A 115,343-nucleotide genomic window follows, 5' to 3' on the forward strand; every position below is an offset into this window, starting at 1 on the left:
TCATCTTTGCTTGGAAGGACAATCAAGGCCAGTCGTTTCCGAGAACGATACGATGCTGCAGTCCTTGCCGTTCATCGTAATGACGAAAAGGTACAAGGGAAGATTGGGGAAATCATTCCGAAGTCAGGTGACTTGATGCTGCTGATTGCAGGTTCGGATTTCAAACAGAACATTGAAGAACGGAGGGACTTTTATCTGACTTCACCAGTGGGAGATGCCAAATTCCAAGAGAGTGAAAATAAAGGATGGGTGGCATTAATTGTGATGCTATTTATGATTGGATTAGTTACATTCAATATCTTGTCTATATTCAAAGCGATGGTTATCACTACTGGATTATTGCTAGCTTTGAAAATTCTAACACCGCATCAAGCCAAAACATCTACACAGTTCCAAGTGTTGTTGTTAATTGCAAGTGCACTTGGAATTGGTAATGTCATTATACAGACCGGGACAGGAGAATGGCTGGCAAATGGACTGATGGGGCTTCTGGCTCCTTATGGTATTATTGCTATACTAATTACGCTTTATCTCCTGACGAATCTATTTACCGAATTGATTACCAATAATGCAGCTGCTGTCATTATGTTCCCAATTGGGTATGAAGTTGCCACCCAATCCAATATGGATCCACTCGGGATGGCAGTCCTGGTTGCTGTTGCAGCTTCCGCGAGCTTTTTATCACCGATTGGTTATCAAACAAATTTAATCGTTTATGGTCCTGGCGGTTACGCTTTTAAAGATTATTTGAAGACAGGACTACCATTGACGCTGATTGTCATGGTTACGACGATCAGCATCGTATTCTTTAAATTCATCTAGGGGGAAATAACTATGAAATCTACAAATGTAACTTGGCATGAGTCAAATGTGACAAAAGAACATCGTCAGGAATTGAATAATCATAAAAGCCCTGTATTATGGTTTACTGGTTTATCCGGTTCAGGAAAATCCACTGTTTCTGTCGCTTTGGAAAAAGCCTTGCATGAACGTGGCATTCACTCCTACCGTCTTGACGGGGACAACGTTCGTCACGGGTTGAACAAAAACCTTGGATTCAGTCCAGAAGATCGGACGGAGAATATCCGTCGAATCGGTGAAGTGGCAAAGCTTATGAATGACGCTGGGTTAGTAACATTGACGGCTTTCATCTCACCTTACCGTGAAGATCGTGATCAAGTACGTGAATTGCTGGAGGAAGGCGAATTCATCGAAGTGTACGTAAAATGTTCATTAGAAGAATGTGAGAAACGTGATCCTAAAGGGTTGTACGAGAAGGCTCGCTCAGGAGAAATCAAAGGATTTACAGGAATTGATGCACCATATGAAGAGCCGAATAGCCCAGAGGTCGTAGTGGAAACAGATCGCCAAACATTGGATGAATCAGTGGAAACGATCATTAACCACTTAGTTGAAAATAAGCTAATTTAACAAGATATCGCCAGTATGTCTACTGGCGATTATTTATTTCAGGAGGAATGAATGATGCTACCAGTAATAAAAGCTGCTTACGAAGCAGGTCAAGCAATCATGGAAATCTATCAAACTGACTTTGACGTCGAGTATAAAGAAGATGACTCCCCGCTGACCATCGCTGACAAAAAATCACATGAACTTATCAAAAGTGCACTTGAGAAGCACTATCCGGAGATTCCTATTCTAAGTGAAGAAGGAAAAGGAATCCCTTACGAAGAAAGGTCTGAGTGGGATAAGTTCTGGCTAATAGATCCAATTGACGGAACAAAAGAATTCATCAAAAAGAACGGGGAATTCACTGTCAATATCGCGTTAATTGAAAATGGAAAGCCAGTCTTCGGTGTTGTTTACGCCCCAGCATTGGATACCTTCTATTTGGGTAATAAAGAAAAAGGTGCTTTCAAGATGGAAGGCATGAGTGCAATCAGCTTCGATAATGAAAAAACTTTCTTTGAAAAAGCTGTAGCTCTCCCTCAGCACTCGAAAGAGACGAATAAAGTCAAGGTAGTTGCAAGTCGCTCTCATATGTCCAGTGAAACAGAAGAATTCATCGAAGCATTGAAAAAGGATTACGATGAAGTAGAAACTGTCTCAGCAGGAAGTTCCCTTAAGCTTTGCTTGGTTGCTGAAGGAACAGCAGACTACTATCCACGTTATGCACCTACGATGGAGTGGGACACTGGAGCAGGACAAGCAGTTGTAGAACATGCTGGAGGACAAGTGACTGTTGCAGGAGAAGAAACTCCTCTACTGTATAACAAAGAAAATTTATTGAATCCTTGGTTCCTGGCTAAACTTAACCGAAAACAATAGATTGAAATTTTACTGTAAGGGCTGTCTTTTAGAAAGGGACAGTCCTTAACTATATAGGAAGCATAAGGGCATTCCTATAAATCCTATGTAGCTTTATTGGATTATTGAGCAAGGACTAAACTCCACTTTCTACTTTTCTTACTTCGTCAGTTATCTATTGATAAATATGTTCTCAACTTGCTTTTTGCTGCCCGCCCCCATCCCTTCACCGCATCAATACTAGTATTCTCTCTCGCTGCAATTTCCTTATAGGTCCTTCCTTCAATTACATGACCGTCGAACCATTTCAGCTGATTGGGAGTGAGCAAGTGATGAAGATCTTCATTGAAGATTGTATCGAGAGAGTTGATCGGTACATAGGTGTCTGTAGTGCTTGTACATAGATAACCAATTTTGGCATGGCGGATGTGTTGGCGGTGAAGGTCGAGGAAGCGGAAGGTGATTTTGTTATAGAAGTAGGTGGAAAAAGCGGATCGTGTTTCCTCGTATGTCTGCATGCATTCATAGAGCACAATTTTTCCTTCCTGATACAATTCGTCGTCTTCAAGGTGCGGGAAGTTTCTGGCGAGCTTGTAAATGATGCGCTTGCACTGGTCTAGTTTTGCTTCGTATGTAGCTGGATTGAATGGAAGTGTCATCTGAATTCCTTATTGATCGCGCGCGGTCGATGTATTGTCGACAATTCCATCATAGATAATATTCCATTTTCATACAATCAAATCTATAAAAAGTTCTTATTTCTGCCATAGTTGAAAATTTTTTATTTTTTTTATGACACCTTATAAAGAGATTGGAACGATAATAGATAATTAGAAGTTTTCTTCAGACATAGAATCCGATATCGTTCATTTAATTTTTATTTTCGATATAGAAAGAGGGGGGAATTTATTGTTTAATTTTTTTCTAGGATATATGGTTGGTTCTTCTGATAGAGGAGGAAGTGGGGATAGCGGCACAGGGTGTTTTGGGTTGGTACTAGGGGTACTTATGTTTACTGTCGTGGCTTATGTAATACAAGCACTTTATACATCTTATCAATGGTTTAATGGTTTAGCCGATAATTTCAGTGCTTTATCGATGGTCTTTTTCCCTTATATCATTCAAAACGTACTCGACCTGGAAGGTACTGCGTTTGGATTTGCTACTCTTGTGATTAATATCATTGGTTTGTATTTAATTCTTAAAACAGAAAAAGTCTTTATCAAAATGAGAAAGAACATATTGAACATTTTAGCTGTAGGACTATTAAGTATCTATTTATATGTATTATTTTTCAGACAAGCGATAATGGGTGTGGTGAATTTTATAGATGATGGTCATTACTTGGTGGTTGGAGGATGGATATTAGCTCATGTTTTCGCTCTTATTTATGTCTCCGCATTAAAAGATAACCACAAAGAAATAAGAGACAAACATAAGACTCATCTGCGGAAGTTCAGTGCAAAATTAGAGCCGAAAAAATATCATACATACTATACTCGTTTCTTTAATGGAGAATTTACAGACAACCGAGGGAACACTTATGAGAACGGTCATGTCTTTCAAGTCGGCCGCTGGATGAAAGAAACCTTTAAGCTGGAGTTTCCGATGGAGGATTATCAACACATTTTCCAAGGTACACTAGGCGTGATCAAAAACCAAAACACCACCAATACGGAAGTGGAGTTTGAGGTGCTTCTGGATGGGACAAGCATCTATAGTAAAAAAATGAACAAAGACGACATGCCTGTGAATATTAAGTTGAATATTAAAGGTGGAAAAAGAATCACATTTCAACTTCGCAACGTTTCATCTGATCAAAGTCATAAGGAGTATTTAAAAGTCGGCTTGTTCAACCCTGAGGGTTCGGAAACCTTAAGTGAGGATGAGCTGGTAAACTTGTAATATTGAGAGGATCAAAAGCAGCGAGGTCTAAAGGCCTTCTGCTTTTTTTCATTGAAGCAGAGGGAAGCAGGGGGACGGTTCCGGTGCTTCCTAAGTAAATTTAATGAAGTATTGCGTAAGTTCTTCTCACTTCTGTTTAAATATGTTAGTAATCTTCTCATAAATCCTAAGTGTTATTTTCACTCTCGCCTCCACCCCATCATTGTTATATACCCGTCAATACTATGAGAACCCTCTAAATTTACCTCGATATATTAGTGAATAAGTCATCAGAAATCAATGAAAAATGCGTACAATATAAGGTAAATTTAATTGTAACTCTATTCATGCCAAACAATTATGAATCAATTATCAATATTTAAAATTATTTGAAAATTAATTGACTTAACTACTAAACTGGTATATCCTTTCCATAGATATTAAAGGAATTGAGGGGATATTATGGGAAAAGTAAAAGGATCGATTTTATTTGTGATTTCTATTCTTTTGATAGGAATCATTGCAGGTTGTAGCTCAGAAAATGAAGGAAACGCCAGTAATGGAGAAAATGAAAGCGTTACCATTAAAGTGGGACACATCGCACCCGATGAGCATTCTTATACCAAAGGACTCAAACAGTTTGCGGATGCTGTCGAAAAAGAGACGGATGGACAAGTTACATTCGAGATCTTTGGTGGTGGACAGCTTGGTGGAGAACGTGAAGTAGTGGAACAGGTTCAGCTTGGTACACTTGATATGACGTTGGTTACTGCGGGTCCACTAGGTAACTTCGTCGACAAGTTTTCCGTACTTGAGATGCCTTTCTTATTCAGGGACATCGATCATGTGTACAAGACGTTGGATGGAGAAATTGGTGAAGAGCTGACGGGCTTGATCGATGAGCAGGGATTTAAAACGCTTGGTCTATGGGAAAACGGATTCAGACATTTGACTACGAAGGAACAGGTGATCAAGTCTCCTGCTGATACCGAAGGATTGAAGTTGCGTACAGTAGAGAACGATATTTACGTGAATACATACCAATCAATCGGGGCAGATGCTACACCGATTGCATTCCCAGAGGTTTATACTTCTCTACAGCAAGGTGTTGTTGATGGGATGGATGTGTCCTATGGTGTCATGCATTCCACTAAAATGTACGAAGTCCAGGATCATCTAAGTGAAGTAGGCATCTATTATGCTGCAGCTCCATTGATCATGAACCAGGCGAAGTTCGATTCACTTCCGGAAGATGTGAAGAAGGTCCTTATAGAAAAAGGAAAAGAGTTCACTGAAGTTCAAAGGAAAATTAATCAGGACATGGAAGCGGATCAGAAAAAGGATCTTAAAGACAAAGGTATCAAAATCGTTGAAAAGGAAGATATCGATATCGAAGCTTTCGAAAAAGCGGTGCAACCAGTCTATAAGGAAAACGCAGATCGCTTTGGTGATCTGGTAGAAAGAATTCGTGCAGTAGAATAATTGAATGGATAGAAAAAACAAACAAAGACAGTGTGTCAAACCGCGCTGTTTTTGTTTTTATAAGGAGTCATGAAACATGTGGAGGTCGACATTAGATAGGATCAACAAAGGAACAGAGAACATAGCGGCAGTATTTCTTTTTACAATGGTCCTGCTCGTTTTCCTGAAGGTCGTGACCAGGGTGTTGATACAATCCTCCTTCCCTTGGACGGAGGAATTGTCTCGCTACCTGATGATCTGGATCACATTCCTAGGAGCATCGATTGCTTTCAATTATGCAGCACATATCGGGGTCGATTTTGTTGTTGATAAACTTCCGAGGATGCTGAAGGCTGTTGTTCAAGTGATTGCTGCAGCGGCATGTATGGTTTTCTTTTTGTTGTTGATCTTCAAAGGCTTTGAGTTGATGGGGAGGTCCATGATCCAGAGTTCACCTGCGTTGAATCTTCCGATGGGCTATGTGTACGCAATCATTCCTATCAGCGGAATCTTGATGTCTTTCAATCTTGTAGATTCAACAATAAAAAAGATACGACTAGATGAATAGAAGAAAGTAGTGAACTAACTTGGCTATCTTATTATTTGCGATATTAATCGGATTGATCATTATCAATGTACCAATTGCAATAGCGCTCGGTTTGGCGTCGGTAGTTGTCCTTTATTTGGCCACGGGAATGCCGCTCATCATCCTACCTCAAAAGATGTTCGCAGCTTTAGATTCTTTTCCTTTGATGGCAGCTCCCTTCTTCATCTTGGCTGGAAAGCTGATGGAGCATGGAGGGATATCGGAGCGGCTGATCGAGTTTGCGAAGAGTCTTGTCGGCCAGTTGAAGGGTGGTCTTGCTCATGTGTCCATCGTGGCCTGTGTGTTTTTCGCAGCCATATCCGGCTCTGCAACTGCTACGACTGCAGCTGTTGGTGGAATATTGATTCCTGCCATGGTGAAAGCGGGATATGATCGTAATTTTTCCACTGCTGTCCAGGCGGTCGGAGGGACTACTGGGATCATCATTCCACCTAGTGTTCCCTTAGTCTTATATGGAGTTTCAGCAAGTGCGTCGGTCAGCAGTCTGTTCATTGCAGGAATTTTACCTGGAATCCTCATGGGTGTCTCCTTGATGGTTGTTGCTTACATAATCTCTGTGATTAAAGGATATGGGGCGAATGCTGAAGGTTTCAGTGTAAAGCGCATGGGAAGCTCCTTTAAAAATGCGCTATTGGCCTTGTTGATGCCGATCATCATTCTTGGTGGAATCTACGGGGGAATCTTTACTCCGACGGAAGCTTCGGTGGTTGCTGTAGTGTACGGCTTGATCATTGGTGTGTTTGTGTATAAACAGATCACCTGGAACAAGCTGCGTGAAATTCTCGTTTCTTCAGTGGTAATCACGTCTACGATTCTATTTATTATCGGAACGGCTTCTTTATTTGGGATGGTATTGACGAGAGAAAGAGTTCCGCAGAACATTGCTGAGATGTTCATGGCGTCTGATTTATCACCGATCATGATTTTACTTCTGATCAATTTGTTCTTATTGCTTGTTGGTACATTCATGGAAACCATCGCAGCTATCATCATCCTGACTCCGATTCTGTTGCCTGTTGTGACGAGTATAGGTGTCGATCCTATTCACTTCGGAATCATCATGATTGCAAACCTGGCGATTGGCTTGGTGACTCCACCAGTGGGTATCGCGTTATTCGTCGGAGCGCAGATTGGAAATACAAAATTCGAACCGTTAGTCAAAGCGGTTTTCCCATTCTTGATTATGATGCTGGTGGATATCCTGCTGATCACGTTCATTCCTCAATTGACACTTGTTGATTTTGTCACACCATAGGTTAAGTCATAACTTTCAAATGGAAAAGCTTTCGGTAGACCTTTTCCAAATCCTATGTAGATCGGGGCTTGATGATGATGGACTCAATCTTGAATACATTTCCGAAAGAAGTAAGTGAGCAATTTCCTGAGAAGACGGCGCTTTATTTTTATGGAGAAGAAGTATCTTACCGGGAATGGGATGCGTTGACTGGAAGATTGGCAAGAGGCTTGGAGGAGAAGTTCGGCGTACAAGCTGGCGATGTCATAGCGATCCAGACGACGAATACAATCGAATTCGTCTACGTCCTTTTTGCGTGCTGGAAGCTTGGTGCAGCGTTGACTCCAATCAATCCTTCATTGAAACCTGAGGAAATACGGTACCAGTTGGAGCATTCAAACGCAAAGTGCTACTTCTACCAGGATGACATCGAGCAAAAAGCTAACGAAGCCACTCACCAGTTGGAAATTGTGTCAATTCGGGTTTCTGGTGATAAGCAAAAAGAGGGTTGGAGTTTACAGGACGTTCTCTCAGAAAATGAACTGAATGCGAGAAAAGTGTCCAATGAAGCAATAGGCTTGATCATCTATACATCTGGAACAACAGGTAAACCAAAAGGTGTGCTCTTGAGCCATTCGAATATTATTGAAATGTGCAACATGTCGATCAAAGCGCTCCAGCTCACAGAAGAGGACCGTTCCTTTTTGATCCTTCCACTTTTCCATGTGAACGCCATCATCTTTACGCTGACGTCTGTTCTGATGCAAGGTGGTAGTGTCGTCATCAGAAAGAGATTCGTAACCGATGAATTTTTGCCAGCGGTTGATCTATACAAACCGACGTTCACTTCTGGAGTACCTACGGTTTACCGTTACCTGGCAGGGCTGCCTGAAGGAATCGAGCATAACTATGATATAAGTTCGATGAGATTCGGGATTTGCGGAGCGGCACCTGTTTCAACTAGTCTGTTCGAACAGTTTGAGACGCGTTTCCCATTCAAACTAATTGAAGGCTGGGGGCTCTCGGAAGGGACATGTGCATCGACATTGAACCCACTCGATGGCAAGCGGAAGGTCGGTTCTATTGGAAAGCCTTTGGATCAACAATCCTTGAAGATTGTAAATGAAGAGAGAGAAGAAGTCCCAATTGGTGAATATGGGGAACTGATGGTCAAAGGACCTAATGTGATGCAAGGCTACTTCCGGAATGAAGCGGAAACAAAGAACGTTTTGCAGGATGGTTGGCTAAGTACAGGGGACATCGGCTATCAGGATGAGGAGGGCTTCTTCTATATCGTCGATCGAAAGAAAGATATGATCATCAGAGGTGGGATGAACATCTACCCTAAACAAATCGAAGAAGTGATTTCCCAGCTGCCAGATGTATTGGAGACAGCAGTAATCGGGATTCCGGATGAGTTATATGGCGAAGAAGTCGTTGCTTATGTGGTGCTTAAAGGCAATTCGCAATTGACATCGGCTAAAATAATGGAACATTGTCAAACCCAGATGGCCAATTACAGATGCCCTAAACAGGTTTACGTGACAGATGAGATACCTAAAAATTCAGTAGGGAAAGTGACCAAAGGTGAGCTTAGGGATTTGCACTCAAAGGTGAACAACCGATGAATAAAAAAGAAATCAAGTATGGTCTCATACTGAATGCTGCTAAAAGTGTCTTTGCTGAAATGGGTTATCACAAGGCATCCGTATCCAAAATCGCCAAAAAGGCTGGGATCGGTGACGGAACTGTCTATCTTTATTTTTCGAACAAAGAAGATATATTGAAGAAACTTTTCCATAACACGATTCATGACGATCTTTCTCCTAAAGCGGAGGAATTGGTGGAAGGGATCAATGACCCGCGTCTGAAACTGTATGAATTTGTCCGAAATCATCTTCATTATTTCGGCGATGATTATACCCTCTCTAGGATCATCCAGATTGAAGCGAGACAATCAAGCTCAGAAATAAGAGAAGCGATGAAACCGGGAATCAGAAGATATTTCACCCTGATTGAAGCCATTATTGAAGATGGCCAGAAGAAGGGGGTCTTTCGCAAGGATATTTCAAAAAAGACAGCCAGGCAAGTGATCTTCGGTTCACTTGATGAGGTGGTGACATGCTGGGTGCTTTCGAGCAGGACCTATCCATTGAGTTCGAAAGTTGATGAAGTCTATCGAGCACTACTGACTGCAGTCTACAATTTTTCTTTCATAGAAAACTTTCCTTGGACCATGCAGCCGAAAGAATTTTCAACGAAATAGATGGAGGATATAAGATGAAGGAAGTTGTCATAGTAGATGCGACACGAACACCAATAGGAAAGCTGAATGGTATGTTGAAAGATGTCTCCGCAAAGGACCTTGCGAAGACGGTCATGGAATCCATTCAATCCAGAACCAAGTTCGATCTTGCTTCGCTGGATGAGATCATAGTCGGAAATGTGGACGCCCCTTCCAATGCACCGAATATCGGACGGGTCGCTGCACTGGAACTAGGCTGGCCATTACATATCCCTTCTTATATAGTCGGACAAAATTGTGCATCCAGCCTGCAGGCATTCATGAACGGTGTCCAGTCCATCCAAGCAGGAAATTCCCAGATGAGTCTGATTGTAGGCACGGAGAATATGAGCCAGATCCCGTATGTGATCAGGGGAGCGAGAGATGGATTCAAGATGGGCGACCGACGAATGAAAGATAGTTTACTTGAAATGTTAGTAGATCCCGTTGAAAACATATCTATGGGGGAAACAGCGCAAATCCTGGCAGAAGAATATGAGATTGATAGGGAGCAGCAGGACGAATACGCGCTTCGGAGTGTAAAGCGAGCCTGGTCGGCACGTGATGAAGGAATCGTTGATTATGAAATAACACCTGTAACCATTCAAGATGAAAAAATGAGTCAGGATGAGTTGAATTTCAGGGATCTTACGTTAGAACAACTCTCAAAGTTGAAGCCGGCCTTCAAGTCAGGCGGTTCGGTCACTCCAGGTAATACTTGTGGGATGAACGATGGTGCAGCTGCGCTTTTGATGATGAGTAAGGATAAGGCAGAACAACTTGGTCTACGCCCGATAGCTAAGGTGAGATCCTTCGCTTCCGTAGGAGTAGATCCGAAGCGGATGGGACTGGGCCCTGTTAGAGCAATTCCTAAAGCACTGGAGAAGGCTGATTTGGAAATGGAAGACATCGATTTATTCGAAGTGAACGAAGCCTTTGCCGCGCAAACCTTAGCATGTATTCAGGAGTTAGGGATAGATCAGGAGAAACTGAATCCTCTAGGAGGAGCGATTGCACTCGGCCATCCAGTTGGCGCAACAGGTGTACGTCTACTGGTCACCTTATTGAATGGACTTCGAACATCCGGTAAGAAATATGGCGTAGCATCTCTCTGTGTAGGCGGAGGATTAGGTGGTGCAGTCGTCATAGAAAGAATGGAGGAATAACATGGCTGGTAGATTTGAAGGAAAAGTCGCCTTTGTAACCGGAGGCTGTCGAGGAATCGGGAAAGAGATAGCCCTACAATTTGCAGAAGAAGGTGCAAATGTAGCGATTGTTGATGTGAATGAAGAAGCATTGATGGAAACGGAAAGAGAGTACAAAGAGCAAGGATATGAAATCTATACGAAAGTCGTCAACGTCGTTGAACCGGAAGAAGTAGAAGCAGCGATGAAAGAAGTGGTTGATACATACGGAGCTGTAGATATTCTGGTCAACAATGCCGGAGTACTCAGAGATAACATGCTCTATAAAATGACCGATTCGGATTGGACGACAGTGATGGATGTTCATTTACGAGGTTCCTTTAATGCAGCACGTGCAGCTCAAAAATATATGGTTAATAATAAGTACGGACGCATCATCAACATCTCTTCCATTTCAGCCCTCGGTAACCGAGGACAAGCAAACTATTCCACTGCTAAAGCTGGATTAATAGGCTTTACGAAAACCTTGGCGATCGAGCTTGGTAAGTACGGGATTACCGTGAATGCAGTCGCACCCGGTTTTATTGAGACTGAAATGACTAGGAAAACAGCAGAACGGATGGGTGTGCCATTTGAAGAATTTGCAAAAGCTGGGGTTGAAAGTATCCCGGTGGGTCGTGTCGGTCAACCAGAGGATATTGCCAACGCCGTAGCATTTTTCGCTGATGAAAAAGCTTCCTTTGTGAATGGTCAGGTGTTGTATGTGGCTGGTGGTCCGAAAGATTAGTTTTTTCAATCAGAAACCCAGGCTAATGCAGCCTGGGTTTCTTTTTTAGGATGAGAATCGTCACCCCGCTTGTCCATACCTTAGCCATTTGTAAACTGATCTTTATAAAGAAATCATATACTTACTCGTCTGCCTTCTGGAAATCATTTAGCGTTTAGAAGGGTGATTAGGTTTGTTAATACTAATTACACCATTGTCTACTGGATCTGACTGATTACCTCTAACCTCAAGGTGATACTCCCAACTTCCCCACACTGGAGTTCCTTCCCCTGTATAACGTGGGTCCGATTCATGAACAATTAGGTAAAAGTACTTTTCGCCCGTTTCTGTGTTAGTAATGTGATTGATCATCCATCCACTGTCCAAATACGGGTCTCCTCCAAAATCGCCACGATATTGAACTTTGTAATGATACACGCCATTTTCTTCTGTGTACTTACCTGTCACATCACCAATTGGAATACTTCCATCATCGGTCTTATGTCCTGGGACGACGGTACTCTTTGCCGACACTCCTGAGACCATTATGCTCATTGCAAAACCCATACCTAATGTAGCTGTTAACCATTTTTTCATTTTTTTAGTTCCTCCTTTAAAAAATTTCATATGAAGATTTTGTGAGGTTGTTCTCTTATGTATAATTCTTGATAGTTTTTAACTTAGTTTACAAATGGCTGTATTAAGCGTATCACTAATGGAAAGTATTTTTTGTCAATTTATGTTGGGAGATTAACACCTAAATTGTCGGATTACGTTCTACAAATCTAGGAAGTACAAAAACCTTTCCCACGGTGAATGTGCTACAATGCAAAGTAAGAAAAGTCGTTGAGATCCTTCTATAGAAGATCCATGGGCAAGGAGGTACAACAGTGGAGAGCTTATCGGGTACGCTGGCCGCGGTAAAGAATATGAAAGACTTCGACAAGCTGCTGAATAGTGACAGGGAATACATCATCCTATTGGATACACGTTTATCCCAACTGCCAAGCATTGCGCAGTATGCGAAAAGAGCGAATAAAAAGATCATCGTCCACGTCGATTTGATCCAAGGCTTGAAGGCGGACGAGTATGGGTTGGAGTTTTTGATCAGGGAGGTCAAAGTCGATGGCATCATCTCGACGAGGAACAATGTCATTGCGATGGCAAAGAAGCACAAATTGATTGCCATCCAGCGGTTATTCATCCTGGATAGTCATGCATTGGAACACAATTTGAAGGTTATTGAGAATTTAAAGCCTGATTACATTGAAATTTTGCCGGGGCTGATTCCGAAAATCATCAAGGAAATCAGTGAACGGATCAGTATTCCTGTCATTGCGGGTGGATTGATTCGGACGAGAGAGGAAATTGAGGCAGCGTTCGAAGCGGGCGCAGTGGCGGTTACGACGTCCAATAGCGAATTGTGGTGAATTTTTCCTCGAAAAAAATCGAAAAAAATCTTGATACCGCTTTCAGTTGCTATTATAATGTGGATTACAAGTTAAGGAATGTGTTGGAGAACTGGGAGACCTACACCTTTTATCTGCTTTTCTACGAAAAGTATGTGTTAAAGGGGTAGGTCTCTTTGTTTTTGGGTACATTTTAATGTGCACAGGCTTGTATAGAACATCTATGATTATCACTTACTTAACAGAGGAGAATGGTATATGTCTCAATTTACAGCCGAGCTGATCGGTACAATGATCTTGATTATATTTGGTGGTGGTGTCGTCGCTGGTGTCGTTTTGAATAAGTCTAAAGCGGAAGGTGCCGGCTGGGTTGTCATCACGTTAGCCTGGGGACTTGCAGTTACGATGGGTGTATACGCAGTCGGTAACTTTTCCGGGGCGCATATCAACCCGGCAGTTACCTTGTCGTTTGCGGTAATTGGAGAATTTCCATGGGCGAAAGTTCCGATGTATATCACCGCCCAACTTATTGGAGCGTTTCTTGGTGGAGTAGTCGTATTCTTTGCATACTTAGCTCATTGGCGTCATACCGAAGACCAAGGCGCGAAACGTGCAGTTTTCTCTACAGATCCGGCGGTGCATCATCCGTTGGCTAACCTAGTTTCCGAGATGATCGGAACCTTCGTACTAATCATGGGGCTGCTGTTCATTGGCGCCAATGATTTTACCGATGGCTTGAACCCGGTGATTGTAGGTCTCTTGATCGTTGCAATCGGAATGTCCTTAGGCGGACCAACTGGATATGCAATCAATCCTGCACGTGACTTAGGTCCAAGGATCGCTCACGCATTGTTACCCATTCCGGGTAAAGGGAATTCCGGCTGGAGTTATGCTTGGGTACCAATTGTGGGGCCAATCATAGGTGGAATTTACGGGGCATTATTTTATAAAGCATTTTTCATTGGGGAATTTACGTCAGCATTCTGGATTGGTAATGTAGTAGTTGCTGCAATCTTGATCGCTTCATTATTAAAGGAACTGAGCAAGGAAAATGAACAAAGTACAAGTAAATCAAACGCGTAAAACAAGTAAGGAGAGAAAGTTATTATGGGCAACTATATATTATCTTTAGACCAGGGAACAACAAGTTCAAGAGCCATCCTCTTTAATAAAGAGGGGGCAATTGTCGAAACGGCACAACGGGAGTTCCAACAATTTTTCCCGAATCCGGGCTGGGTGGAACACAATGCGAACGAAATCTGGACATCCATTCTAGGCGTCATTGCAGAGGTATTGGAAAAGTCTGATGTAGATTCGGCGGAAATTACTGGGATCGGAATTACGAACCAGCGCGAAACGACCGTGGTCTGGGATAAAACAACAGGAAAACCGATCTACAACGCAATCGTCTGGCAATCAAGACAGACGGAGGAGATCTGTAAGCAGCTGCGCGAGGACGGATACAACGATACATTCCGAGATAAAACAGGGCTGTTGATCGACCCTTACTTCTCTGGAACGAAAATCAAATGGATTCTGGATAACGTAGAAGGCGCGAGAGAAAAGGCGGACCAGGGGAATTTGATGTTCGGAACGATCGATTCCTGGTTAGTGTATAAATTGTCAGGCGGTAAAAAACACGTAACCGATTATTCCAACGCTTCACGGACGTTGCTGTACAACATTTATGACCTACAGTGGGACGAGGAACTGTTGGAAATATTGGGAATCCCAAGTTCGATGCTACCGGAAGTACACCAATCCTCTGAAGTTTATGGTCACACGGTCGATTACCATTTCTTCGGTAAGGAAGTTCCGATTGCCGGCATTGCAGGTGATCAGCAGGCTGCGCTGTTTGGACAGGCATGTTTTGAAAAAGGGATGGCCAAGAACACTTACGGCACAGGTTGTTTTATGCTTATGAACACTGGTGAAGAAGGTGTCAAATCGAATCATGGTCTGCTAACGACCCTTGCTTGGGGAGTTGATGGAAAAGTAGAGTACGCCCTCGAAGGAAGTATTTTCGTAGCGGGCTCTGCTATCCAGTGGCTACGAGATGGATTGAAAATGATCGATTCAGCTCCACAAAGTGAAGAGTTAGCTGTACAGGTAGATTCCACGGACGGTGTCTACATGGTACCTGCCTTTGTCGGTTTAGGCACGCCGTATTGGGATAGTGAAGCTCGCGGTGCGATGTTCGGTCTTACGCGCGGAACGACAAAGAATCATTTTGTCCGTGCAACGCTTGAATCCCTTGCTTATCAGACAAAAGATGTCGTCGATGCGATGGAAAAAGACTCCGGCATCAACCTGAAAACATTGCGAGTAGACGGCGGCGCTGTCAAAAATAACTTCCTGATGCAGTTCCAAAGTGACCTTCTAGGCGTACCAGTGGATCGTCCGGTTGTCAATGAGACGACTGCATTGGGAGCGGCTTATCTTGCAGGATTAGCAGTAGGTTTTTGGAAGGACAAACAGGAAATCGCCACTCAATGGAAAAATGAAAAGACCTTTGAAGCCGCGATGGATGATAGCACACGTGATGGCCTATACGCAGGTTGGCAGAAGGCTGTTGAAGCGACACGCGTGTACAAATAACAGCACGTGTGGTATGATTTAAGTACAAGTTAATAAATCGGACGGAGAAATTGAGAGACCGCAAGCAACCTCATGTACACTCGAGGTTTGTTTTGTGGTCTTTTTTTCGTCATTCAGATAGTTCCTTTAGGAGAAAAGAGAATTCATAAGGAATGTTCGGTAATTACTTATAGAATTTAAAAGGAGCGATCGATGATGGGATTTTCAAGTTTAGAAAGACAGGAAACATTACAGCAAATGGAGAGCGCACCGCTTGACGTGCTTGTGATAGGTGGAGGAATTACAGGTGCTGGCATCGCTTTGGACGCGACGACCAGAGGGATGAAAACGGCAGTTGTAGAAATGCAGGACTTTGCGGCTGGTACCTCCAGCAGATCGACGAAACTAGTACACGGCGGTCTCCGTTATTTGAAGCAATTCGAAGTTGGTGTCGTAGCGGAAGTCGGTAAAGAGCGTGCGATCGTGTACGAAAATGCACCACATGTAACGACACCGGAATGGATGATGTTACCTTTTTATAAAGGAGGAAACTTTGGACCGTTCACGACTAATATAGGACTACGAGTTTACGATTTCCTTGCAGGGGTCAAAAAGAGCGAAAGAAGAAAAATGTTCGCTGCCGACGAAGCGGTGAAAAGGGAGCCATTGCTGAAAAGTGATGGACTCAAAGGTGCAGGATACTACGTAGAGTACAAGACCGACGATGCCCGCCTGACGATCGAAGTCATGAAAAAGGCTGTAGAACAAGGAACGTTAGCACTCAACTACATGAAAGTCGTCGAGCTGGTTTATAAAAATCACAAAGCTGTCGGAGTGATCGTCGAGGATCAGATCACTGGTACAAGAAAAACCATTTACGCTAAAAAGATCGTCAATGCTGCTGGACCTTGGGTAGATACCCTAAGAGAAAAAGACAACTCGAAAAAAGGGAAGACACTGCAGCTGACGAAAGGAATTCATTTGGTCTTCGATCAGGAAAGATTCCCGTTAAGTCAGGCGATTTATTTTGATACACCGGATGGACGGATGGTCTTTGCCATTCCTAGAGAAGGTAAAACGTATGTAGGTACGACCGACACCGTGTACAAAGGCGATATCGCATCCCCTGAGATGACGGTTGCAGATCGTGATTATGTACTTGGCGCGATTGACTACATGTTCCCGGATGTGAAGATTACAGCAGAAGATGTGGAATCAAGCTGGGCTGGACTACGGCCATTGATTCTTGAAGAAGGCAAAGACCCATCTGAAATTTCCCGTAAAGATGAAATCTTTGTTTCCGATTCAGGCTTTATTTCAATTGCAGGAGGAAAGTTGACCGGCTATCGTAAAATGGCTGAAAGTGTCGTGGACCTAGTCAGCAAGCAATTGAAAGACGAAGAAGGAATCATCTATTCTGGAATCGCGACTAAGAACCTGTCCTTATCTGGAGGAGATGTAGGTGGATCCAAAGGCTATCCTGCATTCGTTGAACAGAAGGTGAAAAAAGCGATCGAGTTAGGAATTGAGAAAGACGATGCTGAAATGCTGGTCTCCCGTTATGGATCCAACATCGATCAAGTATTCGAGCTTTATCGAGATGCTAAAGCTGAAGCAACTGACCTGGACCCTGTCGTACAAGCTATCGCAAGCTATGCAATCAGATATGAAGGAGCTTATAAGCCAGTCGACATCTTTGTGAGACGAACTGGAGCGCTTTTCTTCAATATCCAGTGGGTTCATACGCATAAAGAAGCTGTGATTGAGTATCTTGAAAAGCAGTTCAACTGGACGAAAGAGCAGACGGAAGCTTATACCGAAGAGCTGAATGAGTTGCTGTATAGGGCTGTAACTCCGGTTTAAGCACGGGAGTGATTCCGCTGCTTCATGTTTGAATTTCGCGAGTTTGCGAGATAATCTCGCGACTTCAATTAAGGCGAGAAAACCTATAACCCCAGGCTGACATTGTTTGTGAGTAGCCTGGGGTTTCTATTAATGTAAAAGACATATCAATCTTAAATCCTACCATGCCTGATGAGAGGAATGTTCTAATGACTGTCCTCCATATTGTGAGAAGAAGGATGCTCTAATGGCTCATCTTTAATCAGCATTGGCTCTGTTCGTTCGAAAATTACAAATATCAATACTAGGATAGTCAAAGGAATGATAGGAGTAGTTAAAAGGCTGGATTTGCTTTTAATTACATCATTCTGAAGCATATAGAAAATGCTGAATATGACAAACACAAACAAAAAGAACATCAGTTTAACTGCTACGCTTTGATGCTGTGGGGAAAGCATCACTCCAAGCATTGCTCCCATCATCCCCCCCATTACACCTGATAATACCCCTTCGATTACTGCTAACATATTTATCGTCATCCCAATGATCAATCCACTGACCATGCCGGCAAGCAATCCCAACACAGTAGATTGGAAGAGATCTTCGGAATAGATGACTCCGAAGATGGTACCATACGTCAGGCCGGTAGTCATGCCTATTGCCATCGCATTAACCATTCCAGTCATTGCTGGGATTTTTGATCGGTATGCAAAGTGAATCCAGATGATACCTACTACTGCTATTGATAAAAATGTAACTATGAACAATAGTTGTCCGCTTATGATGATGACCTCCTTCAGATCTTGTCCGTAGTATAAAGGTATGTCGATAAACCTAGTGAAATACTTGTTTCTTAAATATTCAATAAATTCTGAATATTAGATTGAATACACTACGGGGGTATGCTATAATCTTTTATTAATTAAGCGAATACACATGGGTGGGATGAATATGGAGAAAAAGATGATACCACTGGCTGTTAATGGTGGGATCGACTTTGGCGCAAAGCTTACACCAAAACAGCTGATCGTTCTTGGACAATACCTCGATGAAGATGAGGAGATTGAATTAACTACCTTACAGCAATTGATCGTGAAAGTTCCGGAAGATGACCTGGAAGCAGCAATAAAGCAATTTAATAAAGTGGGCTTAAGCTGTTACAAGGTAGGTAACTTCGTGAAAAGTCTTCGCACGTGTAATTTCTGCAAAGGGGAAATCAACGAAGGGATGCCTGTTGCGAAGGAATTGAATAAGCGAATTGCAGGGCAGGAAGTCCCGTTTACACTGCGCCCAGCTTACACTGGATGTCCTGTTGGTTGTGGTGAGCCGTTGATCAATGATATTGGCGTGATGAAGTATAAAGATACATATGAACTGTACCTTGGTGGACAGTCCAAGGGAAGAAATGCAAAGGCTGGCGACTTGTTCATGGACGGATTGGAGCCTGAGCAATTATATGAAATAGTTGATGAGATCCTTGAAGTGTACCGCAATAACGGTAGAAAACGGGAGAAATTCAGTAAATTTGTAGATAGGTATGGAATGGATAAGATCAAAGAAGAAGTTCTTTAATAATTATAAATTTCAGAATTTTCTAAAATATACTTGATTTCCGCTGAATAGAAGTATAGTATTGATACCAACATACGATAGGGGGGTAAAGTATACTTGCATACATCTCTATCACTATTATCTAAGGAGGAATTGGATTGGAAGGACAAAAAGTATTGCTGCTTGGTGTCTATGGGATGGAAGTCGTTGAGTGCGGTGGTGCATTAGCAAAGAATGTGAAGAGTGGTGGAGAGTCATTCGCTTCCATTATGCTTTCCAGTGAAAAGTCGCAACCGCAAGTGAATAAAGCTGCTGAAGTATTAGGTGTGAAGATGCATTATACCAACTTCAAAAGTGGCTACGTAGATGTCAGCGTGGAAGCAAAAGAAAAAATCGTCCGAGTTGTCCGTGAGGTAAAACCTGACATCATCATTACACAAGATCCGGAGCATTCGTTCCATGACTTGGATCCCGACAGACGTCAGGCGATGATTACTATCCTGGAAGGGATCGCATTGGCTGGCAGGGATTTTGCATTAGACAAAATGCCGGAATTAGAACCACACTCAATCCCCACGATTTACTACATGACCCCTCACTCACCAAACACCGTCGTTGATGTCTCTGATGTATGGAATTTAAAGCAGGAAGCTATGGGTGTACTGGAAAGTCAAATGGAGTTCAGCGGCAGACATTTCGAACATGCGTTGACAGACGAAAATCTTGAACACCTGGTGCCTGGATTCAGTTCATTGACAAGTGATTACGAAAAAGGCAGAGCAGTCCATAAGGCACTGGATCAAGCCGTCCATGTGTATCACGGTTTAGCTACCCACGGTCATTACGCGTTTGCAGAGGCATTCAAGAGAGAAGGGAACTTCCATTTGCAGGAATTGATCAAATAACAATTAGGGGGATGAGTTGATGAAAAAAATACTCTACAGCTTTCTGGCTGTATTGTTGATGTTGACTGGATGGAGCAGCTTTCCTGTACAGGCGAATGGGGATCAATTACGATTAGGTATTTCTTCTGACGAGAGTACGATGAATCCCTATACATACATCACGGGGAGCCCGGGATTGGATTTGGTCAGTTTAATGTATGACAATCTATTTCAACTCGATGCGGATAACGAGCCTCAACCTTGGCTGGTGAAGGAATACACCGTAAGTGAAGATGGATTGAATTATGATTTCGTTTTACATGATAATGTCACCTTTCATGATGGGGAGGCTCTGACTACAGAAGACGTCGCATTTACTATTCAATATTTCCTTGATTACCCTAAGTCACGTTTTACGAATCCGCTAAAAAGTATCAGTAATGTAGAGGTGGCAAGCGATACAGAAATCTCTCTTACATTGGAACAGGCTGAACCCGATTTCATGATCCAGCCATTATCTGATCTCCCAATTTTACCTGAACACATTTGGTCGGAAATCGATAACCCGGATGAATCAGACAACAATATCGGCAGCGGACCTTATAAAATGGACGGTTACAAATCCGGCGAGTTCTACCGGATGACAGCAAACGAAGACTATTTCAAAGGCGAGCCTACAGTGAAAGAGCTCGTATTTCCAATCATTGAAGATACGACCGCATTGTTCACAGCATTGCAGTCAGGTGAAATCGACGCCATGTCAGCCACTGTTTCACCTGAATTGGTGGAGCAGTTTGAAAACAGTTCGAACGTAAAGCTCGCTAGAGGATCTGGCTTCTCGACAACATTGCTTCAAATGAATGCAGAGAAATATCCTTTAAGTGAAACCGAGTTTCGTAAAGCGATCTCCTATGCAATCGATGAGCAGGAACTGATTGACACCGTACTGCTCGGATATGCAGAGGTTGGAAGCCCAGGGTTTATCCATCCATCCTCTCCTGTTTATAACTCAGACCTGCAGTCGGAACACGATATTGAAAAAGCGAAACAGCTTTTGGCAGATGCCGGCTTTGAAGATACAAACGGAGACGGTTTTGTAGAAGGAAAAGACGGAGAAGAAATTTCGCTTGAAATGCTTGTCTATTCCAACAGTTCGATCCGCATCCGGACAGCGGAAATCATAGCAGAATGGCTGAATGATGCAGGAATCCAAACAAGTGTCAGAGCAATGGATATGACGACAGTAGACTCGCTTGTATGGCCGGAGTTTGACGTAAGCAAAGGTCGGGACTTTGATTTGGCGATGTGGGGATGGTCCAGTACCATGCAGCTGTTCCCAAGCAGAATTGTAGAATTATTCCACTCTGATCCAGCTATCGGGTCCGTTAACATTGGTGGATACAGCAATGAAGAGTTTGATCAGCTGGCAGAGAAATTGCAGAACACGGTCGATGCTGAAGAAAGAAAGAGCATTTTGATGGACCTGCAGCAACTGGTGGCAGAAGAAGCACCGATCATTCCACTGTCTTACCAGGAAATCATCAATGCATACAATAGCCAGGTGTATGATGACTACACGTTCCAGGTAGGTAAAGGAATCGTGAATAAGCTTTCCTTTGTGAATGTAGATGGTTTCAACGAAGGGGCAAATGAAGATTCCGGTGACGATGACGAATCTGAAGGAAATGTTGCATCAGCTGCAGAAAAGGATGACGAAAACAGTGCGGAAGCATCCGCATCTGATGTAAATTCATCAACAGAAAAGAACAACGCAACTCTATGGATCCTGGGTGCAGTGGTCCTGCTAGTTGCAGGTGGCTTGTTCTTCATGAAGAGACGCAGTTCAAAGACTTAAGTCTGCGTATTAACAAGTTCATATGGGCTTTCGTCATCGTTACGCATGACGAAAAGCCCTTTTTTCTAATTGTGAGATAAGCGAGGTGGAAACATGTCCAAGTATGTAGTTGGTAAGATCTCTCAATATTTGATCGTCATCTTCATCATTTTAGCCTTGAACTTCCTTTTACCCAGGATGATGCCTGGAAGTCCCTTGGTGTATTTGGCTGGAGAAGATGTCGGGCTCATGACCAGTGAAGAGAAAGTAGCAGTGATGGAAGAGGCCGGACTGAATGATCCGATGATTGTGCAATTCGGACGTTATTTGTCTGACATGGTGACCGGTGATTTTGGATACTCATATCAACAGAAAATGCCGATATCGGAATTGCTCCTGGACCGGATTCCGTGGACATTGCTGCTTGCGGGATCAAACTTATTGATCAGTACGGTGTTGGGTGTCATTTTCGGGGCAATAGCAGCGTGGAAAAGGGGAACTAAGACCGACGTGAACATGCTGACCTTCTTTATGTTCCTAAGTGCGATGCCTTCCTTCTGGATCGGAATGATCCTTGTATCCATTTTTGCAGCATCATTAGGGTGGTTCCCTGTGTTTGGTGCAGAGACAGGATGGTCAGATTTCACTGGATGGGAAAGGGTGGTCGACATCAGTAAACACCTGGTGCTTCCTCTTGTATCTTTGGTGCTGATTTCTGTTACTAATGTGTTTATGACAATGCGTTATTCCATGTTGAATGTATTAGGAGAAGATTACATTAAAATGGCTCGGGCAAAAGGGGCGAAAGAAAAAACGATTAAATACAAACACGCGATGCGGAATGCATTGCTTCCAGTTGCTACAGTATTTATGTTGAGTGTCGGCTTCATGCTTAGTGGGGCTACCGTGATTGAAACAGTATTTGCTTACCCTGGAGTCGGTCGCCTGATGTTTGAGTCTGTACTTGCCAGAGATTATCCACTGATCCAGGCAACTTTTATGATCATTACCCTCAGTGTGATCGTGGCTAATCTGGTAGCAGACATGATTTATCCTTTCTTGGATCCAAAGGTGGGGAAGACGAATGGATAAGAGGAAATGGCAGCAATACCTTCATATCTTCAGTAATAATAACTTAGGTGTCATTGGTGTAGGAATACTGGTCATTTATTTGTTCATCGCTATTTTTGCACCTCTCATTGCACCATTTGATCCTACTCTCAGAATAGGGACGCCTTTTTCTCCTCCAAGTGGTGACCATCTGCTTGGAACGAATGATGTAGGGCAGGACATATTGAGTGAGTTGATTTATGGGACACGGATATCGATTTTGATTGGAATCATTGCAGCGTTCTTTTCCATCGCAATCGGATGTCTGGTTGGAATCATCGCTGGGTATTACGGGGGGAAGGTTGATACTTTCCTGATGAGGGTGGTCGATTTAGTGTTGGTCATTCCATTCCTGCCGCTGATGATCCTGTTAGCTGCCTTTATTGGTCCTAGCTTCTGGAACATCATTTTTGTCATCAGTATCCTGACTTGGGCAGGTCCTGCTAGGGTGATCCGTTCCCAGGTACTCACGGTCAAGACGAAAGGCTATGTAGAAGCGGCCAAAGCGATCGGTACAAAGATATCCATCATCTTAAAGAAGCATATCCTCCCTGGGGTAGTGCCGATTGCCCTTTCACAATTTGTCCTTGCTGCGAGTCAGGCGATATTGATTGAAGCATCCTTGAGCTTCCTAGGGTTGGGAGACCCATTCAACAAGAGCTGGGGGACAGTGTTGTACTACGCCCAGGCAAGAGGAGCCTTCCTCACGGATGCATGGGTATGGTGGATATTACCTCCTGGTTTATTGATCACCTTACTGGTAATCGGATTCGCGTTCACTGGCTATTCCATGGAAGAAATATTGGATCCTAGATTACGGAAAGGAAGGTAACGAATGAAGAATATACTGACAGTAAAAAATCTGACTACACATTATGACACTCCCCAAGGGCCAGCAAGGGCAGTGGAAAATGTCTCTTTTACTGTGAAAAAGGGTGAAATGCTGGGTCTGATTGGTGAATCAGGCTGTGGCAAGACGACAGTAGCCCAGTCGATCCTCCGATTGATCGAATATCCAGGCAAAATTGTAACAGGGGAAGTGGATCTTGATGGGAAGGACTTGGTCAATGCCAAAACATCAGAACTGGAGAAGATCAGGTGGAAAGACATCGCAGTCATTCCTCAAAGTGCAATGAATGCCCTGAATCCTGTCTATTCGATTGGTGATCAGATCATCGAATCGATCCTTTTGCATGAGAATATCTCACGAAAGGAAGCATTGAATCGAACGAAGACACTGTTGGAACTTGTTGGGATAGACAAGGACAGGTGGAAAAGTTATCCGCATGAATTCAGTGGCGGAATGAAACAGCGTGTAGCAATAGCCATGGCTCTTTCCTGCAGTCCGAAGTTGATCATCTCTGACGAGTCCACTACAGGATTGGATGTACTTACACAGGCACAGGTCATCGCATTAATGAAAGACTTGCAAAGAAAGCTGGATCTGTCCATCATCATCATTTCACATGATTTACCGCTGGTCACTTCGATTTGTGACAGGATTGCAATCATGTATGCCGGAAAGATTGTGGAATGGGCGGGAACATCCAACATTTTGCAAGATGCCAGACACCCTTACTCGAAAGGATTGCTGGATGCTACTCCCGATCTTGCCAATCCCGAGAAAAAGGTAGTGTCGATTCCGGGTACAGTGCCGAACCTTGTTTCTCCACCTGAAGGCTGCAGATTCCGGGATCGATGCCAATATGCAATGGAAACATGTGCAGCGGCTGAACCAGAGCTGGTAGCAGTTAAATCAGAGCATTATGTTTCCTGCTTTTTAGAAAAGGGGGCTAAGTATGTCCTATGAGAGCTTGATTCAAGTACGGAACCTAAGGAAAACATTTTCAAAAAAAGTAGGTAAACATATTTTCAATCGGAAAACTGTCGCTGTTCATGCAGTCAATGATATTCAACTGGATGTTCGCAAGGGCGAAACGCTCGGTATCATTGGAGAAAGTGGCTGTGGAAAAACGACCACTGCAAGGATGCTGCTGCGATTGGAAAAGGAGACGCAAGGGGAACTTTGGTTTGATGGAACTGACCTATGTACATTGAAGGATAAAGAGACCAACAAGTTCAGAAAGCGCATGCAGATGATTTTTCAGGATCCATACGACACCCTGAACCCAGGGATGCGAATCGTAGACATTCTGATGGAGCCGATCAATGCCCATCATCCTAAGATGAGTTTGAAAGAGAAAGAAGCGATTGTTAAGACAGCAATCGAATCGATCGACCTGAAGCCGGCTGAAAACTTCCTTTATCGATATCCGCATGAATTGAGCGGGGGACAAAGGCAGCGGATTGCAATCGCCAGGGCGATCATACTTAAGCCAGACTTTATTGCTGCTGATGAACCTACCTCTATGTTGGATGTATCCGTAAGAGCGGGTATTTTGAACCTTCTTCAGCGGTTGAAAAAGGAAATGGGACTGACCATGTTGTTTATCACCCATGATTTGACCACTGCCAGTTATATGTGTGATCGAATTGCTGTGATGTACCAAGGAGAAATTGTCGAGATTGGTAAGACGGAACAAATCATCAGAAGACCGAACCATCCTTATACACGAGCATTGGTTTCTGTAGTTACTGACCTTAACCACTTCATTGAACATCGCGATGAAATCATTCTGGATGGGGAGGTGGATGCAACAAGAGTAAACCAAGGTTGTCCTTTTGCGCACCGCTGTCCGTTCCATGAAGAAATGTGTGATCATACGGCTCCAAAGCTGGAAGAAGTAGGGGAAGATCACAATGTATCCTGTCACTGCCTTCATAAGGTTGATACTTCACAAATAGGAGTCAAAGAAGAGCAGGTGCTGTCTTGACCCAAAAAGTGAACGCTGAAAAAGAAAGAACCGGGTTACCTTGGATCTTATTTTTAGCAATTCCTGCGGTCATAGAGAATTTCTTTCAGACGATCATTGGATTTGTCGATACTTATTTCGTCTCCCAGATTGGAATTACCGAAGTATCAGCAGTAGGAGTAACCAATGCCCTGTTACAGGTGTATTTTGCAATATTCATGGCATTAGGAGTGGCAGCCAATATATATGTTGCAAAATACACAGGAGCGAAAAATGCTGAAAAGGCTCAGCAAAGCTCCTGGCAATCCATTTATCTTGCAATCATCGCTGGTATCGTATTTGGTGTTGTAACCCTGTTCTTTGCAGAGCCTATGTTGAAGCTGATGGGGGCAGAAAGTGCCGTCATAGATGCTGGGAAAACCTATTTTAAAATTGTGGCGATCCCTTCGATCATCCTGTCACTTACATTTGTTGTAGCCAGTATCCTTAGAGGTACGGGAGATACGAAAACCCCGATGAAAATAAGCATCTATGTCAATTTGCTTAACATAGTTTTAGATTATGTGTTAATTTTCGGCTTTTGGATCATTCCAGGGTTCGGTCTTGTCGGAGCTGCTACTGCGACAGTGATTGCAAGACTTATAGGCGTGATCTGGTTGCTCTCGATATTTTTAAAAAGGGAAGGGACCAGGGAGGCAGGGTGGAAGCGTCCAGCAATTAATTTCGGAGAGATGAAAAAGCTGCTGACAGTAGGTGCTCCGGCTTCAGGTGAAAGGCTGGTTATGCGAATCGGTCAGGTTCTCTACTTCGGCATCATCGTCAGCTTAGGTACTGCTACTTTCGCAGCGCATCAAATTGCAGGAAGCATCGAAGTATTCTCATATATGATAGGATACGGTTTTGCCACGGCAGCCACCACGATCGTTGGACAATTGATCGGTGCCGGTAGAATAGAAGAATCTCAGAAGTATGCACTCCAATGTACCGCGATAGCTGTTGGGTTCATGTCCATTGTGGGGCTTATCCTCTTCTTTTCAGCTGAGTGGTTAGCCGGTCTGTTCACTACTGATACAAAGGTGATTGCAGACATAACGGTCGCTTTGAGAATCGATGCGTTCATCCAACCTATACTGGCAATTGTCCTCGTCCTTACAGGTGTTTATCAAGGGGGAGGCAACACGAAAACCCCGATGTATATCACAGCGATCGGTATTTGGTTGTTACGAACGGTGTTTGTGTATGTATTGGGTTTGGCGATGGGATTTGGTATTGCTGGGGTCTGGATTGCTATTGGAATAGATAATTTATTCCGTGCCATCTGGTTAAGCATTAGTTTTATCAGAGGAAATTGGATCAAAGAAGGTTTCGAAGAGAAGGCAGAAGCAGCGAATTAATGTATGTAAGCGTTTTTATGTCATATAGTTAAGCTCTATGCTTAAATAGATAAATAAAGGAAGGATTGATGAATAATGGAAAAACAAACACTTAGAGTAGAAGGAATGTCATGTGGACATTGTAAGTCTTCAGTTGAAGAAGGAGTCGGTAACCTGGAGGGGGTATCACAGGTGCTTGTAGACTTGGATGACGGCTTGGTAACAGTCGAGTACGATCCCGCGAAATCAACCTTGGAAACTATTAAACAGACAATCTATGAAGAAGGCTACGATGTTGTAGCTTGAGCAAGTAAATAGAGTCATCCTCGCTCCTGGTTGGTGTGAGGATACTCTATCCAGCTTTCCCCTATGCAACTCCCCACATAAGGATGAACGCTATGGATTTCTTCCGACCACGCAAAGGGAGTTAAGTAAATTCGATAGGAGTTGTAGAAATGGTTGAAAAGATAAAAGAAACAAATGAAAGCCATCCAGTTGTTCCCCGTACCAGGATAGAAAAAGAGAATATGCTCAATCGGTTGAAGAGGATAGAAGGGCAAGTAAGAGGATTGCAAAAGATGATAGAAGACGATCGATACTGTGTGGATGTGCTAGTCCAAATTTCAGCAGTGAATGCAGCATTGAAAAAAGTAGGTTTCACTATGTTAGAGCGCCATACTCGTATGTGTGTGACGAAGTCAGTCAGAAAAGGTGACGGCGAGTCCTACATGGATGAGTTGATGGAAGTGATCCAGCAGTTTTCCAAATAACGAATAGGGGGGCACCTTGAGTGAAGCAACACCACATTGGTATTACAGGGATGACCTGCTCAGCATGCTCAACACGTATTGAAAAAGTACTCAATCGAATGAATGGCGTTGAAGCCAACGTGAACTTATCCATGGAAAGCGCAGCATTGAATTTTGACGAAAGCCAGATCGAGATGGAAGAACTGATCGGCAAGATTAAGAAGCTCGGATATGGAGTCAAGGAGGAAAAAGTAGATTTGGATATTCGTGGCATGACATGTTCAGCATGTTCCGGCCGCATCGAAAAAGGATTGAACCGGACACCTGGTGTCTACAGTGCCAATATAAACCTTACTACTGAATCAGGAACGATTACATATATCCCTGGTCTGGTATCGTTGGAAGAGATAATGGAAAAAGTGAAAAAGCTTGGCTATGAAGCAGTAGTGAAACAGGAGAGTAAAGAAAGGAAATCTCAAAAAGAAAAAGAGATACAGCGACAAAAAATCGTTTTCCTGATTTCAGCTGTACTATCCTTTCCTCTCCTGCTGACTATGATCGGCCATCTACCTTTTGACACCGGTGTGACCGTGCCGGGATTCATTGCAAACCCGTGGGTACAATTCACTCTCGCTGGAATTGTACAATTTGGAATAGGCTCCACCTTTTACGCTGGGGCATTTCGGGCACTAGCAAATAAAAGTGCCAATATGGATGTACTGGTCGCATTAGGTACTTCTGCAGCTTATTTTTATAGTGTGGTACAAACCATATTGTGGCAGACAGGCCAAGCCATGCATCCGGAACTGTATTATGAAACAAGTGCCGTATTGATTACCCTGATCATTCTCGGAAAATTATTCGAAGCTATGGCAAAAGGACGTACGACTCAAGCCATCACTAAACTACTGAATCTTCAAGCCAAAGAGGCTGTAGTTCTGAAAGGTGGTCAGGAATTAAGCATTCCAGTTGACCAAGTGATGGTTGGCGATCACATTATCGTCAAGCCGGGGGAGAAGATACCGGTAGACGGGGAAGTCATTCAAGGGGTATCCTCAATCGATGAGTCGATGATAACCGGAGAATCGATCCCAGTAGACAAAGATATCGGGGATATCGTAATAGGCTCGACAATTAATAAAAACGGGACCATTACAATGGAAGCGAAGAAGGTCGGCAGGGATACTGCTCTGGCAGGGATCATTAAGATTGTTGAGGATGCACAAGGTTCCAAGGCTCCGATACAAAGAATGGCTGATAAAATTTCGGGAATTTTTGTTCCAATCGTAGTGGGAATCAGTGTAGTTACATTTCTTACCTGGTTCTTCATAGTCAATCCCGGTGTATGGTCATCGGCTCTGGAAGCTTCCATTGCTGTTCTAGTAATTGCTTGCCCTTGTGCTTTGGGCTTGGCTACCCCAACCTCAATCATGGTAGGCTCAGGACGTGGTGCTGAAATGGGGATCCTGTTCAAAGGTGGAGAATTCCTGGAAGGCACCCAAAGTATCCAAGCGGTCCTATTAGATAAGACAGGGACCATTACAGAAGGAAAACCACGCGTTACCGATGTAAAGACTTTAACTGGAGACGCCTCTGACTTTTATTTGGTTTCCAGTGCCGAAAAAAGATCGGAACATCCTTTAGCGAGCGCTATTGTTGCATATGCGATTGAAGAAGAGTTCGACTCCCTGGATCCGGATGAGTTCCAGTCGATTTCAGGTCATGGTGTCATTGCTCAGGTATCCGGTAAGAATGTAGCGGTTGGAACCAGGAGGCTGATGCGGGAACAAAACATCGATTTCAGTGATGCGGAGTCCTATTTAGAGTCTTATGAAGCAAACGGCAGAACCGCAGTACTTGCTGCAATTGATGGGAAAGTCCAATTTGTCATCGCAATCGCAGACACCGTTAAACCAAGTTCTAAAGAAGCAATTGCACAAATGCAAAGCTTAGGTTTAGAAGTATATATGATGACTGGCGATAACCAGCTTACAGCAAAAGCAGTAGCGCGGGAAGTCGGGATTCAAGAATCGAATGTATTTGCAGAAGTATTACCTGAAAACAAAGCAGAACACGTGAAAAGAATCCAAGCTTCAGGAATGAAAGTGGCGATGGTTGGAGATGGAATCAATGATGCTCCAGCACTGGTCACTGCGGATATTGGGATCGCTATTGGAAGCGGGACAGACGTAGCCATTGAAGCAGCGGATGTAACACTGATAAGTGGAGATCTACTCAATATTCCTAAAGCGATTAAATTAAGTAGGAAGACAATGCGTAACATCCGTCAGAATCTATTTTGGGCTTTATTCTACAACACGAGTGGAATCCCGGTCGCAGCTATTGGCCTGCTGGCTCCTTGGGTTGCAGGGGCGGCCATGGCATTCAGCTCCGTGTCTGTAGTATCAAACTCATTGCGATTGAAACGTCAAAAAGTGTGAATTTAAAAGGTGCCTGGCTGATGAGCCTGGCACTTTTATATTTTAAATGTAGGTTTTATTAAGATGGATCCATTAATGTAATATCTAAGGTTCGTGAAAAGTGCTCGGATATAATTTACATATTTTTCATAAATTGGGTTTTCGGTGTGTCGAATGGTGGTAGGTAATAAGGAGTGATTATTGGTGAAAAATTCTTAACACACTAAATTCAAAGGGAGCGTTAATTGGATGAGGAAACTGCTAGTACTTGTAATGTTTATTTTGACTGTTTCTATGTTGGCAGCCTGCGGTGGTGAAGAGGGAACATCTGATTCAGATGTGGAACAGGTGGAAGCATCCACTGATGAAGGTACAGAAGATGAAGAGGAAAATGAGGAAGACACCACTGAAGAAGAAATGGACAGTGAGGAGAATACAGAAGATTCCTCTATGGATGACATGAGTACTGAGGAAAATACCGAGGATTCCTCCATGGATGATATGGACACCGAGGAAAGTACAGAAGAAACGATGGGCGATGAGAGCAGTGCTGCCGTTCCTGAAGAACTGGAAGCTGAAGTGATAGCAGTCGTTGAAGAGAACTTAAAGCTTGCAGAAGAGGAAGACTATGAGGCATATATGAATATGAACGCGGAACAAGCGGTAACAGAACAGCTCGAAGCTCAAACACAAGCACTTTTTGAAAATTATGAGCTCGACTATGAGCTGGAAGAAATCTCTGTGCGTTCAGCCTCTGAAGAGCAAGCAGTGGTGGAGGTCGTCCAGAAAACGATGGCAACTGATATTGCGGAAGGGTACCAATTCCAGAATAACAGAGTAAATGCAATCCATACGCTAATTAAAGAAGATGGAGAATATAAATTTGCTCAATCCCAGATTGTAGGCATGCAGAACCTTGATGAGAATGGAGAACCGATGTAAACAAATTAGACGGACAATCGAGTCCGCTCCTGAGGTATAAAAATTAAAGATAAGGAAGAGTCACTGAGATAGTCACAGTGGCTCTTTATTAATGCCGACACTTTATCAGTTTAACGCACTGAGGGACAACGCACTGAGGGACAGTCCCTCAGTGAGTTAATGCGTTAATGCGTTAATGCGTTAATAAATTTCTTCAGTGGATTCCGTGACTACATCGTATTTATATACTGTTCCTGTGAATGGATCAACGTGGAAAAACTTAGTCCTATAATGATTCCGATAGGTTTCAATTACATATTTTTCACCATTCACAACTCTCTCAATATAATCTTCGAACGTTGGATTCTCTATATCGACGATATCAAGTTCATCAGGGCTAGCGTCTAATGCGTAACCTAACAAACGATATGCATCTGAAAGTGTATGCAAGGAATTCAAACTCGTGATCAACCAATCGTCTTCTTCCTTTTCCAACGTATATTCAAATAATGTAGGCTGTTCATACAAGTTTACTTCCACATAGACCTTTCGTTGATCATTACTATCTACTATTCGGTAATTTGTAGGCAGTTCTTGATCTGCCAATGGGAAGGTGTAGGAGTATTCATACACATAGCCAGGGTTGTCATAAATGTTCTTTAAAAGGCGTTCACTGAGTGGTGCTTCAATTCGGTTCAAGATTTCTTCGAACGACTCATTGAAAGATAATCCAGTTTCATCTTCCTGGAAAGCATCTGCAAATACCTCTAGTGCTTCCGTTTCACTGTCGATGATCAACTGGATCGTTTCCTCATCTGTGAGAGTATCTTCGACTGGGGTGTTCAATTCATCCTGTTCCTGATTTTTATCCGCACTACTGGCAACCTCCTCCTCTTGTACGCTGGCAGTCTCTGAAGCAGTTGTTTCATTCTTTGTTTCATCTTTTGATTCCCCTATTGCATTGTTGCAACCGGCCAACAGAAATACTGTCATCAAAAAAATCATTGGTGTTTTTTGCATAGAAGCATCCTTTCTAAGTCTAGAGTAGTAAATAAATCCTTTGATAAGTGCAACGTTTCTAAGTATATACCAAATTTTTCTTATATGTAAGACTATATAACTATCAGTCTCATAATCCTTCAAAATTAAAAGTGTTTACACCGTCTGCACTTCTCAACTCGTCAAAAACATAGGGCAAAAGGATTCTCCTCACTCGTTTTTTTCCATACCCATTTCACTTCTTTATTAGGATCGATCCAGCACCATGCTGCCAATGCTGCTGCACATGCATCGATGGTATGGGAGGTTTGACTGACAGAAATCGGAAGCCCTTCAATCCCCTGTGATGGAAACCACTCTGCAATTGCAATTCTTGAGTCAAGTTCCTTCTTATACAATAGAGCATGTTTCTTATCCTCTAAACGTGTGCCGATGGCTGCCCCGGGATGGACCTCTGCGACCTGGAGATGATTCAGAGCTTCTGTCATCATGATTCTTCGCGTCAATGAAATTCCCCGAAGCGTTAAGTATGCCATCCTTGTTAATGTAGGTGGCATTACGGAACTGCCGTTGAGGCCGTTGTCCTTCATCAATTTCCTCAATTGCTTGTCTTGTGGCCGATCGCCACCTCCATCCTGGTAAGATAATGGTGCATCAATTGCTACTGCTATGTCTTCGTACTGTTGAGCGGCAACGAGCGTAGTGATGATATCTTCATCAGAAGCACCAAGCATTAAATCATCCAATAGGAGTCGTTCGCCCTTTTGAGAAAAAACTGCTACAGCCGTATCTTTATGGTTACCTGGACCAGACAGGTCGATGCCGATGATTTTCATAAGCCATCTCCTTATCGTTATCTTGTATAAATTTTTGTTCCTATTATTGTACATGAAATAGCATACAAGAAATTATCATGTGCATCGATAATTTCAAATCAGAATTTTCTTTTAATAGATTTCCGTTTATACTATATGGTGGGGGGTATAACAACAGCATAGGACAGGGTGATGAGTATGACGTTGAATTATACAGATTCGGTTCCACTTCATATACAATTGAAACAAATCATTCAACAGTATATAGTAGAAGGTATTTACGAAGAGAAGATTCCGAGTGAACGTGCTTTTATTGATGAATATCATGTCAGCCGCAGTACGGTCAGGGAAGCGATCAATCTTCTTGTGAGAGAAGGTATCGTTGAAAAAAGACATGGCAAAGGGACCTACATAACGCTGAAGCCAATTGATGATTGGCTAGGTAATCTGAGCAGTACATCTGAAACGATTGAACGGATGGGGATGAAGCCTGGCGCAAAGTTGATTCATTCAGAAATCGTTCAGTTGAATGAACGCATGCAGAGGATTACGGGTCTCAAGGAAGCCTATCATTTCATACGGGTACGGTATGCAGACCGTACGCCGATTGGTGTTGAATATCACTATTATCCAACAGATATTGGCCGTAAGTTGAGTACGTATGATTTGAATGAAGTGACGCTCTATGACGTAATTGAATTAGAGTTGGGCATCAAGATGTTTGAAGCGGATCAAGTCATTCGGTCTGGGATGGTGCCCGAAGAGGTTGCAAAACTGCTTGATATATCCGATCGCACTTGTATTTTGATAACGGAAAGAAAATTGACCGATGTGAATGAGGAATTTGTAGAACTTGAGCAAGCATTTTATCGGTCGGACATGTATGCTTTTAAAATCAAATCATCCAGGAATCGTTCATGAATGCCGGTATCGTTACCGGCATTTTTTCATTCTATGTGCAACTGGTACGGACGTCCTTACAACATTGCCTATCGACAAGTTGTGTTATACGATATCAAAAAAGGAGGATTTAATATGCAACGCATGATGTGTAAAGGTAAAATTCACCGCGCTACAGTAACAGAAGCTGAACTTGATTATGTAGGTAGTATTACAATTGATTATAAGTTGATGAAAGAAGCAGATATCAAACCTTACGAAATGGTCCAGATTACGAACCTTAAAAATGCAACGAGATGGAAGACGTATGCTATACCTGCACCTGAAGGCTCGAAACGGATCTGCCTGAATGGACCTCCTGCCCACTTGTTTTCTCCTGGGGACATCGTCATCATCCTAAGTCTCGGCATGATGACAGATGAAGAAATCGAAACACTGAAGCCTAGGGTCGTTTTTGTTGATGAAGAAAATGAAATCACTTCCGTAGAAGAGCATGACTTACATTGGCCAGAAGGCGTCAAAGCCTGACACCGTTCTTCCAGCTGATCGCTTGATCAGCTGGGTTTCTTTTAACCTAGAAGCACCCTACTAGAATACGAGAATGAAAGTGTAACAACTCGCATCCAATCAAGAATGGGTGTGACTTAAATTTTCAAAATAGTCGGAAAAACCGAAGGAGGGCAAACATGAGATTTTGGTTTACATGTAATGGCTGTGGAAAAAACAAAACATTTGATTTAATTGAAACCAAATGTGAATGTGGTGGCACTTTGGGAGTAGAATATGACCTCGATATGGTGGCACATACATTTACGAAAGAAAGCCTGAAAGAACGGGTTCCTTCTATGTGGAGATATAAAGAGCTTCTCCCTGTCGAACATATGGAAAATGTCATTTCCTTAGGGGAAGGCTGGACGCCGCTCGTCCGCCTTGAAGAAGCGGAGAAAGAATATCCTGTCAAAAAGTTGTGGGTGAAGCGGGAAGAACAGAACCCGACTGGCAGCTTCAAATCACGCGGATCATCAGCAGCAGTGTCTGTAGCAAATGAGTATGGGGTCAAAAAAGTTGCCGTGAATTCTAATGGGAATGCCGCTTCAGCACTAGCTGCATATGCGGGCTACGCTGGAATGGAAGCATATGCGTTCGTGCCTAAGGATTGCCCAGGCCTGATTGTGGAAGAATGCATGCTGCACGGTGCTCATACGTTTTTGGTGGATGGTTTGATCCAGGATGCTGGAAAGCTGATCCAGGACGGAAAAAAAGAGCAGGGCTGGCACAATGTCGGCACATTGAAGGAACCGGGAAGAGCTGAAGGAAAAAAGACGATGGGATTGGAATTGGCAGAACAATTTGATTGGAACCTGCCAGACGTAATCATCTACCCGACAGGCGGTGGATCCGGTGTCATCGGGATGTGGAATGCGTTTCTGCAGCTGAAAGAGCTTGGGTTCATTGAAGGAGATCTTCCGAAAATCGTCAGCGTGCAGGAAGATGGCTGTCAGCCTATTGTTACTTCGATTGAAACTGAAAGTCCATTCTCTGCACAAACCTATGGAGTCGTGTCCAACCCGACCGGCATGCGAGTACCAAGCCCTCCGGATGGGGAACTGATCACTTCTATCCTACGTGATTCTAATGGGACAGCTGTTGCGGTTACCAAAGAAGAAATCAAAGATGCGCAGTCTTACTTCGGTAAGTATGGAGTTTCTTCATCACCGGAAGGATCCGCGACGATGGCAGGATTCAAACGGTTGGTAGAAGAAGGCTGGCTCTCTGAAGATGACGAAGTCGTACTATTCAATACCTCACACGCTATGAAATACTTACCATATGAAGTGTCGAACGTACCTACAGTAAAGAACTATCAGGATTGGATAGCGACTCAGCACGTATTTTAATGTAAAATGCTAAGCGTAAGCGCTTAGCATTTTTTTGTGAGCCAAGTGTAATCTGCTTTCCAGCGAGTCTTAAAAGGTTGCCGGCGAGTTTTTGAATTTACCGGCCACTTGCTCACCTTTACCGGCAACTTCCGGATTTTTCCGGCGCCATCTGAAATTTACCGGCGACTGACTCTTAATACTTACAATCTCTATACGCTTAGCACTTTTTGATCGCAATTTACGATAGGGTATTAGGTGTGTATATTTTCCTGATTAGTCCAATTATTCGGGTTTATATTCCTGATTTAGGCATAATTAGATAAAGCATCAAAGGTAATTATGGTATTATTAGATTATCAACTTCATATATTCGACAAAGGCAAACCTATTGAAAAGTAGGGACGCAAAGCTACAGGGGCTAAAGGTGTTTATCTATGCTTGCCAGCTGCCAATTACGTGTAAACCTATCCATGTAATTGGATAGGTTTATTTATTTTTTCAATACAAAGGAGGTTAGGATTTGAGATTCCGCAGCTTTATCGTAAGTATTTTGTTGTTATTTACATTAAGTGCATGTAATTCGCCTGAGGAGGTGCAAGGCAAACAAGGGAATTCTTCTAAAGAGAGTAAAGAATCGGTCTTATACGAAAATACTTCTTATCATTTATCTGTTGGGGAAATGGAAGGCTGGTTACTTGAAAAAGAGACAGACGAAGGTAGACTTCATGCGAAATTCACCAACAATCAATCGAAAGCAATTGTAACCGTAACCGAAACAACTAAATCTTTCGAAAACATCAAAGATGAGTTGAAAGATGGAGCGGGTAAAGTAGATGTGGTTCAAGATGATAAGGCTTCTATTTCTTTTATCTCTGGATTGAATGAAAAGATGAGAACAGATATTTATATAAAGAAACATCGAGAATTTACATATGTATTTACGTTCATTTCACCTCTCTCAGCTTATGAGAAGAAAGAGAATGAGATCAAAAAATTCTTGGATGAAGTCCATCTAAAATAAGGGGGATTTATAATGAGAAAAGTGTTAAGTGTAGGCGCTGCTTTCAGTCTGGTATTTTCAATCGGGATGACAGGTGTGTCTGCTGAAGAAGGACAGACCGATATTCAGTCTGAGTTTTATCAAACGATACGTTTTATGGAAGAGTCCACTTTTGAATTAACAAAGGATCAAAAGGAAAAAGTGCACTTATTGAATGAATTTGCCGAAAAGCGAATGAATGAAATAGAGACTGCATTGGAACGTGGGGAAGAAGAGCTTGCCTTACAATTGATTGATGAATTGGAAAATCTCATCGATCAAAAAGAGGAAAGTGTCACTGTACTGAAGGATGGAAGTGATTCGGAAACGATTGAAGATGATTCACTGGATGAAGCACTGGAGTCTTTGACTAAAGGTACAAAACAAATTGATGCCCTTCTTCAAAGAGATGACTTGCCTGAAGAGGCGAAGAAAGGTTTGGAAAAAGCGTTGGCTCAGCATCAAAAAGTACTGCTTGACTCCAAGACCTCAAAAGGCTCGGCTGAGGATGAAGACGAAGAAAAGAACGACGATAGTAATGATGATGAGGAACAAAAAGAAGAAAAGAACAGTAATAGAGATCGTGACCAAAATCGAGTAGATCGTAACGAAGATAAAGATGATGACAGAGATCGCCGCGATGACGATGATGACCAGGACGAAGATGAAGACGAGGACGATGACAGAGATCGCCGCGACGACGATGATGACCAGGACGAAGATGAAGACGAGGACGATGACAGAGATCGCCGCGACGACGATGATGACCAGGACGAAGATGAAGACGAGGACGATGACAGAGATCGCCGCGACGACGATGATGACCAGGGTGAAGATGAAGACGATGATGATGACAGAGATCGCCGCGACGATGATGATGACCAGGATGAAGATGAAGACGAGGACGATGACAGAGATCGCCGCGACGACGATGATGACCAGGATGAAGATGAAGACGAGGACGATGACAGAGATCGCCGTGATGACGATGAAGATGACGAAGATGAAGATGACGATGAACAGTGAGACGACGATTGATGTAAGGATGATTTAATAATTGGCTTTGTAAAAAGCGCTTGTGAGGATATGACTTCTCCCAAGCGCTTTTTAATTTTCAGTGGAGAGAGGTGATATCAATTGACTTCTATTTCTACTATACTGTGAATAGTAGTTAATTCAGGGAGGCATCTTACATGCTAGGCTGGCTGATTGTAAATAGTTTTACTGCTTCATCTAAAAAGTTTCAGGACAATTACGACTTACTTCAGAAAGCTGCAAATCTAAGAAACATTTCTCTGACGATTAAAACAGATATTGATTTGTTTTATGTCTTACATAAAGAAGAGAGTAAGAATACAAAACCTGATTTCGTTATTTCTTGGAACAATGATGTATTTCTGGCAAAGTACTTGGAGAGCTTGGGCGTTCGTGTTTTCAATTCATCGGAAGCAATTGAACATACTGCAAATAAAGCGCTGACCCATATTCGTCTGAATGATTGCGGTTTACCAATGCCGAAAACGATTCTGGCACCGGTCAACTTCAATCAGTCCGAGGGTTTGTATAGGGATTTTATTGAGAGAGTAGTTGATGAGCTAGCATTTCCCATGATTATTAAGGGTTGTTACGGATCTTTCGGAAAGCAAGTGTTTCTTGCTCATTCCGCACAAGAATTAGTGGAGAAGGCTCAGGTGTTCCAGCATAAGCCGTTCATGTTCCAGGAATTCATCGCATCCAGCAACGGCCGCGACGTGCGTATCAATATTGTCGGTAATCAGCCGGCTGCATCAATGCTCAGGACTTCTGGTAACGATGACTTTCGGGCGAATATCACCAATGGTGGCATCATGCGAACCTATCAACCAACGGATGAACAAATACAGTTGGCTATCCGTGCTAGTAAGGAGCTTGGGCTTGACTTCGCCGGGGTTGACCTTCTGTTCGGGAAAGAAAATCAGCCGATCATTTGTGAAATTAACGGGAACTCCCACATTAAAAACATTACGGATTGCACAGGTGCAGACATCGCTGGTGCCATGATTGATCATGTAATTGCCGAGATTCGATAATGAAAAGAGACTGACCAGCTGGCCAGTCTCTTTCTTATTGTAAAGCAGTAAGGGAGGAGCGGATTTCCTGTTGATACGCATTGATTTTGTCAAATTTACCTTCAAAAGAAGTCTCCAATAACGGATCCTTTTCAAGTCCTTCGTAGCTCGGATAAGCATATTTCAGTTGCCCGAGTGAATCCGTGATATCTTGTTTTTCTGCAATCAATAGATTTATCTTTGCAAGACTCGCCAGATGATACTCAAAGTTGAAGGATTCCTGGAGATGAGATGGCGTTTCTCGTTCCAGAATATCAGAAATAAGGATGTTCAGCCGGTTTCTTGCCACCAGGGCGTCATTCATGATACTTTGCCAGTCTTCCCCTTCATATGTAACGGAAGTCTGCTGCAGCAAGTAAGTGGATCGAGCATCATTGTATTTGATGAAGCCTTCCCACATCACATCTTTATGTCCGTTTTCAAGTGCCTGATGAAAGGCATACTTGGCCTCATTCAAATAGAGAATGAACAATTCCAAATCTTCACTGGATAATTGGGTGTGAATCGTCTGTTTCACTTTCAGTGCACCTTCAGTGGAAAAGAAATCAAGGTTGTCCATGTCGTATTTCCTCCTGAGGATGCCATTCGCTTTTTTATTGTAGTACAGACCAAGATAATTATAGTAGACCGTCTGGGTGACGCTATTCTTCAGCATCGTTCCTCTCACATCAAGAAGAGTGGAGGTCACTTGCTTATCGTTACGGTGGGTCAATTGTTGGTATGTAGTGATGGATTTGATCAGCTTGACCGTTTCATCAATCAGAATCAGGTTCCCTGTGCTTACAGCCAAAAATGCTTGCTTACGTTGGTCAATCAGTTCTAAGACATGATCCATCTTATCGATATTCCGCTGCCGGTTTTCGTCTGCTGCGTTGAAAAGATAAGGAAAGAACACAATGATATCAATGAAGTACTGAAGATGAGTTGCAAATTCAATGGCGGTCTTTGATTCTTTCGAAAATCTATCCTCAAGTTGTTTGAAAATCTCGTCTCCTACTTTTTTGGAAGTCTCCATATCATAGACCCTCAAAAGGCTGGTGAAGGATGTGACGTAGTTCTCATTTTCTAAGACATTACCATCCATCTGAGTGATGACATTGACACTGTCGATCGACAAATATGTTTTCATCGCAAAGATGAACGCCGAGAATGATACGATCAAACCGGTGACAGTGGTTGTAAATTGGATGAATTCAGCTGTGTCCTTGAAAGGGAAGATAAAATAACAAATAAAAAAAGATAATGCTGCTCCAAAAACGATGAAGATATACCGATAAGGTACTTTCGGGATCTTTTTCATATATATGACCTCGCAATCCTGGATTTCATTTCTTTATTATATCAAACCAAAAATGGAGGTGAGCTTACATTCTGTCGTAAGATGTAAAAAAATGTTTTTTGATTTTGGTTGTGTTACCTTTATAATAGTAAATGGCCTAAAAATTCGGAAAATTTATTTTGTTTGAATTTGTATGATCAGGGGGATACACCCCATTCATAGGCTGAATTAAATACATAGAAAGATGGAGGCAATTCAATGGCTTGGTATTTATCGTACATCATCATCTACTTTACCTTCATGTTCGCTCTTGGTGTGTTTTATTTTCTTAGAGTGAAATCATCGAAGGATTACTTGATTGCAGGCTGGAACATGGGCTTCTGGTCGATTGTCGGAACTATCATCAGTACCTTTTGCGGGGCTGCAGTATTTATCGGTTGGTTGGGAATGGGATTCACGGTAGGACTTTCAGGGTTCTTCCAATTTGCACTGCCAGCTGTATTCTTCAGTATTTTATTGATCGTCGTTTTTGCAAAACCGTTACGCAGACAGAAATTGTTTACGCTCGCAGATTTGTTCAGTGAGCGGTTTGGGAAACGGACTGGGGTCATTCCTTCTGTATTATCCGCATTCGTTTATTCCGTACCGACATTGGCATTACAGATGGTCGGGATGACGACCGTTTTCACCATCGCGTTTGGAATGGAAGTGAATACAGGGTTGATTCTGGCATTCGTTCTTATCTTGAGCTTTACGATTCTCGGAGGATTGCCAGCAACGATCATTACCGATGCGATTCAAAGTATCATCGTCATCGTTGGTATCATTGCGCTCTTTATTGCAAGTATCATCTATGGCGGTGGATTTGGAGAAATTATCTCCAACACACCAGTTGAATATTTGACACCTGTTGGTCCTGATGGGTTAGGTGCGGTACTGCTATTTGCTTTGTCAGTCGGACCATTCTATATGATTTGGCAATCGACATGGCAACGGATTTTTGCATCGAAGACAGAGGAAGTAGCTAAATCTGCAGGGGTAACAGGCTTTTTAATCGCAGGTGCTATTTCGTTCCTTCCTTATTCCATCGGTGTGATTGCACGAAACTATGTGCCGTCGGATATGGATCCTGACTTACTTTTCTCTTATGTTACCGTAGAAATGCTTCCTCCGTACCTTGGAGGAATCGTGCTTGTCGGCCTGCTTGCTGCATTGATGACTGGAGCGACATCATTCATCCTGCAGGGAAGCTCCAACTTGACTGTAGACCTGTACCAGCACATGATCAACCCGGACGCTTCTGAGAAGAAAATGATGTTCGCTTCACGTTTAACAGTTGCTATCATCAGTGTCCTAGGGTTGCTTGTTGCATTCAACCTGACGGATATCGTGACGATGTACCAGTGGGCGTTGCGTCTATCAGCCGCTACTCTTGTCTTCCCGTTCCTGGCCATTATGTTCTGGAAGCGGGTAACGAGAGCCGGCGTGGAAGTCAGTATGATTCTGGCTTTGGTAGCTACGTTGCTATACCCGTACTTGAACATTCCGATCGATCATACGATCTTCGGTCTGACAATTTCACTTGTCAGTTTGATTGTGGTCAGCTTGGTGACCAGTCATTCAAAAACAGAACAAATACATGCAGTATACTGGGAGAACTTAGCTTCTTCTAAGCGGAAATTGTAACCAATCATTGCTATGATAGGAATATCAAAAGGAGCATATCATGACGATATGCTCCTTTTAGTAGAAGAGAAAGGAACATACAATCATGACACAATTCGATACCATCATTAAGAATGCACATATACTCACGCTTGATCCGTCATCAACGGTTGCGGGATCCCTTGCTGTTTCTGAAGGAAGGATCACACAAGTTTGGAAGGAAAGGGACCCTGGAGTTGATGCAGAGCATGTCATCGATTTACAAGGGAAGACATTGATACCAGGCTTTATCGATACTCACAATCACTTGCTCATGTACTCCCAATACCTGGACCAGATCAATTGTACAGCTCAATTGAATCGAAATGTGAAGGATATTCAAAGTCGTATAGAAGAAGAAACGAAACACAAAGAAAAAGGGGAGTGGATTATTGGCTGGGGGTATGACGATACACTGTTAGCTGAAAAGCGTCACCCTACAAGAGCGGAACTGGATGCAGTTGCGCCGGATCACCCAGTTTTGATTCGCCACATTTCCAGTCATTTTGCAGTAGTGAACTCCTTTGCACTTGAGCTTGCGGAAATACCAGAAGATATCCAAGACCCGAAAGCCGGACATCTAGGAAGGGATGAGAGCGGAAAGCTTGACGGGGTACTGCATGAATTTGGAGCGATGAAGCTTGTAGATGATGTCATTCCTGATTATACCGTGGAGGAACTGGCTTCACTTATCGAACAAGGTGCCAACGATTACCTCGCTCAAGGAATTACGACGAACTCTGATGCCGGTGTGGGTCTTGTGAAAGGATTTTTAGAGTATAAAGCCCATGTAAAAGCCTTGGCAGAAAATAAAAACCCACTGAAAATGCGTTTTCTGATGCTTCATCATTTGCTCGGGGAAGGCGGACCTTTCGCTGGAATGAAAGCTGATGAGGTGGACCAACGTATTCAACAGGAGACAGCTGGTCGCGCACGATTAGATAGTGCAAAACTTTTCCAGGATGGATCGATTCAAGGGCTGACAGGTGCATTGAGGCAACCTTATTTCACCCGTCCCGAATTGTCCGGAGAGCTGAGTCATGACCAGGACGCTTTTAATGAAGAGGTGCTTGACCTTCACACCCGAGGCTTCCGGATTGCCACACACGGGAATGGGGATAGAGCAATAGGCTCCATCATCGATGCGTATTCTTCTGCTCTGCAGCAGGAGCCACGACACCATCACCGTCACCGCATCGAGCATGTCCAGACTGCCACGATCAAAGATTTGCAACAGATGAAAATGAACGGAATCCAAGCATCCTTTTTTATCAACCATGTGTATTATTGGGGAGACCGTCATCGAGACATTTTCCTTGGCGAAGAGCGTGCAAACCGTCTGAATCCTTTGAAGGAAGCAGAAGAACTCGGCATGAAATTTACTCTTCATTCTGATTGTCCCATCACACCGATCTCTCCACTGTTTTCCATCTGGGCAGCGGTCAATCGAGTGACTTCCTCAGGTGAAGTGCTTGGAGAAGCGCAACGCATCGACGCAATGACAGCTTTGAAGTCGATGACGATATGGGGAGCAAGGTTGAATTTTGAGGAAGAAGAGAAAGGCTCCATCGAAATTGGAAAGGCTGCGGATTTTGCAGTGCTGGATCAGGATCCTACGACATGTGATCCAATGGAAATCAAAGATATTGAGGTGGAGGCAACCTATATCGATGGAAAATGTGTTTTTTCAAGAGCTGAACTTGGAACTTGATGGAATTTGACGAAGACCCTTGAAAAAAGGATAATAAACGAGTACTTATATAAAAAATAGAAGAAATTAAAGGAGATTGACAATGGAAGAAAGAAAAACATTGCAAAAATCGTTTAAGTCCCATTGGGTCTGGGCGATTGCACTCGGCTCATCTATTGGCTGGGGCGCATTCGTACAGCCCGCAAACTGGATGGGACAAGCTGGACCAATGGGGGCGATGCTCGGGTTCGGAATCGGCGCACTGTTGATGATGGTAATTGCAGTAAGCTACGGTTTCCTGATTAAGAGTTTCCCTGTATCCGGTGGTGAGTTCGCCTATTCCTTCATCAGTCTTGGCCGTACGCATGCATTCATCTGTGGCTGGTTCTTGACACTTGGTTACATTTGTATCGTTGCATTGAATGCATCCGCCTTCGCACTAATGTTCAAATTCGTTTTCCCACGGTTTGTAGAAAATCTGCAACTTTATCAAATCGCAGGCTGGGATGTCTATGGAACGGAAATCGTTTTGGCTACACTCGCACTAGCTGTATTTGGATATTTCAATGTTAAAGGAACAGGCTTATCCGGACGGATGCAGTTCATCTTCTGTTCTGTCATGGTAGTAAGTGTTGTTGCATTGACATTCCTAGTCGGAGCACAGCCTGAGTCCGGGTTCTCCAATGTACAGCCAATGTTCCCTGCTGATAAAACTGCATTTGCAGCAGTGATTGCGATCGTAGCGATGGCACCTTGGGCCTATGTTGGATTTGATAACGTACCTCAGTTAGCAGAAGAGTTCAATTTTTCTTCTAAGAAAGCATTCAACTTGATTATTCTTGCGCTTATTTTTGCCGCACTCTTATACATGATGATGATTTTGGCGACAGCTATGGCACAGCCATGGGAAAGCCTTGTCGCAGAAAGCCTCCTATGGGGAACAGGTACTGTCGTACAGGATCTGCTCGGAACCTTTGGACTTGTCATTCTCGTAACCGCACTATCCATGGGTATTTTCACAGGATTGAACGGCTTCACAGTTTCATCAAGCCGTCTATTGTTCGCTATGTCCCGTGCAAAAATCATCCCTGAAGCATTCTCAAGACTTCACCCTAAATACAACACACCGTATGTGGGGATCATCTTCACAGTTGTGATTGCAATGCTCGCACCTTGGTTCGGACGTGAAGTCCTGATCTGGGTCGTAGACATGTCATCCATCGGTGTGACGATCGCCTACTTCTACACAAGCTTCACGGCGTATAAACTGTTCAAATGGAACATGGGTGCTGACTTCAACCCATCCGTGAACGTAGTAGCACCAATGAAAAAAGTATTCTCAGCATTAGGAATCGTCGTAAGCCTTGTTTTCCTATCGCTGTTGTTGATTCCAACTTCCCCTGCATTCCTCGGAATCGAGTCAAGAATTGCACTCGTTGCCTGGATCGTGCTTGGAATTGGATTCTACCTAGTGAAGCGTAAAGAGCTGAATGAAATTCCAGAAAGTGAAATGAACTATCTGATTCTCGGTAACAAAGAAGTTGTAGCCAAGAATCAGTAATTATTGAGCGTCCTTCCAGTGATGGGAGGGCGTTTTTAATGTGGGGATTTTGAATCTTTTATAGATGTGCATATATAGAAGAAACAAGGTATCTTAGTAATAGTAAGTTGTTTTTTGAAGAAAGGTGGTTCCACCATGGATTACGATATAGTAGTCGCAGATCGGGACAGCCAGGAACTGAATGGAATTCTCTGGCTGATTTCCAATTACGCGTTTCCGATTGCGACCCAGCATAAAGCAAAACATACAATCGAATTTATGGATGTTCTCGAGAACAAACGCCCTCGGATCATCTGTCTGGAACTAGATATGATTCCTAAAGATAAGTGGGAAATGGTTAAGCAGCATATCAAAAACTACGCTGACCAGGTAATTGCGATGACAGCGGAAGCTACTTTCGAAAGAGCTTCCCAGGCACTTGAGGTACGTGCGCTGGCACTTTGGGTCAAGCCGCTTTCTCCCTCCATGATGAAACACACGTTGCAACTGGCGATTCAAAACCTTACCTCAGATGGTACAGGAAATGCGTCTGCCCCAGTAATGAGTCAGCTTGGCTATGAATCGCTTTTTGTAGACGACCAGCGTCCTTTTTCATACGCGATTTATTTATTGAAAACAGAAAACCAGCATGACTTACCTCATTTGCGGCAGTTTATTCAACAATTCGATTTTAGAAGTCAGCCTTCTGTATTTTCTGTAAGTGATCAAATCATTCTCGTATTTCATGGTGAAGTGTCGGATCCTCTTTCTCATGCGCACCGCTTCATGCAGGAGTGGGAACTTTTTTCACAAGGAACATTGGCAATTGCATTGCATCCTGGAAAAGGAGAGAAGTCGGTTCATCAAATCTACACACAGCTCAGAAAAACAATGAAGATTACTTTCTTTACAGGATTCAAGCAAGTGTTACTTTCCTCCGATGAGCCCTGGAAGGATTTCGATCCCTTTTTGACACCTGAGGAACAGCGCACATGGATTGCAATGCTGGAAAAAGCTGATAAATCAGCAGTGAAAAGCTGGATGTATGATAAATTTTTCAATTTTGAAGCACCTTATCCAGCGCCGGGGATGTTAAGGACTAAGCTCACAAGTATCCTGGCTCAGCTAAGGAGATTCATGAACAGGAAGGAATTGACTGGCCCTGAAATTGAAGAATTCTACAAAAGCATCTTCAAACAGGTCCTGGACGGCGCGGTACTGAACCGGATTGTACAGGATCTTATTTTGTTCATCTACCAATTACTCGATGAGTTTGAAAAACACGCTCAGCTTAAACAAGTGGATCCGATTGAAAAAGCAATTTCATACATAGAGGCACACCATGCTGATTATAAACTCGGCTTAGAGGAAGTCGCTGCACACGTTGATCGGAGTCCGACTTATTTAAGCTACTTATTGAATGAAAAGCAAGGAAAGTCCTTTCGTGAATTGCTGACCGATGTCCGTATTACGAAAGCGAAAGAAAAGTTGCTGAATACGGATGCTAGTATCCTCAGCATAGCAAACGAGGTAGGTTATCAGAACGCGAATTACTTCAGTCGTGTTTTCAAGCAGGTTACTCAAACTACTCCTACAGCTTTTCGCAAACATAGATAATTATCAATTCATATATTTTTATATGTTTTTGTAAGCGTTTCACATAAAAGAGTATCTGAAATCATAGATTACTATAGAAATTCGAAACCTAGTGTTCTATTTTCTTCGTTCGATTCCATCTATCATAGAATTATCAGAAAATTTTGTGATGAGGGGATGGAACTTCAATGACACAACAAAAGAAGATTGAACAGTATAAAGGTACTGAATTGAATACGAAAGGTTGGATCCAGGAAGCTGCACTTCGGATGCTGAATAATAACTTGAGTCCGGAAGTAGCTGAAAAGCCTGACGAGTTGGTCGTCTACGGTGGAATTGGTAAGGCTGCTCGTAACTGGGAGTGCTACGAAGCGATCGTCGATACGTTGAAGGAACTGGAAAACGATGAGACGCTGCTTGTCCAATCAGGTAAGCCAGTTGCTGTATTCAAATCGCATGCGGATGCACCGAAACTGCTGATAGCCAATTCCAATCTTGTACCTGCATGGGCGAATTGGGATCATTTCCATGAACTCGACCAAAAAGGCTTGATGATGTACGGTCAGATGACAGCAGGTAGCTGGATTTACATCGGAAGCCAAGGAATTGTCCAAGGAACCTATGAAACTTTCGCGGAATGCGCACGACAGCATTTCGAAGGAACGTTGAAGCATACCATCACCGTTACTGCCGGGCTTGGCGGTATGGGTGGAGCGCAGCCTCTTGCGGTTACGTTGAACGACGGTGTTTGTATTGCAATTGAGGTGGAACAGCACCGGATCAATCGTCGTCTTGAAACGAAATACCTGGATACATCTACTGATAGTGTGGATGAAGCAATTAAAATGGCCCAGCAAGCAAAAGAAGAAGGCAAGCCTCTTTCCATCGGACTTTTAGGTAATGCAGCGGAAGTCCTGCCTGAAATGATTGAAAAAGGATTTATTCCGGATGTGCTGACGGATCAGACGTCCTCACATGACCCTTTGAATGGATATGTGCCTGAAGGTATGACTCTGGATGAGGCGGATGAATTGAGAGAACAGGATTCCAAGAAATACGTGAGCCTTTCCAAGAAAAGTATTGCCAACCATGTCAAAGCGATGTTGGAAATGCAGAAACAAGGCGCAGTCACTTTTGATTACGGAAACAACATCCGCCAGGTGGCAAAAGATGAAGGCGTTGCAGATGCATTCGACTTCCCGGGGTTTGTACCAGCTTATATCCGCCCGCAATTCTGTGAAGGAAAGGGACCATTCCGTTGGGTAGCTTTATCCGGAGATCCTGAGGATATTTATAAAACGGATGAAGTGATCCTTAGAGAATTCAGTGAAAATGAACACCTATGTAAATGGATTCGTATGGCACAGGACAAAATCAGCTTCCAAGGTCTACCTTCACGTATCTGCTGGCTGGGATATGAAGAACGTGCCAGGTTCGGCAAGATCATTAACGACATGGTAGCAAGTGGCGAATTGAAGGCCCCTGTCGTAATTGGACGTGACCACCTGGATTCTGGTTCAGTTGCTTCACCGAACCGGGAAACGGAAGGTATGAAGGATGGTAGTGATGCCGTAGCAGATTGGCCAATCCTGAATGCGTTGATCAATAGTGTTGGCGGAGCCAGTTGGGTAAGTGTCCATCACGGTGGAGGCGTAGGCATGGGATATTCCTTGCATGCCGGTATGGTCATTGTAGCGGATGGAACGAAAGAAGCGGAAGCTCGTCTTGAGCGGGTGCTGACATCCGATCCTGGTATGGGAGTAGCACGTCATGTTGATGCAGGTTATGAATTGGCAGAACAGACAGCACGAGATAAAGGTGTGCATATTCCAATGCTGAACAAGGAAGGTGCAAAGAAATGACACAATCCCTTTTCATAAAAAATGCAGCCCAGCTGATCACCATGGCCGGGCATTCCAATAATCCAGCTGTAAAAGAAGCCATGTCTGAGCTAAACATTCTCGAGAATGGCAGTGTCTTCATCCAGGACGGCAAGGTCGTAGCGGTTGGAAGTGAATCAGATTTACGCAAAACATATGGTTCACGTCTTGAAGGTACTGAAGAAATCGATGCGACAGGGAAAGTAGTTACACCTGGTCTGATCGATCCTCACACCCACCTCGTTCATGCAGGAACGAGAGAAAATGAATATGCGATGCGTCTGAAAGGAAAGACGTACATGGACATCATGGAGTCAGGCGGAGGTATTCATGCTACGACAAGGGCAACGCAGGAGGCAGATGAAGATCAGCTATATGAAGAGTCTTCTAAGCGATTGGATAAATTCTTTGAGCATGGGGTGACGACTGTCGAAGCGAAAAGTGGGTATGGTCTGACTCTTGAACATGAACTGAAGCAGTTGCGCGTAGCAAAGCGTCTGAACGAAACACATGATATCGATATCGTGTCGACTTTCATGGGTGCTCATGCCGTCCCTATGGATGAAAAAGAAAATCCTGAACCATTTGTGACCAGGGTGATTGAAGAAATGATTCCAGAGGTGGCGAAACAGGAGTTAGCTACCTTCAACGATGTGTTTTGTGAACGGGGAGTCTTCACGCCAGATCAATCGAGAAGAATTTTGGAAGCAGGAAAGAAGCATGGTTTAATTCCGAAAATCCATGCGGATGAAATCGAACCGTATGCTGGAGCAGAACTTGCTGCAGAAGTAGGAGCAATTTCTGCTGATCATTTATTGCGTGCATCTGACGAAGGGATAAAAGCGATGGCGGAGAAAGGTGTCGTAGGCGTGCTACTTCCAGGAACGGCATTCTTTTTGATGGCTGAATTTGCCCGTGCTAGAAATATGATCGATTCAGGTGTACCGGTGGCACTATCAACGGATGCCAATCCCGGTTCCTCACCGACCATTTCGTTACCATTCATCATGAACCTTGGCTGTTTGATGATGGGGATGACACCTGAGGAAGTTCTGACAGCTACGACGATCAATGCTGCCCATGCTATCGGAGTAGCGAAAGAAGCAGGGAGCCTTGAGGAAGGGAAGCGAGGCGATGTCACGATTTGGGACGTGCCGAACTACCTTGTGCTTTCCTATCAATATGGGATGAATCACGTAGATACTGTTGTGAAGTCCGGTAAGGCAGTGGTAGTTGGAGGCCAATTGCAATGAAAAACTATCCATACCCTTTATTGAATCCTCCGACTTTTGTTTGGAACACGCTAAATGCTGAAGAAAGGGACGTAAAGGTGCATGAATGGATTGCAACGATTAATGGACAGGAAATGGACTGGACAGACTATGATGTAACGATCCTAGGTGTACCCTTGTCCAAGTCTTCGATCAGTTCGTCATCAGCCAGCGAGAATCCGGATGCGATGCGTCAGGCTTGGAAAAGCTTCAGTACGTATAATCTGGATGAAGACGTTGACTTGGCAGAACTGAACGTCGTGGATCTAGGTGATGTAGAGCAGCATGTCACTGACATCGGTTATACACACGAACGTATTACAGAAGCGATGGTTGCGATGCGTAAACACCATCCACATACCTTACCAGTGATGATGGGCGGGGATCATTCGATTACAGCTCAGCTCGTAAAAGGGTGGAAGCAGGCACACCCTGAGGAAACGATCGGTGTACTGCAATTTGATACGCACTTTGACTTGCGTGATCCGTCTGAACTCGGTCAGGCGAATGGAACTCCGATCAGACAATTGCTTGAGGCAGGAGTGGTGAAGGGTGAGCACGTCCATAACATCGGTCTCCACGGCTTCTTTAATGCAAAAGCGTTGAAGGACTATGCGGATGAACATGGCGTCCATTACACCACGGTAAAGCAAGCGAGGAAAAAAGGTATCGAAGAGACGGTCCGCCATGCATTACGGGAGCTGGATGCGCACGTGGATACGGTCTATGTAACGTTCGATATGGACGTACTGGATATGGTTCACGGACCAGGAGCTCCAGCTGCCACTCCTGGAGGATTGTACTCACAGGAATTATTCGATGCAGCTTTGATAGCCGGACAGCATTCGAAAGTGAAAGCGATGGACATTGTTTGTCTCGATCCACGTAAGGATATCGGGCAAACACACGTGAAAGCAGCTGTTCATACGATGCTTTCATTTCTTACTGGATATTGCCAAAGGTAACTCCATACCCCAGGTAGCAGATTCATTGCCTGGGGTATGTTTTCAAGTTCAATTATCAGATTATTACGAATACAGGGGGAATACTTATCATGGAACAAAGGGAAATGGCAGTCGGGACAGATCACCAGCCTAATCATACAGGCAACGTTGTTAAGTTTTTTGTGATGAGTCTGATTGGGATCTTTACGTTTTTCATACCGATAACAATCAATGGCACCAGCTCAATCCCACTCGACCATATGGTCACATTCATCCAGCAGACTGTACCGGGACTTTTACCGTATTACGCCTTGGCAGTCATTATACTTGGTGCGATCTTTCCATTTGTAAATAAGTCATGGAATAAAGACGGCGTCAATATTGCCTTATCCATGTTCAAAATACTAGGAGTCATCACAGCCTTGATGCTTGTTTTCAATTTTGGTCCAGCGTGGCTGTTTGATCCAAGTATGGGCCCGTTCCTATTTGAAAAATTAGTGATTCCAGTCGGGCTGTTGGTCCCAATTGGCGCAGTGTTTTTAGCGTTACTTGTAGGATATGGCTTACTGGAATTCATCGGTGTTCTTCTTCAGCCAGTCATGCGACCAATCTGGAAGACACCAGGTCGATCAGCGATTGATGCCGTAGCTTCTTTCGTCGGAAGTTACTCTATTGGTCTACTAATCACCAACCGCGTATTTAAAGAAGGAAAATATAGTATTAAAGAAGCAACCATCATTGCGACAGGTTTCTCTACGGTCTCAGCAACCTTTATGATCGTTGTCGCAAAAACGCTAGGATTGATGGAGATTTGGAACACCTATTTCTGGGTGACGCTGTTTGTAACGTTCCTTGTAACCGCTATCACAGTCAGGATTTGGCCATTGAATAAAATTAGTGAAGATTACTATACAGATGAACCTCATCCTGAGGAGGTAATCAAAGAAAAACGTGTGAAAGCAGCATGGGGGCAGGCGATGGAAGCATCTAAAAAAGCACCTTCCCTTGGAAAAAATGTGTGGATGAATTTAAAGGATGGCTTCATTATGACGATGGCGATTCTTCCATCAATCATGTCTGTAGGTCTATTAGGACTGGTACTTGCTGAATTCACGCCAGTATTCGATATTTTAGGGTACATCTTCTATCCATTCACATGGCTTCTGCAAATTCCAGAACCATTACTAGCGGCAAAAGCAGCTGCCATCGAAATTTCAGAAATGTTCTTACCAGCACTTCTCGTTGCTGAAGCACCATTGATTACGAAATTCGTAATCGGAAGTCTATCGGTATCAGCCATCCTGTTCTTCTCCGCGCTGATTCCATGTATCTTGTCTACTGAAATTCCGGTAAGTATTCCAAAGCTGCTGGTTATCTGGGTGGAGCGTACAATTTTGACATTGATCATTGTTACACCAATTGCGTACCTATTGTTGTAGTGGGTATGGGCCATGCTTCTTTTGAGGAGCATGGTTTTTTGTCGGTGGTTGTGCTGAGGTGGGGGTTCCGGCGACTTTGAGCACCGTTCCGGCGAGTTTGTAGATTTACCGGCGCCATACGGAATTTACCGGCGACTTTTCAGATTTTCCGGCGCCCCAGACAATTTACCGGCGACCACACGTTTTTGGATAGGTTGAGGACATTAAAGAAAGGTCAGCCTTGGAGGCTGACCTTTGAATATAGGCGAAACCACTATCATCAATTTTTCGGAACGACGTTTTCGATTTCTGACCAATCAAATGTACCAGCGCGGATCTGTTCACGGCGGTCCTGGGTAATGATATCAGGAGGTCCATCGCCATTCGGCCAGTCATTTTCGTGGTCATCCCACACTGGGCGCTCGTGTGACAAGATATAGGCGGCCAAATCCGCTGCTTCTTGTTTTGTCAGTGTATTTTCTTCGCCTTTAGGCATGTTTGTCTGGATGTAGCCCGCAGCTTTACTAAGGCGGCCCATTCCTGCGCCGTCATTGAAGGAGCCATCTCCCCACAATGCAGGACCGGAGTTTGGACTTCTTCCAGCTCCATCTGCGGCGTGGCAGGTGATACAGCCTTTCGTTTCGTATAGTTCTTCTCCACTGGTTACATCCGGTTCGGGTACTGTATCAAAAGAAGGCGTCTGTAGTGTTTCCATAGCATCTCCGTTTTGTTCAGCACCTTTTGATAAATGAGTCATATAGGCGACCATGGCCCTCATCTCTCTGCTGTCATGATCCAGTTTCTCTCCATTCATACTCCGTTGCATACAACCGTTAATACGATCTTCCAACGTGAAAATGGTGTCGGAGCGTGGGCGATATACTGGAAATTCACCTGATACTCCCATGAACGAATTCGTATTGGATATCCCGCCATTTGCATGGCAGCTTGTACAGGAAAGTTCATTCCCGACTTCCTCGGCAAGCATCGTGTTCGTGTTATACATCAATTCCTCACCATACAGTATTTCCTCTGTCATTGGATCGTCCGGATCCAGCTCATCCAGTGTACTTTTAAAGTTGTTGGGTGTATCAAACTTCGACTCTGAATTATTCGAGCAAGCTGCAAATGCTGCAATAATCAAGAGTAATAGAGCGATCAGCCATTTGTTTTTCCACATGCAACTGCCTCCTTTTTATAACGGATTATGTTCAATCGGAAGGGACGACATTTTCAATTTCTGTCCAGTCAAATTCTCCATTTTGTATTTGTTCGCGGCGATCCTTATCAATAATATCGGTAGGACGTCCTCCATCAGGCCAGTCATCTTCGTGCCCTTCCCATACAGGTCGATCCTGAGACAGGATGTAAGCGGCCAAATCTGCGGCTTCCTGATCAGTCAATTGATTATCGTCGCCAGGTGGCATATTCCGTTTGATATAGCCTGCTGCTTTTGACAATCGAGACATACCTGCACCGTCGTTGAAAGAATTCTCTCCCCATAGCGCCGGTCCGGAATTGGCTCCTGTACCTGATCCGTCCTGAGCGTGACAGGACAAGCAGTTTTTCGTTTCATATAATTCTTCGCCATTGGCTACATTCGGTTCTGGAACTTCTTCCATCGTATTTTGCATAAGCCAGGGAATGTCTGCATCCTGATCGATGTCTTCGGATATGTAGGACAAGTACGCGACAATTCCCTTCAGTTCATCACTTTCACGATCCAACTTTTCTCCGTTCATGCTTCGAACCATACAACCATTGATGCGGTCTGATAATGTGAAGACGGCTCCTTCCCTCGGTCGATACTGAGGATATTGCGTAGAAACACCGACCATCGATGAACTTTGGCTGACTCCACCATCAGCGTGACAGCTTTGGCAGGAAAGCTCATTACCGACTTCTTCGGATAAAACCGTGTTTGTTTCATTGAACGCTTTTTCCCCTAACAGTATGTACTCTGTCATTGGATCATCCGGGTCCAGATCATCCGTTGAAGGTGGATCAAATTTTGCTTCTTCTGGCTCCTGGTCAAAAGGTGTGGATGGAGTAGACGAAGCATTGTTGGAACAAGCTGCAATGCTGAGCAGAATTAATAGCAGCATCCCTAATAGCCATTTGTTTTTGAACATGTTTTCCCTCCTAATCTAGTTGAATTATTTTTCCCCACTTGGATGGTAGGGCTGGTTTCTTCAGATTACCTATACCCCTTTGGCTATATAATAAACTAGGTTTGGAAATAAAATGGATGGAACTTGTCGATTTTTGGAGTGGTTTAGAAGAATAGAAGATTAGAGAAAGGGCGATCATTTCCTCGTCTATCATCCCTGTAAAATGGACATGCTAGTGCTGGAGGGGTGAGCGGAATGAATATAAACTATGAAATGATGTTCGGAATCGATAAACAGATGCACGTATTCGGCTATGGAGCCATTGCAATCGTGGCTGCCATGGTGATTCTGACTATTTCGGATATGGCAGCAGTGAAAAGAAGGATGATTTATTGTTGGTTTGCGCTGGTTACAGTGGGAATGCTGGAAGAATATCGGCAGTATTTCGTTGCAGAACGGGATGCGGAATTGCTTGATGCGGTGGCGAATACGGTTGGAATTACGTTCGGAATGCTATCTACAGTCGGACTTTTTTACCTTTTCTACTATTGGCATCATACGTTAGTGCGCGTCATAGCAGTCAGCAGTATTGTGGTTCTGGCGCTTTTTATCGGGTTGGTATTTCTGAATGAGCGGCCATTCGTGACTTTTGATCAGCCGGTGCAGGAAAAAGTGGATAGCTTCGTGGCCAGGATTTGGCCATAAATGAAAGAAGGTCAGCCTTGGGAGGCTGACCTTCTTTTGTGGGCGAAACTTTGGATTTGTGAGCGACTTTCATTGGAATATAAGCGAAAATCACTTTTTATGGGCGAAAATCAGAATTTATGAGCGAAATCCCAGAAATATGAGCGAACGCGCAAACCCCAATCATTTCCTCCCTGGCCAGAAACTCCATTTCCCAAGCAATAATATAATCGCCGGTGTCAGAATCGTTCTAACTAGGAATGTATCGATCAGCACCCCTACAGCCACGACGAAGCCGAACATGAACAGTTCCATGATGGGCTGTGTCGTCAGTACGGCAAACGTTGCTGCCAAAATGAGCCCTGCTGCAGAGATGACGCCTCCTGTATGCGTAACACCATGCCGAACTGATTCCAACAAGGAATGCTCTTTATAATATTCTTTTATCCGTGATACTAGCATGATATTGTAATCGACTCCGAGAGCTACCAGAAATACGAACGAATATAGCGGGATCCGGTAGCTCATCTGATCGTATCCGAATACTCCTTTGAAAATCCAATCTGAGAGCCCCAGTGCTGCACTGAACGATAATAGAATTGTCGCCATCATGTAGATGGGTGCAATGATGGAACGGGACTGAAATCCGAGCATGACTGTGATTAGTACGGTAACCAAGGTCAGTACTACAAGTGTGTCACGGTCGTTCGCCGTTCGTGTGTCCAGTGTTGTAGCTGTTTCTCCAGTGAAGGATAGTCCATAAGCCCCTTCATTCAGTCCGCTTTCACTTAGAATATTTTCTTTATTGCTGCGGAGATCTTCCATCGCATCCATTGCTTCTTCGGAATAAGGGTTTTCACTGAACGTCAATTGCAGTTTTGCTGCACGTTCGTCCTCTGACAAGTATTGACGTTCATTGATACTTACACCAGCAACAAGGTTCTCTTTTTCAAGTTGCTCTTGCAATTGCTCGACTGCTTCCTTTTCGATTTTTCCATCCTCTGAAGTTAGAAGAACGGTGGTCGGTGCCACTTCCCCCGGCGTGTAGTTTTCTTCGATCAATTCGAACCCTTCGCGCGACGACATGTCTTCCGGGAATGATTTCAATAGATTATAAGAATAGCTTACGTTGAATGCATTAATGGAAAAGATCAGCATGACGATGAACACGCTGAGCCCTGTCACTAATGGCTTCCTTGTTACAAAACTGCTGATTTTCTCCCAAATGGTAGATGTACGTACGGACTGATTGACCTTAGGAATTGCCGGCCAAAAGGACTTCCTCCCGAAAAAGGTGAATAGCGCAGGAACGAGTGTGAGTCCTGCAAGCAAAATCAATACCATAGCAATGGCGAAAACCGGTGCAAAGCTGCGGTAGGGTTCATAAATTGCCACGGCAAGCGTCAGTACTGCAACGAGGACAGTCCCGCCGCTGAAAAAAATCGGCTCGCCGACTTTGGTCATTGCATTTTTCATAGCTTCATATTTATTCTCTACTACCTGCAGTTCTTCACGGAATCTGGAGAACACGAACAATGAGTAGTCCGTGATGGCAGCAAATAATAGAATCATCATGATCGACAGAGCCTGGCTTTCAATCGAGAAGAGCTCCCATTTTCCTGCAAGACCGATCGTTCTGTTCACGACTTCATACACGATTCCGGAAGCTAAAAGGGGAATCATCGCAAGTAGTGGAGAGCGGTAGAGCACAATCAGTAATACCAGGATCAATCCGATTGTGGAGAAAAGCAGGACCAGGTCCGCTTTTGAGAACAATTCTAAAGCGTCGGATGCTATACCGGCAGGACCAGTAATTGCTACATCAATTGTCCCGGATAATTGCGCGTTCAATTCCTCCTCCATTGCATTGATCGTAGCGTTGACTTCCTCCATTTCCAGTTCATTTTTCAACTCTACCGGGATAACGAGTGTTGTATTATTTTCAGAAAGGAAAGATTGCTGTGCTTCAGGTGGGAACATACCAAACGGCAGTACTCCTGCAACATTGTCCCCCTCAGGTGCGGGCAGGTCATCGATTCCTTTAATTGCGGAAGCTGTCTCTGTCAGTGCTTCTTCGTCAAACGCTTCCTTATTCTGAAAAACAAGGATGGCTGGTAGAGTCCCACTGTCTTCAAAGTGTTCGGCCATCTTTTTGTCGGCAATGACGGACGCTGCATCTTCCGGTAGCCCGGCTCCAGTGGTGTTCACTGCAAAATCCTTTGCCCCCGGTGCAGTTCCACTTAAAGCGAACAAAGCGACCAGCCATATGATCAGGGTAATGAACATCCCTTTTTTACTCAGCATTTTTTCATAAAAAAACTTCATTGATAACAACCCCCATTATTCACTTTCCGATGATAGAAAGAATGTTGAAACTAAAAATAATACGAAACTGATCAATAAAATTGTGCCTCCCCCGATATAAAATGTCAGCGTTACCGCATCAGGCAGGCTGAATAGGTCCAGGAAGTGCAACCACATCCCGAATGTCAATCCGGTCGTGCCGATGATTCCTGTCCATACCTGTACTTTTGCAAGTTTGAGTGCAGTCACGTTGAATACTTTGTAATAGACACTCCAGGCAAACAAAGATAGCCACCCGACGACTAGGATATGAGCGTGGATCGGACGTAATGCGTAAGATCCTGATCCTGCCATATGTGCCCCGATAAACGCACCGATCAATGCGAAAACTCCTGAAAAACGTAGTAATGTTCTGCTGTATTGTTCCATTTCATCTACCTCCTTAAATTAAAAAAACTTCCGCTTCCTTTCATGAACTAGCTTAGATCATGAAAGTGAACGGAAGGTGAATTAGTTGTTACATTTTTTTCAGTGTAAGGCTGAACGTGGTGCCTTTGCCTGGAGCACTGCTTACCTGGATTTCGCCATTGTGTAACTCGATGACCTGCTTCACGATGGATAAACCAAGACCAGTACCTTCAGTGGCTCGGGTCCTTGCCTGGTCAGCCCGATAAAATCGCTCGAAAATATGAAGCTGATCTTCTTCAGTCATACCAATTCCCGTGTCTTTAAAAAGGATTGTCACTTCGTTCTGCTTTTCTTCTAACGTGATGTCGATTCTTCCCCCGGGTGGTGTGTATTTGACCGCGTTCGTGAATAGATTTTCCCAGGCTGCATAAAGCATCGATGCATCTCCGGAAACATGTGCTTCCGGCAATTTATAGTTCAGGGACAAATCTTTATCTTCAAGCATCCAGCGGTATTTCTGGACGATTTCCTTCAATTGTTGTGACACTGGAACCGGCTCGGTTTTGATAAAACTGTTTTTTTGGTCCAGTGAGGTGAGTACAAGCAGTTGGCGTGCCAACTTCGAAAGCCTGTCCGTTTCCTCCCTGATGATGTTGATGTGGGCGGTGCGTTCCTCTTTGGTTAACGACTCGTCCTCCAACAGACGCGCATACCCTTTAATGTTCAGCAGAGGAGACTGGATGTCGTGGGATACATTCGAAATGAATGATTTTCGCATGTGGTCGAGCTCTCCAAGCCGCTTGATCATGTGGTTGAATCTTGTGCCAAGCTCGCCGATCTCGTCGTTCCGGTTGATATCGATTTCGACATCGAATCCTTCATCTGCAACTTTTCCGGTAGCGTTTGAAAGCTGCTTGATCGGTTTGATAAGAAACTTTGCACTGATTAGGACAGCAATCACACTCAGTATAAGCATGACGATGACCATCCAGCCCAACATGATATGAATCTCACTGAAAAGCAACTCGATATCTGGTCGCATAAACAGCGCATAATTTTCACTGTCATATTCAAATGGGACACCAATTGTATTGCCGAGTTCATTGGCGAAGAATCCTGTCACGAACGTTTCATTCGGGAAGTTTTCCATCCCATGATAGATATCTCCAGCTAGGACCTGCTGCTTAATACTATCTGATAGTTGTCGGTCGCGAAAATCTCCACCATAAAACTCCTCATAGCCTGATTGGTTGATGACATAAAGTTGATAACCTGTAGAAGCGGTATGTTCGAGATACTCTTTTAAGCTGTTTTGTGATTCTGCATATTCAGCCATGTTTAAGGCAATTTCAGTGTTTTTCTGGTCATTCTCGGGTTTTACTTTCTGATGGTAATACGTATTCGAAAACAGAAAACCAATCAGTGTGCTGGTGACCATGATTAGAAGCGTCAGGATCAGAAATTTCGAGTAGAGTGTTTTCATCTGCTTCGGACCTCCAGCTTGTAGCCGACACCACGAATTGTGACGATTTCTATAGTTTCGGTGAGGTTGCTTAGTCGTTCACGTATCCGTTTGATATGCACGTTCACAGTCCGGTCGTCGCCTTCGAAATCGAATCCCCATATTTTTTCGATAAGGTCATTGCGTGAGAAAACATGATTCGGATGAGCAGCAAGTAATGCAAGCAGTTCGAACTCCTTAAGGGGGAGGAGGAGATTGTGCTCTCCTATCTGGACCTCATAGCTTTTACGATCGATAGTCATATCTCCGATTTTTGTTACAGTGCCGCTCACCTTGTCGTAACGGCGCAGGACGGCTTGTATTCGGAAAATCAGCTCCTGTGGTTCGAAAGGTTTGACCATGTAATCATCCGTTCCCGATCTGAAACCTTTCTCCTTATCATGCAGTTCACCCTTGGCAGTCAGCATGATGACGGGGATATCATAAGAATCTCTAATTTTTTGAGTCAATTGGTAGCCATCCATATGCGGCATCATGATATCGACTACAGTGAGATCGATCAGCTGTTTTTCTAGAACGCTCAACGCCTCTTGGCCATCGGCAGCTTTCTGTACCTGATAGCCAGCGTTTGTAAGGTCGATTTCAACCAGGTTCAATATATGTTGATCGTCATCTACGATTAAAATGGAAGTCATCAATGGCACTCCTTTGTTTGCACTCCTATTGTTTCTTATTTTACATCGTACATTCTAATACTACAGGTGAAAAATGAACGGAAGGTGAACAATTCTATTTTTGAGGGGGACTGTCCCTCAATGCGTTAGTGCGGTAAAGAGGAGGGGGTTGTGCTGGGGAAGGGATATGGGCGAAATTTAGGATTTATGAGCGAAACCCTTAGGTTTATGGGCGAAAATCAGAATTTATGAGCGATTTTTGAAATATATGAGCGAAAATCTGGATTTGTGGGCGAACCCCAAATGGGCCGCCACAGATGAACCACACCATTTACAAACTCTTAATGAAAACGCCTCCAAAATTTTATTGCCATCGATTGGTTAATGTTGTATGATTATGAATAATCAGACATATAAATTAGACAGGTTATTGTCTATGGGTAGAGATGAGGAGAACCCTGTGACCAATAAAATGCATGACACTTATTTGTGGTGCAGTTTATTGTTCATGGGGTTTTTTATGAATAAATATCTAAAAAGGGGAGGAACACGCATGAAATTCAAGTTTTTATCATTCATTTTTGTTTTACTGATTGTCCTTGCCGGTTGCAGCAGTGACGGTGGGGCGGAAGAGACGACGGAGATCGACTTCTGGTTCCCGGTTGCGGTTGGTGGAGATGTAGCGAACATCGTTGATGGCATTGTTGAAGATTTCGAAGAAGAGAATCCTGACATCAAGGTGAATGCGAAATACGGTGGTAGTTATGCAGAAACGATGACACAGGTGATGGCTTCTGCACAGGGAGGAAACTCTCCTGAGCTCGCAGTGTTATTCTCAATCGATTTGTTCACATTGCTTGAGAATGACCTGATCGAAGAAGTGACACCATTATTCGATGATGAATACTTAGATGATTTCTATGATGGGTTCATGGCGAACTCATCCATCGGCGATAAGGTTTACAGTCTACCGTTCCAGCGTAGTACGATCGTCCTTTACTACAACAAGGATGCATACAAAGAGGCTGGACTTGATCCGGAAGCACCACCTGAAGACTGGGATCAGCTTGTGGAATATGGTAAGAAGCTGACAAAGAATGGCGGTCAGGACCAGTGGGGTCTTGAAATCCCGAGTACTGGTTACCAGTACTGGATGTTCCAGGCTTTAGCACTTCAGGCTGGCGACAACATCATGTCTGAAGATGGAAAAGAAGTGTATTTCGATGCACCACACGCTAAGAAAGCGATGGATTTCTGGTTGTCTCTAGGTCAGGAACACAAAATCATGCCGGAAGGTGTCATCGAATGGGCGACGGTTCCATCTGACTTCTTAAGTGGTAAAACGGCGATGATGTACCATACGACAGGTAACCTGACGAATGTGAAGAATAATGCGGACTTCGATTTCGGTGTGTCCTTCCTGCCGGCGAATGAGCAGTATGGTTCCCCGACTGGTGGAGGAAACATCTACTTGTTCAAAGACCTTCCGGAGGCAAACAAGGAAGCTGCGATCAAGTTCATGAAGTTCCTTACTGAGCCTGAGCGTGTAGCTCAGTGGTCGATTGACACTGGTTATGTTGCAACAAGAGAATCTGCCTATGAAACTGATTTGTTGAAAGAGTATGTGGAGGAATTCCCTCCTGCACTTACTGCCCGTGAGCAGTTGGAGTATGCGGATAGTGAACTGGCAACCTATCAAAGTGGCGAAGTCCAGAAAATCTTCAACGATCAGATCCAGGCAGTTTTGACTGGTCAGAAATCGGTGGATGAAGGTTTGGAAGAGGCACAGGAAAAAGCGACAGAAGTGCTGGAGCCGTTTCAGGAGTAAGGCTGCAGTAGAGGATTGAAGGAAGTGGAGCTCAAGTTGACGTTGTACTGACTTGAGCTCTCTTTTTTCACATGAAAGGTGGCATGTTCTAATGACAACGAAGCGAAGAAAGCTAAGTAACAGTACAAGGCACAATCTGTTCGCCTACGGATTACTGTTTCCTTCATTCATTTTCTTGGCATTATTTACTTTTTATCCGACGCTGAAGTCGATCCAGTTAAGCTTTTATAGTGGCCCGATGACGCGGCTGCAGTTTTCCGGATTGGATCAGTATAAAGAAGTTTTTACAGATGAAATATTCAGGAAGGTCATTCTGAATAATATCATTTTCATGATTGGTACGGTGCCGACGAGTTTATTCCTGGCAATGTATCTTGCCATTTGGCTGAATAAGAAAATGGCTGGAAGCGCGTTGCTTCGGACCTCGTTTTTCTACCCAACGATCATTCCTTTGATTGCGGTTGCGAACATTTGGTTGTTCATCTATACCCCTCAGTACGGACTGCTGGATAACTTTCTACATACGTTCGGTGGGGGCGACAATAACTGGCTTGGGAATCCCAATACAGTAATGATAGCGATGATAATTATGATCATATGGAAAGATGCCGGTTTCTTTATGATTTTTTATTTAGCAGGTTTGCAAAATTTGCCGAGAGATGTCTATGAAGCGGCTGAAATTGAGGGTGCGAAACCGTTCCAGATGTTCCGCCATATCACGTTCCCGCTACTGATGCCGACGACACTTTTCGTCATGATCGTGGCGATCACGAACTCGTTCAAGAACGTCGACCATTTGTACATCATGACCAAGGGTGGCCCGGACAATGCCAGCAATCTATTACTCTTCCATATCTATGAAGTGGCATTTACGAACTGGGATCTTGGTAAAGCGGCAGTACTGACAGTGATTTTGATTGTGATCATGCTTGGAATCACGGCATTCAACTACCTGTATCTTGATCGGAAAATCCATTATTAAGGAGGGGAAGAACCAATGAAAAAACTGAACTATGGCATCATTACCGTGCTCGGGATCATTTCGTTCATCCCGCTTCTCTGGGTCGTGATCACTTCTTTCTCCCCAGGAAATCAGGTGATCAGTGGCGGTTTTCCGTTCTGGGTATCGAATCCGACCGTTGAAAACTACGTCAAAGCATGGGAAACGGCACCATTTTTACAATATTACTTCAATACATTCGTCATCGTATTCGGTGTACTGATCGTCCAACTCTTCACGATTACACTTGCTGCGTATGCATTTGCGCGTTTGAACTTTAAAGGGAAAAACGTGTTATTCATTCTGTTTTTGCTACAGTTGATGATCCAGCCGGAAATCCTGTTGTTCCCGAACTATCAAGTGATGAGCCAGCTTGGACTCGTCAACACTAAGCTTGCTGTCATGATGCCGTACTGGGCATCGGCGTTCGGTGTATTTCTGATGCGCCAGACGTTCAAGCAGGTACCGTATGATCTTGACGAAGCATCGAAAATCGATGGTTGTAAGTGGTACCAGACATTGTGGCACGTTTACATTCCATCAGCGAAGCCGACGTATATTGCGTTTGCACTCGTGTCGGTCAGTCACCATTGGAGCAACTTCATGTGGCCGTTGATCATCACAGATTCCGTCGAGTCCCGTCCATTGACGGTCGGACTCGCGCTATTCGCACAGTCGTATGAGACAGGAGCCCAATGGGGTATGGTCACAGCGGGTACGGTAATGGTCATTATGCCGTTACTGATCGCGTTTTTCATTTTCCAAAAACAATTCGTATCGAGCTTCATGCATTCTGGAATCAAGTAGGTGGGATTAGATGGACATTCAATTTTTAGGAACGGGGAGTGCATATCCCGGTTCTGAGCGCGACAATACATCAATCTGTTTTTCAAATGATGGCTATCATGTACTGGTCGATGTCAGCGGCAATCCGTGCAGGAAGCTGAAGCAGTTCCAGGTGGATCTGGGGGAACTTGATGCAGTAGTGTTCACCCATTTTCATATCGATCATATTTATGGACTGCCTTCGTTGCTGTGGGGGATGTGGCTGGAAAGTCGGAAGAAACCGTTGCAGATTTATTGTGATTACCGTAATGAGAAAAAGCTTCAGGAATGGTTGACTACAATGGAAGCTGAAAAGTGGCCGATTGCTTTTGCCATCGAGGTGGAGACGTTTGATGGTGACAAAAAGGAGGAGCTGCTTACGGTCGGAGGAATGACATTCTCATGCTTCAAGGCACTTCATTCCGTGCCGACGGTGGGGCTCGATATCCGCTTTGGCGATCAAGTGGTCGTCTATTCGAGCGATACTGAGTTCAATACACATATCAAGGAGTATGAACATATCGATATGTTAATCCATGAAGCGACCTCTGCTAGAAAGTTAGCGGGCAATCATACGAGCCTTGGTGAAATCGTTGAGAAGTATGATATGGATAAGATGGAGGAGGTCGTGCTCGTCCACTTATCTGATAACGAACCTTATGAAGAAGAGGTCGCAAAGCTTGGAACCTCGAAAGTCATCATTGGCGAAGATTTGATGAAACGTACCGTATAACAGCATAGACACAAGGATAGAGATGAGGAGATTCCTTGGGTATGACGACATCCAATTTGATGAATTGGAGGAGTCGTCATGCTCAAGGAATTTTTTATTGGATGGAGGGGACCAATGAGAAACCTGAAAGGATACATTTTTGATTTAGATGGCACCGTCTACTTAGGGAACAAATTGATTGACGGCGCAGACACCGTCATCAACTCTCTTCTCGATGAAGGGAAGAAGGTGCTGTTTTTGACGAATAAGACAATCGAGTCTCGCCAGCGTTATGTTGAAAAACTGCGCGGTTTCAATATTGAAGCGAGGCTGGAGAACATTCTGAACCCGACGCTTACTCTGACTGATTATTTGAGAGTGCACCATCCAGATGCCGGGCTGTATATAATAGGAGAACAGCCGATCAAGGATGAACTGGCACTTGCCGGTTTCCAGGGAGCCATGACACCTGCAGAAACAGATATTGTGGTGTTGTCATGGGATCGTGATTTTCATTATGATCACTTGAATTTCGCCTACCAGGCGGTAAAGCTAGGTGCGAAAATGATTGCGACTAATCCCGATCGTACCTGTCCCGTCGAGGTCGGCGATGTGCCGGATTGTGCCGGAATGATCGGAGCGGTGGAAGCGGTGGCGGGAAAGAAAATTGATGTGCAAATTGGAAAGCCTTCTGTGTTGACGATCGAAGCGGCATTGAAAATCTTGCAGCTGAAGCCGGAAGAATGCGTAATGATCGGCGACCGCCTTGAAACGGATATCCGGATGGGGGTGGAAGGCGGGATGAAAACTGCTCTTGTTCTGAGTGGTATTACTAGTGAGGATGATTTGAAGGACTTGGTATGGAAGCCGGATTACGTACTGCCTTCGGTGAGGGCGCTATTATCGGATAAAGTAACATAAATGATAGGATAAATGTGAAATCAAAAAGAAACGCTTGATGGCTTTATCAAGTGTTTCTTTTTAAAGGGATTTTATAAGTATCTCTTCATACATATTTACCAATTCATTCGATTTTAATGTTGTATTTTGCTATCTTAAATTAGGTTATTATTGAAATATTATGTAATTATGTATATATTTTAAATAAGACTATTAAGCTATTTTGATTAGGGTATGCTCTTAATCGGTCATATGCTTTTTTAAGCAAAGCCCGCTCGGTGATTGATGTTTTTAACACATGAGCCGCGGGTTTTTAATTTTGTTTAGTTTTTATGGCAATTTATATTACTAGTGAAAAAGTATTATATTACTGTAATAGGGATTTACTACTAAATCATAGGAGGAATTGAAATGAAGAAGTGGTATGCGGTTATATTTATAGTTTTATTGTTTGTTGTTGCTGGTTGTGGAAAAGCAGAAACTAAAAAACCTAAAGATGTTAATGCGGAAGAAGTAGAGGTTGAAGAAAAAAATAATAAAAAAGAGGTTTCCAATGAGGAAAAGGTAGAACCGAAAGAAGAGCCAAAAGAAGAACCGAAAGAAGAGCCAAAAGAAGAACCGAAAGAAGAACCGAAAGAAGAGCCAAAAGAAGAACCGAAAGAAGAACCAAAAGAAGAGCCGAAAGAAGAACCAAAAGAAGAGCCAAAAGAAGAACCGAAAGAAGAACCAAAAGAAGAACCAAAAGAAGAACCGAAAGAAGAGCTAAAAGAAGAGCCTAAAGAAGAACCGAAGAAAGAGTCTGGTTTAGGTGTTACAGGTAACGTTATCCAAAATGCGCTTCCGAGCGGATATACCGTTGCAATTGGTTCTGGATCTTATCTGATTAATCGTAGTGGTTCTATGGTAGCAAGTGTAACGCATAGTAGCCTATATCTTAGTTCGTATGCTAATGATGATGATGTTAATGCTGGTGTTCGTGCTGCAGGTGCTTTGGGGGGAAATACCGCCAATATTACAGCAGCTATTAACCAAGCCATTGAAACTGGTTTAGGTGATGCTGGGTCGGTGCAGGCATTCGAGAAAGATTCAAAAATTGGGGTATCATGGACACTACCAAACTAAAGATTATTCTTCGCGGAGGGTTTCAGCCGTTTTCCAAATTTATATAGAGGTATTGGATGTCCAAACAAATGATATGGTAATAAAATATACATATATGTGTGTAGAAGGACTACAGAGTTATATTTGTAGTCTTTTTGTATTCAATACTTACTAGTGTCTATGGATATTTTTGGAATTTATTGGAAGGAGGGGGTTTGAACAAGAATTTAGTTTATTTTAAATCTTTTATCGCAATTATTTTGTTTACGCTTTTTATAATTTTGGGTACTTGGATTGTACAGCCAAACATTGGTGAGCAGCTATTAGGAGAGAGCACTTAACTAAATATTGGACAAGCTCATGGGTGAATTCTAAAGCAATTAAATGAACATTCTACCATTGAAGGTGAATGTTATAATTCAGTTAGTGGTGAATATATAGATTACAAAAGTAGAGTGCTGAACACTACACATGTCAGCACTCGCTTAAGTTCATTTTATAAATCGCGATTACTCGATTCCTTTATCATCTTTCATAAGTTTCTTCATATCAATACGCAACATGCGGTCCATCGGATAGGTGGTCGTATATCGATATTTATCCGCACCGGATTCGAACACAACGTAAAGTTCTTTCTGAACTTCTACAATCCCTTCTGGCATTGGGATTGCTTCAATACTTTGACGTGGTTTTGCTGTGTGTCCATCAAGGAACCACAGTGGCAATTCTTTTCCTTCAACCGTTACATGTGCGTGTGGGTCTTCTTTCAACGGGTATTCATAGCGATAAAGTACGCTGTCATTTGCTCTACCATATGAGGTACTTAACGTAATGCCGTTTTGAGATGCTTTTTGAACGATTGCCCCTTGGACTTTTCCAGTTGTAGATAGAACGTAGTCAGGAACTGCATTTTGGTCAGGTTCCCCATTCCAATGTTCTTCAGAAAGCATATCGTTGTTCCTTTCCAGATCGAATCCAATCATCCATGCGTAGTGCATCTCTCCATCTCGGTTCTCGATTTGGTGCGATGGGTCGGTCGGGTAGGAACTCTCTTGGTAGAACTCACCGACCCAGAGAATGCCTTCATCATAGACAGTGTAAGCAGCTTCGACAGGTAATGGAATTTGTCTGGTGAACTGGATTTCAGCGTTGTTCTCCGCTTCCACTAAATCGTTTAAATCAAAACTGAACAAGTAATTCTCAGAAGCGATCCAGCCATGATCACTACTGACAGTAATTCCGCCGGCATGGCCGGTGTATGGAGTGCCGTCCGTGTTATAAAGGACAACGGATTTCACCAGTTCTCCGGAGGTTCGATCTGTGATGGTTATCGTACCTGGACGAACCTCATCATCAATATAGCTCACCGTAAGCAGCCAATCTTTCTTCTTATAGTAGGTCAAGCCTTGTGGAACGAGGCCATTTGCCAGTCCGGCGATAACCGGTCCATCTGAACTGATATCCCAAAGTCCTTGATAAGCGGGATCCTTTTCATGTTCCCAACGTTCCAGTTGAGTGACTATCTGATGATCCGGAGTTACCGTTACAGGTACTGATTTTTCCGATACATTTCCTGAAATGTCTTCAGCAGCTACTTGTAATGAGTACGTCTGATTTCCGATCAGCGTATAAAGTGTAAATGCTGTCTCTGATGGATCCACGGAGTATTCGAGTTTTCCATCTTTGTAAATATGATAACGATAGAGATCGTTATCAGGAGAGGCTTCCCAAGTTAACGTTGCTTCTCCATTTCCTGGCGTTGCTTCCAGGTTGGTCGGAACAGCGGGTGCATCTTCATCTTCTGCTGGACGGGCTGGTACTTGGTCCTCTATGAGCCAACCTGGCGTCGGTTTCTGCTGTGCTGCTAGTTTTTCCATTGTCCGTGTGTTGTCTTTTGGATAGGTGAAAGTGACTGTTTGTTTCAATGTGACGTCTTCCCCTTTGTAGTCTGCTCGGACGACTTCGAGTCCATCCGGGTCATAAACTGTGAGAGTATTGCCACCATTCACAAGTCCAGCGATGTCACCGAGGATAATCGTATCGTCTTCTGTCAGGTACTTGCTTTTGTATGAATAGAAATAGTTGTAGTTGAACGCTTCGAGTGAAATCGGGCTTATGGCCCCGGTTCTCGTCCAGACAACCACCGTGTCCCACGGATCAAGAATAAAGGACTCTTCGATTTCTTCATCCCAATTGTACGAGGCGAATCGGTACCCTTTCAGATCAATCGGCTCAGCAGAGTTGTTATAAAGCTCGAAGTATTCGAATGCATCATATCCTGCGTAGTTATCGGTATTCGGAATCAGTTCCGTGATAAGCAGGTCAGGAATCGGTGCGTTTTCTGTGGGCCCGGTAACAAGTGGGTTAGATTTTTCCGATTCGTTCCCGACTTGATCGACTGCAGTAACTTCCAGCGTGTATTCCCGGTTCAATTCCAGTGGTGAGACAACCATGCTAGTTTTGTCAGCTGCTGCAGTACCGTATAATGTTCCATTAATATAGACCCGGTACTCAGAAAGGTCACTCTCCGTATTGGCAGTCCATTGCAGTTTTACAAAATCAAGGTCTGGCTTTGCTTTAAGTCCTGTTGGTGTGGCCGGTGCTTCGCTGTCAACGACTTCCTGTGGTACAGCATTGACTTCCTTTGTAGCTGGCGATTCGTTACCTTCTGCATCCACAGCTGTCAATCGGAAGGTGTAGGCTTTCCCGTTTTCCAGTTCTTCGATGGTGGTTGTAGTAGATTCTGTTGTCGTTGTTGTGTCGTCGGCATGATAGATAGTGTAAGAGGTTGCGTCTGTTGAAGCATCCCATTCAAGTGTAATTGCCTGGTTGGAAGGTGTGGCAGACAGGTTTGCTGGTGTTGCTGGTCCAGCCACTTGTTCAGTAAGCAGTTCGGACGGTGTTGGGATTTCTCCATTACGAAGCTTGGTCATTTCTGTAGTGGCGGCAGCTTGGTAGATGATGCTGCGGTTGGTGATGCCATCGGTTTCACCATCATTGATCAGTGCGGTGCTGAGAATGTTGTCCTCTGCATCAGCGATGCCTACCTGACGTAGTGAACTGTCATGTAACCCTTGTCCGGAAGTTGTAAGAGTGACTTCGAAGACCTCATCACGGGTAAGGTGCTTGTCATAATTTGTGTTGAAGTCCCAAAGTGGCACATCTGGATGATTGAATTTTTTCAACCAGAGTATCAGGGAGTCCTTCGGCTGGATGATTTTGTCTTGGATGGGCCATCGGTTGGCAGGGCTAGAGAAGTTACTCGTGAAGTATTGAAGTTGATAGTCTTGAAGATTGATTGCTTCTGAGGTGGTGTTGTAGATTTCTACGTACTCATAGGGCTGCCCGGATCCAGCGGATTTCGTGACAATCTCGGTGATAATCAGTGGTGGCGTGGTGGCTTCTGCATTAGCCGGATGTACGGTGGAAAGTACAAATCCTAATGCGAGAATGATTGCAGCTGCAAAACCTGTGGTTCTGTTTTTTAACAAATTAGGTTCCTCCTTATGAATTGATAATCTATGTAAAAACGAAAAGAGCCCCATGGCAACAGCATGCACGACTGGCGTACACGCAATTTGCACAGGGCTCTCCTCATCTCTACCCATTATTCATTATCTACGTTCATCATATAATGGTGGGGGAGGGGGAGCAAGGCTTATTTAGTGAAATGGATAGAAAAGGAAGATAGTCGTAGTTATATTTTCTGAATTATTCGAATATAATTATTGAAAAACCGCTTCCGTTCGTTTAAGATGAGAATAATATAAGAGTAAATTCGGCTAAGTAGGTAGAGTAGAAGAGATCACCTGCGAAGCGAATTCTATCGTTTCCTCACTGTCTGGTGGGGCTTTTAGGGTTCGCTTTGTAGCGTGATCTCTTTTTTATATTCGGAAAGGGGAAGGTCTGATGGATGTTTATTTGGACTATATAACGGGATTCTTCTGGCAGCACGAAATCTACTTTCGGATTCTCGTCAGTGCGGTGCTCGGATTCTTGATCGGCTGGGACCGGACATCAAAAAACAAGCCGGCGGGGTTGAAGACATATACGTATGTGGCGGTGGCATGTACGCTGATTACCATCGTCTCGATTGAGAGTGCGGAGATGCTCAGTCAGCCGGATAGCGGAAAAGTGATGGATCCGATGCGTCTAGCTGCACAAATCGTATCAGGATTAGGCTTCCTTGGAGCCGGCGTAATTTTGAAGGATGGATTACGGGTGAAAGGGCTGACGTCTGCTGCGATGATTTTTTATGCTGGTGGAATCGGAATTGGAATTGGAGCAGGGTTTTATTCTATTGTTATCTTTACGACAATGGTGACGTTCATCATTACGAAAATAGGAAACTTCTTTGAGGAACGGGAGATTACTAGTGTACGTTTTCGTTGGTTCAGGAGAAAAAGAAAAAATACGGATGAAAACGAGGAAGAGGTTGGAACTTGAAAAAGAGCACGACTGCTGCAGTCGTGCTCTTTTTACTTGGTTAAAGGTCCAGGTTCCAGAGCTTTGGATCACCGGAAGAAATGGCAAGCGCACCGGCGCTCAAACCATTCAGAATGTCTTCCTTATTACTGATCAAACCACCGGCGATAATTGGCAGAGCTGTCATTGAAGTCAGTTTATCAATGATGGAAGGCATCAAGCCGGGCAGGATTTCAATCGCATCCGGCTTGCAGTTATGGGCGATGTCAATCCCTTTTACGAGCGCATTGCGGTCGATGAGAAAAAGGCGCTGGATCGTCATCAGCCCTTCTTCTTTCGCATATTTGATGAGATTACTTTTTGTCGTGATGATGCCCGCAGGTTTCCAGATTTCCGCTATGTATTTAATTGCACTCTTTGTGTTCGACAGGCCGTCGATGAAATCAATATGTATGAACGTTGTTTTACCTGCTTCTTTAAGCTTTTTCAAGTAGCCATCCATCGTAATCAGGTTTCCTGTCAGTATAAATACGATGTTGGCGTTGGATTTTACGGCCTTGTCGAGGTCCTTTTCTTCTTTGATCGATGCGATGACCTGGGATTGGACGATATCGATAATGTTAGGCTTCATCTGCTTAAGCTCCTTTAACCGTCTGAATATTCTATCTTCATTATAGCACAACACCACCGCATTGATGCAGTGAGGGACTGTCCCCCGGTGCGGTAGCGCGGTGAAGCGTGTGGGGGCAGTCCCTCACTGTGCTAAAGTGGATTGATTTTGGGTGATTAGGGGAATTATAGTGACTATTACTGAAATTGGAGGTAAGGGCTATGAAGCGAATAGATGCGGTTTTTAAAAATGAGAATGCTGCAGAAAGTGTGAAAGCGGAGCTGCAGCCGTTACGTGTAGAGAACATGATGGTAGAGGAGATTACCGAGGAATCTTACGGATTACGAGATTTCTTCCGGAAGATGGTTGTTCCAGAATCAGATGGTGGTCATCCACCACACCTGTTGCAATTCGATGTAAAAGATGAAGATTACGAAAAAGCTCGTTCGATCATCAAAGGGCACGATGGTTACATCTCGGATGAAGAAGAATAAAAGAAAGCGGACATCAGCCCGTTGAGGCAGGTGTCCGCTTTTTTTATGATTCCGTAATGAATTTATTGACCTGTAATGGCAATTTGATTGAGTTTTCGTTAGTTGCTGTGATTTCGAGTTCTGCTTTATCGAGTTTCATGTACTGGTCATGACTCATTTGGAAGGTAGTGGTTTCTGTTGTGTTGATGCCCAGGAATGCTATTCGTGTTTTAACACTTTCAAGCTTTACTTCATTCTTATACTCGGTAGTGAAGCTTTTAGAAGGCTGGTGAGTTGTACCATCTGAAAGCTTCAGCTGATAATCAACCATGGAGTCATCTTCTGCCCATCCAGTTAAAACGAGACGAAGCTGCCCCTGACTATAGTCGTGATCGACGACAGCGATACCTCCCCATTCTTCAAGCTTCTTCCCTCTGTAAATCTCTCCGAACGCATTTTTCACCAGAAAATCGTATTCTGCTTCTATGTATGTCGGTGCATCCGTAGAGAACTCGAGATCTGAGTCGGCAGCGGCAGTTCGGTTATTGTTGCCATCGGTGGAAATTGTAAAGCCAGTGACCGCGAAGCCGATGCTCAATAGGAATGCTAGAATGCCGATACGATTCAGCTTGTAGCCGCGCCTCGCTCGCCGGTCGGTATAGTTGGACGCCCGATAGAGGCGAACCAGTTTGATTCCTTTTCTGAATGCAATGATGGAGATGGCCAGCAGGATGGCTGACAGCACTTTTATAAATATCGACAAATGGTTGCCTCCTTTTTCTGATTAGTAGAGTTATTCTCATTCTATAGGAACTTTTGGGAGTTTCAACGAAAATTATTCAGAAACTTTCGATACGGCACTTGGACTCTATTTGGTTCAGGCGACTTTACTGGTTTACCGGCGAGTTCACCATCCTTTCCGGCTACTTTCAGAATTTACCGGCGCCCTCGCACATTTACCGGCGACTCCTACTATTTTTCCGGCGCCCCACCTCAGATTGATAGATTTCCCTTTTCATTCTTCTTCAAACCCGTTATACTAATACAAATAGTTCTTTATAAAGAACAACAATCATATATTTGTTCTTATAAAAGGAAGTGGGTGATAGGGGTGTATTATCTTGAATCGGTGAAGGGTCTGATGGCCATTCACACAAATATCAAAGACTTCCATTGGTGCTTTGGTACAACAGTGATGCCGCGTATCAGTAAGGAAGCATTCGACGAATCCATGATTAAGCTGAAGGTGATGGAGGGGGAAGTGGATCTGTCTGAGGATCTTGACAGCCTCCCTACCTATGGGCATTTCCGTTGGGAAGAGCATGGGAAGGCCTTGTATTATGATCGGAAGCTTTTGCCGGGATTAAGGCTGAAGGTCAAGATTATCGATGCACACACGAATCATCCGAAGGTGTACGTAAATCGTGCATATCGGAAATTGGTGACGCATCGGTTCATGAATTTGCATTCGATCGGCTATATGATGACGGACCTTGCCTGTTTTTTATTATTGAAAAATGGCTTCGCTCCACTCTACGCATCTGCCTTTTCGCATAATAACAAGGCTACTATAGTGTTTGGCCCTCCTAACACAGGCAAGACCCTGACGAGCATGCGTGCGTGTTCGGAATATGGAGCGGAGTTTATTTCAGAGGATATGGTGGTCACGGATGGAAAAAACTTATATGCGGTTCCGTGGACGAGTTCCTATAGGAAATACGATCAGCGGCGTACTCTCCTGCCCATGAGTGAATTGACAAGCGGGAAGCGACCGAATCATATGAATGATGTGGCTACATGTCAGCGATCTATCATAAACAAGATTGTCATTTTGCAAAAACACGGAACCCCTTCCTGCAAACCTTCTACCACATCTGAAATCACCAGTAAAATGTTGAATTTGAACCGGTACGGTTTTCAGTTCAGGCAGGCGCCGGTTTTAGCAGCACTGACCTATTTCCACTCTGAATTTACTATAAGAGAAGCGGAAGTTAGAGAGCACCGGTTGATTCAAAGACTTGCTCAACATGCGCATCACAGATTGGTTGTTTCTGATCTTCAGGCAACAAATTATATTTCGACCATTCAGGGGGCGTTTGCAGATGAGCAGCAGAACCACATTTCCTAAAGTGCTCCATATGACGACCGTTCCAATCTCATTATATTTCCTTGAAAACCAGTTGAAATTTTTACAAAAAAGCGGGTTTGAAGTTCATGTCTTGTCATCCCCTGGCGAAGCACTGACAGATGTTGTGGGAAAAGAGAACGTGATCGGACATGAAGTATGGATCGAACGGGAAATTTCGATAGTCCAGGACTTGAAGTCACTTTGGAGGGTTTTCCGTATTATTAGAAATGAACGATTCGATATCGTTCACGTCCATACGCCGAAAGCAGCTCTGATCGGAATGCTTGCTGCAAAAGCTGCAGGCGTGAAGGTACGAATCTATCATGTGCATGGTTTGCCGTACATGACGAAAGTGGGAGCCAAGCGGATGCTGCTTCAAACAATAGAGAAGCTGACATGCAGCCTGGCATCGAGGGTATATACCGTCAGTCATTCGTTAAGAGATTTCATTTGTGAGAACAAGTTAGTAAACACTGAGAAGGCAAGCACCATCCACAACGGATCAATCAATGGGCTCGATACGACTATCAAATTCAACCCTGCTTCGTACTCCCTTTCCAGACATGATTTGAAATTGAAGGAGTCAGACCGGGTGCTCGGTTTTGTTGGAAGGATTGTAAGGGATAAGGGAATTGTCGAGCTGCTGGAAGCTTGGCGGGTGCTGAAGAATAGGCAAGAGGATCTTAAGCTGGTTATTGCCGGGAAAATGGAAGAGCCGTCACTGACTGACTCGGCCTATAAGGAAATAGAGAATGATCCTGATATTCTGTACGTCGGTGAATGTGATAATGTTGCCCCATATTACAGCCTGATGGACGTGCTTGTTTTTCCAACATATCGTGAGGGGTTTGGACTTGTTGCAATCGAAGCGATGGCAATGGGTGTGCCGGTGATTGCCAGCAATGTCCTTGGTTGTGTTGATACGATCGAGGACGGAAAGAACGGTTTTCTCATTGAACCTCGATCTGTAACAGGTATTGTAGAAAAAGTAGCCTACTACCTCGATCATCCGGAGATAAGGACAGCACATGGAGCATCTGGTCAGCATCTGGTCCGCATGAAATATGATCAGCACACGATTTGGAATGCCTTGTTAGAGGACTATAAGTTCTTTATACAAAACGAAAAACGTGTCGTTTTAAGTTCTTAATAAAGAATTTAAGCTTGGACGAGTAAATACAAGTAAAATTAAAGAAATGTTCTTTATTTTTCATAATTTCCGTGAATTTCGAGTTTCGTGATGTAAAGAAATGTGTATATACTGAACATATAGTTCTTAATAGTGAACGACTTATTTTTTATCTTACAGTTCTTTTTAAAGAACGAAAAGAAGGGGTGAGCGGTCCACATGAATAAAACGATGTCATTCCGGGATGTGTTCCTCGTTTTGAAAAAGAGGGCACTTCTCATTTTATCGACGATCATTGCGGCTGTTGTGGCAGCTGCTGTGCTCAGTTACTTCATTTTACAGCCGAGTTATCAGGCTACCTCACAGTTCATAGTAAACACCGATTCGAATCAACGGATCACCGATTTCAACGTGAATGATATTCGCACGAACGTGGAGCTGATCAATACGTACAATGTCGTCATCAAGAGTCCGGCGATTCTAGACAAGGCGATTGAACAGATGGGGCTGGACATTTCTGCTGAAGAGCTGAGCAGCAAGTTGAATGTTTCCAATGCAGAGGATTCACAGGTCGTCGAAGTGACAGCGACCGATGGCGACCAGGCGTCGGCAGCGGAAATTGCCAACACGACCGTGCAGATTTTCAAACAGGAAATTCCGACATTGATGAGTGTGGATAACGTGAACATCCTTTCGACTGCGCAGGTGAAGGAAGATCCGGTGCCTGTCAGCCCCCAGCCATTCCTGAATATGGCGATGGCTGTTGTAATCGGGATCATGGTCGGTATCGCACTCGCATTTTTCAAAGAGTATTGGGATCTATCAATTAAAAATGAATTGGAACTGGAGCAGAAGGTGCAGGTTCCAATTATGGGTGTCATTTCCCACATTTCTGAAGAGGAAGTGCTTGATATGATCGACAAGCGCCCAAAACGGGCAGCAAAGAAGAGCAAGGGAGGACGATTGTATGGCAATAAAACGAAAAAAATTGGCTAATACGAAGGCACGGACATTGATCACGAAAAATAACCCTCGCTCGCCGATTTCCGAACAATACCGTACAATCCGTACCAATTTGAATTATGCATCAGTTGATAGGGATTTGAAATCTGTCATGGTCACTTCGGCTGGGCCTTCGGAAGGAAAGTCACTGACAGTCTCCAACCTGAGCATTACCTTTGCCCAGGAGGGAAAGAAGGTCCTTTTGATTGATGCCGATCTTCGGATGCCGACGCTTCATTACACATTCAGAATCGATAATCACATTGGATTGAGTAACATTTTATCTGGGGAATTTCAAATGGAGCCAGTCATACAGGAATCCGATGTAGAAGGATTGGATTTGCTTCCTTCAGGTCCCCTTCCACCGAACCCTTCAGAATTGCTTGGGTCAAGGACGATGAAGGAATTCATGAAAGTTGTGATGACCAATTATGACTTGGTCATGATTGATACGGCACCAGTGCTTGCCGTCACGGATGCACAAATTCTTTCCGGCTTGTGTGATGGCGTCTTACTCGTCGCAAGGAGCAGGCAAACGCAGGTCGAGTCGGTCAAAAAGGCGGTCGATATCATCAAGCATGGGAAAGGAAACCTGCTTGGTGCGGTACTGAACGATCAGAAAGATAAGCGTTCAGACCAATATTATTACTATGGGTCGTAAGGAGAGGTGAACGGAATTGATAGATTTGCATTGTCACATTTTACCTGGCGTAGATGATGGAGCTAATTCAATGAAAGACAGCCTGGAGATGGCGAAGAAAGCTGTGGATGAAGGGATCGACACGATCGTTGCTACCCCGCACCATGCGAATCGGATGTATGAAAATCCACGGATGCACATCTTGGAAAAAGTGGAAGAGTTGAACCATTACCTTGGGATAGAGGGATTGCCGCTGAAAGTGCTTCCTGGTCAGGAAATCAGATTGACGGGAGAGATGATGGAGCAGATGGATTTGGATGAACTGCTTCCTGTCAATGAAAGCAGTGGCTATGTGTTTGTCGAGCTGCCGCCCGAGCAGGTGCCGACTTACACAAAGCAGATGCTGTATGATCTGCAGCTTGCAGGTTATAAACCTGTCATCGTGCATCCTGAGCGTAATAAGCGGTTTTTGAAACAGCCGGATCTGCTCTATCATTTCGTGAATAATGGAGCTTTCACTCAAGTGACGGCAGGGAGCGTTCTCGGTAAATTCGGTAAGGATGTACAGAAGTTTTCGTTCCAGATGATGGAGGCGAGCTTGACGCACCTGATCGCTTCCGATGCGCACGATACGAAAAAACGAGGATTTTTCCTGAAGGATGCATACGAAAAGCTGCGGAAAATGTATGGGCCGAATATCGTCTATCAGTTGATGGAGAATGCGCAGTATGTCCTTGATGGAGAGATGGTTTATTCCGATCCACCAGAGCGGATCAAGTCGAAGAAGCTGCTAGGTATCTTCGGATGAGCTGGAGATGATTGAATGGAAAAGGTGCTGAAGGCTGCTGCTCCGATATCGTTGAAGATGAATTCGGTGTGGAATGTTGCCGGCAGTCTCCTCTACACCCTCACGCAATGGGGGCTGCTCGTCGTACTGGCCAAGCTCGGGTCAGCGGAGATGGTGGGGATTTTCACCCTTGGCTTGGCACTGACTGCTCCGGTCATGATGTTGATGCGATTCAATCTCAGAGTTGCTGTTGCATCGGACAGCAGAGAAGATTTCAAGTTCCAGGAGTATTACACATCACGTGTCGTTACTACAGCAGTTTTTCTGGTTGTGATGACGGCGATCGCGTTTTTTTACTCAGAGAATAGTGTGATGTTCGGAGTAATCCTGTTGCTGAGTGTCGCGCGTGGCGTGGAATCGATTGGTGATATCCTCCATGGTTATCTTCAAAAAATTGGCCGGCTCGACCTTGTAGCGAAATCGGTGATGTTGAAAGGTGCAGGATCGCTTATCATTTTTACCGGCTTGATGGTAGTGTTCGAGGATTTGCTGCTTGCCACTGCTGGAATGATGATCAGTTGGCTGTTGGTGCTGTTCTTCTATGATTACAAGCTGACAGGACAGTACACGTCGTTCCGATTTTCGTTCGATCGTTCAACCCAGAAGTTGATATTCCGGTTGTCGTTCCCACTTGGAGTCGCGCTACTTGTCGATTCCCTCGTATCGAATGTACCACGATATATAATCGAGCATTCGTACGGAGTGGAAGCGCTGGGATTTTTCGCAGCCATCGTCTATATCATTCATGCAGGTGGGAACGTGATTTATGCAATCAGTAATGCTGTGATGCCGCAGTTGTCGAATGACTATCAGGAATTCAAGTTCCGGAATTTTTTAAAACTGCTGGGAAGTCTGCTGTTGATGATTGCTACAGGAGGGGCAGTGGCGTCCCTTTTAGTTGGGCAGTTTGGCGGGGAGATATTGACGGTTGTTTATTCTGCTGAATATGCCGGCTTGGAGCACTTGTTCCTGCTTTTGATGGTCGGTGGCGTCGTGAAATATATGGGGAAAATGGTTGAAACGGGACTGTTTGCAACACGTGAGTTCCACATCCAGCCGTATATTAATGTGGTGACGCTCGTATTGATTGGCGGTTTGTCCTTATGGCTGATTCCTCGTTATGGGCTTGTCGGAGCGGCTTATGCATTGATGATTGCCGAAGGTGTGCAGCTTGTGGTGCGCTGTGGATGGTTAGTTTTCTATTTGAAAAAACAAAATCGGAAGCTGCGGATTGTATAAGGAGGTGGTCGGTTGTTTGTCGTATGGGCGGTATTCCTTCTGGAGCTGTTTGTCTATTTTCTGTTCAAGTCAGTAGTGAGTGATGTAGAAATGTTGTCTTTTGTACTGATTGCTGTGAATCTGGTCGTTTTGCTGATGTACCTGAGCCGCTATGCGGTGGGCACCGTCTTCCTTTTAATCGGGGCATTATTCGCCAGAGTCGTTTTCATGCTTTGGGACATTTACGCGAGATCAATCTACGTGCTGCCGCATAGCGGATCGGATACCGAGGGCTTTCTTGCAACTGGGATGGGCGTGGCTGACGATCTTTCGGTATTGGGTGCTTCGATCTATGGCGGTCTTTATACGAAGGTGCTTGGGTTGTTGTTCTGGGTTGGGCCTGAGGATCGGTTGATGGGACAGTATTTGAATGTACTGATCGGCATGACGACAATCGTGATTGTGTTAAAGATTTTTGGGGAGTGGGATATAAAGGAAACGATTCAGCGGTGGTGTCTCGTCGGGATGGCATTTTTTCCGTCAGCGATCATCTTTTCCAGTATCCTGTTGCGGGAGGCGTTCATCAGCTTTCTTGTAGTACTGTCGTTCTATTTCTTCTTAAGGTGGTATCGGGAGGCGGGCCTCGTAGATATGGCAATCGCTGTGGGTGTGCTGCTAATCGGAACGTTCTTCCATTCCGGAGTGATTGGAGTGATTGTCGGGTACGCGTTCATGCTCGTGTTCTACAATCACGAGGAGGAGCGTCTGGAGTTCTCGGTAAAATCGGTCGTCCCGTTCGGGATGGTGGGGCTGGCGGGGTTATACATGACGGTCGTGCCGCTAGAGAGTATTCCATTCTTGAGCAAGTTTGCGTTTTACATGGATAATCCGAATGGCATATACGAAATGGCTTCAGGTAGTGAGGGAAGTGATGGTGGCGGCTCGCGATATTTGACTCAGCTGACTATCGATACACCTTGGGAAATCGTGGTGTTTGCTCCGTTGAAAATGTTTTACTTCCTGTCGTCGCCGCTTCCGTGGGGCTGGCGCGGGTTCAATGATATCGCATCGTTTTCCTATGATGGATTCATCTATTTGATTTTGCTAGTGGTTATTGTGGTCAAGTTCCGGGAGCGGATCGTAGGGGACCCACTGCTGATGGGGGCATTGATCATGGTGTTGAGTACGGTGTTCATCTTCGGAGTCGGTGTGGATAACGCCGGAACGTCGATGAGGCACAGGTATAAACTGGTTTATCTCCTGATGCTGCTCGCCGTGTTTGTACTGAACAAGAGCGACGATCAGGAAGAGAAAGAAACGGAAGCAATGCCATAATGTGTGGTGGTATTCGTTATTAAGAATTATTTTAGCGCATTAAAGCGGAGCGGGACAGTCCCTCATCGCTTTAACGCGATGAGGGACTGTCCCCGGTTGCGGTGATGCGGTGAAGGGAGGAAGTGTTTGTGTGGAAGCGGGTGTTTGATTTGTTAGCAGCAATCGTTCTACTTCTTCTATTATTGGTACCCATTGTATTAACCGCGTGCCTCGTGCGGATGAAGCTGGGTTCTCCGATTCTGTTCACGCAGACGCGGATTGGCTATAAGGAGCAGCCATTCAAGATCTACAAGTTTCGCACGATGACGGATAAGCGGGATGAGCAGGGAAATCTATTGCCTGATGAGATGCGCATTACAAAGACGGGGATGTGGATCAGGAAGCTGAGCCTCGATGAATTTCCCCAGCTCCTCAATATTTTCAAAGGGGATATGAGCCTGGTCGGACCGAGGCCGCTCCTCACAAGGTATCTGCCTTTTTACACCGAGGAGGAAAGCAAGCGACACCTTGTCCGCCCAGGCATCACAGGTCTCGCCCAGATAAAGGGGAGGAACTTCGTCGATTGGCAAAGCAGATTCGAACTGGATGTCGAGTACGTCAATAACCAATCTCTCTGGCTCGATTTGAAAATCCTTCTCATCACCCTCATCAAAGTCTTACGTAAAGATGGCGTCGAGGATGTCCCGTGTAAGACGATGCTCGATTTTGATGTGGAGCGTAAATTGAAAGGTGGATACATCCCGCGGAAGGAGGCGACAAAATGAACCTTCAAATTCTACCTTTGAAATTGAGAGACACCGATCTTGTCATGGAACTGAACCGTGCAGGTTTCAGTGACACGATTTATCCACTTACAATTTTCAGCTCCGAGAAATATGGAGATTATCTCGAAGCAACCCTGTCGATTCCGGAAAATTTGCGAAGAAAGAAAGTGTATGGCGCCTACTTCGAAGATCAGCTGCTCGGTTACAGCGAATGGACAATTGAGGAAGACGGTCTTCATCTCCAAAACATCTCGGTCCTTCCATCGTGCAGGGGGCTGAACATAGGAAAAAAACTGCTGATTCAGCATGGCTATCAATTGATGAAAATCCACCGTAAAACGAAAATCGTGCTGGATGTGTTTGAAGAGAATATCTCCGCTATCAAGTGGTACGAGAGCTGCGGGTTTGAGAAAGAGTCTTCAAACTACTGGTATGTAAGCGAACAGCCAAAGACGAAGCGACTCGATAATCCGACAGTGGAAAACTATCCTCAGGCAGAAGCTGTGCATTTGGCATACGGATTTTCTGAATTGAGCGTGCAGACCTTTAAAGGGAAGTATCAAGTCACACGATTGAATGAAAATTTGTACCGGATGACTGATTCCAATACGTATCAGAACCAGGACCTGCTTTATCTATTGAAGCGACTGGACCGGAAACGACAACTGCTTGTCATCTCTGAAAAACCGAATCGAAGTGAAGCGGAGCTGCAGGGAATCAGTTGTCGGATGAGTCTCCACCTTAAGAACATGCTGAAATATATGTATTTCAAATCAGACTTAGGAATGGGAGGAAAACTTCATGGGTTATAAGCTGTTTCATTCCAATCAGAAAGCCATGTGGCATCATTACCTGAATCAAATCGAACAGAAGGATATTTATTTCACACCGGAATACTGTGAAGTGCATGAGCGGAACGGAGAAGGAAAGGCGACACTCTTTATATATGAAGAAGCAGGGAAATTCGTCTACTATCCATTTTTGTTACGGAAAGTGAATGATCTCCCATTTTTCAAAAACCGAATGGGATTCGGAGGGGATATCTATGATCTGACCACGCCATATGGGTATGGCGGTCCGATCACGAATGCAGGAGTAGAGGACCAAACGCTGCTATTTTATAACTTTTCGAAAGTCTTCCGGGAATTTTGCCTGGAAAATCGGATTGTTACGGAATTCATCCGCTTCCATCCTGTCATAAGCAATCATGCGCTGGATCCAACTTTAGAGCCGCTTTATTTGCGCAATACGATTGCGGTTGACTTGACTTGTGAGGAGGAAACGATCTGGAGCAATTACGATAGTCCGAACCGGAACCGGATAAGGAAGGCCACCTCAAATGGATTGAGTGTGGTCCATAAGCCGTTGACGGACCGTTCGAACTTCATGCGGATCTATTATTCTACGATGAAAAAGAACAATGCCAGCAGCTATTATTATTTTTCCGGCAGTTATTTTCAAAACAAGGCCGATCTCCTCGGAGAGAATGCCGAGCTGCTCGAAGTGATGCATGAAGGCAGGGCGATTTTCTCGGGAATCTTCATGAGTTATGGAGATTTTGTCCATTACGATCTAGTCGGTTCAGATCAGAACTATTTGAAGCTTTGCCCGAACAATTTCGTCATCGATTATGCGGCGAAATGGGCGAAGGAGAACGGGAAAATGTATCTGCATTTAGGTGGCGGATACACAGGGGACGATCAGCTGTACCGCTTCAAAAAACGCTTCAACAAATATGGGGATCTTCCTTTTTACATCGGAAAGAGGATCCATGATGAAGCGCTGTATGAAGCAATTACGGAAGGTCTACCTAAAAATGACAGCTACTTCCCGCTCTACAGGCATCCAGACCTCGTGGAAAGGAAGAAGGAAACCGTCGGTTGAGTCGCGAGACATACAAGGAGGTGCATGAAACATGAGTCGAATACCAGAGCGGATCCATCTTGCTGCACCGCACATGACTGGAATGGAACAGTTTTTCATCAAGGAAGCATTTGATACGAACTGGATCGCCCCGCTTGGACCGAATGTTGACGGGTTTGAAAATGAAGTCGCTGAATATGTAGGTGTGAACCATGCGCTGGCACTAAACTCCGGAACAGCGGCAATCCACTTGGCATTACGTGTATTAGATGTAGGGCCGGGAGATGTCGTGTTCTGCCCATCGCTCACGTTCGTCGCGAGCGCGAACCCGATTCTTTATCAGGGCGCGGAGCCTGTCTTCATCGATTCCGAGCCGGAAACGTGGAACATGTCGCCGCTTGCATTGGAAACGGCACTGGAGGATGCGGTGATGGTGGGGAGGTTGCCGAAAGCGGTGATCGTCGTGAATCTTTATGGTCAAAGTGCAAAAATAGAGGAAATCATGGAACTTTGTGCACAGTACGGGGTTCCAGTGATTGAAGATGCTGCAGAATCACTTGGTTCGTCATATAAAGGAAGGCCGAGTGGTTCGTTTGGACACTTCGGGATTTTTTCCTTCAATGGTAATAAGATCATAACGACTTCCGGCGGTGGCATGCTCGTTTCTGATGATGCGGAGGCAATGGCCTATGCGAGACATTTGTCCACGCAGGCGAAAGATCCTGCCCCGTACTACCAGCATAGTGAGATGGGGTACAACTACCGGATGAGCAATATCGTCGCTGGAATCGGCCGGGCCCAGATGAAAGTGCTTGATAAACGGGTCAGGCAGAAACGGCGTATTTTCAAGCGGTACGAACATAGTTTGATGGATGTGCCGGAGCTTTTCTTCCAGCCTGAGGCGAAGGATAGCTTGCACAATCGCTGGCTGTCGACACTGCTGATTGATGAGACTTGCGGATTGAAACCACTCGATCTCGTCGATGCATTGGCGCTTGAAAATATTGAGGCGCGGCCCGTGTGGAAACCGCTTCACTTACAGCCGCTCTTCGAGGATTGCAATTATTACCCGCATACACAAGCGGAGAGCATATCCGCTTCGTTGTTCGAGCAGGGAGTATGTCTGCCTTCAGGTACCGCTATGACGGAAAAGGATCAGGATAGGGTCATCCATGCCGTTCGGGCGTATGTCGGTGGGGCTGTTGAAAAGAAGCAGGCGACATGATGAGGTGTCAGTTTGAATTCGTTATTAAGAATAGGAGGGTTACAAATGGGCATGCATAGCCGCGTCGTCTATTTCGGTATCGTCGATTCATTGATCGTGTTCTTTTCCGTCTATGTCAGCACCGTGGTCATGTTTCCCTCGTCGGATGTGTTTTCGCTGCAGCTGTTGATACTTTCTTCGACATTGATTGTGTGCCATCATGTTTTTGCTTCCTATAATAAACTGTATAAACGCGCATGGGAGTATGCCGGTGTCGAGGAAATGGTCGTCATTTTCAAATCGATTACCTTATCCGTGGTGCTCGCGACGGCGGTCCAGTTTTTCATAAGTGCAGATGTTTATCTTCGAGTGCTGGCTTCAGCCTGGATGATCCAGCTGTTGTTCATCAGTGCATCTCGATTTTCATGGCGGTGGTACAGGGATAAAAAAGTTGCCGGACGGAGTGTGAAGGAAGGGAAGAGGACGCTGATCATCGGAGCTGGTTCCGCTGGGACGATGGTGGCGAGGCAGATGAAAAATAAAAGCAACTGTGATCTGCTGCCTGTCGCTTTTATTGATGACGATCCACGGAAGCATCAGTTGCATATTCTGTCACTCCCGGTTGTCGGCGGGATGGATCTGCTGGCGGATACGATTGAGGACATGCAGATTGAAAAGCTGATTATCGCTATTCCTTCTTTGAGTAAAAAGGAGTTGAGTATGATTAAGGAAAAATGTCTCCAAACGGGCGTGGAGACGCAGTCCGTGCCGATGTATGAAGACCTGGTTATGGGGAAGTTGACCGTGACGGATATGAAAGAGGTGAAAATCGACGATCTGCTTGGGAGACATCCGGTTGACCTTGAGACTGCCGCGATGGAAGGATTTATTTCTGGTAGGACAGTCCTCGTTACCGGGGCAGGTGGATCGATCGGATCGGAAATCTGCCGGCAGCTGTCACAGTTCAGTCCTTCGCGGGTGGTGCTGCTTGGTCACGGAGAAAACAGCATCTATGCCATCGAGATGGAGTTGAAGGAGAGCTTCGGGGATCATGTGGAGTATGTGACGGAGATTGCGGATATCAAGGACCGAGAGCGGATGTTCGATATCATGCACAAGTATGAACCGGAAGTTGTCATCCACGCGGCTGCCCATAAGCACGTACCTTTGATGGAAAAAAATCCGGATGAGGCGATTCGGAATAACGTTTGGGGAACAAAAAATGTTGCCGAAGCAGCGGATGCATGGGGTGTCGCTACGTTTGTGATGATTTCGTCTGATAAGGCAGTGAACCCGACGAGTGTGATGGGATCGACAAAGCGTGTGGCGGAAATGATCGTGAAAGACCTTGATAAACAGAGTGCGACGAGATTTGTGGCGGTACGATTCGGTAATGTTCTTGGGAGTCGTGGTAGTGTGATTCCACGGTTTGTGGATCAGATCAAGCGCGGCGGTCCGGTTACGGTGACAGATCCGGAGATGACTCGGTATTTCATGACGATACCTGAAGCATCGAAGCTCGTGCTGCAGGCAGCGTCGCTTGCGCAGGGGGGAGAAATCTTCGTGCTCGATATGGGTGAGCCGGTGAAAATTGTGGATTTGGCGAGGAACTTGATTGAGCTATCAGGCTTTCGCGAGGATGAAATCGGTATAACGTTTACCGGGGTGCGGCCAGGAGAGAAGTTGTATGAAGAGTTGTTGAATGTAGATGAGATTCAGGAGGAACAGGTTCATCCGCGTATCCATGTCGGAGTTTCGCCGGAAGTGGATGTAGCGGAAGTGATGGACAGGGTCGAGGCCGCTCTGTTGCAAGACGCAGCCACCATCCGCACCACCCTGCTCGAAATCGCCAACAGGGGACAGACCCTCACCCCGGCAGCACTTTAAAGCAAGTGCGCTTTAAAGCATGTGGGGACAGTCCCTCACTGAGGTGCTGCGGTGTCGCTTTACCTTGCTGAGGGACTGTCCCCTTCGAAAATCGTAAATTGGAAGTAGAGATGTTTCAGGTTCCATTTGTTTGGCTTGATCAAGCTTCTGGTTATGTAGATTGATAGGTTAGGAAATTACGTTTTTTATATTTCGCCTTGGTTATTGCTTCTTTGTATAGTGTGAGATGACCACTATACAAAGGAGTGTTTTTTATGCCAAGAAAGCGACGAATCTGGTACCCGGGTTGCACGTATCACATTACTGCAAGGGGGAACAGGAAGGACACGATTTTCTTTGATGACAAGGATTACCGGCAGTATTTGCATTTGTTAGCTGAGTCGAAAATCTATTACCCTCATCAAATCCACGCGTATTGCCTTATGCGCAACCACGTTCACCTTCTGCTTGAAACGATTGAACATCCTCCAGGTGACATCATCAAGTTTGTTCATTTCCGTTACGCCATCTATTTCAATAAAAGGTATGACTTCATCGGACACCTCTTCCAGGATCGCTTTCATTCTCAGGTTATAAAATCACTCAAATATATGAGAGATACAAGCAAGTATATCCATCTGAATCCGGTCGAAGCAAAGTTAGTGAAAGAGCCACAGGATTTCAAGTGGAGCAGTTACCGTGATTATTTAAGTGACCAAGACTCATCACTAGTCAGCAAATATCGGATCCTCGAAATGTTCGAATACTCCCCAGAAAAATATCACTCCTACATGAAAGAACCTCACCCATTAACTTCACCGCGTTAAATTACGTGGGGACAGTCCCTCAGCGCATTAAAGCGGTGAGGGACTGTCCCCATTTATGCATTTTTTATGCGGAAAATATAACACAAATGAACATTTTATGTTCGTTTGTGTTGACTTATGTCGATTTCAGTTTTAGAATGGAACACAATCGAACATATAAATACAAAGGATGAATGACGATGCTGCAAGCAGAACGACGAAGCAATATCATCCAGCACTTACATGAAGAAGGAACCATCCTTATCGAAGCGCTTGCTTCGAAATACAATGTTTCTCCGATGACGATCAGGCGTGACTTAGCTGCCTTAGAAAAAGAAGGCAAGCTCGTCCGATCTCATGGTGGAGCGGTTTTACCTGAAAGCATGGAACAGGAAGTACCGTATCAAACGAAGCTCTCCAGCTACAAGCAGGAGAAGGAAGCGATCGCTAAAAAAGCGGTGGAACGCATCCCGCAAAATGGCAGAGTGCTTCTGGACTCCGGCACAACGAACCTCGAAATCGCGAAGCTGTTGAAATCCCGCAGCGACCTGACCATCATCACCAATGATGCGAAGATTTCGATGGAACTGCTCCATTCTGAGTCACAGGTCATTTCCACCGGCGGCGAGCTGCAAAAAGATGTTGGCGCTTTCATCGGCCCACTCGTCCAGGAACTGCTCCGGAACATCCGCGTCGATGTCGTTTTTCTAGGTGCGAATGCCATCGATCTTCATGATGGGATCACCACACCTTCAATGGAGAAAGCCTACATCAAGAAATTGATGCTCGATAGCGCAAGGTCGAAATGGATCGTTGCGGATCATAGCAAATTCAACAAGCGCTCCTTCGCTCATGTCTGCAATTTTTCTGAAGTGAACGGCATCATCACCGATGACCAGATTAATGCAGAAACTCGCAGACAGCTGGAGCAGGAAACCAACATTTATTGACTAGACATCACAGCAGAAAGAGGTGCACACCATGGACGTAGTCGTTGTATGTGATGATTTGACCGGCGCGAATGCTACCGGCGTCAAATTATCGAAAAAAGGCTTCAAGACCGCAACGGTCATTCACGGCCTTCCCGTTCCGGAAACCGGCTACGATGCATTCTGTCTCGACACCGACAGCCGTTATGTAACTGAAAGTCAGGCGCGCAGCCGGGTCACGAGTGCATTGGAAGACAGTGAAAAGAATGGGAGAGCCAGCATATACAGTAAGCGCGTCGACAGTACTCTCCGAGGCAATATCGGATCAGAAATCGAAGCGATGCTCGACTTTTTAGGTGAAGATGCAATTGCAGTCGTCGTTTCTTCTTTTCCTGAATCAGGACGCACGACGATCGGGGGCTACCTACTCGTAGAAGACATCCCGCTCCAGGAAACGGATGTTGCTAAGGACCCGGTAAGCCCGCTGACGACTTCGAAAGTCGAAGAAATTGTTGCGAAACAAACCAAACTTCCGATTACAACAATCGGCTTATCAACAGTGCTCGACGGCAAGGAAAAACTCCGAAACGCACTGGAAGAAGCGGCAAGTTCCAATCGAATCATCTGTATCGATGCCGTCACTGATGAACATATCGATCTGATCGCAGAAGTGGTGAAGGACACCCCGCAGCCGGTGCTATCTGTCGATCCCGGTCCATTCACGGCTGCTTATGCAAGCAAAAAAATGAACCAGGCGAAAAAAGACAACAAGTACCTGGTCACCATCGGCAGTGTCACATCACAGACTGGCCTTCAACTGGACTATTTCATCCAGAAATCGAACATCACGCCGATTTACGCTAAGCCTGAGCGACTGGCAACGTTCACGGACAAGTGGCAGGAGGAAGTCGATAGAGTGGTAAGTGAGGCGGAAGGGTCCATCGCCAAAAGCAACATCATCCTGATCACGACCTACCACCCTGGGCAGGAGCGGCTCGACCTCTCCAGCATCGCCGAACAAGAAGGTACAACAGAAGAAGGTTTGGCGAAGCGGATTACCGATGGGCTGGCCTCAATCAGTCGCCGCGTGATGGAAGGGCATAAAGATGATTTCAAAGGCTGCTACCTCAGTGGTGGCGACGTTACTGCTTCCGTCTGCTCGATCACCAGGGCACACGGCATCGAACTTGAAGATGAAGTAATTCCGCTTGCTGCGTTTGGAAAATTCATCGGCGGTTACCTCGATGGCATGAAGGTCGTGACCAAAGGTGGCATGATCGGTGATAAGAAAGCACTGCAAACATGTATCAATTATTTAATTTCAACTACTACAAATTCATAGAAAAGGATGATCATCATGAGTAAAAATCAATCTGTCATTGCTATCCCTATCGGAGACCCGGCTGGAATTGGTCCGGAAATCGTTATCAAATCCCTGAAAGAAAGCGAAATCTATGACATTTGTAAACCGATCGTCATCGGTGACAAAGATGTCCTTGAAGCAATTATGAAATCCATCGACACGCACCTGCATATCAACGTCGTATCTGGTCCAGCTGAAGCAAAATACGAAGCTGGCACGTTGGATCTGATCAATCTCGACAACGTCGACATCAATGAGTATGAAATGGGTGTCGTTTCCGGAATGTGTGGACAGGCTTCCTATGAATATATCAAAAAGGCGCACGAACTCGTTGAAGCAGGCGAAGCGGATTCGATCTGTACACCACCAATCAACAAAGAATCCCTGCAGGCGAGCGATGTTCCTTACATCGATCACACTGCAATGCTATCCGCATTCACGGATTCCCACGATCCGATGACGATGTTTGAAGTAAAAGGATTGCGTATTTTCTTCCTTACACGTCACGTGTCATTGAAAGATTCGATCCCGATGATGACAAAAGAGCGCGTTGAGGATTACCTTGTCCGCTGTAAAGAGGCATTGGAGCTGCTCGGTATTGAAGAGCCGAAGCTTGCGCTGGCTGGCTTGAACCCGCACTCCGGTGAAGGTGGACTTTTCGGAACGGAAGAGATGGATGAATTGACTCCAGGTATGGAAGCTGCGCGTGCAAAAGGTGTAACGGTCAATGGTCCAGTACCTGCTGACTCTGTATTCCACCAGGCAGCGAATGGAAAATATGATGCCGTCCTATCGCTTTACCACGATCAAGGGCACATCGCAGCGAAAATGTATGACTTCGAGCGTACCGTTTCCGTAACGAACGGACTACCGTACTTGCGTACATCCGTCGACCACGGAACCGCGTTCGACATTGCAGGAAAAGGCATTGCAAGTTCTGTCAGCATGGTCGAAGCGATCAAGGCTGCAGCAAAATATACACCGTTTTTCCAACAAAAATAAATAGATAACATTTTCACAAAGGGGAGGAAACAACATGGAAGCACCAGGTGGTCAAATTATTTTAGGCTTGGTCATTGGTATTGCACTTCTTGTATTCTTAGTCATGAAAACGAAGATCCATGCGTTCATCGCATTGATCGCATCTGCATCTGTCATCGGTCTGGTAGCGGGGATGACCCCGCCTACCGTGGCTGATGCGATTACATCAGGATTTGGAGGCACACTCGGATCGATCGGTATTGTCATCGGTTTTGGTGTCATGCTTGGACGAGTCATGGAAGTAGCTGGCGCGTCTGAACGTCTAGCGTATTCCTTCGTACGGATGTTAGGGAAGAAAAGGGAAGACTGGGCGATGGCCTTGACAGGTTACGTCGTATCGATTCCTATTTTCGTAGACTCTGCATTCGTTATTTTAACGCCATTAGTGAAAGCGATTTCTCGAAAAACGAAACGCTCAGTCGTAACCCTTGGTGTTGCGCTGGCAATCGGTCTTGTTGTCACACACTCACTTGTACCACCGACTCCAGGTCCTTTAGGAGTAGCTGGAATCTTCGGTGTCAGCGTCGGTGTCATGATCCTATGGGGTCTGATCTTCTCCGTACCGTTGATTATCGTCGGTGTATTGTATGCGAAATGGATTGGTAAGAAAATTCATCAGATTCCTGATGAAGATGGCCTTGGCTGGATCCGTCCAGATCAGCCTGCAGAAACATATGAAGAATTCATTCAGCAGCAGGAAAATAAAAACCTGCCATCTTTGTTCCTATCGATGGCTCCGATCCTGATTCCAATCTTGTTGATTTTTGCAAACACGGTAGTAACTGCACAAGAGTTGACTGGCGGATTCTACGGATACTTGAAGTTCCTAGGTAACCCGGTCATTGCAGTCGGAATCGGTCTTGTATTTGCGATTTACACGCTTACGACTCGTATGAGCCGTGAGGAATCGTTGGATCGTATGGAAGAAGGAATCAAAGCAGCTGGTATCATCCTGCTTGTAACTGGTGCAGGTGGTGCACTAGGTAATGTCCTTCGTGAAAGTGGTTCAGGGGACTATGTAGCTGAGCAAATCGTCAACTTGTCAGTGCCATTGGTGCTGTTACCATTCTTCGTATCGAGCTTCGTGCGTTTGGTACAAGGTAGTGGTACGGTTGCAATGATTACAGCTGCATCCATCACTGCGCCTATTCTTGCTAGTGTTGATGGTGTCTACATGCCGCTTGCAGCAATCGGTGCGACAACTGGTTCTCTATTATTCTCTTATTTCAATGATAGTTTCTACTGGGTTGTAAACCGTATGCTAGGTATCCGCAACACGAAAGAACAAATCATGGTATGGTCGATCCCGACAACGCTTGCATGGTTAACCGCACTCATCATGCTCGTCGTCGTCTCACTATTTGTATAAACGATGCATAAACGGGGACAGTCCCCCACCGCTTTAAAGCGGTGAGGGACTGTCCCTTTTTTCGTTATGCTGCGTCTTCTTGTTTGTTTGTGTTTGCTTTTGTTTTCCATCCTAGTAGGAAGAGTCCGGCCAGGATAGCGAAGATGACACCTACAGCTACTACGCTGGAATCGATCAAGTTCATGATGTTACCTAGTACGATTCCGACCATTCCGAAGTCTGCATCTCCGAATGTCGTTCCTTCAAACCCGAGCGATCCGAGTACCGGAAGCAATAGCGCTGGTAGGAAGCTGATCATCACACCGTTTGCCGCCGATCCAAAGATAGCACCGCGGCGTCCGCCGGTTGCATTACCGAATACTCCTGCTGCTGCTCCTGTAAAGAAGTGAGGCACCAGTCCTGGAACGATAACTTTCAAACCGAACAACGGAAGGAAGAACATACTTGCAAGTCCAGCGATGAAACTTGTAAGGAATCCGATGATTACTGCGTTTCCTGCGAATGGGAAGATTGCCGGGCAATCTAGTGCAGGCTTGGCGTTCGGAACCACTTTGTCCGCGAATCCTTTGAATGCTGGGACAATTTCACCTAGTAGCATACGTACACCGGCAAGGATGATGTAAACCCCTGCAGCGAATACAAGACCCTGCATGAACGCGAAGACCAGGAAGTTCTGTCCGTCGCTCAATTCTGATTCGATGAATCCAGGACCTGCAAATCCAGCTACGATGAAGAACAGGATGACCATCGTCAATGAAACCGACACCGATGTATCACGCAGGAATCCGAGTGATTTCGGTACTTTGATTTCTTCTGTAGACTTGGATCCTTTTCCGACTAATTTTCCAACTCCTGCGGAAACAAGATAGCCGATGGAGCCGAAGTGTCCGACTGCGAAGTCATCAGAGCCTGTGACTTTTCTAGTGAATGGCTGCAGCATTGCTGGAGAAAGCACCATCAAGGATCCTAGAATGATAGAACCGATAATGACCATGGACGTTCCTTCGATGCCTCCAGTTGTCAAAATGACGGCAATCATACAAGCCATGAACATCGTATGGTGTCCAGTCAGGAAGATGTACTTGAATGGCGTGAAGCGCGCCAGGATGATATTGACAACCATACCGAACAACATGATCATTGCTGTTTCTGTTCCGAAGCTTGCCTGGGCCAATGCCACAATTGCTTCGTTATTAGGAATTACTCCGTCAACTGCAAATGCTTCGTTGAACATGCTGCTGAACTGTCCGAGTGATTGGACAAGTACCGTTGCACCTGCGTTCAGGATGACGAATCCCATTACCGTTTTCAGTGTTCCTGAAATGACGTCTGCAATATTCCGGCGCTGGGCGATCAGGCCGATCAGCGCAAACAGACCAACCAGAATCGCCGGAGTACCGAGAATATCTTTCATAATTAAATCGATCATGAGTTTTCCTCCTTATGTGATCTTAGATGTTGTTTTCAAGAGCTGTGCGGAGTTCATTTTTGTCCATAAGGTTTTTCAATTTAACAACGTTCTTGCTGCCATCGTCAAGGCTGCCCACGATATCTTCAGATCCTAGGAAAAGATCTGCCTGTTCTGTTTTTGCAGTTGTAAGGTCGGTGTGGGAAACTTCAGCGTCTTTCCCCATATCTTTAAGGATCGCTTTTACATTCATCTCCACGATCATGCTGCTTCCAAGTCCATTTCCACATACTACTAATACTTTTTTCATTTTAAATTCCTCCTAAGTGGTTGTTATGCATTCACATGCTGGTTGATTAATTCGATGACTTCTTCACTTTCGTTCGCTTCAATCAGTCGGTCGATATTCTCCTCATTGGAGAGCACATCGGTCAATTGTGCGAGTGCTTTCAGGTGCGTTTCGTTGTCAATCGCTGCAAGCACGATGATCAGCTGTGCGCGATGCTTTTCTTTTTCGGAAAAATGCACTTCTTCCTTCACTCTCAAAAAGCTCATTCCCAGGCGTTCGACACCTGCTTCAGGTCGTGCGTGGGGAATCGCGATCTTAGGTGCGATGACGATGTAAGGTCCAAGTTCTTTGACATTATTGATCATCGCCTCGACATACTTCGGTTGGATTGATTGCTGTTCTAATAGCGGGGCAGATGCTTCGCGGATCGCTTCTTCCCAATCCCCCACACTATCTTTGAAACGGATGGTTTCGTGTGTCAGTAATTCATTGAGCATCGGTTTCCTTAACTCCTTTACTTGAGAAGAATTCTGCTCCAGGATGGACGTCAATTCTTGCTTCAAATTATTGTGATCGTGAACAGTTGCGTATTTTTCAATGGTGCGGAGTGCCAGGTCTACTTTAGTCAGACCGGATTCTCCTTTGAAGAGCTCATTCATTCGCGTCATCACAAGCTCTTTATCGTCGTTTGTCAAAATTGCCGGGACGTGGATGACCGGAATGTCCTTCGGTTTGATGTAATTCGTTGAAAAAATCACATCCGTCGGTTGATCGAATTGATAGTATTCTCGCATCGACAAAGTAGCGACGATTTCCATTCCGACAATCATGTTCTCCAGCTGTGTTTTCAACATATTCGATGTGCCAATTCCGTTTTCACAGACGATGATGGCGCGGAATTTCGTTTCGACTTGTTTTTCTTCTTTTGTAAGCCATCCTCCGAAGTGGAGGGTGATGTAGGCGATTTCTTCATCGGATATGGGCTGCCCAACGAAGTATTCCAGGTGATAGATGACCTTTTTGGTTAAATGAAAGACATCTTGATAGTTTTTGAGAATCTGCTCAGTAAGCTGATTTGCAATTTTCACGCCATATTTCAACCTGTAGTAGGCCGGTTTGATATGGGTGATCAAGTTTCGTTCGAGCCCTTCCTGGTCTTGGAAAATGACGCAGGCATACGACTGGAAATCCTTGATCATCCGCTGGACTACTTGCTCCAGGCCAGCCAGCTCGTTCCTTTTATGCTGGGAAAAATCATCATGCTGCACCTTGGAACCAAGCAGGTACATGGCCAGGAAGCATGTTTCACTATCCGGCAGCGTCAGATTCCATATTTCTTCTATTTTCTCTGTAATTGCTTTTGCAGCTTCATACGCCCTCGTTTGTTGCAGGACGATTTTTTCTTCCTCGTCCACCGTGATCGATTGGTTGTTGTTGGTGCGTTTGATCACGATAAGAATCTGAATTGTCAACATCTCGATCATTTCATCGGTGAGCGTTAACCCAAGTTCTTTCTCCGCTTGGAAAAGCAAAGTTTTGACTAATTGCTGCTGTTCCATTTTTTCTGCTGGGAATGCCTTCTCTGATTGAATCAGTTTATAGATGTCATTCCTGACCGTGGACCATTTGGAATCTGCAAATACGTTAGCAAGGGTATCCGCGAGCAATTGTCTTTTGTCTTCTTCCGTTGCATCGATATGGTAGCCGGACCCCTTATGATAGGTGATCGGGAACCCTCGATTCTTGAAATCTTCCTTTACATGATTCAAGTCTTTTGCAACGGTGCCTCTACTCATCTGGGTAGCCTGCATGAAGGATTCCATGGAGGCTCCTTGTTCGTCCGTTAGAAGAATGACAGTAATCAGTAGTCTTCTTTCTTCAGTGGAATAATGATAGTACCAGCTGTCGGTTGTTAGTTGATGCTCCGACTCCAGCACATTTTTTACACTTTCGTTTAGGAAAAAACCTTTCCCATGCTGGTTTTGTATCGTTTCCAGGCTTTTCGATGAAAGCCAGTTGTTGATCTGTTGCATATCGTAATAGATTGTGCGTTGAGATACATTCATTTGTCGAACCAACTCGTCAGTCGGAACGGGATTCTGTGAATCTTTTATGATGGATAACAAATGTGCGCGCCGGTTATCCAGTACCATGGTTGGTAACCCCCTTGGTAGAATCATCCTTTTGCAAAAGTATACGTTAATGGGAGGTGATGTTCACCTTATGACTGAATTATAACACCATAATTGCAAGTTTGTAAGGGTTTTCAATGTTGAAGATTTGTAGAATTTAATATTGCAAAACTATACTCATGGTAGAAGGAGTCCATCAACGCTTTAAAGCGGTGGGGGACCGTCCCCACTTGCGTTAATGTGATAAAAGGTATTTCCAAAGTAGGTCGATTTATTTATAATAGAGTAATAGTGTTTAAATTTGTAAAATGATGAGGTGGCAACATGGCTACTAGAAGAGAAATGAAACAGACTAAAAAGAAACGCAAGGGCTGGAAGATTGTCCTGATCGTATTGGCACTGTTACTTATCGGGGGAGGCGCGTACGCGTTTTCCATTTATAATAATGTGAAACAGACCGTCGACAAAAAGCTCCACGCACCGATTTCATCCATCGACACGGCTCTTACAGAGAAAAAGGTTAAAGCAAAGGAGCCGCTCAACATCCTTCTGCTTGGAGTAGATGAACGTTCCTATGATAAAGGCCGTTCGGATACGATGATCGTGATGACACTCGATCCGAAGCAGGATCGTATGCAGATGGTCAGCATTCCGCGTGACACACGTACAACGATTGTCGGAAAAGGTTTTGAAGATAAAATCAACCATTCCTATGCATTCGGCGGCAGTGAGATGGCAGTCGACACGGTTGAGAATTTCCTTGATATCGAGCTGGATTATTATGTGCGAATGAATATGGAAGGTCTCGAGCAGCTCGTTGATGCTGTAGGAGGAGTGACCGTAAACAATGGACGTGCTTTCGATCAAGGGAGTTACCATTTTGAAAAAGGACAGCAGGAACTAAACGGAAGAGAAGCGCTTGCCTATGTTCGGATGCGTAAGCAGGACCCTCAAGGCGATGCTGGACGTAACGAACGTCAGCGTCAGGTCATCCAAGGCATCCTTGAAAAAGGCGCAAGCTTCAACGGCGTCGGAAAAATCAACGACATTCTTGATGTGCTCGGCAACAATATGAGTACGAACATGAAGTTTGAAGATATGCGCAAGCTTGCTACCGATTATCGCGGCACGAGAAAGAGCATGGAAACGTATCAGATGACAGGCAGCGGTCAGTTCATCGGTGACATCTGGTATTTGATCGTCCCGGATTCGGAAGTGCAGAAAACGCAGAACATGATCAAAGAATACAGCTCAGCTGAGTAAGCAGAACCTGAAGGAGGCACGAGCTTCCTGCAGGTTTTTTTATTTCATTCAAGAGGGAATAATGGAAGAGAGATGAGGTGATATCATGCAGAAAAACAATAAACATAAAGCCACAATTGTACTCGGATGCGCAACTCTAGGATACCTTGTTGCCTATCCGTTCCATCAGAATACTGTCGGTGGTGCACTTACAAGCATGTTCAGTGCTGCGATGATCGGCGGAGTTGCCGACTGGTTTGCTGTAACCGGATTATTCAGGCAACCGCTCGGAATCAAATGGCCGAATTGGCTGCGTACACAAGTCATTCCGAAAAACCGCGAACGTCTGATGCAGACAATAACTGAAATGGTGGAAGAGGACCTGCTTACGAAAGCGAACATCCGTGAACACCTGGAGAGATACGAGGTGGATGCGGTACTGGTCGATTATTTGCAAAACCATGGTGGTAAAGAAGATATCCAGGCGATCATCCAGCAAATCCTGCAGGACATCATCATGAAACTAGAGCCGGAAGAAATCGGCGAACTGATCGAAACACTGATCAAAGAAAATGGAGAGCATATCAACATTTCCCCTCTGCTTGCCAATGCATTGGATTGGTCGATTAAAAATGGTTATGACCTCAGCATACTTACGTTTATCTTAAATGAACTGAAACGTCTGATCAGCCATGAGAACATGCATGCACTGATTGTCGATTCGGTGGAAAATGTGATTGATTCCTATGAAAGTGGAATGAAGCGAAGGAAGATGGCGAATTCCATCATCGGTAATTTGAGCGGGTTGGACACATCTGAGATTGCTGACAGAATCCAGGATGCAATCGTCAACTTTTTGGAGGCTATGAAGCACCCTTCTCATCCAGTACATAGTCGTTTGATGCATTACGTTCATGATTTGCCCGGCCAATTACGATCAGATGAGAAGCTTCAGCAAAAAGTGGAGCATTTCAAGAATGAAGCGCTTCAACGGATGAATATCAGCAGCCCGATAGCGCACTGGATCCAATCGTTCCAACAGACGACTGCCGTCACAATGGCAGAAGGCAACGTGCAGGAGTGGCAAAAGCAATTGGACAGTCAAATCAATCAATTCATTGACCGTTTTGAAAAAGACCGTAAACAACGTAAAGCGCTCGATAATCGTGTGAAAAAGGTCATTTATCAGCTGGTGGATACGTATCAGCCTCGCATCGGGAAGCTCGTTCGAATGAATCTTGGCGCTTACAACGATGATGATCTTGTAAGATTCATTGAAGAAAAAGCCGGGAATGACCTGCAGATGATCCGGATCAATGGCTCAGTTATTGGTGGGCTCGCTGGACTGGTCATTTATCTGACAACGTTCTGGTGGGTGTAGGAGGTGGAGAGGCATGCAATATAAACAACAGGCGAATGTTGCGTTTTGGATCGTTTTTGCAATATTTATCGGTTCATTAATTTTAAAATTCAATTTTCCTGAACCCGTAATGGTGAAAATGCTTTTATTCGTTTCAGAAGCTGCACTGGTCGGAGCAATTGCAGACTGGTTTGCGGTAAGGGCTTTATTCACAAAACCGCTTGGAATCGGATTTCATACGAACCTCATTTCACGGAACCGGGAAAAAGTCATTGATTCCGTTTCAGACATGGTAGAGCACGAATTTTTGAATATGGACTCTGTCAAAAAGCTGCTTGGAAAAGTGAACATCGTCAGCAGCATTCTGACTTGGCTGGATAAGAATCGTGCACAGGTCAGCGTCAGTCCTTTTCTTTCTAACTACGCGAGGAAATCAATCGAGCAGATGGACCGAAGGAAAGTAGCTGCCTATTTGGAAACGGTATTGAAAAACAATTCGGGGAAATGGGGCATCAGTCAGCCGCTCCATCATCTTATGAAAGAGGCGATGAAATCCGGCCAGGTGGATAAATGGCTGGACGTGTTGATTGACGAATTGCAGGTTATGTGTGAAAAGAGAAGCACCAGGGATGCGATTTATGCTTTGCTAGAGGAGCAGGTCGAAGAATTCCAAGGTTCTGGTGGATTCTTTAAACGGTTATTCAAGCGCGGAGCAGTCAAGCTCGGAAGATCGACGGATAGTCTAAACACGAGTGCTGCAGCTGATGCAGCTCAGGAAGAACTGATTGAGTTATTGAGTGATTTGAAAGACCCTGATCACGAACTTCGTAAAAGGTTGCATCGGATGATTTGGAATGTTGTCAAGAACATCGGGCGCAGAAAAAGCTGGCAGGCTGCGATTGAAGGATGGAAAGACGGCATCATCGATCGGATGCAATTCCAGGATACGATTGAAGCATTGCTCGACGCGATGATTCAATTCGGATTTGAAACAGATGAAAAAGGCGCAATGAGAGGTTCTTCTGTTGTCGACTGGCTGGAGAGTCAGGTGGAGCGTTTCATTGATCGGTTGAAGCAGGATGAAGAAATGCAGGAATGGCTGGATGACTATGTGAAGCAGGCAGCTATACAGGTGATAGAGAGTGAGAAGTATATTGTTGGAGAGATTGCGGAGCAGGCGCTTAAGAAGCTGGACGGTGACGCACTGAATCAGTTCATCTATGATAAAGTCGCAGATGATCTCGAGTGGATCCGCATCAACGGATCCATCGTAGGAGCCATCGCTGGCGCACTCATCTTCACCCTAACCAACCTCTTCTACGCACCACTGCTTTAAAGGAAGTGGGGACAGTCCCTCAACGCTTTAGTGCGTTGAGGGACTGTCCCCACATGCGTTAATGCACTACAGTGTGATGGTGCGCATGATGTTTTCGATTGTGAATGTGATGTTGTTGGAAGCGGCTTCTGCATCGAGTGCTTCATCCAATGTAACCGGTCCCCGTTGGATCGAGAAGGCTGCATCAATGGCTGGACGGAAATCGGATGCATCGACTTTTCCTGCGATTGCAATCACCGGCTTATCGTATCTTTTCGCCATCAGTCCGACACTTACCGGGACCTTCCCGTGTGCGGACTGTGTGTCGAGGCTGCCTTCTCCGGTAATGACGAGATCAGCGGTCTTCACTTTTTTCTCCAGCCCAGTCAATGCTGCAATGATTTCGAATCCTGGCTTCATTTCCGCACCTAGCACTCCAGCCAGTGCGCCACCTAACCCACCGGCAGCACCCGCACCCGGTATGTCCTGCAGTGCCACGCCATATTTTGCTTCAACAATTGTAGCGAACTGTTGCAAACCTTCATCTAGCTCAAGCACCTCTTCATGACTCGCGCCTTTTTGCGGACCATAGACATGGGCAGCACCTTCAACTCCGTAAAATGGATTCGTTACATCACTGGCGATCGTAATCCGGCAGTCATCTAGCGCAGCTACCCTTCCCGAATCATCAATCGAGCTAATGTTTCCTAACGGATTCTTCCCCACTTCTAGAGGCTTCCCCTCGAAATCAATAAACGTGTACCCCAACGCCTGCAGCATCCCGGTACCACCGTCGGTCGTTGCACTGCCACCAAGTGACACGATGATATCACGATAGCCGCGCTCAACTGCATCACGGATCTCCTCTCCCAATCCGTAGGAAGTCAGGCGATAAGGATCGCGTTCGTCATCTTCGATCAGCGTCAAGCCAGTACTGCGCGCGCATTCCACAAACGCAGCACGTTGCCCTTCATAATCGATCACCCCATAGCTCGTTTCAACCGGGCGACCTGATGGGCCCTTGACCCGGACTGCAATCTCTTCCTTCAAAAAAGAACGCAATGCATCGATCGAGCCTTCGCCGCCGTCGGCCATCGGCACGACAACAACCTCGGCATCTACCAACACTTTTTTCACGCCAACAGAAGCAGCCTTTCCGACTGCTTCTGCTGACAAAGAACCTTTAAATGAATCCGGTGCGATTAAAATGTTCATTTCCGACACCTTCCTTTAAGCTTTGCGAACCCAGATGAAATCATAAGCGTCAAGCGTCACCGTTCCGGAAGCCTGCGCATCATCCATCAAATTCACACCTGCAAATGGCAGCAACACCTCTATATTTTCACGAGACGTGTTGACCGCGAAGAATACTTTTTCTCCTGTTTCTTCATTATAACGTGTCAGTGCAAATGCACGAGGATCGACATCAACTACCTTTTGATCAGCATAAGGAGAAAAGGCGCTTTCCTGCTGGCGAAGCTCAACCATTCGCTGCATTCCTTCAAAAATCCCTTTGCGGCGGGAGTCGGTCTGCAGTTCCTGTTTGATTACGTCATACTCTAGTTTTTCACGGTTGATCCTACGCGGGATACCGGAAGCTTCCAGTCCTTCATAATCATTTTGCGAACCAAGCAACGAGTGATAGTAGATCGCTGGTACGCCGATGACGGACAAAAGAATCGAATGGGCCGCAAGCATTTTTGCAATGGTATCTGCTTCAGTCGTATCTTCGCCTTTGTTCACCAATGCTTCCGAATAATTAATGTTCAGCTCATAGACGGATTTGCTGCCGTCCGGATTACTTTTATAAGAAACTTCGCCACCGTTTTCCTTCACTTTGTCGACAAGGACCTGCTTTTCTTCCTCGGTCAAAATCCCTTCGGTCGGGCGCATGCCGATACCGTCATGACTTGCCAGGAAGTTGAAGTACGTCGCAGAATCCGAAACTTTATCAATCGTTTTCGCCCATTCGGAAAGCTTCGTCGCATCGTGTGTCGTAAAACTATGCAACACTAATGGTGGCAGCGTGAACTGGTAGACCATGTTCGCTTCGTTCGTACCGTTTCCAAAATAGCTGATGTTTTCCTTATGAGGCACATTCGTTTCGGTAATGATCTGTACGTTCGGTTTAAACTGGCTCATCACCGTCTGCCAAAGCTGAATGATTGCATGAGCCTGCGGAAGGTGAATACAAGTCGTACCGGACTCTTTCCAAATGAATCCGATTGCATCAAGACGAATGCTCGTCCCACCCTGATGCGCATACTCCATCAGGATTTCCGTCATTTCAAGTAATGCCGGGAAATGCTTGAAGTTGATGTCGACCTGATCTTTACTGAATGTCGTCCATGCCGTTTTCGTGCCATTTTCTCCTTCATATTCATGGATGAGTGGCGACGTACGCGGGCGCACGACATTACTCGTATCGAAACCTTCTTCTTTCGGTGTGAAAAATTCACGGAATTTCGGTTCATCGTTCAAATAGCGCTGGAACCAGTTGCTTGACTGGGAAATGTGGTTTGCAACGAAATCGAACATCATCCGGTAGTCTTTTGAAAACGTGCGGATGTGCTCCCACGTTCCTAGAACAGGATCAATTTCACGGTAGTTCGTCACTGAAAAACCGTCATCTGACGTGTAAGGGAACATCGGAAGAAGGTGGACGTCAGTGATTGTCTGACCGACTTCTTCTTTCAAAAATCGATGCAAAATCGGAAGCGTTTCTTTGCCTTCCTGATAAATGCTGTCACCGTAGGTAATCAAGTAGACATTTTTCTCCGTTAAGGGTTGAGGAGCAGTCCAGCTTTTGCCGGACCACTTCTCGATAAATGTCTGGAACTGCTCTAAATAGGAGGGAGCATACGCATCCTGATAGATGTCTTTCAAATGCTGTTCAATCTTGGATAACAATGCTTCTTTATTCATGAAGATTCTCCTTTAAGTCGGATCGTTTGGTAGCTGTATGGTGCAAGTGTGATTGTATCTGTTGCCGCTTCGTCTTCCTCCGCTAAGTTCGTGAGGCTGATGTCTTTGAGTGTTTCGCTGGCAATTCCAGCTTGTACTTCCTCACAAGTCGGGTTGAACAGACGGATAATGACGTCCTTTCCATCATGCGCCTTTTTGATTGAACTGATGAAGGCACCTTCGACATTTGCCAATGAAAAATCGCCAGGAAGGTCAGCAATCGGATAAGGAATTTCGAAACGGTCGAGACGCTCTTCAAACGTATTCAGACTCTGGTTCTGATACGTCACATAGCGGCTGTTATACGTATCCGCCAGCTCGAAAAGTCCGGCAGTTTCAACGCGTCCGCCTTTCATATGAATTGCGTATTCGAAGGTCATTTCCTCGATCATCTGCGCATCAGGCGTGACGACGACTTTGTTGTTGATGCCGGAAGCACGTCCCGGACGCCAAGCAAGGTCATCACGTCCAAGCAGTCCGACGCTGCGGAACAACGTCAGTGCAAACTTTCCGTTTTCTTTCAGCACTTCATATTCTTTCAGACCTTTTGTAAAAGCGGAAAGGTGCGCATCGGCATTTTCCACACCTGCAAATTGTTCCACCGTGTAAATCGGAACCGGCGCTTCTTTAAAGCCGTTTTCTTTCCAATTTTCCATCCGAGGATTCTCGACTGGACGGTTAATGACACTGTATCCCTGGTCTCCGAATGACTCCTCGGGTTGTGTAACAGGAGTCTGAATCAATGCGCGGACGCGGTGATCCTTCACCTCGTTATCGATATCGTGCTTGACACGGACAAGTTCCTCATTGCGACGCAACTCGAATGTCGTCTCAATCGTCAGAGGTTTTTCTTCTTTCGGGTCAAGACGATTTTCCAAATCAGCAGGTACAATCTTCGTATGACGGACGGTCATCCGTTCGACCTGTCCGGCTTTTTCAACATTAACAAGCTCTGCATCGGTTAAAATCAGCGCTTCGTCACCTGGAAGCGGTGAGTAGTCATAGGAATCTCCAGCATCTGCTGAATCTTCGAATTGCAGGAAGTCCGCGACGCTTACGCCAGTAGCTTTTTCCGTCAGTTCCAAAGTGCCTGCTTCAAACGCCAATGCATACGCATCGTTTTCGATGGTGTTAGTGTCAGTAGAAGTCGGCTGATCGACAGTATCTGCACCTTCCACCACTTGCAGCGTCGTGTAGCCAAGCGCTGGCGAAGAAACGTTGTTCAACACAAGCTCCGTCCGGTAATAACCTGGAATTTCCACTTCCTTATCGCCCTCAGCAGTAACAACGATTTTCTTCCCGCCGCTCAAATACTCCTGTTCGGTGATGGAAAAGTCAATCTTCGTACCATCAAGGGTCTGCACGGCAAACTTCGCATCTTTCGTGAAAAGTACTGTTTCTACTGTGCCGTGGTAATTTTTCGCATCCGTATGGAAAAGAATGAAAATGTTGTCCTGACCATTTTTAGCGGCAATGGCGTGTGTAACCTGACGCTTGATCAAGTTCATCAATCCATCTGCCTGACGGTCGATTTTTTCAAGGCGATGCATGATATCGTTGTTCGTATCGTCGGAGTTACAGCCTCCGATGCTGTCGTGGGCATGTACGTCGAACAGGTTCTTCCACATCTCATCAAGCCTTGCCTGAGGGTAACGCAGGCCGAGAGACTGGCCGATGACTGCCAAAGGCTCGAGCTGGTTGATGATCTTATGCTCGACAATAGCGTTCAGTTTTTTGATGTCGTACCGCTGTGAACGAATCGTATTGTGGATACGGGAACGCTCTGTCCCGATCAATTCACCTTCGATCGTGTTCGGAAAATCGTTCTCGTTCCACGTATCTTCCATGAACTGTTCATAATCGGAAAGGACATACTCGTACTGTCCATCTTTTTCATTCAATTTCTTCACCGTTTCAGGGAAATGCTCGCGCACCAATACCTGATCACCACCGGATGGAAGCAGCAGGTTATCACTGTCGCGGTTCATCCCTGCTAATTTTGCCAGCATCGGCTCAAGGCGTTCTTCGACGAATTCGTCATCTGCAGTTAGGAACTTCCCAGGGCCATAACCGAGCGCCTGCATGTTCGCTTTCACCGTTTCACCATCTGGAGATTTCCAAGTGAAATTCAAGTTTCCATTTAGCTGATCCGAATAAATTCCACGCTGTAGCACGGCATAGTCGATACCGAAGCCTTTGAAAAGGGAAGGGAGGTACTGGTTCTGTCCGAAGATATCCGGCAGGTAGCCGATTCCCATCGAATGCCCCATTTTCTCTGTACCTTTAACACCGTACAAAAGGTTACGGACAAGTGATTCTTTATGAACTAGCAGGGAATCTGCCTGGGTGTACCAAGGTCCGACGAAAATACGCTTGGCTTCGATCATGAGTTTCAGGCGATCAAAGTTTTCCGGACGTACTTTCAAATACTCATCGACAATTGACATTTGTGCATCGAACACATAGCCATGGTAGTCATCGTTATTTTCCAAAAGGTCGATCAGGTGATCCATATTTTCAGCCAACAGCAGGTTGGAGTCTTCGATTGTGAAATACCATTCTCTGTCCCAGTGAGAATGAGGGACGACATATACGCGTTTTTTAGTCATGATGTGATCCTCCAATAGTGAATCAGCATGCCCGTCGGACAAAAGATCCGTTCAGGCATGCTGCTGGGTTTTGATTTTTTATTCTAGTACTTAGATTGTCATACGGCCGCGTTTGATGAGTGCATAGCGGATGAAGATGTTCGCTAGTGCGATGAACATTGCACCGACAGTCAGACCGATCAAGTAGGCAAAGATATTTTCAACGAGCGGCCAGCCCCAGAAGGCAGGCAGTGGATACCATTGGACAGCGCCTAGCAACACAGCGGTTACTGCACCAATGATCGCTCCCAGGATGTTGATCGGAATCGTGATCAGCGGGTTACGAAGCATGAATGGAATCGCACCTTCACTGATGGCGATCAATCCAAGCAAAATCGACGTGTTACCTGTGACGCGAAGGTTCGCGTCGAATACGCGACGACCTACTATGAAACGGTCAAGTACAGTTGCAAGGCCAAGTCCGATTGGCGGAATGACGATTGCCAGTACACGCGCCGTTAATGGGAAAATCTGATCGGCAGCAAGTCCGATAGCGATCGCACCTGCAGCTTTGTTGATCGGGCCACCAAGGTCGAATGCTGTAGCAGCAGCAATGATTGTGGAGAGGATGATGTCTCCGGATTCCTGTGAAGCTTCAATCGTATTACGTAAAAGTTCGTTCAATCCGCCGAATACTGGATCGACGATATAGAAGTTAAGGAAGAAAATCGACAGGACACTGATTGCCGGAATGATCAACATCGGCTTCATTGCCTGGAAGTTCTTACCTAGTTTGATTTTCTGATTCAGGAAACGTGCAATGTAACCTGCAGCAAGACCAAGGATCAACGCGCCGAAGAAACCGGATGGAATGCCATCTTCGATTCCCCAGAAGCGGAAGTGGATTCCGGCAGCAAACAGACCACCGATGAAACCAGCGACGATACCAACACGATCAGCAAGTGCATACGCAGTGAAGGCAGCGAAGATCGGGTACATGAACTGGAAGATCATAAATCCGAATTTATCCAGGTGGTGCAGGATAACGTAAAGCTCATTGTCATGAGTTGCATAGGAAATATCATTGATTTCATTTACAAGACCGAATGGAATTGCACCAAGCTTCGCGATACCCATCATCAGACCGGCAGCGACGATGACCGGGATCATGTAAGAGATACCCGTCAGGATCGCCTGGGCCATTTCACCAAGGAAACCTGTTTTCTTATTGGAACCGTTGCCATTTAAGGACGTAGAAGATTCAGCAGGATCTCCTGCTTCGACAACACCATCCGGGTTGTTCAACGCGCGGTCAATCAGCTCGTCTCCTTTTGCAAGTGGTTCAGCAACGCGGACTTGTACATAAGGAAGTCCTTCGAATCGCTCTTTTCCTTTTGGGGAAATATCCGTTGCAAAAATGACAGCGTCGGCTTCTGCGATCATTTCAGCCGTATGTTCGTCTTCAAGGCCGTTCGCACCTTGTTTTTCAGAAAGGACGCGGACGCCACGTTTCTTACCAGCCTGCTCCAACGCCTCAGCTGCCATGTAAGTGTGGGCGATTCCAGCAGCACATGCTGTAATGGCAAGTACGGTTTTTGAATATTCACCAGGCTCCTCTGCAGATTCTTCACTTGTTGCGTCAAGAGCTGTAAGGAATTGATCCGGATTTTTGGCAGCCATCAGGTTTTGGTAATACGTTTTATCCATCAAACGTGTACTTAGTTCAGATAATAAGTTCAAGTGGGTCGACCCTGCTTCTCCTTCAGGAATTGCCAGAAGGAAGACAAGCTCTACCTGGTTTGTCGGGTCGATACTTTCCCAGTCGGTAATCGGTTTTTCCAGTCGTGCTACAGCGAATGCTGCTTTTTTGACTGCATTCGATTTACCATGCGGAATAGCAAGACCTGCTTCAAGCCCTGTCGGGGAAACCTTTTCCCGTTCTAAAACGGTTTCATAATACGCCTCTTTAGAGGAAAGGCATCCTTGTTCATATAATGTTTCAGTCAATTTCCAAATGACGTCTTCTTTGGTTGTCTCGCTCAAATCGAAACGAATAAGAGACGGTTGTGTCATTTGTTTAAGTTCCATAGTAAGTCACCGCCTTGATGTTTTTGTAAGTGTTTTCATAACGTTCTACTACAGTTGTAACACAGGATTAACCGTAATGGTTGTACAGGAAATGTACATTTGTACATTGATTCATGAAAGAGTATACTCGGAAATGTACTGATAACAGAAGGAGTATGCCTTTATGGGAAAAGTTCTGGAACGGTTCTCCGGACATTTGACGGAATTGACACATTCCGAAAAGCATGTTTTATATTACATTGAAGATCATCTCGATGAAGCGAAGACGATGGCCTTGACGAAAATGGCAGCAGCGAACAATGTCAGTACGACGACGATCGTGCGCATGTGCCATAAGCTCGGTCTTGAAGGCTTCGCTGAGTTGAAGTATATATTGAAAACGATCGATGCTACCATCCTGCCGACCGATCAGCACCCGATCCAGCGTTATGTGGAAGATATTACGAAAAGTCTCGGTACAATCGCGCATGAGGACTTGGAGCGTATTGCCGGGGAAATGAACAAAGCCAACCGGCTTGTCGTGCTGTCAGTCGGGTTGACGAAAATGGCAGGAGAATACTTGAGCAAGCGGCTGATGCAGCTGAACCAGACATCCACCTATATTTATGAATCGCACATGATTGATCTGATCAGCAACTGGATCGGCCGCGACGACCTTGTCATATTCATTTCCTCTAGCGGGGAAACCGATACGTTGTTGAAGGCGGCTGATAAACTTGCGCATTTGAACGTGCCAAGCGTTGCGGTTACAAACAATCCAGACAGTGCGTTGCATGAGCTGACGGATTATGGCGTGAGTGCACCGGTGCAGAAAGTGACGTATGCGGGGTACGATGTGTCGGCAAGATCGACGCTCGTCATGCTGTGCGATTTGATTTTCGAGTACTTGCTGAAGATGGTAGCGGAAGATGGAGAAGAGGAGTAGACGATGTATAACGAACCGATTTTTTTAGCACCTGAATTCAAAGAACGACTATGGGGCGGAACGAAACTGAAGGAACTGTTCGGTTATGAGATTCCGTCCGACTATACAGGAGAATGCTGGGGGATTTCCGGACATGCGAATGGACCGTCCGTAATAAAAAATGGCTCGTTGGAAGGTAAGACTCTGGCGGAAGCATGGGAAACAAATCGCGAATTGTTCGGGGGAGAAGAAGGCGACGAATTTCCACTGCTTGTGAAAATCCTTGATTCGAAAAAGGATTTATCCGTGCAGGTGCACCCGGATGATACTTATGCACGTGAAGTCGAAGGTGAAAATTACGGAAAAACAGAATGCTGGTATGTGATCGACTGTGAAGAAGGAGCAGAAATCATCTTCGGTCATCATGCATCGACGCGTGAAGAGCTAGAGCAGATGATCGATGATGGTCAATGGGACGACTTGCTACGTACAGTGAAAGTGAAACCGGGCGACTTTTTCTACGTGCCAAGCGGAACCATCCACGCAATCGGTGCAGGTATCCAGATTCTCGAGACACAGCAGAGTTCCGATATTACGTATCGTGTGTACGATTATGACCGTGTCGGCCAGGACGGGAAGAAACGCGAACTTCATTTGGAAAAATCGAAAGAAGTGACGACCGTGCCTCATGAAGATCCTGCCGTTGATCGAAAAAAATCCGTTGAGCAGGGGCTCGTGCGTGAGCAGCTGGTCGAAGAGAATTACTTTACCGTTGAGCATTGGGAACTGGATGGAGCAGTAGAAGGGCTTTCTGATCGCTCTTATAAACTGGTTAGTGTGATCGAAGGGGAAGGTGAGATTGTCGTTGATGGGAGTAGTTATAGTTTCCGAAAAGGCGACCACATCATCATCCCAGCAACAGTGGATACTTATGGCTTGAAAGGGAAAGCAACCTTGATTGCCTCCCACTCAAATAAATAAAGAAGAATTGAGAAAAGGATGCCAAAAGCGGCATCCTTTTTCACTTCACCGCACTGAGGGACAGTCCCCCACCACTTCACCGCATCACCGTGGCGGGGGACTGTCCCTCAGTGCTTTAACGCGTTTACTTGAAGGTGATGTCTGCTAGTTCAATGATTTGGGTGGTGTCGTCGAAGTAAGTGAACTTTTCGTAGACTACCCCGTAGCCATTTACGATGTAGCTTTGGATTTGTTCGTCATAATCAGGATCGTAGCTTTCGACGACAATTGCGTTTGTGAACGTTTGGAACGAGGTCTGGACTGTCGCATTCATGTCAGTTATTTCATAGAATACTTCCCATCCGTCCCCTTCAACGGTCCACTCTTTTCCTAATGAAGCAGGAAACGATAAAAATAGTTCCCCTTCCTGGGCTGGAAAAGGAATGATCGGATCTGGCTGCTCACCTCTACCAACCTCAATTCCGTAATTGATCGAGTACCCTGCATCCGACGCATGATAGGCATGAATTCTCCTCGTCATTGCAGAGTCCCGGTAGTTCAGCTCATATTGAAGGTAACCGTTCTCTGCTAACATTGGTTTCATCGTCATCTTTATCATGGGATCATCTTCATAATAAAGGTGATAAGTTGCATGAAAATCAGCAGATTTATATAGGTTGAAATCTTCGGCAGATACAATATCGGGATTCTCCTTTAATTCAGCATTCTCACTATCCAAAAGAGAATCCTCTGAACAGCCTCCCAGTAGAGCAATCAAAAGGACAAAAATCACCATAGCAAATCTATTCAATTTTACCCTCCTCAATATCCCTAATTTCTAAATTGTATCGTCCGACTGCTTGTCTAAAGAACAATGGTTTAAGATTGTCTACGCCAACCACGCCAAAGGTCCCTCCTTATTTAGCTATATTGAAATGAATCTCAAGTATGATTACTATCCCTTACTCATAGGATGGTTTGAGGGGTGAGGTCCCCACCATGACTTTGAAGGAGGGTTTTATGAACTATTGCAATAACTGCGGTGAGAAGCTTATGGAAGGGAATAGCTTTTGCCTATCCTGCGGTCAGCGTGTGAAGCCATCAAGAACTAACCAGACATCCCCGCCTGCCGGTAATTTTCCGGCCAAGAAAATGTCAAAAAAGAAAAAGGTCGGACTTGGCATCGCCCTTATTGCGATGCTGCTTCTAGTTACAGGCTACATAGTCATTTCGGATTACTACTCAGCAACCAACCTTGTAGAGCGTTACAAAGATGCAGTGAAGGAAAAGGATGCCAACGCACTGGCTGATCTATTCGTTTTTGATGGAGAAGAAGCGGCGATAAACGAACAGGACGCAGCAGCTTATTTGAGTTTGATCGACCGGTACCCTGAAAATCATGAAGAGGTACTGGATGAGTTGGAAGCGCAGCTTGATACAGTGAAGTCGAAGGAAGATGAAATGTGGGACGCTTTACTCGGGGAAGACGATTTTTTTATTGAAATTGTAGAACAGGATAGATTTCTCCTTTTCAAACAGAGTTTTCTTTCAATCGAACCGATTTATCTCACTTTTTACACCGACTACAAAGGCACCGAGGTACTTTATGCAGACAAAGAAATTTTTACTTCAGACGAAGATGCGCAAAGCTACGAATACGGCCCTTTGATTCCAGGAATCTATGCATTTACTGCACGATACAAAACTGGAGAAGCGGATTTGACTACAACAAACGAGACAGAATTGTGGCGCAAGACGGACTATGAGATGGGATTCAACCTGGATGCTGAAATGGTCACTTTCGAGACTGTTACTCCTCAACCACAACAGGCGAACTTATTTATCAATGATAAAAAGACAGAGATCAATCCTTTTGAAGAGGCTTATGGCCCGGTGGTTCTGGATGGTTCTACTACAGCTGTGGTTGAAGCGGAATTCCCCTGGGGGACAATGGTGTCAGAACCCATACCACTTACCGATCCTTCTATGAATGTAGAATTCGTTTTTTCTTCTGAAATGGAAGCTGCTTTTGCGCAATTGATTGCTGATTTTAATTATTCCTATCTCGAAGCTTACAAAAACCAGGGAAGTGGAACGTTGGAGAATGCAGTTCCGGAGCTGGAAGAGGAGTTGCTCGGATGGTTTACGCAGGATATAAAAGAGGGGTACACGTACCGGTTGCAGTTCCTTTCAATGGAAATGCAAAAAGGAGTGACGCTTGAGTCGAATGGAGCCTATGCCGCAAAAGTGCTTGTGAAGGAAGAAAGTATTTCCGAGATTTTTGAAACAGAAGTAGGACCGGAAGAAGAGCCGGTGGAGCCTATCGCATTATATTATAAGATCATCTATCATGAAGGCGGCTGGTTGGTCGGGGATTTGCAATTCGTTGCCTATAACGAAGAAAATTTCACAGATACGATGCCTATTCTTTCTGAAACTGAGGTAGCCGAATTTTCGGTTCCAAAAGAAGAACCGGAAGCCAGTGAAACTGCTGATGAAGAATCGGAAGCCAGTGAATCCGTGAGTGATTCAGCGCCTCAAGATACTGTGGTTGCCTTTCGTATAGCTTATGAGAATGCGCTGAATACTGTTGACTTCTCCGTTGCTGAGGACTATTTGGATTTTGACAGTCATGCTTATCATGAATTGAAAAAATATATCGAGACGGATGTCATTGATGCATTCAATTTTAATTTCACGCTAAACGAACCGCTCGATGTGGAAATGACTTCTGATGGTGCGAGGGTATGGATGCGTGAACAATTCATCTTCACCCACGACGGAGAACGTACGGATTATGACCGTGAGAAGCTGTACCATCTTCGGTTGGATGATGCAGGAAACTATAAAATATGGAAGATTGATATTTTAGATACAGTAAGAGATTGAGGTGCTCACGTAGCATCTCTTTTTTTTTGAAAATAAAAGAACCAGCCCTCTGCATGGGCTGGTTCGTGTATCAAAATGGCATGAACATGTCTGTGATGCTGGAGATGATATGTAGTATCACCATCCGAAGAACTAAGAAAAGTATGAAATAAGAAAGAATCGTCTGTAGAAATGCATCCAATCCGCCTCTGGTTCCTTGATGGAACGAGACAATTGTGAAAGGGATAGCGGCTACGATGCCGAAAAAGGTGAGTACGTTTGTGTAGAAGGCGATCGATGTTACTTCGATCAATAGAAACAAACACGATAATGCCATCGCGATCATTGGGTATGCCAGTAGAGTAGCAAATCTTCCGGCTACATCTTTGAAAGCTGGAGCTGCAGGATTATTGATTTTCAGTATCAGAAACAGAGTTAAGCAGATTGCTAGTAATGTAATGATGGAAACAATGGCGACCGGAATGAATACAGACCAGAAAGGAACATCAAATCCAAAGCTCAAGATACTGAATATATCTTCCATCTTTTGTGCAGCCAAGTAGACGAGCAGGCCAGAAAGAATGACGAATAGGGCAAATGTGACTTTAGCATTGAAGTAGTTCTGATCGGATGCTTTACGTACAGCTTCCATTGGGCGTTTGCATACATCCTTGAGGTTGTTGAAATAGTTCTTCCCCGACTCCTGAATGCTTGTAGAAGACCGTTGATAGTTGTTGTTTACAGTAGAGGCTGCCGCATAGGATGGTTGATGAGGCGGCACTTGGTTGTATGGTTGCTGCTGATGGTTATGATCAGCAGATGATCCAAGATCACTGGTCTCTATTCCAGGTTCTGGTTCACGTTTAGTTGGGGAATCGCTTGCCACAGGTTGCTGGTCTTCATTGACTTCTAATGGTTCGAAAACATTTCCACAATTTCCGCAAAACTTCCCGCCTTGGTAGGGTGCCTGACAATGGGCGCAATATTGCAAAGTTACCACTCCTTGTACAATTTATTGACCTGCCTCTGTTGAAAACTTCGTGATGAACCTCCCTCCCGGTACAGAACCAATCAACAAATTATACGCAACACAAAAGAAAACATGACACACTTTAGCGTAGTGAGGGACAGTCCCCCACCGCTTCACCGCATCACCGTAGCGGGGGACTGTCCCTCAATGCGTTAATAAGTAAAAGAGAACCTGAAATCAGGTTCTCTTTTTTAATGGTGGGTTATGGTAATTGTCGGGGAGTGGGGGGTGAGATGTTTCTTTCCCCCTGAGGAAATATCTGCGTGCTTCCTTGATATTTCCACGTAATTCGTGAACGCTCCTTCATGAGTGAAGACGATCAGATTGATGTCATCTCTGCTTTCCATTCCACTTGGATCTTCAAGTTTGATCCCTGTTTGCTTTTCCATCGATGCTTCAGTTGTATAAGGTGGGAATATATACGCCTCATCCCACTCAAACTCTGTATAGTCATTCAAGTCCATTTCCTTCAGCTGCTCATTCTGTAATTCCGAATCCAGCGTTTTTTCCAATTCTTTATGGTGTGCACCTGCACTACTGCACCCTGCTGCAATAAACATTAATACCAACACGACTAAAAATTTCTTCATAAAAGATCCCCCTTTAGTTATCTGCAGTGACAAATCTTTTCTTCATTTATTACATAACTCCTTCCGGAAACTACTAATCTATTCTATTTTATGGTAACTTTATGATACATGCATCGTGGACGGAATTACATACACGGACATATGAAATGGAGGACACGTAATGGAAGTCAACAAAGAAACAGTCGCTATTGCAGCAACAGCAGTACTTGTTATCGCTTTAGCCGCAACGGGATTCATTTTTGTTAAAGCGATCGTGAACGGAAATACAGTGTTCACAGCAAAAGCTTCTTATCAAAAAATACAAACTGCTGAAGATCATGATCTGAACAACTATTACATATCAAATGAAACTGAAGCACCGTCGGACTCTTTTTTCGTAGTAGAGGAAGAGGATGAAGGTCTTGACGAACTGGAAGAAGAAACGGAAGAAGTTGAACTCGAGGAAGTAGAGGAAGATACTACCTTCGTTGATACTACTGAAAGTATCAATCTGAACACTGGCTCCTCCTCATCAACAAGCTCGACTACTGCAAAAACAGAAAGTTCAAGTCCTGAACCAGCAAAAGAAAATGATTCGGCACCTGCAAAGGATGGGGGCAAAGAAACTACTACAACAAAAAAGAAAGACGATGAGAAACAAACTTCTACTGAAGGTACAAAAAAAGACAACTCTAAGAAAGATGAAAATGAATCAGAAGAAAAAAATGAGAACGATACAGAAGAAGTTAATGACCCCGCAGATGATGTAGATGAAGAAAAGAAAGATGAAGAAGAGGATCCTGAGGAGCCGGCAGAGGAGGATGATCCTGCAGGTGAAGGAGACGATGAAGAGGAAGCCACACAGCCAGAAGAAGAAACAGAAGCTTCTACTACATCCACAAGCGATGAATCTTCCAATGAAGAAACAACGGACAAAGAGGAGTAACTATCAATGTTAGAAAAAGAACGCGCAGAGCGATTCGAGCGGATTTTCAACCAAATCCATCAACGATTGAAGCAGATGAACGAGTTTCCAAGTAAAGACGCCTTCATCCACCTTCTGCATACATCGAGAGACAGAAATAGTGCCGTTCGTTTCCATTTTCACAAACTGAAGCAATACGCTAAGCTTCGTAACGCGCTTGTCCACGAACGAATCAAAGATGATTATTATGTTGCTATCCCTCATCAGGAAGTAGTTGAAGATTTGGAACATATCCATCAGACGCTTGTTGATCCTCCACAAGCGATGGCGCTTGCGACGAGTCCGGTCATCCATTTTCAGCCGGCGTCACCGATTCGTGCTGTCCTCAAATTTTTCAGTGAACAGAAGGTTTCCCAGTTCCCTGTCTACCGTGAACGCAATTTTGTCGGTCTTTTGACGGAAGGTGGAATCATCAAGTGGATGGCAAATAACATGCAGCACGACCTTGTTTCATTGGAAGCTGTCACAGTTGAAGATGTTCTCAAAATGGAACCTGCGCATAACGTTGAATTCCTTCCGATTACAAGCACCATCTTCGAACTGGAAGAATTATTCGAAACCTTTTCCGATAAAAATCAGAAGCTTGAAGCGGTGATCCTTACCGAGAGCGGGATGCGCGACCAGAAACCCGCCGGCATCGTCACTTCTTGGGACCTGATTGAAATCGATCATACGACACTTACATTGACTAGCCAGTCCTGATGCAACTGCTGAATTGTTCAGTAGTTGTATTTTTTTGACACCTTTCTTGATACTTCTTTCGATTATAGAAGTAGAAGCATGCAAATCCTGCTGAATTCGCGAACTCAAGAAAGAGTGAAACATGAAAGCCACGCAAGAATCCTTCGAACAAATTGCAACAGACTACGAACCGATGATCCACCACCATATTTACAAGCTTGGCATCCGCGATCCTGAAAGCGAATTTTTCCAGGAGGGATGTATCGCCCTGTGGAAAGCCTACACAAGGTATGATCCCGAGAAAGGTTCTTTTCGACAGTTGGCTAACTACATGATCCGCAACCGTCTCATCGACCTCATCCGTAAGCATTCCACTGCGATGAAACGCGAGCATGACTATCTGGAAAACCACCGCAATCCGGAATTGATGATCAATATTGAAGAAATGGACGATTTCCTGTTCTGGAATCAAATCCGACGTCTGCTAACGGAAAACCAGTGGAAATGGGTCGAGCATTACATCATCCTCGACCAGCCGCTAACTAGATTGGCAGAAAAAGAGGGAACGACCATCGATGCCGTAAAAGGCTGGGGAAAGCAGGCGAGAAAGAAGCTTCGCATGGAACTGGATCAGCCCGTCCATTAAAAAAGGCACCCAAATTAACGGGTGCCTGCCATACTTATTCTGTAATTGTAATTGCCTGGCTGCCTAACTGCTGCCACCCACCTATGAACGAATCGATT

General features: G+C 44.7%; 102 protein-coding genes and 1 riboswitch (2 of these 103 running past the window's edge). Of the genes, 76 read left to right on the forward strand and 26 right to left on the reverse strand.

The features are described from left to right. The 3 genes in view from ACFQ2J_RS13420 to cysQ are tightly spaced (at most 54 nt apart) and all read left to right on the forward strand, a layout consistent with a single transcriptional unit that may run on beyond the window. Nucleotides 1-822 carry the final stretch of an SLC13 family permease gene (locus tag ACFQ2J_RS13420; protein WP_386061332.1) on the forward strand. 954 nt of this gene lie to the left of the window's left edge, so only the last 822 of its 1,776 coding nucleotides appear in the window; its start codon lies off the left edge, out of view; its stop codon occupies nucleotides 820-822. 12 nt (nucleotides 823-834) lie between these two features. Next, on the forward strand, nucleotides 835-1,431 hold the full coding sequence (gene cysC / locus ACFQ2J_RS13425; protein WP_386061335.1) for an adenylyl-sulfate kinase: 597 nt from the start codon (nucleotides 835-837) through the stop codon (nucleotides 1,429-1,431). A 54-nt stretch (nucleotides 1,432-1,485) separates the two neighbouring features. Continuing rightward, nucleotides 1,486-2,289 (forward strand): 3'(2'),5'-bisphosphate nucleotidase CysQ, encoded by an 804-nt coding sequence (gene cysQ / locus ACFQ2J_RS13430; protein WP_386061338.1) that lies wholly within the window; start codon nucleotides 1,486-1,488, stop codon nucleotides 2,287-2,289. Nucleotides 2,290-2,435: 146 nt separating this feature from the next. On the opposite strand, the gene ACFQ2J_RS13435 is transcribed toward cysQ, so the two are convergent. After that, nucleotides 2,436-2,927 (reverse strand): sigma-70 family RNA polymerase sigma factor, encoded by a 492-nt coding sequence (locus tag ACFQ2J_RS13435; RefSeq protein WP_386061341.1) that lies wholly within the window; start codon nucleotides 2,925-2,927, stop codon nucleotides 2,436-2,438. Between the two features lie 250 nt (nucleotides 2,928-3,177). Between ACFQ2J_RS13435 and ACFQ2J_RS13440 the strand changes: the two genes are divergently transcribed. From ACFQ2J_RS13440 to fabG, 8 genes are all read left to right on the forward strand, one after another. Continuing rightward, nucleotides 3,178-4,173 carry an NPCBM/NEW2 domain-containing protein gene (locus ACFQ2J_RS13440; protein WP_386061344.1) on the forward strand — a complete coding sequence of 332 codons (996 nt, stop codon included), beginning with the start codon at nucleotides 3,178-3,180 and terminating at the stop codon, nucleotides 4,171-4,173. 441 nt (nucleotides 4,174-4,614) lie between these two features. Beyond that, nucleotides 4,615-5,634: a TRAP transporter substrate-binding protein DctP gene (gene dctP / locus ACFQ2J_RS13445; protein WP_386061347.1), complete on the forward strand. Its 1,020-nt coding sequence runs from the start codon at nucleotides 4,615-4,617 to the stop codon at nucleotides 5,632-5,634. A gap of 76 nt (nucleotides 5,635-5,710) precedes the next feature. Further along, the gene (locus tag ACFQ2J_RS13450; RefSeq protein WP_386061350.1) at nucleotides 5,711-6,181 is read left to right on the forward strand and encodes a TRAP transporter small permease; all 471 of its coding nucleotides are present in this window, start codon (nucleotides 5,711-5,713) and stop codon (nucleotides 6,179-6,181) included. A gap of 19 nt (nucleotides 6,182-6,200) precedes the next feature. Then, nucleotides 6,201-7,475 (forward strand): TRAP transporter large permease, encoded by a 1,275-nt coding sequence (locus ACFQ2J_RS13455; RefSeq protein WP_386061353.1) that lies wholly within the window; start codon nucleotides 6,201-6,203, stop codon nucleotides 7,473-7,475. A gap of 74 nt (nucleotides 7,476-7,549) precedes the next feature. Further along, nucleotides 7,550-9,082 (forward strand): class I adenylate-forming enzyme family protein, encoded by a 1,533-nt coding sequence (locus tag ACFQ2J_RS13460; protein WP_386061355.1) that lies wholly within the window; start codon nucleotides 7,550-7,552, stop codon nucleotides 9,080-9,082. Then, nucleotides 9,079-9,720 (forward strand): TetR/AcrR family transcriptional regulator, encoded by a 642-nt coding sequence (locus tag ACFQ2J_RS13465; protein WP_386061358.1) that lies wholly within the window; start codon nucleotides 9,079-9,081, stop codon nucleotides 9,718-9,720. Before ACFQ2J_RS13460 ends, ACFQ2J_RS13465 begins: the two co-directional genes overlap by 4 nt. A gap of 14 nt (nucleotides 9,721-9,734) precedes the next feature. Then, a complete protein-coding gene (locus ACFQ2J_RS13470; RefSeq protein WP_386061361.1) occupies nucleotides 9,735-10,904 on the forward strand; it encodes a thiolase family protein in 1,170 nt (389 codons plus the stop codon). A 1-nt stretch (nucleotide 10,905) separates the two neighbouring features. Continuing rightward, nucleotides 10,906-11,670 (forward strand): 3-oxoacyl-ACP reductase FabG, encoded by a 765-nt coding sequence (gene fabG, locus ACFQ2J_RS13475; protein WP_386061364.1) that lies wholly within the window; start codon nucleotides 10,906-10,908, stop codon nucleotides 11,668-11,670. Nucleotides 11,671-11,817: 147 nt separating this feature from the next. On the opposite strand, the gene ACFQ2J_RS13480 is transcribed toward fabG, so the two are convergent. Continuing rightward, complete coding sequence (locus tag ACFQ2J_RS13480) at nucleotides 11,818-12,246, reverse strand: hypothetical protein (protein WP_386061366.1); 429 nt, start codon at nucleotides 12,244-12,246, stop codon at nucleotides 11,818-11,820. Nucleotides 12,247-12,539: 293 nt separating this feature from the next. On the opposite strand from ACFQ2J_RS13480, the gene ACFQ2J_RS13485 reads away from it, so the two are divergent. The 4 genes from ACFQ2J_RS13485 to ACFQ2J_RS13500 all read left to right on the forward strand — a co-directional run bounded on the left by ACFQ2J_RS13485 (nucleotide 12,540) and on the right by ACFQ2J_RS13500 (nucleotide 17,498). Beyond that, nucleotides 12,540-13,079, forward strand: coding sequence for a glycerol-3-phosphate responsive antiterminator (locus ACFQ2J_RS13485; protein WP_386061369.1), 540 nt, complete (start codon nucleotides 12,540-12,542; stop codon nucleotides 13,077-13,079). Between the two features lie 237 nt (nucleotides 13,080-13,316). Further along, the gene (locus ACFQ2J_RS13490; protein ID WP_386061372.1) at nucleotides 13,317-14,141 is read left to right on the forward strand and encodes an MIP/aquaporin family protein; all 825 of its coding nucleotides are present in this window, start codon (nucleotides 13,317-13,319) and stop codon (nucleotides 14,139-14,141) included. 24 nt (nucleotides 14,142-14,165) lie between these two features. Next, the gene (glpK, locus tag ACFQ2J_RS13495) at nucleotides 14,166-15,656 is read left to right on the forward strand and encodes a glycerol kinase GlpK (protein ID WP_386061375.1); all 1,491 of its coding nucleotides are present in this window, start codon (nucleotides 14,166-14,168) and stop codon (nucleotides 15,654-15,656) included. A gap of 195 nt (nucleotides 15,657-15,851) precedes the next feature. Continuing rightward, a complete protein-coding gene (locus ACFQ2J_RS13500) occupies nucleotides 15,852-17,498 on the forward strand; it encodes a glycerol-3-phosphate dehydrogenase/oxidase (protein WP_386061378.1) in 1,647 nt (548 codons plus the stop codon). Nucleotides 17,499-17,683: 185 nt separating this feature from the next. Here the strand turns inward: ACFQ2J_RS13500 and ACFQ2J_RS13505 are convergent, their stop codons facing one another. Beyond that, nucleotides 17,684-18,244 (reverse strand): hypothetical protein, encoded by a 561-nt coding sequence (locus ACFQ2J_RS13505; protein WP_386061381.1) that lies wholly within the window; start codon nucleotides 18,242-18,244, stop codon nucleotides 17,684-17,686. 178 nt (nucleotides 18,245-18,422) lie between these two features. Between ACFQ2J_RS13505 and ACFQ2J_RS13510 the strand changes: the two genes are divergently transcribed. The 12 genes from ACFQ2J_RS13510 (at nucleotide 18,423) to ACFQ2J_RS13565 (ending at nucleotide 31,153) form a co-directional block, all read left to right on the forward strand. Next, a complete protein-coding gene (locus ACFQ2J_RS13510; RefSeq protein ID WP_386062504.1) occupies nucleotides 18,423-19,049 on the forward strand; it encodes a nitrite reductase in 627 nt (208 codons plus the stop codon). 137 nt (nucleotides 19,050-19,186) lie between these two features. Continuing rightward, a complete protein-coding gene (locus tag ACFQ2J_RS13515) occupies nucleotides 19,187-19,933 on the forward strand; it encodes a PIG-L deacetylase family protein (protein ID WP_386061384.1) in 747 nt (248 codons plus the stop codon). 19 nt (nucleotides 19,934-19,952) lie between these two features. Next, nucleotides 19,953-21,767 carry an ABC transporter substrate-binding protein gene (locus tag ACFQ2J_RS13520; RefSeq protein WP_386061386.1) on the forward strand — a complete coding sequence of 605 codons (1,815 nt, stop codon included), beginning with the start codon at nucleotides 19,953-19,955 and terminating at the stop codon, nucleotides 21,765-21,767. Between the two features lie 93 nt (nucleotides 21,768-21,860). Beyond that, nucleotides 21,861-22,838 carry an ABC transporter permease gene (locus tag ACFQ2J_RS13525; protein WP_386061389.1) on the forward strand — a complete coding sequence of 326 codons (978 nt, stop codon included), beginning with the start codon at nucleotides 21,861-21,863 and terminating at the stop codon, nucleotides 22,836-22,838. Continuing rightward, nucleotides 22,831-23,688, forward strand: a complete 858-nt coding sequence (locus ACFQ2J_RS13530) for an ABC transporter permease (RefSeq protein ID WP_386061391.1) — start codon at nucleotides 22,831-22,833, stop codon at nucleotides 23,686-23,688. The genes ACFQ2J_RS13525 and ACFQ2J_RS13530 overlap by 8 nt, the downstream gene beginning before the upstream one ends. A 3-nt stretch (nucleotides 23,689-23,691) precedes the next feature. Beyond that, nucleotides 23,692-24,666, forward strand: coding sequence for an ABC transporter ATP-binding protein (locus ACFQ2J_RS13535; RefSeq protein WP_386061393.1), 975 nt, complete (start codon nucleotides 23,692-23,694; stop codon nucleotides 24,664-24,666). Next, complete coding sequence (locus ACFQ2J_RS13540) at nucleotides 24,656-25,690, forward strand: ABC transporter ATP-binding protein (protein ID WP_386061396.1); 1,035 nt, start codon at nucleotides 24,656-24,658, stop codon at nucleotides 25,688-25,690. Before ACFQ2J_RS13535 ends, ACFQ2J_RS13540 begins: the two co-directional genes overlap by 11 nt. Then, a complete protein-coding gene (locus ACFQ2J_RS13545; RefSeq protein ID WP_386061398.1) occupies nucleotides 25,687-27,063 on the forward strand; it encodes an MATE family efflux transporter in 1,377 nt (458 codons plus the stop codon). Before ACFQ2J_RS13540 ends, ACFQ2J_RS13545 begins: the two co-directional genes overlap by 4 nt. Nucleotides 27,064-27,138: 75 nt before the next feature. Further along, nucleotides 27,139-27,348, forward strand: a complete 210-nt coding sequence (copZ, locus tag ACFQ2J_RS13550; RefSeq protein ID WP_386061401.1) for a copper chaperone CopZ — start codon at nucleotides 27,139-27,141, stop codon at nucleotides 27,346-27,348. A 149-nt stretch (nucleotides 27,349-27,497) separates the two neighbouring features. Beyond that, nucleotides 27,498-27,812 carry a metal-sensing transcriptional repressor gene (locus tag ACFQ2J_RS13555; RefSeq protein WP_386061403.1) on the forward strand — a complete coding sequence of 105 codons (315 nt, stop codon included), beginning with the start codon at nucleotides 27,498-27,500 and terminating at the stop codon, nucleotides 27,810-27,812. 20 nt (nucleotides 27,813-27,832) lie between these two features. Next, on the forward strand, nucleotides 27,833-30,232 hold the full coding sequence (locus ACFQ2J_RS13560) for a heavy metal translocating P-type ATPase (protein WP_386061406.1): 2,400 nt from the start codon (nucleotides 27,833-27,835) through the stop codon (nucleotides 30,230-30,232). A gap of 228 nt (nucleotides 30,233-30,460) precedes the next feature. Then, nucleotides 30,461-31,153, forward strand: coding sequence for an LptM family lipoprotein (locus ACFQ2J_RS13565; RefSeq protein ID WP_386061408.1), 693 nt, complete (start codon nucleotides 30,461-30,463; stop codon nucleotides 31,151-31,153). 180 nt (nucleotides 31,154-31,333) lie between these two features. Here the strand turns inward: ACFQ2J_RS13565 and ACFQ2J_RS13570 are convergent, their stop codons facing one another. Both ACFQ2J_RS13570 and ACFQ2J_RS13575 read right to left on the reverse strand, forming a co-directional pair. Further along, nucleotides 31,334-32,152 (reverse strand): hypothetical protein, encoded by an 819-nt coding sequence (locus tag ACFQ2J_RS13570; RefSeq protein ID WP_386061411.1) that lies wholly within the window; start codon nucleotides 32,150-32,152, stop codon nucleotides 31,334-31,336. Nucleotides 32,153-32,313: 161 nt separating this feature from the next. Beyond that, entirely contained in the window at nucleotides 32,314-32,967 is a 654-nt protein-coding gene (locus tag ACFQ2J_RS13575; RefSeq protein ID WP_386061413.1) for a DUF429 domain-containing protein, read from the reverse strand. Between the two features lie 177 nt (nucleotides 32,968-33,144). Here ACFQ2J_RS13575 and ACFQ2J_RS13580 point away from each other — a divergent pair, with 177 nt between their 5' ends. The 6 genes from ACFQ2J_RS13580 (at nucleotide 33,145) to ACFQ2J_RS13605 (ending at nucleotide 38,834) form a co-directional block, all read left to right on the forward strand. Continuing rightward, nucleotides 33,145-33,867: a GntR family transcriptional regulator gene (locus ACFQ2J_RS13580; protein ID WP_386061416.1), complete on the forward strand. Its 723-nt coding sequence runs from the start codon at nucleotides 33,145-33,147 to the stop codon at nucleotides 33,865-33,867. Between the two features lie 114 nt (nucleotides 33,868-33,981). Continuing rightward, on the forward strand, nucleotides 33,982-34,374 hold the full coding sequence (gene panD, locus ACFQ2J_RS13585; RefSeq protein WP_386061418.1) for an aspartate 1-decarboxylase: 393 nt from the start codon (nucleotides 33,982-33,984) through the stop codon (nucleotides 34,372-34,374). A 158-nt stretch (nucleotides 34,375-34,532) separates the two neighbouring features. Continuing rightward, on the forward strand, nucleotides 34,533-35,744 hold the full coding sequence (locus tag ACFQ2J_RS13590; protein WP_386061421.1) for a threonine synthase: 1,212 nt from the start codon (nucleotides 34,533-34,535) through the stop codon (nucleotides 35,742-35,744). 350 nt (nucleotides 35,745-36,094) lie between these two features. Next, nucleotides 36,095-36,179, forward strand: a riboswitch (cyclic di-GMP riboswitch). Nucleotides 36,180-36,246: 67 nt separating this feature from the next. Then, a complete protein-coding gene (locus ACFQ2J_RS13595) occupies nucleotides 36,247-36,747 on the forward strand; it encodes a hypothetical protein (RefSeq protein ID WP_386061424.1) in 501 nt (166 codons plus the stop codon). Between the two features lie 12 nt (nucleotides 36,748-36,759). Further along, a complete protein-coding gene (locus tag ACFQ2J_RS13600; RefSeq protein WP_386061426.1) occupies nucleotides 36,760-37,791 on the forward strand; it encodes a DUF5667 domain-containing protein in 1,032 nt (343 codons plus the stop codon). A 167-nt stretch (nucleotides 37,792-37,958) separates the two neighbouring features. Beyond that, nucleotides 37,959-38,834: an ATP-grasp domain-containing protein gene (locus tag ACFQ2J_RS13605; RefSeq protein ID WP_386061429.1), complete on the forward strand. Its 876-nt coding sequence runs from the start codon at nucleotides 37,959-37,961 to the stop codon at nucleotides 38,832-38,834. A 34-nt stretch (nucleotides 38,835-38,868) separates the two neighbouring features. On the opposite strand, the gene ACFQ2J_RS13610 is transcribed toward ACFQ2J_RS13605, so the two are convergent. After that, nucleotides 38,869-40,173 carry a hypothetical protein gene (locus ACFQ2J_RS13610; RefSeq protein WP_386061432.1) on the reverse strand — a complete coding sequence of 435 codons (1,305 nt, stop codon included), beginning with the start codon at nucleotides 40,171-40,173 and terminating at the stop codon, nucleotides 38,869-38,871. A gap of 237 nt (nucleotides 40,174-40,410) precedes the next feature. Between ACFQ2J_RS13610 and ACFQ2J_RS13615 the strand changes: the two genes are divergently transcribed. From ACFQ2J_RS13615 to ACFQ2J_RS13650, 8 genes are all read left to right on the forward strand, one after another. Further along, nucleotides 40,411-41,838, forward strand: a complete 1,428-nt coding sequence (locus ACFQ2J_RS13615; protein ID WP_386061435.1) for a sodium:solute symporter family protein — start codon at nucleotides 40,411-40,413, stop codon at nucleotides 41,836-41,838. Nucleotides 41,839-41,923: 85 nt separating this feature from the next. Beyond that, on the forward strand, nucleotides 41,924-43,567 hold the full coding sequence (locus ACFQ2J_RS13620; RefSeq protein ID WP_386061437.1) for an amidohydrolase: 1,644 nt from the start codon (nucleotides 41,924-41,926) through the stop codon (nucleotides 43,565-43,567). Nucleotides 43,568-43,649: 82 nt separating this feature from the next. Beyond that, nucleotides 43,650-45,107, forward strand: a complete 1,458-nt coding sequence (locus ACFQ2J_RS13625) for an APC family permease (RefSeq protein ID WP_386061440.1) — start codon at nucleotides 43,650-43,652, stop codon at nucleotides 45,105-45,107. A 135-nt stretch (nucleotides 45,108-45,242) separates the two neighbouring features. Further along, complete coding sequence (locus ACFQ2J_RS13630; RefSeq protein ID WP_386061442.1) at nucleotides 45,243-46,703, forward strand: helix-turn-helix domain-containing protein; 1,461 nt, start codon at nucleotides 45,243-45,245, stop codon at nucleotides 46,701-46,703. A 167-nt stretch (nucleotides 46,704-46,870) separates the two neighbouring features. Beyond that, on the forward strand, nucleotides 46,871-48,544 hold the full coding sequence (gene hutU, locus ACFQ2J_RS13635) for a urocanate hydratase (protein WP_386061445.1): 1,674 nt from the start codon (nucleotides 46,871-46,873) through the stop codon (nucleotides 48,542-48,544). After that, nucleotides 48,541-49,815 carry an imidazolonepropionase gene (hutI, locus tag ACFQ2J_RS13640; protein WP_386061448.1) on the forward strand — a complete coding sequence of 425 codons (1,275 nt, stop codon included), beginning with the start codon at nucleotides 48,541-48,543 and terminating at the stop codon, nucleotides 49,813-49,815. The genes hutU and hutI overlap by 4 nt, the downstream gene beginning before the upstream one ends. After that, nucleotides 49,812-50,798 (forward strand): agmatinase family protein, encoded by a 987-nt coding sequence (locus ACFQ2J_RS13645; protein WP_386061450.1) that lies wholly within the window; start codon nucleotides 49,812-49,814, stop codon nucleotides 50,796-50,798. The genes hutI and ACFQ2J_RS13645 overlap by 4 nt, the downstream gene beginning before the upstream one ends. 104 nt (nucleotides 50,799-50,902) lie before the next feature. Further along, entirely contained in the window at nucleotides 50,903-52,216 is a 1,314-nt protein-coding gene (locus tag ACFQ2J_RS13650) for a YjiH family protein (RefSeq protein WP_386062507.1), read from the forward strand. A gap of 259 nt (nucleotides 52,217-52,475) precedes the next feature. On the opposite strand, the gene ACFQ2J_RS13655 is transcribed toward ACFQ2J_RS13650, so the two are convergent. Together ACFQ2J_RS13655 and ACFQ2J_RS13660 are read right to left on the reverse strand one after the other, a co-directional pair. Then, a complete protein-coding gene (locus tag ACFQ2J_RS13655; protein ID WP_386061453.1) occupies nucleotides 52,476-53,375 on the reverse strand; it encodes a c-type cytochrome in 900 nt (299 codons plus the stop codon). Between the two features lie 31 nt (nucleotides 53,376-53,406). Beyond that, the gene (locus ACFQ2J_RS13660; RefSeq protein WP_386061455.1) at nucleotides 53,407-54,327 is read right to left on the reverse strand and encodes a c-type cytochrome; all 921 of its coding nucleotides are present in this window, start codon (nucleotides 54,325-54,327) and stop codon (nucleotides 53,407-53,409) included. A 234-nt stretch (nucleotides 54,328-54,561) separates the two neighbouring features. On the opposite strand from ACFQ2J_RS13660, the gene ACFQ2J_RS13665 reads away from it, so the two are divergent. Beyond that, nucleotides 54,562-55,011, forward strand: coding sequence for a VanZ family protein (locus ACFQ2J_RS13665; protein WP_386061458.1), 450 nt, complete (start codon nucleotides 54,562-54,564; stop codon nucleotides 55,009-55,011). A 162-nt stretch (nucleotides 55,012-55,173) separates the two neighbouring features. Here the strand turns inward: ACFQ2J_RS13665 and ACFQ2J_RS13670 are convergent, their stop codons facing one another. The 4 genes from ACFQ2J_RS13670 to ACFQ2J_RS13685 all read right to left on the reverse strand — a co-directional run bounded on the left by ACFQ2J_RS13670 (nucleotide 55,174) and on the right by ACFQ2J_RS13685 (nucleotide 59,859). Further along, nucleotides 55,174-57,315, reverse strand: a complete 2,142-nt coding sequence (locus ACFQ2J_RS13670; RefSeq protein WP_386061461.1) for an MMPL family transporter — start codon at nucleotides 57,313-57,315, stop codon at nucleotides 55,174-55,176. Between the two features lie 15 nt (nucleotides 57,316-57,330). Continuing rightward, complete coding sequence (locus tag ACFQ2J_RS13675; protein ID WP_386061463.1) at nucleotides 57,331-57,723, reverse strand: hypothetical protein; 393 nt, start codon at nucleotides 57,721-57,723, stop codon at nucleotides 57,331-57,333. Nucleotides 57,724-57,811: 88 nt separating this feature from the next. Continuing rightward, nucleotides 57,812-59,185, reverse strand: coding sequence for a sensor histidine kinase (locus ACFQ2J_RS13680; protein ID WP_386061466.1), 1,374 nt, complete (start codon nucleotides 59,183-59,185; stop codon nucleotides 57,812-57,814). Further along, the gene (locus ACFQ2J_RS13685) at nucleotides 59,182-59,859 is read right to left on the reverse strand and encodes a response regulator transcription factor (RefSeq protein WP_386061469.1); all 678 of its coding nucleotides are present in this window, start codon (nucleotides 59,857-59,859) and stop codon (nucleotides 59,182-59,184) included. Before ACFQ2J_RS13685 ends, ACFQ2J_RS13680 begins: the two co-directional genes overlap by 4 nt. A gap of 532 nt (nucleotides 59,860-60,391) precedes the next feature. On the opposite strand from ACFQ2J_RS13685, the gene ACFQ2J_RS13690 reads away from it, so the two are divergent. The 6 genes from ACFQ2J_RS13690 to ACFQ2J_RS13715 all read left to right on the forward strand — a co-directional run bounded on the left by ACFQ2J_RS13690 (nucleotide 60,392) and on the right by ACFQ2J_RS13715 (nucleotide 66,225). Next, nucleotides 60,392-61,666 (forward strand): ABC transporter substrate-binding protein, encoded by a 1,275-nt coding sequence (locus tag ACFQ2J_RS13690; protein WP_386061472.1) that lies wholly within the window; start codon nucleotides 60,392-60,394, stop codon nucleotides 61,664-61,666. Nucleotides 61,667-61,757: 91 nt separating this feature from the next. Then, complete coding sequence (locus ACFQ2J_RS13695; protein ID WP_386061474.1) at nucleotides 61,758-62,648, forward strand: carbohydrate ABC transporter permease; 891 nt, start codon at nucleotides 61,758-61,760, stop codon at nucleotides 62,646-62,648. 15 nt (nucleotides 62,649-62,663) lie between these two features. Continuing rightward, nucleotides 62,664-63,473: a carbohydrate ABC transporter permease gene (locus ACFQ2J_RS13700; RefSeq protein ID WP_386061476.1), complete on the forward strand. Its 810-nt coding sequence runs from the start codon at nucleotides 62,664-62,666 to the stop codon at nucleotides 63,471-63,473. 10 nt (nucleotides 63,474-63,483) lie between these two features. After that, a complete protein-coding gene (locus tag ACFQ2J_RS13705; RefSeq protein WP_386061479.1) occupies nucleotides 63,484-64,224 on the forward strand; it encodes an MBL fold metallo-hydrolase in 741 nt (246 codons plus the stop codon). A 114-nt stretch (nucleotides 64,225-64,338) separates the two neighbouring features. Beyond that, the gene (locus ACFQ2J_RS13710) at nucleotides 64,339-65,124 is read left to right on the forward strand and encodes an HAD-IIA family hydrolase (RefSeq protein WP_386061482.1); all 786 of its coding nucleotides are present in this window, start codon (nucleotides 64,339-64,341) and stop codon (nucleotides 65,122-65,124) included. A gap of 390 nt (nucleotides 65,125-65,514) precedes the next feature. Next, nucleotides 65,515-66,225, forward strand: a complete 711-nt coding sequence (locus ACFQ2J_RS13715; protein ID WP_386061485.1) for a hypothetical protein — start codon at nucleotides 65,515-65,517, stop codon at nucleotides 66,223-66,225. A gap of 488 nt (nucleotides 66,226-66,713) precedes the next feature. Here ACFQ2J_RS13715 and ACFQ2J_RS13720 read toward each other — a convergent pair whose 3' ends face one another. After that, entirely contained in the window at nucleotides 66,714-69,695 is a 2,982-nt protein-coding gene (locus ACFQ2J_RS13720; RefSeq protein ID WP_386061488.1) for a lamin tail domain-containing protein, read from the reverse strand. A 418-nt stretch (nucleotides 69,696-70,113) separates the two neighbouring features. Between ACFQ2J_RS13720 and ACFQ2J_RS13725 the strand changes: the two genes are divergently transcribed. Then, a complete protein-coding gene (locus tag ACFQ2J_RS13725) occupies nucleotides 70,114-70,650 on the forward strand; it encodes an MgtC/SapB family protein (RefSeq protein ID WP_386061491.1) in 537 nt (178 codons plus the stop codon). 40 nt (nucleotides 70,651-70,690) lie between these two features. Here ACFQ2J_RS13725 and ACFQ2J_RS13730 read toward each other — a convergent pair whose 3' ends face one another. After that, entirely contained in the window at nucleotides 70,691-71,260 is a 570-nt protein-coding gene (locus ACFQ2J_RS13730; protein WP_386061494.1) for a glycerol-3-phosphate responsive antiterminator, read from the reverse strand. Nucleotides 71,261-71,460: 200 nt separating this feature from the next. Between ACFQ2J_RS13730 and ACFQ2J_RS13735 the strand changes: the two genes are divergently transcribed. After that, nucleotides 71,461-71,733, forward strand: coding sequence for a hypothetical protein (locus ACFQ2J_RS13735; RefSeq protein ID WP_386061497.1), 273 nt, complete (start codon nucleotides 71,461-71,463; stop codon nucleotides 71,731-71,733). Between the two features lie 43 nt (nucleotides 71,734-71,776). On the opposite strand, the gene ACFQ2J_RS13740 is transcribed toward ACFQ2J_RS13735, so the two are convergent. After that, the gene (locus tag ACFQ2J_RS13740) at nucleotides 71,777-72,475 is read right to left on the reverse strand and encodes a hypothetical protein (protein WP_386061500.1); all 699 of its coding nucleotides are present in this window, start codon (nucleotides 72,473-72,475) and stop codon (nucleotides 71,777-71,779) included. A gap of 378 nt (nucleotides 72,476-72,853) precedes the next feature. On the opposite strand from ACFQ2J_RS13740, the gene ACFQ2J_RS13745 reads away from it, so the two are divergent. From ACFQ2J_RS13745 to ACFQ2J_RS13825, 17 genes are all read left to right on the forward strand, one after another. Then, complete coding sequence (locus ACFQ2J_RS13745; protein WP_386061503.1) at nucleotides 72,854-73,840, forward strand: hypothetical protein; 987 nt, start codon at nucleotides 72,854-72,856, stop codon at nucleotides 73,838-73,840. Then, nucleotides 73,815-74,990, forward strand: a complete 1,176-nt coding sequence (locus tag ACFQ2J_RS13750) for a glycosyltransferase family 4 protein (protein WP_386061505.1) — start codon at nucleotides 73,815-73,817, stop codon at nucleotides 74,988-74,990. The genes ACFQ2J_RS13745 and ACFQ2J_RS13750 overlap by 26 nt, the downstream gene beginning before the upstream one ends. Nucleotides 74,991-75,188: 198 nt before the next feature. Then, the gene (locus tag ACFQ2J_RS13755) at nucleotides 75,189-75,965 is read left to right on the forward strand and encodes a YveK family protein (protein ID WP_386061508.1); all 777 of its coding nucleotides are present in this window, start codon (nucleotides 75,189-75,191) and stop codon (nucleotides 75,963-75,965) included. Further along, entirely contained in the window at nucleotides 75,937-76,632 is a 696-nt protein-coding gene (locus ACFQ2J_RS13760) for a CpsD/CapB family tyrosine-protein kinase (protein WP_386061511.1), read from the forward strand. Before ACFQ2J_RS13755 ends, ACFQ2J_RS13760 begins: the two co-directional genes overlap by 29 nt. A gap of 16 nt (nucleotides 76,633-76,648) precedes the next feature. Further along, on the forward strand, nucleotides 76,649-77,419 hold the full coding sequence (locus ACFQ2J_RS13765; protein WP_386061514.1) for a tyrosine-protein phosphatase: 771 nt from the start codon (nucleotides 76,649-76,651) through the stop codon (nucleotides 77,417-77,419). Between the two features lie 15 nt (nucleotides 77,420-77,434). Beyond that, entirely contained in the window at nucleotides 77,435-78,697 is a 1,263-nt protein-coding gene (locus ACFQ2J_RS13770; protein ID WP_386061517.1) for a lipopolysaccharide biosynthesis protein, read from the forward strand. 12 nt (nucleotides 78,698-78,709) lie between these two features. Continuing rightward, nucleotides 78,710-80,011 (forward strand): hypothetical protein, encoded by a 1,302-nt coding sequence (locus ACFQ2J_RS13775; RefSeq protein ID WP_386061520.1) that lies wholly within the window; start codon nucleotides 78,710-78,712, stop codon nucleotides 80,009-80,011. Between the two features lie 122 nt (nucleotides 80,012-80,133). Next, nucleotides 80,134-80,775 (forward strand): sugar transferase, encoded by a 642-nt coding sequence (locus tag ACFQ2J_RS13780; RefSeq protein WP_386061523.1) that lies wholly within the window; start codon nucleotides 80,134-80,136, stop codon nucleotides 80,773-80,775. Further along, nucleotides 80,772-81,587: a GNAT family N-acetyltransferase gene (locus tag ACFQ2J_RS13785; RefSeq protein ID WP_386061526.1), complete on the forward strand. Its 816-nt coding sequence runs from the start codon at nucleotides 80,772-80,774 to the stop codon at nucleotides 81,585-81,587. The genes ACFQ2J_RS13780 and ACFQ2J_RS13785 overlap by 4 nt, the downstream gene beginning before the upstream one ends. Then, nucleotides 81,577-82,659, forward strand: a complete 1,083-nt coding sequence (locus tag ACFQ2J_RS13790; RefSeq protein WP_386061528.1) for a GNAT family N-acetyltransferase — start codon at nucleotides 81,577-81,579, stop codon at nucleotides 82,657-82,659. Before ACFQ2J_RS13785 ends, ACFQ2J_RS13790 begins: the two co-directional genes overlap by 11 nt. Nucleotides 82,660-82,690: 31 nt before the next feature. After that, nucleotides 82,691-83,863 carry a DegT/DnrJ/EryC1/StrS family aminotransferase gene (locus tag ACFQ2J_RS13795; protein WP_386061531.1) on the forward strand — a complete coding sequence of 391 codons (1,173 nt, stop codon included), beginning with the start codon at nucleotides 82,691-82,693 and terminating at the stop codon, nucleotides 83,861-83,863. A gap of 45 nt (nucleotides 83,864-83,908) precedes the next feature. Next, a complete protein-coding gene (locus ACFQ2J_RS13800) occupies nucleotides 83,909-85,729 on the forward strand; it encodes a polysaccharide biosynthesis protein (RefSeq protein WP_386061533.1) in 1,821 nt (606 codons plus the stop codon). Between the two features lie 254 nt (nucleotides 85,730-85,983). Beyond that, the gene (locus ACFQ2J_RS13805; protein WP_386061535.1) at nucleotides 85,984-86,535 is read left to right on the forward strand and encodes a transposase; all 552 of its coding nucleotides are present in this window, start codon (nucleotides 85,984-85,986) and stop codon (nucleotides 86,533-86,535) included. A gap of 179 nt (nucleotides 86,536-86,714) precedes the next feature. Continuing rightward, a complete protein-coding gene (locus tag ACFQ2J_RS13810; RefSeq protein ID WP_386061538.1) occupies nucleotides 86,715-87,464 on the forward strand; it encodes a DeoR/GlpR family DNA-binding transcription regulator in 750 nt (249 codons plus the stop codon). Nucleotides 87,465-87,495: 31 nt separating this feature from the next. Beyond that, nucleotides 87,496-88,785 carry a four-carbon acid sugar kinase family protein gene (locus tag ACFQ2J_RS13815; protein WP_386061541.1) on the forward strand — a complete coding sequence of 430 codons (1,290 nt, stop codon included), beginning with the start codon at nucleotides 87,496-87,498 and terminating at the stop codon, nucleotides 88,783-88,785. Nucleotides 88,786-88,800: 15 nt separating this feature from the next. After that, nucleotides 88,801-89,808 carry a 4-hydroxythreonine-4-phosphate dehydrogenase PdxA gene (pdxA, locus tag ACFQ2J_RS13820; RefSeq protein ID WP_386061544.1) on the forward strand — a complete coding sequence of 336 codons (1,008 nt, stop codon included), beginning with the start codon at nucleotides 88,801-88,803 and terminating at the stop codon, nucleotides 89,806-89,808. 34 nt (nucleotides 89,809-89,842) lie between these two features. Then, complete coding sequence (locus tag ACFQ2J_RS13825; protein ID WP_386061546.1) at nucleotides 89,843-91,216, forward strand: GntP family permease; 1,374 nt, start codon at nucleotides 89,843-89,845, stop codon at nucleotides 91,214-91,216. 64 nt (nucleotides 91,217-91,280) lie between these two features. Here ACFQ2J_RS13825 and ACFQ2J_RS13830 read toward each other — a convergent pair whose 3' ends face one another. From ACFQ2J_RS13830 to ACFQ2J_RS13840, 3 genes are read right to left on the reverse strand one after another with little or no spacing between them, the layout of a single operon-like run. Next, a complete protein-coding gene (locus ACFQ2J_RS13830) occupies nucleotides 91,281-92,645 on the reverse strand; it encodes a PTS ascorbate transporter subunit IIC (RefSeq protein WP_386061549.1) in 1,365 nt (454 codons plus the stop codon). Nucleotides 92,646-92,667: 22 nt separating this feature from the next. Then, nucleotides 92,668-92,934, reverse strand: coding sequence for a PTS sugar transporter subunit IIB (locus ACFQ2J_RS13835; RefSeq protein ID WP_386061551.1), 267 nt, complete (start codon nucleotides 92,932-92,934; stop codon nucleotides 92,668-92,670). Between the two features lie 23 nt (nucleotides 92,935-92,957). Then, nucleotides 92,958-95,066, reverse strand: a complete 2,109-nt coding sequence (locus tag ACFQ2J_RS13840; RefSeq protein WP_386061554.1) for a BglG family transcription antiterminator — start codon at nucleotides 95,064-95,066, stop codon at nucleotides 92,958-92,960. 303 nt (nucleotides 95,067-95,369) lie between these two features. On the opposite strand from ACFQ2J_RS13840, the gene ACFQ2J_RS13845 reads away from it, so the two are divergent. The 3 genes from ACFQ2J_RS13845 (at nucleotide 95,370) to ACFQ2J_RS13855 (ending at nucleotide 98,983) form a co-directional block, all read left to right on the forward strand. Then, a complete protein-coding gene (locus tag ACFQ2J_RS13845; protein ID WP_386061557.1) occupies nucleotides 95,370-96,308 on the forward strand; it encodes an LCP family glycopolymer transferase in 939 nt (312 codons plus the stop codon). An 85-nt stretch (nucleotides 96,309-96,393) separates the two neighbouring features. Then, the gene (locus tag ACFQ2J_RS13850; RefSeq protein WP_386061560.1) at nucleotides 96,394-97,668 is read left to right on the forward strand and encodes a DUF445 domain-containing protein; all 1,275 of its coding nucleotides are present in this window, start codon (nucleotides 96,394-96,396) and stop codon (nucleotides 97,666-97,668) included. Between the two features lie 13 nt (nucleotides 97,669-97,681). After that, a complete protein-coding gene (locus ACFQ2J_RS13855) occupies nucleotides 97,682-98,983 on the forward strand; it encodes a DUF445 domain-containing protein (RefSeq protein ID WP_386061563.1) in 1,302 nt (433 codons plus the stop codon). Between the two features lie 66 nt (nucleotides 98,984-99,049). On the opposite strand, the gene ACFQ2J_RS13860 is transcribed toward ACFQ2J_RS13855, so the two are convergent. The 4 genes from ACFQ2J_RS13860 to ACFQ2J_RS13875 all read right to left on the reverse strand — a co-directional run bounded on the left by ACFQ2J_RS13860 (nucleotide 99,050) and on the right by ACFQ2J_RS13875 (nucleotide 106,602). Next, nucleotides 99,050-100,177, reverse strand: a complete 1,128-nt coding sequence (locus tag ACFQ2J_RS13860; RefSeq protein ID WP_386061566.1) for a glycerate kinase family protein — start codon at nucleotides 100,175-100,177, stop codon at nucleotides 99,050-99,052. 15 nt (nucleotides 100,178-100,192) lie between these two features. Next, a complete protein-coding gene (locus ACFQ2J_RS13865) occupies nucleotides 100,193-101,887 on the reverse strand; it encodes a sugar phosphorylase (RefSeq protein ID WP_386061569.1) in 1,695 nt (564 codons plus the stop codon). Then, nucleotides 101,884-104,535 (reverse strand): glycoside hydrolase family 38 N-terminal domain-containing protein, encoded by a 2,652-nt coding sequence (locus ACFQ2J_RS13870; protein ID WP_449343034.1) that lies wholly within the window; start codon nucleotides 104,533-104,535, stop codon nucleotides 101,884-101,886. The genes ACFQ2J_RS13865 and ACFQ2J_RS13870 overlap by 4 nt, the downstream gene beginning before the upstream one ends. Before the next feature lie 90 nt (nucleotides 104,536-104,625). Further along, complete coding sequence (locus ACFQ2J_RS13875; protein ID WP_386061571.1) at nucleotides 104,626-106,602, reverse strand: fructose-specific PTS transporter subunit EIIC; 1,977 nt, start codon at nucleotides 106,600-106,602, stop codon at nucleotides 104,626-104,628. A gap of 163 nt (nucleotides 106,603-106,765) precedes the next feature. Between ACFQ2J_RS13875 and ACFQ2J_RS13880 the strand changes: the two genes are divergently transcribed. Both ACFQ2J_RS13880 and manA read left to right on the forward strand, forming a co-directional pair. Beyond that, nucleotides 106,766-107,527 (forward strand): MurR/RpiR family transcriptional regulator, encoded by a 762-nt coding sequence (locus ACFQ2J_RS13880; protein ID WP_386061574.1) that lies wholly within the window; start codon nucleotides 106,766-106,768, stop codon nucleotides 107,525-107,527. 3 nt (nucleotides 107,528-107,530) lie between these two features. Continuing rightward, nucleotides 107,531-108,487 carry a mannose-6-phosphate isomerase, class I gene (gene manA / locus ACFQ2J_RS13885; RefSeq protein WP_386061577.1) on the forward strand — a complete coding sequence of 319 codons (957 nt, stop codon included), beginning with the start codon at nucleotides 107,531-107,533 and terminating at the stop codon, nucleotides 108,485-108,487. 124 nt (nucleotides 108,488-108,611) lie between these two features. On the opposite strand, the gene ACFQ2J_RS13890 is transcribed toward manA, so the two are convergent. Further along, complete coding sequence (locus tag ACFQ2J_RS13890) at nucleotides 108,612-109,277, reverse strand: hypothetical protein (RefSeq protein ID WP_386061580.1); 666 nt, start codon at nucleotides 109,275-109,277, stop codon at nucleotides 108,612-108,614. A 209-nt stretch (nucleotides 109,278-109,486) separates the two neighbouring features. Here ACFQ2J_RS13890 and ACFQ2J_RS13895 point away from each other — a divergent pair, with 209 nt between their 5' ends. After that, complete coding sequence (locus ACFQ2J_RS13895; protein WP_386061583.1) at nucleotides 109,487-111,355, forward strand: zinc ribbon domain-containing protein; 1,869 nt, start codon at nucleotides 109,487-109,489, stop codon at nucleotides 111,353-111,355. A 70-nt stretch (nucleotides 111,356-111,425) separates the two neighbouring features. Here ACFQ2J_RS13895 and ACFQ2J_RS13900 read toward each other — a convergent pair whose 3' ends face one another. Together ACFQ2J_RS13900 and ACFQ2J_RS13905 are read right to left on the reverse strand one after the other, a co-directional pair. After that, nucleotides 111,426-112,325 (reverse strand): hypothetical protein, encoded by a 900-nt coding sequence (locus tag ACFQ2J_RS13900; protein WP_386061586.1) that lies wholly within the window; start codon nucleotides 112,323-112,325, stop codon nucleotides 111,426-111,428. Nucleotides 112,326-112,555: 230 nt separating this feature from the next. Beyond that, on the reverse strand, nucleotides 112,556-112,954 hold the full coding sequence (locus ACFQ2J_RS13905; protein WP_386061589.1) for a membrane lipoprotein lipid attachment site-containing protein: 399 nt from the start codon (nucleotides 112,952-112,954) through the stop codon (nucleotides 112,556-112,558). Between the two features lie 160 nt (nucleotides 112,955-113,114). Here ACFQ2J_RS13905 and ACFQ2J_RS13910 point away from each other — a divergent pair, with 160 nt between their 5' ends. The 3 genes from ACFQ2J_RS13910 to ACFQ2J_RS13920 all read left to right on the forward strand — a co-directional run bounded on the left by ACFQ2J_RS13910 (nucleotide 113,115) and on the right by ACFQ2J_RS13920 (nucleotide 115,245). Then, nucleotides 113,115-113,879 (forward strand): hypothetical protein, encoded by a 765-nt coding sequence (locus ACFQ2J_RS13910; protein ID WP_386061592.1) that lies wholly within the window; start codon nucleotides 113,115-113,117, stop codon nucleotides 113,877-113,879. Nucleotides 113,880-113,885: 6 nt separating this feature from the next. Next, nucleotides 113,886-114,620, forward strand: coding sequence for a CBS domain-containing protein (locus ACFQ2J_RS13915; protein WP_386061595.1), 735 nt, complete (start codon nucleotides 113,886-113,888; stop codon nucleotides 114,618-114,620). 121 nt (nucleotides 114,621-114,741) lie between these two features. Continuing rightward, the gene (locus tag ACFQ2J_RS13920; protein ID WP_386061598.1) at nucleotides 114,742-115,245 is read left to right on the forward strand and encodes a sigma-70 family RNA polymerase sigma factor; all 504 of its coding nucleotides are present in this window, start codon (nucleotides 114,742-114,744) and stop codon (nucleotides 115,243-115,245) included. A 34-nt stretch (nucleotides 115,246-115,279) separates the two neighbouring features. On the opposite strand, the gene ACFQ2J_RS13925 is transcribed toward ACFQ2J_RS13920, so the two are convergent. Continuing rightward, nucleotides 115,280-115,343, reverse strand: partial view of a C39 family peptidase gene (locus ACFQ2J_RS13925; protein WP_386061601.1) — the 3' portion only. Its footprint extends 1,157 nt past the window's final position; the window shows 64 of its 1,221 coding nt (coding positions 1,158-1,221); its start codon lies off the right edge, out of view — the gene reads right to left on this strand; it ends in the stop codon at nucleotides 115,280-115,282.

This window comes from Thalassobacillus hwangdonensis (genome assembly GCF_042675915.1).
Classification (GTDB): Bacteria; Bacillota; Bacilli; order Bacillales; family Halobacillaceae; genus Thalassobacillus_A; species Thalassobacillus_A hwangdonensis.

What these genes read in the sequence shown, in the direction of transcription:
- ACFQ2J_RS13695 (WP_386061474.1), top strand. Translation starts at nt 61,758, where the DNA reads ATGACAACGAAGCGAAGAAAGCTAAGTAACAGTACAAGGCACAATCTG.
- ACFQ2J_RS13630 (WP_386061442.1), top strand. Translation starts at nt 45,243, where the DNA reads ATGGATTACGATATAGTAGTCGCAGATCGGGACAGCCAGGAACTGAAT.
- ACFQ2J_RS13705 (WP_386061479.1), top strand. Translation starts at nt 63,484, where the DNA reads ATGGACATTCAATTTTTAGGAACGGGGAGTGCATATCCCGGTTCTGAG.
- ACFQ2J_RS13460 (WP_386061355.1), top strand. Translation starts at nt 7,550, where the DNA reads ATGATGGACTCAATCTTGAATACATTTCCGAAAGAAGTAAGTGAGCAA.
- ACFQ2J_RS13895 (WP_386061583.1), top strand. Translation starts at nt 109,487, where the DNA reads ATGAACTATTGCAATAACTGCGGTGAGAAGCTTATGGAAGGGAATAGC.
- ACFQ2J_RS13815 (WP_386061541.1), top strand. Translation starts at nt 87,496, where the DNA reads ATGGACGTAGTCGTTGTATGTGATGATTTGACCGGCGCGAATGCTACC.
- ACFQ2J_RS13905 (WP_386061589.1), bottom strand. Translation starts at nt 112,954, where the DNA reads ATGAAGAAATTTTTAGTCGTGTTGGTATTAATGTTTATTGCAGCAGGG.
- ACFQ2J_RS13690 (WP_386061472.1), top strand. Translation starts at nt 60,392, where the DNA reads ATGAAATTCAAGTTTTTATCATTCATTTTTGTTTTACTGATTGTCCTT.
- ACFQ2J_RS13680 (WP_386061466.1), bottom strand. Translation starts at nt 59,185, where the DNA reads ATGAAAACACTCTACTCGAAATTTCTGATCCTGACGCTTCTAATCATG.
- ACFQ2J_RS13580 (WP_386061416.1), top strand. Translation starts at nt 33,145, where the DNA reads ATGACGTTGAATTATACAGATTCGGTTCCACTTCATATACAATTGAAA.
- ACFQ2J_RS13760 (WP_386061511.1), top strand. Translation starts at nt 75,937, where the DNA reads ATGGCAATAAAACGAAAAAAATTGGCTAATACGAAGGCACGGACATTG.
- ACFQ2J_RS13735 (WP_386061497.1), top strand. Translation starts at nt 71,461, where the DNA reads ATGAAGCGAATAGATGCGGTTTTTAAAAATGAGAATGCTGCAGAAAGT.
- ACFQ2J_RS13730 (WP_386061494.1), bottom strand. Translation starts at nt 71,260, where the DNA reads ATGAAGCCTAACATTATCGATATCGTCCAATCCCAGGTCATCGCATCG.
- ACFQ2J_RS13575 (WP_386061413.1), bottom strand. Translation starts at nt 32,967, where the DNA reads ATGAAAATCATCGGCATCGACCTGTCTGGTCCAGGTAACCATAAAGAT.
- ACFQ2J_RS13845 (WP_386061557.1), top strand. Translation starts at nt 95,370, where the DNA reads ATGGCTACTAGAAGAGAAATGAAACAGACTAAAAAGAAACGCAAGGGC.
- ACFQ2J_RS13535 (WP_386061393.1), top strand. Translation starts at nt 23,692, where the DNA reads ATGAAGAATATACTGACAGTAAAAAATCTGACTACACATTATGACACT.
- ACFQ2J_RS13840 (WP_386061554.1), bottom strand. Translation starts at nt 95,066, where the DNA reads ATGGTACTGGATAACCGGCGCGCACATTTGTTATCCATCATAAAAGAT.
- ACFQ2J_RS13785 (WP_386061526.1), top strand. Translation starts at nt 80,772, where the DNA reads ATGAACCTTCAAATTCTACCTTTGAAATTGAGAGACACCGATCTTGTC.
- ACFQ2J_RS13490 (WP_386061372.1), top strand. Translation starts at nt 13,317, where the DNA reads ATGTCTCAATTTACAGCCGAGCTGATCGGTACAATGATCTTGATTATA.
- ACFQ2J_RS13655 (WP_386061453.1), bottom strand. Translation starts at nt 53,375, where the DNA reads ATGTGGAAAAACAAATGGCTGATCGCTCTATTACTCTTGATTATTGCA.
- ACFQ2J_RS13745 (WP_386061503.1), top strand. Translation starts at nt 72,854, where the DNA reads ATGGCCATTCACACAAATATCAAAGACTTCCATTGGTGCTTTGGTACA.
- panD (WP_386061418.1), top strand. Translation starts at nt 33,982, where the DNA reads ATGCAACGCATGATGTGTAAAGGTAAAATTCACCGCGCTACAGTAACA.
- ACFQ2J_RS13675 (WP_386061463.1), bottom strand. Translation starts at nt 57,723, where the DNA reads ATGGAACAATACAGCAGAACATTACTACGTTTTTCAGGAGTTTTCGCA.
- ACFQ2J_RS13755 (WP_386061508.1), top strand. Translation starts at nt 75,189, where the DNA reads ATGAATAAAACGATGTCATTCCGGGATGTGTTCCTCGTTTTGAAAAAG.
- ACFQ2J_RS13860 (WP_386061566.1), bottom strand. Translation starts at nt 100,177, where the DNA reads ATGAACATTTTAATCGCACCGGATTCATTTAAAGGTTCTTTGTCAGCA.
- ACFQ2J_RS13715 (WP_386061485.1), top strand. Translation starts at nt 65,515, where the DNA reads ATGAAGAAGTGGTATGCGGTTATATTTATAGTTTTATTGTTTGTTGTT.
- ACFQ2J_RS13810 (WP_386061538.1), top strand. Translation starts at nt 86,715, where the DNA reads ATGCTGCAAGCAGAACGACGAAGCAATATCATCCAGCACTTACATGAA.
- ACFQ2J_RS13500 (WP_386061378.1), top strand. Translation starts at nt 15,852, where the DNA reads ATGGGATTTTCAAGTTTAGAAAGACAGGAAACATTACAGCAAATGGAG.
- ACFQ2J_RS13540 (WP_386061396.1), top strand. Translation starts at nt 24,656, where the DNA reads ATGTCCTATGAGAGCTTGATTCAAGTACGGAACCTAAGGAAAACATTT.
- ACFQ2J_RS13790 (WP_386061528.1), top strand. Translation starts at nt 81,577, where the DNA reads ATGGGTTATAAGCTGTTTCATTCCAATCAGAAAGCCATGTGGCATCAT.
- ACFQ2J_RS13865 (WP_386061569.1), bottom strand. Translation starts at nt 101,887, where the DNA reads ATGAATAAAGAAGCATTGTTATCCAAGATTGAACAGCATTTGAAAGAC.
- ACFQ2J_RS13620 (WP_386061437.1), top strand. Translation starts at nt 41,924, where the DNA reads ATGACACAATTCGATACCATCATTAAGAATGCACATATACTCACGCTT.
- ACFQ2J_RS13800 (WP_386061533.1), top strand. Translation starts at nt 83,909, where the DNA reads ATGGGCATGCATAGCCGCGTCGTCTATTTCGGTATCGTCGATTCATTG.
- ACFQ2J_RS13605 (WP_386061429.1), top strand. Translation starts at nt 37,959, where the DNA reads ATGCTAGGCTGGCTGATTGTAAATAGTTTTACTGCTTCATCTAAAAAG.
- ACFQ2J_RS13645 (WP_386061450.1), top strand. Translation starts at nt 49,812, where the DNA reads ATGAAAAACTATCCATACCCTTTATTGAATCCTCCGACTTTTGTTTGG.
- ACFQ2J_RS13615 (WP_386061435.1), top strand. Translation starts at nt 40,411, where the DNA reads ATGGCTTGGTATTTATCGTACATCATCATCTACTTTACCTTCATGTTC.
- ACFQ2J_RS13825 (WP_386061546.1), top strand. Translation starts at nt 89,843, where the DNA reads ATGGAAGCACCAGGTGGTCAAATTATTTTAGGCTTGGTCATTGGTATT.
- ACFQ2J_RS13880 (WP_386061574.1), top strand. Translation starts at nt 106,766, where the DNA reads ATGGGAAAAGTTCTGGAACGGTTCTCCGGACATTTGACGGAATTGACA.
- ACFQ2J_RS13600 (WP_386061426.1), top strand. Translation starts at nt 36,760, where the DNA reads ATGAGAAAAGTGTTAAGTGTAGGCGCTGCTTTCAGTCTGGTATTTTCA.
- cysQ (WP_386061338.1), top strand. Translation starts at nt 1,486, where the DNA reads ATGCTACCAGTAATAAAAGCTGCTTACGAAGCAGGTCAAGCAATCATG.
- hutI (WP_386061448.1), top strand. Translation starts at nt 48,541, where the DNA reads ATGACACAATCCCTTTTCATAAAAAATGCAGCCCAGCTGATCACCATG.
- ACFQ2J_RS13850 (WP_386061560.1), top strand. Translation starts at nt 96,394, where the DNA reads ATGCAGAAAAACAATAAACATAAAGCCACAATTGTACTCGGATGCGCA.
- ACFQ2J_RS13670 (WP_386061461.1), bottom strand. Translation starts at nt 57,315, where the DNA reads ATGAAGTTTTTTTATGAAAAAATGCTGAGTAAAAAAGGGATGTTCATT.
- ACFQ2J_RS13870 (WP_449343034.1), bottom strand. Translation starts at nt 104,535, where the DNA reads ATGACTAAAAAACGCGTATATGTCGTCCCTCATTCTCACTGGGACAGA.
- ACFQ2J_RS13610 (WP_386061432.1), bottom strand. Translation starts at nt 40,173, where the DNA reads ATGAAAAAGATCCCGAAAGTACCTTATCGGTATATCTTCATCGTTTTT.
- copZ (WP_386061401.1), top strand. Translation starts at nt 27,139, where the DNA reads ATGGAAAAACAAACACTTAGAGTAGAAGGAATGTCATGTGGACATTGT.
- ACFQ2J_RS13465 (WP_386061358.1), top strand. Translation starts at nt 9,079, where the DNA reads ATGAATAAAAAAGAAATCAAGTATGGTCTCATACTGAATGCTGCTAAA.
- ACFQ2J_RS13920 (WP_386061598.1), top strand. Translation starts at nt 114,742, where the DNA reads ATGAAAGCCACGCAAGAATCCTTCGAACAAATTGCAACAGACTACGAA.
- ACFQ2J_RS13525 (WP_386061389.1), top strand. Translation starts at nt 21,861, where the DNA reads ATGTCCAAGTATGTAGTTGGTAAGATCTCTCAATATTTGATCGTCATC.
- ACFQ2J_RS13700 (WP_386061476.1), top strand. Translation starts at nt 62,664, where the DNA reads ATGAAAAAACTGAACTATGGCATCATTACCGTGCTCGGGATCATTTCG.
- ACFQ2J_RS13435 (WP_386061341.1), bottom strand. Translation starts at nt 2,927, where the DNA reads ATGACACTTCCATTCAATCCAGCTACATACGAAGCAAAACTAGACCAG.
- glpK (WP_386061375.1), top strand. Translation starts at nt 14,166, where the DNA reads ATGGGCAACTATATATTATCTTTAGACCAGGGAACAACAAGTTCAAGA.
- manA (WP_386061577.1), top strand. Translation starts at nt 107,531, where the DNA reads ATGTATAACGAACCGATTTTTTTAGCACCTGAATTCAAAGAACGACTA.
- ACFQ2J_RS13710 (WP_386061482.1), top strand. Translation starts at nt 64,339, where the DNA reads ATGAGAAACCTGAAAGGATACATTTTTGATTTAGATGGCACCGTCTAC.
- ACFQ2J_RS13770 (WP_386061517.1), top strand. Translation starts at nt 77,435, where the DNA reads ATGGAAAAGGTGCTGAAGGCTGCTGCTCCGATATCGTTGAAGATGAAT.
- ACFQ2J_RS13650 (WP_386062507.1), top strand. Translation starts at nt 50,903, where the DNA reads ATGGCAGTCGGGACAGATCACCAGCCTAATCATACAGGCAACGTTGTT.
- ACFQ2J_RS13530 (WP_386061391.1), top strand. Translation starts at nt 22,831, where the DNA reads ATGGATAAGAGGAAATGGCAGCAATACCTTCATATCTTCAGTAATAAT.
- ACFQ2J_RS13565 (WP_386061408.1), top strand. Translation starts at nt 30,461, where the DNA reads ATGAGGAAACTGCTAGTACTTGTAATGTTTATTTTGACTGTTTCTATG.
- ACFQ2J_RS13725 (WP_386061491.1), top strand. Translation starts at nt 70,114, where the DNA reads ATGGATGTTTATTTGGACTATATAACGGGATTCTTCTGGCAGCACGAA.
- ACFQ2J_RS13910 (WP_386061592.1), top strand. Translation starts at nt 113,115, where the DNA reads ATGGAAGTCAACAAAGAAACAGTCGCTATTGCAGCAACAGCAGTACTT.
- hutU (WP_386061445.1), top strand. Translation starts at nt 46,871, where the DNA reads ATGACACAACAAAAGAAGATTGAACAGTATAAAGGTACTGAATTGAAT.
- ACFQ2J_RS13450 (WP_386061350.1), top strand. Translation starts at nt 5,711, where the DNA reads ATGTGGAGGTCGACATTAGATAGGATCAACAAAGGAACAGAGAACATA.
- ACFQ2J_RS13855 (WP_386061563.1), top strand. Translation starts at nt 97,682, where the DNA reads ATGCAATATAAACAACAGGCGAATGTTGCGTTTTGGATCGTTTTTGCA.
- ACFQ2J_RS13510 (WP_386062504.1), top strand. Translation starts at nt 18,423, where the DNA reads ATGAATATGGAGAAAAAGATGATACCACTGGCTGTTAATGGTGGGATC.
- ACFQ2J_RS13570 (WP_386061411.1), bottom strand. Translation starts at nt 32,152, where the DNA reads ATGCAAAAAACACCAATGATTTTTTTGATGACAGTATTTCTGTTGGCC.
- ACFQ2J_RS13750 (WP_386061505.1), top strand. Translation starts at nt 73,815, where the DNA reads ATGAGCAGCAGAACCACATTTCCTAAAGTGCTCCATATGACGACCGTT.
- ACFQ2J_RS13830 (WP_386061549.1), bottom strand. Translation starts at nt 92,645, where the DNA reads ATGATCGATTTAATTATGAAAGATATTCTCGGTACTCCGGCGATTCTG.
- ACFQ2J_RS13915 (WP_386061595.1), top strand. Translation starts at nt 113,886, where the DNA reads ATGTTAGAAAAAGAACGCGCAGAGCGATTCGAGCGGATTTTCAACCAA.
- ACFQ2J_RS13480 (WP_386061366.1), bottom strand. Translation starts at nt 12,246, where the DNA reads ATGAAAAAATGGTTAACAGCTACATTAGGTATGGGTTTTGCAATGAGC.
- ACFQ2J_RS13795 (WP_386061531.1), top strand. Translation starts at nt 82,691, where the DNA reads ATGAGTCGAATACCAGAGCGGATCCATCTTGCTGCACCGCACATGACT.
- ACFQ2J_RS13875 (WP_386061571.1), bottom strand. Translation starts at nt 106,602, where the DNA reads ATGGAACTTAAACAAATGACACAACCGTCTCTTATTCGTTTCGATTTG.
- pdxA (WP_386061544.1), top strand. Translation starts at nt 88,801, where the DNA reads ATGAGTAAAAATCAATCTGTCATTGCTATCCCTATCGGAGACCCGGCT.
- dctP (WP_386061347.1), top strand. Translation starts at nt 4,615, where the DNA reads ATGGGAAAAGTAAAAGGATCGATTTTATTTGTGATTTCTATTCTTTTG.
- ACFQ2J_RS13470 (WP_386061361.1), top strand. Translation starts at nt 9,735, where the DNA reads ATGAAGGAAGTTGTCATAGTAGATGCGACACGAACACCAATAGGAAAG.
- ACFQ2J_RS13625 (WP_386061440.1), top strand. Translation starts at nt 43,650, where the DNA reads ATGGAAGAAAGAAAAACATTGCAAAAATCGTTTAAGTCCCATTGGGTC.
- fabG (WP_386061364.1), top strand. Translation starts at nt 10,906, where the DNA reads ATGGCTGGTAGATTTGAAGGAAAAGTCGCCTTTGTAACCGGAGGCTGT.
- ACFQ2J_RS13660 (WP_386061455.1), bottom strand. Translation starts at nt 54,327, where the DNA reads ATGTTCAAAAACAAATGGCTATTAGGGATGCTGCTATTAATTCTGCTC.
- ACFQ2J_RS13685 (WP_386061469.1), bottom strand. Translation starts at nt 59,859, where the DNA reads ATGACTTCCATTTTAATCGTAGATGACGATCAACATATATTGAACCTG.
- ACFQ2J_RS13665 (WP_386061458.1), top strand. Translation starts at nt 54,562, where the DNA reads ATGAATATAAACTATGAAATGATGTTCGGAATCGATAAACAGATGCAC.
- ACFQ2J_RS13835 (WP_386061551.1), bottom strand. Translation starts at nt 92,934, where the DNA reads ATGAAAAAAGTATTAGTAGTATGTGGAAATGGACTTGGAAGCAGCATG.
- ACFQ2J_RS13555 (WP_386061403.1), top strand. Translation starts at nt 27,498, where the DNA reads ATGGTTGAAAAGATAAAAGAAACAAATGAAAGCCATCCAGTTGTTCCC.
- cysC (WP_386061335.1), top strand. Translation starts at nt 835, where the DNA reads ATGAAATCTACAAATGTAACTTGGCATGAGTCAAATGTGACAAAAGAA.
- ACFQ2J_RS13805 (WP_386061535.1), top strand. Translation starts at nt 85,984, where the DNA reads ATGCCAAGAAAGCGACGAATCTGGTACCCGGGTTGCACGTATCACATT.
- ACFQ2J_RS13520 (WP_386061386.1), top strand. Translation starts at nt 19,953, where the DNA reads ATGAAAAAAATACTCTACAGCTTTCTGGCTGTATTGTTGATGTTGACT.
- ACFQ2J_RS13590 (WP_386061421.1), top strand. Translation starts at nt 34,533, where the DNA reads ATGAGATTTTGGTTTACATGTAATGGCTGTGGAAAAAACAAAACATTT.